The sequence below is a fragment of the Amycolatopsis halotolerans genome, assembly GCF_042647905.1.
GTDB lineage: Bacteria > Actinomycetota > Actinomycetes > Mycobacteriales > Pseudonocardiaceae > Amycolatopsis > Amycolatopsis halotolerans.
The window spans coordinates 1-111,764 of sequence record NZ_JBHRWI010000024.1 but is presented as its reverse complement, the minus strand read 5'-3'; the positions used below and the strand labels follow the sequence as shown (position 1 = coordinate 111,764).

Annotated in this window: 110 protein-coding genes, 2 tRNA genes and 1 pseudogene (1 of these 113 running past the window's edge); 55 read left to right on the top strand and 58 right to left on the bottom strand. The window is 68.7% G+C overall.

The genetic code is table 11. The features are described from left to right. Positions 1–738: the 5' portion of a SulP family inorganic anion transporter gene (locus tag ACFORO_RS20845; RefSeq protein ID WP_446681603.1), read on the bottom strand. 732 nt of this gene lie to the left of the window's left edge; only the first 738 of its 1,470 coding nucleotides appear in the window; the start codon lies at positions 736–738; its stop codon lies beyond the left edge, outside the window. A gap of 235 nt (positions 739–973) precedes the next feature. Here ACFORO_RS20845 and ACFORO_RS20840 point away from each other — a divergent pair, with 235 nt between their 5' ends. From ACFORO_RS20840 to ACFORO_RS20825, 4 genes are read left to right on the top strand one after another with little or no spacing between them, the layout of a single operon-like run. Next, positions 974–1,540: a TetR/AcrR family transcriptional regulator gene (locus tag ACFORO_RS20840; RefSeq protein WP_377871467.1), complete on the top strand. Its 567-nt coding sequence runs from the start codon at positions 974–976 to the stop codon at positions 1,538–1,540. 9 nt (positions 1,541–1,549) lie between these two features. Next, on the top strand, positions 1,550–2,749 hold the full coding sequence (locus ACFORO_RS20835) for an FAD-dependent monooxygenase (protein ID WP_377871466.1): 1,200 nt from the start codon (positions 1,550–1,552) through the stop codon (positions 2,747–2,749). After that, positions 2,746–3,243, top strand: coding sequence for a nitroreductase family deazaflavin-dependent oxidoreductase (locus ACFORO_RS20830; RefSeq protein WP_377871464.1), 498 nt, complete (start codon positions 2,746–2,748; stop codon positions 3,241–3,243). The genes ACFORO_RS20835 and ACFORO_RS20830 overlap by 4 nt, the downstream gene beginning before the upstream one ends. Beyond that, positions 3,243–3,698 carry an NUDIX hydrolase gene (locus ACFORO_RS20825; RefSeq protein WP_354750620.1) on the top strand — a complete coding sequence of 152 codons (456 nt, stop codon included), beginning with the start codon at positions 3,243–3,245 and terminating at the stop codon, positions 3,696–3,698. Before ACFORO_RS20830 ends, ACFORO_RS20825 begins: the two co-directional genes overlap by 1 nt. A 10-nt stretch (positions 3,699–3,708) precedes the next feature. On the opposite strand, the gene ACFORO_RS20820 is transcribed toward ACFORO_RS20825, so the two are convergent. From ACFORO_RS20820 to ACFORO_RS20805, 4 genes are read right to left on the bottom strand one after another with little or no spacing between them, the layout of a single operon-like run. Next, complete coding sequence (locus tag ACFORO_RS20820; RefSeq protein ID WP_377871463.1) at positions 3,709–4,482, bottom strand: SDR family NAD(P)-dependent oxidoreductase; 774 nt, start codon at positions 4,480–4,482, stop codon at positions 3,709–3,711. Between the two features lie 45 nt (positions 4,483–4,527). Beyond that, positions 4,528–5,277 carry a class I SAM-dependent methyltransferase gene (locus ACFORO_RS20815; RefSeq protein ID WP_377871462.1) on the bottom strand — a complete coding sequence of 250 codons (750 nt, stop codon included), beginning with the start codon at positions 5,275–5,277 and terminating at the stop codon, positions 4,528–4,530. Positions 5,278–5,297: 20 nt separating this feature from the next. Further along, complete coding sequence (locus ACFORO_RS20810; protein ID WP_354750623.1) at positions 5,298–5,630, bottom strand: VOC family protein; 333 nt, start codon at positions 5,628–5,630, stop codon at positions 5,298–5,300. Positions 5,631–5,654: 24 nt separating this feature from the next. Beyond that, positions 5,655–6,428: an oxidoreductase gene (locus ACFORO_RS20805; protein WP_377871461.1), complete on the bottom strand. Its 774-nt coding sequence runs from the start codon at positions 6,426–6,428 to the stop codon at positions 5,655–5,657. 81 nt (positions 6,429–6,509) lie between these two features. On the opposite strand from ACFORO_RS20805, the gene ACFORO_RS20800 reads away from it, so the two are divergent. Further along, complete coding sequence (locus ACFORO_RS20800; protein ID WP_377871460.1) at positions 6,510–7,088, top strand: TetR/AcrR family transcriptional regulator; 579 nt, start codon at positions 6,510–6,512, stop codon at positions 7,086–7,088. Positions 7,089–7,310: 222 nt separating this feature from the next. Here ACFORO_RS20800 and ACFORO_RS20795 read toward each other — a convergent pair whose 3' ends face one another. Then, positions 7,311–7,871 carry a GlcG/HbpS family heme-binding protein gene (locus ACFORO_RS20795; protein WP_377871459.1) on the bottom strand — a complete coding sequence of 187 codons (561 nt, stop codon included), beginning with the start codon at positions 7,869–7,871 and terminating at the stop codon, positions 7,311–7,313. 182 nt (positions 7,872–8,053) lie between these two features. On the opposite strand from ACFORO_RS20795, the gene ACFORO_RS20790 reads away from it, so the two are divergent. Together ACFORO_RS20790 and ACFORO_RS20785 are read left to right on the top strand one after the other, a co-directional pair. Beyond that, positions 8,054–9,172 carry a sensor histidine kinase gene (locus ACFORO_RS20790; RefSeq protein WP_354750627.1) on the top strand — a complete coding sequence of 373 codons (1,119 nt, stop codon included), beginning with the start codon at positions 8,054–8,056 and terminating at the stop codon, positions 9,170–9,172. Beyond that, positions 9,165–9,800: a response regulator transcription factor gene (locus tag ACFORO_RS20785; RefSeq protein ID WP_354750628.1), complete on the top strand. Its 636-nt coding sequence runs from the start codon at positions 9,165–9,167 to the stop codon at positions 9,798–9,800. Before ACFORO_RS20790 ends, ACFORO_RS20785 begins: the two co-directional genes overlap by 8 nt. Here ACFORO_RS20785 and ACFORO_RS20780 read toward each other — a convergent pair. The 5 genes from ACFORO_RS20780 to ACFORO_RS20760 form a co-directional block, all read right to left on the bottom strand. Beyond that, a complete protein-coding gene (locus tag ACFORO_RS20780; protein WP_377871458.1) occupies positions 9,795–11,153 on the bottom strand; it encodes a serine hydrolase domain-containing protein in 1,359 nt (452 codons plus the stop codon). The genes ACFORO_RS20785 and ACFORO_RS20780 overlap by 6 nt on opposite strands. Before the next feature lie 76 nt (positions 11,154–11,229). After that, on the bottom strand, positions 11,230–11,703 hold the full coding sequence (locus ACFORO_RS20775; RefSeq protein WP_377871457.1) for a GbsR/MarR family transcriptional regulator: 474 nt from the start codon (positions 11,701–11,703) through the stop codon (positions 11,230–11,232). A gap of 48 nt (positions 11,704–11,751) precedes the next feature. Next, positions 11,752–12,639 carry an SAM-dependent methyltransferase gene (locus ACFORO_RS20770; protein WP_377871455.1) on the bottom strand — a complete coding sequence of 296 codons (888 nt, stop codon included), beginning with the start codon at positions 12,637–12,639 and terminating at the stop codon, positions 11,752–11,754. Positions 12,640–12,669: 30 nt separating this feature from the next. After that, positions 12,670–13,572: a Scr1 family TA system antitoxin-like transcriptional regulator gene (locus ACFORO_RS20765; RefSeq protein WP_377871453.1), complete on the bottom strand. Its 903-nt coding sequence runs from the start codon at positions 13,570–13,572 to the stop codon at positions 12,670–12,672. Between the two features lie 150 nt (positions 13,573–13,722). Beyond that, positions 13,723–13,953: a DUF397 domain-containing protein gene (locus ACFORO_RS20760; RefSeq protein WP_354750633.1), complete on the bottom strand. Its 231-nt coding sequence runs from the start codon at positions 13,951–13,953 to the stop codon at positions 13,723–13,725. A 949-nt stretch (positions 13,954–14,902) separates the two neighbouring features. Here ACFORO_RS20760 and ACFORO_RS20755 point away from each other — a divergent pair. From ACFORO_RS20755 to ACFORO_RS20745, 3 genes are all read left to right on the top strand, one after another. After that, on the top strand, positions 14,903–15,298 hold the full coding sequence (locus ACFORO_RS20755) for a hypothetical protein (protein ID WP_377871451.1): 396 nt from the start codon (positions 14,903–14,905) through the stop codon (positions 15,296–15,298). Between the two features lie 175 nt (positions 15,299–15,473). After that, positions 15,474–16,505: an adenosine deaminase gene (add, locus tag ACFORO_RS20750; RefSeq protein WP_377871450.1), complete on the top strand. Its 1,032-nt coding sequence runs from the start codon at positions 15,474–15,476 to the stop codon at positions 16,503–16,505. 111 nt (positions 16,506–16,616) lie between these two features. Next, on the top strand, positions 16,617–18,191 hold the full coding sequence (locus ACFORO_RS20745; protein WP_377871449.1) for a hypothetical protein: 1,575 nt from the start codon (positions 16,617–16,619) through the stop codon (positions 18,189–18,191). Here the strand turns inward: ACFORO_RS20745 and ACFORO_RS20740 are convergent. Beyond that, positions 18,118–19,029 carry a helix-turn-helix domain-containing protein gene (locus ACFORO_RS20740; protein ID WP_377871448.1) on the bottom strand — a complete coding sequence of 304 codons (912 nt, stop codon included), beginning with the start codon at positions 19,027–19,029 and terminating at the stop codon, positions 18,118–18,120. The two genes, ACFORO_RS20745 and ACFORO_RS20740, sit on opposite strands and share 74 nt — an antisense overlap. Before the next feature lie 102 nt (positions 19,030–19,131). On the opposite strand from ACFORO_RS20740, the gene ACFORO_RS20735 reads away from it, so the two are divergent. After that, complete coding sequence (locus ACFORO_RS20735) at positions 19,132–20,037, top strand: MBL fold metallo-hydrolase (protein ID WP_377871447.1); 906 nt, start codon at positions 19,132–19,134, stop codon at positions 20,035–20,037. 14 nt (positions 20,038–20,051) lie between these two features. Next, positions 20,052–21,368, top strand: coding sequence for a carboxylesterase/lipase family protein (locus ACFORO_RS20730; RefSeq protein ID WP_377871446.1), 1,317 nt, complete (start codon positions 20,052–20,054; stop codon positions 21,366–21,368). 162 nt (positions 21,369–21,530) lie between these two features. Here the strand turns inward: ACFORO_RS20730 and ACFORO_RS20725 are convergent, their stop codons facing one another. Beyond that, a complete protein-coding gene (locus tag ACFORO_RS20725) occupies positions 21,531–22,301 on the bottom strand; it encodes an AraC family transcriptional regulator (protein ID WP_377871445.1) in 771 nt (256 codons plus the stop codon). Positions 22,302–22,437: 136 nt separating this feature from the next. On the opposite strand from ACFORO_RS20725, the gene ACFORO_RS20720 reads away from it, so the two are divergent. Next, positions 22,438–23,028: a nuclear transport factor 2 family protein gene (locus ACFORO_RS20720; RefSeq protein ID WP_377871443.1), complete on the top strand. Its 591-nt coding sequence runs from the start codon at positions 22,438–22,440 to the stop codon at positions 23,026–23,028. Beyond that, entirely contained in the window at positions 23,025–23,654 is a 630-nt protein-coding gene (locus ACFORO_RS20715) for an O-methyltransferase (protein ID WP_377871442.1), read from the top strand. The genes ACFORO_RS20720 and ACFORO_RS20715 overlap by 4 nt, the downstream gene beginning before the upstream one ends. On the opposite strand, the gene ACFORO_RS20710 is transcribed toward ACFORO_RS20715, so the two are convergent. Next, on the bottom strand, positions 23,651–24,232 hold the full coding sequence (locus tag ACFORO_RS20710; RefSeq protein WP_377871441.1) for a hypothetical protein: 582 nt from the start codon (positions 24,230–24,232) through the stop codon (positions 23,651–23,653). The two genes, ACFORO_RS20715 and ACFORO_RS20710, sit on opposite strands and share 4 nt — an antisense overlap. A gap of 170 nt (positions 24,233–24,402) precedes the next feature. Here ACFORO_RS20710 and ACFORO_RS20705 point away from each other — a divergent pair, with 170 nt between their 5' ends. Together ACFORO_RS20705 and ACFORO_RS20700 are read left to right on the top strand one after the other, a co-directional pair. Beyond that, complete coding sequence (locus ACFORO_RS20705) at positions 24,403–25,647, top strand: MFS transporter (RefSeq protein WP_377871440.1); 1,245 nt, start codon at positions 24,403–24,405, stop codon at positions 25,645–25,647. Further along, positions 25,644–26,429, top strand: coding sequence for a hypothetical protein (locus ACFORO_RS20700; protein WP_377871439.1), 786 nt, complete (start codon positions 25,644–25,646; stop codon positions 26,427–26,429). The genes ACFORO_RS20705 and ACFORO_RS20700 overlap by 4 nt, the downstream gene beginning before the upstream one ends. Before the next feature lie 4 nt (positions 26,430–26,433). Here ACFORO_RS20700 and ACFORO_RS20695 read toward each other — a convergent pair whose 3' ends face one another. Continuing rightward, positions 26,434–26,841 (bottom strand): PaaI family thioesterase, encoded by a 408-nt coding sequence (locus tag ACFORO_RS20695; protein ID WP_377871438.1) that lies wholly within the window; start codon positions 26,839–26,841, stop codon positions 26,434–26,436. A 31-nt stretch (positions 26,842–26,872) separates the two neighbouring features. On the opposite strand from ACFORO_RS20695, the gene ACFORO_RS20690 reads away from it, so the two are divergent. Continuing rightward, positions 26,873–27,454 carry a TetR/AcrR family transcriptional regulator gene (locus tag ACFORO_RS20690; RefSeq protein WP_377871436.1) on the top strand — a complete coding sequence of 194 codons (582 nt, stop codon included), beginning with the start codon at positions 26,873–26,875 and terminating at the stop codon, positions 27,452–27,454. 4 nt (positions 27,455–27,458) lie between these two features. Here ACFORO_RS20690 and ACFORO_RS20685 read toward each other — a convergent pair whose 3' ends face one another. From ACFORO_RS20685 to ACFORO_RS20640, 10 genes are all read right to left on the bottom strand, one after another. Continuing rightward, entirely contained in the window at positions 27,459–28,055 is a 597-nt protein-coding gene (locus tag ACFORO_RS20685; RefSeq protein WP_377871435.1) for a TetR/AcrR family transcriptional regulator, read from the bottom strand. 909 nt (positions 28,056–28,964) lie between these two features. Continuing rightward, entirely contained in the window at positions 28,965–29,990 is a 1,026-nt protein-coding gene (locus ACFORO_RS20680) for a LysR family transcriptional regulator (RefSeq protein WP_354750305.1), read from the bottom strand. A gap of 34 nt (positions 29,991–30,024) precedes the next feature. After that, the gene (locus tag ACFORO_RS20675) at positions 30,025–31,116 is read right to left on the bottom strand and encodes a hypothetical protein (protein WP_377871434.1); all 1,092 of its coding nucleotides are present in this window, start codon (positions 31,114–31,116) and stop codon (positions 30,025–30,027) included. Between the two features lie 36 nt (positions 31,117–31,152). After that, positions 31,153–32,853, bottom strand: a complete 1,701-nt coding sequence (locus tag ACFORO_RS20670; RefSeq protein WP_377871433.1) for an ABC transporter substrate-binding protein — start codon at positions 32,851–32,853, stop codon at positions 31,153–31,155. Further along, positions 32,850–33,794 carry a LysR family transcriptional regulator gene (locus ACFORO_RS20665; protein ID WP_354750299.1) on the bottom strand — a complete coding sequence of 315 codons (945 nt, stop codon included), beginning with the start codon at positions 33,792–33,794 and terminating at the stop codon, positions 32,850–32,852. Before ACFORO_RS20665 ends, ACFORO_RS20670 begins: the two co-directional genes overlap by 4 nt. Next, complete coding sequence (locus tag ACFORO_RS20660; RefSeq protein ID WP_377871432.1) at positions 33,787–34,797, bottom strand: ABC transporter ATP-binding protein; 1,011 nt, start codon at positions 34,795–34,797, stop codon at positions 33,787–33,789. The genes ACFORO_RS20665 and ACFORO_RS20660 overlap by 8 nt, the downstream gene beginning before the upstream one ends. Continuing rightward, positions 34,797–35,804, bottom strand: a complete 1,008-nt coding sequence (locus tag ACFORO_RS20655; protein ID WP_377871430.1) for an ABC transporter ATP-binding protein — start codon at positions 35,802–35,804, stop codon at positions 34,797–34,799. The genes ACFORO_RS20660 and ACFORO_RS20655 overlap by 1 nt, the downstream gene beginning before the upstream one ends. After that, the gene (locus ACFORO_RS20650; protein ID WP_377871429.1) at positions 35,801–36,766 is read right to left on the bottom strand and encodes an ABC transporter permease; all 966 of its coding nucleotides are present in this window, start codon (positions 36,764–36,766) and stop codon (positions 35,801–35,803) included. The genes ACFORO_RS20655 and ACFORO_RS20650 overlap by 4 nt, the downstream gene beginning before the upstream one ends. Continuing rightward, the gene (locus tag ACFORO_RS20645) at positions 36,763–37,803 is read right to left on the bottom strand and encodes an ABC transporter permease (RefSeq protein ID WP_377871428.1); all 1,041 of its coding nucleotides are present in this window, start codon (positions 37,801–37,803) and stop codon (positions 36,763–36,765) included. Before ACFORO_RS20645 ends, ACFORO_RS20650 begins: the two co-directional genes overlap by 4 nt. Positions 37,804–37,899: 96 nt before the next feature. After that, positions 37,900–38,859: a GlxA family transcriptional regulator gene (locus ACFORO_RS20640; protein WP_377871427.1), complete on the bottom strand. Its 960-nt coding sequence runs from the start codon at positions 38,857–38,859 to the stop codon at positions 37,900–37,902. Positions 38,860–38,948: 89 nt separating this feature from the next. Between ACFORO_RS20640 and ACFORO_RS20635 the strand changes: the two genes are divergently transcribed. The 5 genes from ACFORO_RS20635 (at position 38,949) to ACFORO_RS20615 (ending at position 42,337) form a co-directional block, all read left to right on the top strand. Beyond that, positions 38,949–39,635, top strand: coding sequence for a DJ-1/PfpI family protein (locus ACFORO_RS20635; RefSeq protein ID WP_377871426.1), 687 nt, complete (start codon positions 38,949–38,951; stop codon positions 39,633–39,635). Continuing rightward, a complete protein-coding gene (locus tag ACFORO_RS20630; protein WP_377871425.1) occupies positions 39,632–40,081 on the top strand; it encodes a DUF2269 family protein in 450 nt (149 codons plus the stop codon). The genes ACFORO_RS20635 and ACFORO_RS20630 overlap by 4 nt, the downstream gene beginning before the upstream one ends. Next, positions 40,078–40,332 (top strand): hypothetical protein, encoded by a 255-nt coding sequence (locus tag ACFORO_RS20625; protein WP_377871424.1) that lies wholly within the window; start codon positions 40,078–40,080, stop codon positions 40,330–40,332. Before ACFORO_RS20630 ends, ACFORO_RS20625 begins: the two co-directional genes overlap by 4 nt. Positions 40,333–40,454: 122 nt before the next feature. After that, complete coding sequence (locus ACFORO_RS20620; RefSeq protein WP_377871423.1) at positions 40,455–41,699, top strand: sensor histidine kinase; 1,245 nt, start codon at positions 40,455–40,457, stop codon at positions 41,697–41,699. Then, the gene (locus tag ACFORO_RS20615; protein WP_377871421.1) at positions 41,687–42,337 is read left to right on the top strand and encodes a response regulator; all 651 of its coding nucleotides are present in this window, start codon (positions 41,687–41,689) and stop codon (positions 42,335–42,337) included. The genes ACFORO_RS20620 and ACFORO_RS20615 overlap by 13 nt, the downstream gene beginning before the upstream one ends. A gap of 185 nt (positions 42,338–42,522) precedes the next feature. Here the strand turns inward: ACFORO_RS20615 and ACFORO_RS20610 are convergent, their stop codons facing one another. Both ACFORO_RS20610 and ACFORO_RS20605 read right to left on the bottom strand, forming a co-directional pair. Continuing rightward, positions 42,523–42,978: a hypothetical protein gene (locus tag ACFORO_RS20610; protein ID WP_377871420.1), complete on the bottom strand. Its 456-nt coding sequence runs from the start codon at positions 42,976–42,978 to the stop codon at positions 42,523–42,525. A gap of 135 nt (positions 42,979–43,113) precedes the next feature. Next, a complete protein-coding gene (locus ACFORO_RS20605) occupies positions 43,114–45,780 on the bottom strand; it encodes an AAA family ATPase (protein WP_377871419.1) in 2,667 nt (888 codons plus the stop codon). Between the two features lie 114 nt (positions 45,781–45,894). On the opposite strand from ACFORO_RS20605, the gene ACFORO_RS20600 reads away from it, so the two are divergent. The 3 genes from ACFORO_RS20600 (at position 45,895) to ACFORO_RS20590 (ending at position 49,047) form a co-directional block, all read left to right on the top strand. Then, positions 45,895–46,737, top strand: coding sequence for an SDR family oxidoreductase (locus ACFORO_RS20600; RefSeq protein WP_377871418.1), 843 nt, complete (start codon positions 45,895–45,897; stop codon positions 46,735–46,737). Between the two features lie 12 nt (positions 46,738–46,749). Beyond that, a complete protein-coding gene (locus ACFORO_RS20595) occupies positions 46,750–47,166 on the top strand; it encodes a Dabb family protein (RefSeq protein WP_377871417.1) in 417 nt (138 codons plus the stop codon). Between the two features lie 273 nt (positions 47,167–47,439). Next, positions 47,440–49,047: an ABC-F family ATP-binding cassette domain-containing protein gene (locus ACFORO_RS20590; RefSeq protein ID WP_377871415.1), complete on the top strand. Its 1,608-nt coding sequence runs from the start codon at positions 47,440–47,442 to the stop codon at positions 49,045–49,047. Here ACFORO_RS20590 and ACFORO_RS20585 read toward each other — a convergent pair. Then, the gene (locus ACFORO_RS20585; RefSeq protein ID WP_377871414.1) at positions 49,031–50,326 is read right to left on the bottom strand and encodes an MFS transporter; all 1,296 of its coding nucleotides are present in this window, start codon (positions 50,324–50,326) and stop codon (positions 49,031–49,033) included. The genes ACFORO_RS20590 and ACFORO_RS20585 overlap by 17 nt on opposite strands. A gap of 85 nt (positions 50,327–50,411) precedes the next feature. On the opposite strand from ACFORO_RS20585, the gene ACFORO_RS20580 reads away from it, so the two are divergent. Then, positions 50,412–50,768 carry a winged helix-turn-helix transcriptional regulator gene (locus tag ACFORO_RS20580; protein WP_354736231.1) on the top strand — a complete coding sequence of 119 codons (357 nt, stop codon included), beginning with the start codon at positions 50,412–50,414 and terminating at the stop codon, positions 50,766–50,768. A 44-nt stretch (positions 50,769–50,812) separates the two neighbouring features. Further along, positions 50,813–51,679, top strand: coding sequence for a cyclase family protein (locus ACFORO_RS20575; RefSeq protein WP_377871413.1), 867 nt, complete (start codon positions 50,813–50,815; stop codon positions 51,677–51,679). A gap of 60 nt (positions 51,680–51,739) precedes the next feature. On the opposite strand, the gene ACFORO_RS20570 is transcribed toward ACFORO_RS20575, so the two are convergent. Together ACFORO_RS20570 and ACFORO_RS20565 are read right to left on the bottom strand one after the other, a co-directional pair. Then, complete coding sequence (locus tag ACFORO_RS20570; protein ID WP_377871412.1) at positions 51,740–52,654, bottom strand: hypothetical protein; 915 nt, start codon at positions 52,652–52,654, stop codon at positions 51,740–51,742. Continuing rightward, positions 52,651–52,989, bottom strand: coding sequence for a PadR family transcriptional regulator (locus tag ACFORO_RS20565; RefSeq protein WP_377871411.1), 339 nt, complete (start codon positions 52,987–52,989; stop codon positions 52,651–52,653). The genes ACFORO_RS20570 and ACFORO_RS20565 overlap by 4 nt, the downstream gene beginning before the upstream one ends. Positions 52,990–53,098: 109 nt before the next feature. Between ACFORO_RS20565 and ACFORO_RS20560 the strand changes: the two genes are divergently transcribed. The 14 genes from ACFORO_RS20560 to ACFORO_RS20495 all read left to right on the top strand — a co-directional run bounded on the left by ACFORO_RS20560 (position 53,099) and on the right by ACFORO_RS20495 (position 66,054). After that, positions 53,099–54,031 carry an alpha/beta hydrolase gene (locus ACFORO_RS20560; RefSeq protein ID WP_377871410.1) on the top strand — a complete coding sequence of 311 codons (933 nt, stop codon included), beginning with the start codon at positions 53,099–53,101 and terminating at the stop codon, positions 54,029–54,031. Between the two features lie 33 nt (positions 54,032–54,064). Continuing rightward, positions 54,065–54,517 carry a GbsR/MarR family transcriptional regulator gene (locus ACFORO_RS20555; RefSeq protein WP_354736240.1) on the top strand — a complete coding sequence of 151 codons (453 nt, stop codon included), beginning with the start codon at positions 54,065–54,067 and terminating at the stop codon, positions 54,515–54,517. 10 nt (positions 54,518–54,527) lie between these two features. Next, positions 54,528–55,343 (top strand): class I SAM-dependent methyltransferase, encoded by an 816-nt coding sequence (locus tag ACFORO_RS20550; protein ID WP_377871408.1) that lies wholly within the window; start codon positions 54,528–54,530, stop codon positions 55,341–55,343. A 174-nt stretch (positions 55,344–55,517) separates the two neighbouring features. Continuing rightward, complete coding sequence (locus ACFORO_RS20545) at positions 55,518–56,090, top strand: TetR-like C-terminal domain-containing protein (RefSeq protein ID WP_354736245.1); 573 nt, start codon at positions 55,518–55,520, stop codon at positions 56,088–56,090. Positions 56,091–56,279: 189 nt separating this feature from the next. Continuing rightward, entirely contained in the window at positions 56,280–57,038 is a 759-nt protein-coding gene (locus ACFORO_RS20540) for an SDR family NAD(P)-dependent oxidoreductase (protein ID WP_377871407.1), read from the top strand. Next, positions 57,035–58,021 (top strand): phosphotransferase, encoded by a 987-nt coding sequence (locus tag ACFORO_RS20535; protein WP_377871406.1) that lies wholly within the window; start codon positions 57,035–57,037, stop codon positions 58,019–58,021. The genes ACFORO_RS20540 and ACFORO_RS20535 overlap by 4 nt, the downstream gene beginning before the upstream one ends. Further along, positions 58,018–59,346, top strand: coding sequence for an aspartate aminotransferase family protein (locus ACFORO_RS20530; protein ID WP_377871405.1), 1,329 nt, complete (start codon positions 58,018–58,020; stop codon positions 59,344–59,346). The genes ACFORO_RS20535 and ACFORO_RS20530 overlap by 4 nt, the downstream gene beginning before the upstream one ends. Beyond that, on the top strand, positions 59,343–60,092 hold the full coding sequence (locus ACFORO_RS20525) for a 5-oxoprolinase subunit PxpA (RefSeq protein ID WP_377871404.1): 750 nt from the start codon (positions 59,343–59,345) through the stop codon (positions 60,090–60,092). Before ACFORO_RS20530 ends, ACFORO_RS20525 begins: the two co-directional genes overlap by 4 nt. Next, positions 60,089–60,982, top strand: a complete 894-nt coding sequence (locus ACFORO_RS20520) for a 5-oxoprolinase subunit B family protein (RefSeq protein WP_377871403.1) — start codon at positions 60,089–60,091, stop codon at positions 60,980–60,982. Before ACFORO_RS20525 ends, ACFORO_RS20520 begins: the two co-directional genes overlap by 4 nt. Further along, positions 60,976–61,953 carry a 5-oxoprolinase subunit C family protein gene (locus ACFORO_RS20515; protein WP_377871402.1) on the top strand — a complete coding sequence of 326 codons (978 nt, stop codon included), beginning with the start codon at positions 60,976–60,978 and terminating at the stop codon, positions 61,951–61,953. The genes ACFORO_RS20520 and ACFORO_RS20515 overlap by 7 nt, the downstream gene beginning before the upstream one ends. A gap of 98 nt (positions 61,954–62,051) precedes the next feature. Continuing rightward, positions 62,052–63,278 (top strand): MFS transporter, encoded by a 1,227-nt coding sequence (locus ACFORO_RS20510; protein WP_377871401.1) that lies wholly within the window; start codon positions 62,052–62,054, stop codon positions 63,276–63,278. A gap of 24 nt (positions 63,279–63,302) precedes the next feature. Continuing rightward, on the top strand, positions 63,303–65,048 hold the full coding sequence (locus ACFORO_RS20505; RefSeq protein ID WP_377871399.1) for a CocE/NonD family hydrolase: 1,746 nt from the start codon (positions 63,303–63,305) through the stop codon (positions 65,046–65,048). A gap of 171 nt (positions 65,049–65,219) precedes the next feature. Further along, a complete protein-coding gene (locus ACFORO_RS20500; RefSeq protein ID WP_377871398.1) occupies positions 65,220–65,567 on the top strand; it encodes a hypothetical protein in 348 nt (115 codons plus the stop codon). Positions 65,568–65,598: 31 nt separating this feature from the next. After that, positions 65,599–66,054, top strand: coding sequence for a hypothetical protein (locus ACFORO_RS20495; protein WP_377896615.1), 456 nt, complete (start codon positions 65,599–65,601; stop codon positions 66,052–66,054). 177 nt (positions 66,055–66,231) lie between these two features. On the opposite strand, the gene ACFORO_RS20490 is transcribed toward ACFORO_RS20495, so the two are convergent. Beyond that, entirely contained in the window at positions 66,232–67,437 is a 1,206-nt protein-coding gene (locus ACFORO_RS20490) for a hypothetical protein (RefSeq protein ID WP_377871396.1), read from the bottom strand. Between the two features lie 323 nt (positions 67,438–67,760). Between ACFORO_RS20490 and ACFORO_RS20485 the strand changes: the two genes are divergently transcribed. Then, complete coding sequence (locus ACFORO_RS20485; protein WP_354736275.1) at positions 67,761–68,177, top strand: hypothetical protein; 417 nt, start codon at positions 67,761–67,763, stop codon at positions 68,175–68,177. 57 nt (positions 68,178–68,234) lie between these two features. Here ACFORO_RS20485 and ACFORO_RS20480 read toward each other — a convergent pair whose 3' ends face one another. The 9 genes from ACFORO_RS20480 to ACFORO_RS20440 all read right to left on the bottom strand — a co-directional run bounded on the left by ACFORO_RS20480 (position 68,235) and on the right by ACFORO_RS20440 (position 76,724). Then, positions 68,235–69,047, bottom strand: coding sequence for an SDR family oxidoreductase (locus ACFORO_RS20480; protein ID WP_377871395.1), 813 nt, complete (start codon positions 69,045–69,047; stop codon positions 68,235–68,237). Between the two features lie 79 nt (positions 69,048–69,126). After that, positions 69,127–69,642, bottom strand: a complete 516-nt coding sequence (locus ACFORO_RS20475) for an SRPBCC family protein (protein ID WP_377871394.1) — start codon at positions 69,640–69,642, stop codon at positions 69,127–69,129. Between the two features lie 31 nt (positions 69,643–69,673). Beyond that, the gene (locus tag ACFORO_RS20470) at positions 69,674–70,594 is read right to left on the bottom strand and encodes a VOC family protein (RefSeq protein ID WP_377871393.1); all 921 of its coding nucleotides are present in this window, start codon (positions 70,592–70,594) and stop codon (positions 69,674–69,676) included. A gap of 1 nt (position 70,595) precedes the next feature. Further along, the gene (locus ACFORO_RS20465) at positions 70,596–71,447 is read right to left on the bottom strand and encodes a fumarylacetoacetate hydrolase family protein (protein WP_377871392.1); all 852 of its coding nucleotides are present in this window, start codon (positions 71,445–71,447) and stop codon (positions 70,596–70,598) included. Positions 71,448–71,457: 10 nt separating this feature from the next. Further along, the gene (locus ACFORO_RS20460; protein WP_377871391.1) at positions 71,458–73,026 is read right to left on the bottom strand and encodes a linalool dehydratase/isomerase domain-containing protein; all 1,569 of its coding nucleotides are present in this window, start codon (positions 73,024–73,026) and stop codon (positions 71,458–71,460) included. Further along, on the bottom strand, positions 73,026–73,574 hold the full coding sequence (locus tag ACFORO_RS20455; protein ID WP_377871390.1) for an SCO family protein: 549 nt from the start codon (positions 73,572–73,574) through the stop codon (positions 73,026–73,028). The genes ACFORO_RS20460 and ACFORO_RS20455 overlap by 1 nt, the downstream gene beginning before the upstream one ends. 54 nt (positions 73,575–73,628) lie before the next feature. Next, entirely contained in the window at positions 73,629–74,567 is a 939-nt protein-coding gene (locus tag ACFORO_RS20450) for a LysR substrate-binding domain-containing protein (protein ID WP_354736289.1), read from the bottom strand. 45 nt (positions 74,568–74,612) lie between these two features. Continuing rightward, positions 74,613–75,089 carry a DUF6130 family protein gene (locus tag ACFORO_RS20445; protein ID WP_354736291.1) on the bottom strand — a complete coding sequence of 159 codons (477 nt, stop codon included), beginning with the start codon at positions 75,087–75,089 and terminating at the stop codon, positions 74,613–74,615. A gap of 114 nt (positions 75,090–75,203) precedes the next feature. Beyond that, positions 75,204–76,724, bottom strand: coding sequence for a tannase/feruloyl esterase family alpha/beta hydrolase (locus tag ACFORO_RS20440; RefSeq protein ID WP_377871389.1), 1,521 nt, complete (start codon positions 76,722–76,724; stop codon positions 75,204–75,206). A 113-nt stretch (positions 76,725–76,837) separates the two neighbouring features. Between ACFORO_RS20440 and ACFORO_RS20435 the strand changes: the two genes are divergently transcribed. From ACFORO_RS20435 to ACFORO_RS20415, 5 genes are all read left to right on the top strand, one after another. Then, positions 76,838–79,540, top strand: coding sequence for a helix-turn-helix transcriptional regulator (locus ACFORO_RS20435; protein WP_377871388.1), 2,703 nt, complete (start codon positions 76,838–76,840; stop codon positions 79,538–79,540). A gap of 91 nt (positions 79,541–79,631) precedes the next feature. After that, positions 79,632–80,654, top strand: coding sequence for an alpha/beta fold hydrolase (locus tag ACFORO_RS20430; protein ID WP_377871387.1), 1,023 nt, complete (start codon positions 79,632–79,634; stop codon positions 80,652–80,654). A gap of 112 nt (positions 80,655–80,766) precedes the next feature. Continuing rightward, positions 80,767–81,885: a serine hydrolase domain-containing protein gene (locus tag ACFORO_RS20425; protein ID WP_377871386.1), complete on the top strand. Its 1,119-nt coding sequence runs from the start codon at positions 80,767–80,769 to the stop codon at positions 81,883–81,885. 82 nt (positions 81,886–81,967) lie between these two features. Continuing rightward, positions 81,968–83,500, top strand: coding sequence for an eCIS core domain-containing protein (locus tag ACFORO_RS20420; protein ID WP_377871385.1), 1,533 nt, complete (start codon positions 81,968–81,970; stop codon positions 83,498–83,500). A gap of 161 nt (positions 83,501–83,661) precedes the next feature. Continuing rightward, positions 83,662–84,420: a glycoside hydrolase family 75 protein gene (locus ACFORO_RS20415; RefSeq protein WP_377871384.1), complete on the top strand. Its 759-nt coding sequence runs from the start codon at positions 83,662–83,664 to the stop codon at positions 84,418–84,420. A 47-nt stretch (positions 84,421–84,467) separates the two neighbouring features. On the opposite strand, the gene ACFORO_RS20410 is transcribed toward ACFORO_RS20415, so the two are convergent. From ACFORO_RS20410 to ACFORO_RS20355, 12 genes are all read right to left on the bottom strand, one after another. Further along, positions 84,468–85,298, bottom strand: coding sequence for an LLM class F420-dependent oxidoreductase (locus ACFORO_RS20410; RefSeq protein ID WP_377871383.1), 831 nt, complete (start codon positions 85,296–85,298; stop codon positions 84,468–84,470). After that, entirely contained in the window at positions 85,295–86,659 is a 1,365-nt protein-coding gene (locus ACFORO_RS20405) for an amidase (RefSeq protein WP_377871382.1), read from the bottom strand. Before ACFORO_RS20405 ends, ACFORO_RS20410 begins: the two co-directional genes overlap by 4 nt. Next, positions 86,659–87,525: a carbon-nitrogen hydrolase family protein gene (locus ACFORO_RS20400; RefSeq protein WP_377871381.1), complete on the bottom strand. Its 867-nt coding sequence runs from the start codon at positions 87,523–87,525 to the stop codon at positions 86,659–86,661. Before ACFORO_RS20400 ends, ACFORO_RS20405 begins: the two co-directional genes overlap by 1 nt. Then, the gene (locus ACFORO_RS20395; protein ID WP_377871380.1) at positions 87,522–88,316 is read right to left on the bottom strand and encodes an SDR family NAD(P)-dependent oxidoreductase; all 795 of its coding nucleotides are present in this window, start codon (positions 88,314–88,316) and stop codon (positions 87,522–87,524) included. The genes ACFORO_RS20400 and ACFORO_RS20395 overlap by 4 nt, the downstream gene beginning before the upstream one ends. A gap of 18 nt (positions 88,317–88,334) precedes the next feature. Further along, positions 88,335–89,318 carry an aldo/keto reductase gene (locus ACFORO_RS20390; protein ID WP_377871475.1) on the bottom strand — a complete coding sequence of 328 codons (984 nt, stop codon included), beginning with the start codon at positions 89,316–89,318 and terminating at the stop codon, positions 88,335–88,337. Positions 89,319–89,340: 22 nt separating this feature from the next. Further along, a complete protein-coding gene (locus tag ACFORO_RS20385; protein WP_377871379.1) occupies positions 89,341–90,705 on the bottom strand; it encodes an MFS transporter in 1,365 nt (454 codons plus the stop codon). Between the two features lie 173 nt (positions 90,706–90,878). Further along, a complete protein-coding gene (locus ACFORO_RS20380; protein WP_377871378.1) occupies positions 90,879–91,283 on the bottom strand; it encodes a cobalamin B12-binding domain-containing protein in 405 nt (134 codons plus the stop codon). After that, positions 91,280–92,836, bottom strand: a complete 1,557-nt coding sequence (locus tag ACFORO_RS20375; RefSeq protein ID WP_377871376.1) for a methylmalonyl-CoA mutase family protein — start codon at positions 92,834–92,836, stop codon at positions 91,280–91,282. The genes ACFORO_RS20380 and ACFORO_RS20375 overlap by 4 nt, the downstream gene beginning before the upstream one ends. A gap of 16 nt (positions 92,837–92,852) precedes the next feature. Then, positions 92,853–93,635, bottom strand: coding sequence for an IclR family transcriptional regulator (locus ACFORO_RS20370; protein ID WP_370935123.1), 783 nt, complete (start codon positions 93,633–93,635; stop codon positions 92,853–92,855). 38 nt (positions 93,636–93,673) lie between these two features. Continuing rightward, positions 93,674–94,060, bottom strand: coding sequence for a Zn-ribbon domain-containing OB-fold protein (locus ACFORO_RS20365; protein ID WP_354736319.1), 387 nt, complete (start codon positions 94,058–94,060; stop codon positions 93,674–93,676). Further along, positions 94,051–95,226 carry a thiolase C-terminal domain-containing protein gene (locus tag ACFORO_RS20360; RefSeq protein WP_377871375.1) on the bottom strand — a complete coding sequence of 392 codons (1,176 nt, stop codon included), beginning with the start codon at positions 95,224–95,226 and terminating at the stop codon, positions 94,051–94,053. The genes ACFORO_RS20365 and ACFORO_RS20360 overlap by 10 nt, the downstream gene beginning before the upstream one ends. After that, entirely contained in the window at positions 95,223–96,734 is a 1,512-nt protein-coding gene (locus ACFORO_RS20355) for an AMP-binding protein (RefSeq protein ID WP_377871373.1), read from the bottom strand. Before ACFORO_RS20355 ends, ACFORO_RS20360 begins: the two co-directional genes overlap by 4 nt. A gap of 168 nt (positions 96,735–96,902) precedes the next feature. On the opposite strand from ACFORO_RS20355, the gene ACFORO_RS20350 reads away from it, so the two are divergent. Beyond that, positions 96,903–97,703 (top strand): nucleoside hydrolase, encoded by an 801-nt coding sequence (locus tag ACFORO_RS20350; RefSeq protein ID WP_377871372.1) that lies wholly within the window; start codon positions 96,903–96,905, stop codon positions 97,701–97,703. A 34-nt stretch (positions 97,704–97,737) separates the two neighbouring features. Further along, positions 97,738–98,238, top strand: coding sequence for a hypothetical protein (locus ACFORO_RS20345; protein ID WP_377871371.1), 501 nt, complete (start codon positions 97,738–97,740; stop codon positions 98,236–98,238). A gap of 79 nt (positions 98,239–98,317) precedes the next feature. On the opposite strand, the gene ACFORO_RS20340 is transcribed toward ACFORO_RS20345, so the two are convergent. From ACFORO_RS20340 to ACFORO_RS20315, 6 genes are all read right to left on the bottom strand, one after another. Further along, positions 98,318–98,947: an HAD family hydrolase gene (locus tag ACFORO_RS20340; protein ID WP_377871370.1), complete on the bottom strand. Its 630-nt coding sequence runs from the start codon at positions 98,945–98,947 to the stop codon at positions 98,318–98,320. Between the two features lies 1 nt (position 98,948). Further along, positions 98,949–100,346 (bottom strand): MFS transporter, encoded by a 1,398-nt coding sequence (locus tag ACFORO_RS20335; protein WP_377871369.1) that lies wholly within the window; start codon positions 100,344–100,346, stop codon positions 98,949–98,951. Positions 100,347–101,014: 668 nt separating this feature from the next. Continuing rightward, a complete protein-coding gene (locus ACFORO_RS20330; RefSeq protein WP_377871368.1) occupies positions 101,015–102,883 on the bottom strand; it encodes a hypothetical protein in 1,869 nt (622 codons plus the stop codon). 1,540 nt (positions 102,884–104,423) lie between these two features. Continuing rightward, positions 104,424–106,703, bottom strand: a complete 2,280-nt coding sequence (locus ACFORO_RS20325; protein WP_377871367.1) for a hypothetical protein — start codon at positions 106,701–106,703, stop codon at positions 104,424–104,426. A gap of 23 nt (positions 106,704–106,726) precedes the next feature. Further along, positions 106,727–106,799 (bottom strand) — tRNA-Leu (locus ACFORO_RS20320). A gap of 10 nt (positions 106,800–106,809) precedes the next feature. Continuing rightward, positions 106,810–106,884 (bottom strand) — tRNA-Thr (locus tag ACFORO_RS20315). A 288-nt stretch (positions 106,885–107,172) separates the two neighbouring features. Here ACFORO_RS20315 and ACFORO_RS20310 point away from each other — a divergent pair. The 6 genes and pseudogenes from ACFORO_RS20310 to ACFORO_RS20285 form a co-directional block, all read left to right on the top strand. Beyond that, positions 107,173–107,529, top strand: coding sequence for a hypothetical protein (locus ACFORO_RS20310; RefSeq protein ID WP_377871366.1), 357 nt, complete (start codon positions 107,173–107,175; stop codon positions 107,527–107,529). A gap of 1 nt (position 107,530) precedes the next feature. Continuing rightward, positions 107,531–107,920 (top strand): SCO4402 family protein, encoded by a 390-nt coding sequence (locus ACFORO_RS20305; RefSeq protein WP_377871365.1) that lies wholly within the window; start codon positions 107,531–107,533, stop codon positions 107,918–107,920. A gap of 486 nt (positions 107,921–108,406) precedes the next feature. After that, a complete protein-coding gene (locus ACFORO_RS20300; protein ID WP_377871364.1) occupies positions 108,407–108,715 on the top strand; it encodes a hypothetical protein in 309 nt (102 codons plus the stop codon). Beyond that, positions 108,715–110,400, top strand: a complete 1,686-nt coding sequence (locus ACFORO_RS20295) for an alpha/beta hydrolase (RefSeq protein WP_377871363.1) — start codon at positions 108,715–108,717, stop codon at positions 110,398–110,400. Before ACFORO_RS20300 ends, ACFORO_RS20295 begins: the two co-directional genes overlap by 1 nt. 9 nt (positions 110,401–110,409) lie before the next feature. Continuing rightward, positions 110,410–110,988: an LppA family lipoprotein gene (locus tag ACFORO_RS20290; protein ID WP_354736346.1), complete on the top strand. Its 579-nt coding sequence runs from the start codon at positions 110,410–110,412 to the stop codon at positions 110,986–110,988. Positions 110,989–111,105: 117 nt separating this feature from the next. After that, positions 111,106–111,764: pseudogene (locus ACFORO_RS20285) on the top strand (integrase core domain-containing protein); the annotation flags it as partial.

Sequence of the window (111,764 nt, the reverse complement as noted above, 5' to 3'; positions counted from 1 at the left end):
GTCGACCAGTTTGGCGGTCATCAGCGATTCCATCAGCCCGACCAGCGCGAACGCCAGCGCGTACGGCGCGATCAGACTGAGCGTGCCGAAGGTGAACGGCACGTCCGGGATCCCCGGCACCGGCAGCGCTGAGGGCAGCGCACCCTTGTCGCCGACGGTCGGCACGGCGATCCCGGCCGCGATCGTCAGCGCGGTGAGCACCACGATCGACACCAGCGGCGCGGGAACGGCCTTGGTCAGGCGCGGGAAGAACACCATGAGCGCGAGACCGCCGGCGAACAGCGGATACACCGGCCACGGCACGTCGATCAGTTCCGGCGCCTGCGCCAGGAAGATCAGGATCGCCAGCGCGTTCACGAAGCCGACCATCACGCTGCGCGGCACGAAACGCATCAGCTTCGCCACTCCGAGCGAGCCGAGCACGATCTGGAACAGCCCGCCCAGCACCACTGTCGCGACGAGATAGCCGAAGCCGTGTTCCCTGGCCAGCGGCGCGACCACCAAGGCGATCGCCCCGGTCGCCGCGGAGATCATCGCCGGACGGCCGCCGACGAACGCGATCACCACCGCCATGGTGAACGACGCGCACAGGCCCACCCGCGGATCGACGCCGGCGATCACGGAGAACGAGATCGCCTCCGGGATCAACGCGAGCGCGACGACCAGCCCGCCGAGGATCTCGGTACGCGCGACCCGCGGCGCCAGCCACGCCGGCCGTCGAATGGACACAGTGGACAGTGGCGAGCGCACAGTGGATGACCTGTCGGTTTCGGGGACGGGCAGAAAGAGCCGCTTCAGACGGTAGAGGACGGATCGGACATCGCTGCCGTCTCCCGCCTTCAGGTGAGTCTTCGATCACTCGCTTTACCTGGGTCAGCGGACCGCGCTACGATCAGGGCAGTCGTACAGGACGATCGCCCTGTACGACTGCCCTGGGCAACTGACCAGGGCGGTTGACCAGGATGGGAGCGGAATGAGTTCTCCGGCGGCGGCACGCGGCCAAGAGGCGCGGCAGCGGTTGCTGACAGCGGCGGCGGAGCTGGTGTCGGAACGCGGGTGGACCGCGGTGAGCACCCGCGTGCTGGCCGAGCGGGCCGGGGTGACGTCGAGCGTGGTGCACTACCACTTCCCGTCCCTGCAGGCGTTGCTGCGCGAGGCGGTCCTCGACGCGATGCGCGAGGTGCTGGAGAGCGTCGGCCCGGCGCTGGCCTCGACGCAGAACCCGGCTGACCTGGTGACCGCGCTGTTCGGGTCGGTCGAGCCGTACACCGGGGTGGATCCGCTGTCGGTGCTGTTCGTCGAGGCATACCTGGCGGCGCGGCGTGATGACGAGCTGCGAGACCAGATCGGGGGACTGCTCCTGGCGTTCCGCGCGCAGGTCAGCCGCTGGCTCGCCGAACGCGGCGTCCCCGAACCGGACGCGACCACGGAGGTGCTGGTGGCGACCATCGACGGCTTGCTGCTGCACCGAGGTCTCGCCCCCGGCGGCGATCCGGCGGCGGTCACTGCCGTGCTGCGCGGGCTGGTCACTCAACCCTAGGGGGATGCGATGAGAATCCTGGTCTGCGGCGCTGGCATCGCCGGACTGGCCGCGGCGAACCGGCTGTCCGCGCTGGGCCACGAGGTGACGCTGGTCGAGCGGTCGCCCGGCCCGCGCCCGCAGGGATACATGATCGACTTCTTCGGAGCCGGCTACGACGCGGCCGAGGCGATGGGAGTACTGCCCGCGATCAAGGACGTGGCGTACCCGGTTTCCGAAGCGGTTCTCGTTGACGCACAAGGGAAGCGCCGATCCGAGATCCAGTTCGCCCAGTTCGCGCGCACCGTCGGCGGCCGGTTGCTGAGCGTTCTGCGGCCGGATCTGGAACAGGCATTGCGCGCGACGCTGCCCGCTGAGGTCGAGCTTCGGTACGCCAGCGGCGTAGTCGCCGTAGAGGACGACGGCGACCGAGTCGCGGCCACTCTCTCGGATGGTTCGGTCCTGGAAGCCGATCTACTGGTCGGGGCCGACGGAATCCATTCGACCGTCCGGCGGCTGGTGTTCGGCGAGGAATCGCAGTTCCTCCGCTACCTCGGCTTCCATACCGCGGCGTTCCTGTTCAAGTCGCCCGAGATCCAAGCAGTGGCGGCTGGACGGTTCTGCCTCACCGACACCGTTGGCAGGCAGATGGGTTTCTACGGCCTGCGCGCCGGAACGGTCGCCGCCTTCGCCGTCCATCGCACGCCGGACCCCGCCATGCCGGACGACATCCGGGCGTCGCTGCTGGACACCTACGGTTCGCTGGACTGGTTGGTGCCGGAAGCGTTGACGCACTGTCCGCCGTCCGAGGAGATCTACTACGACCAGGTCGCCCAGATCGAGATGCCAACGTGGAGCAAGGGGCGGGTCACGCTGGTCGGGGACGCGGCGTACGCGGTGTCGCTGCTGGCCGGACAGGGCGCGTCACTGGGCATCGGAGGCGCGTATGTGCTGGCAGATCAACTGAACCGAGCGTCGTCAATCGAAGAAGGATTGGCGGAGTACGAACGGCTCTGGCGTCCCGTCGCGGCAGACAAACAGCAAGTCGCCCGCAACGGCGCACGATGGTTCCTCCCCGACAGCAAGCCGCAGCTTCAGCTGCGTCGGCTCGCGCTGAAACTGGCCCGGTTGCCCGGAATTGACCGATTCGTGGCCGGGAGTTTGACCGGGAAATCCACCGCGCTCATCACGAACCTGCACTATTCGTCGAGGGAAGGAGTCCGACCGTGAACCCGATAGCGCGCACGGTCTTCAAGGCGCCGGCGAAGCTGTACGACCGCGACCTGGGATGGTTGCTGGGCAAGCGTTTCCTGTGCCTCACGCACGTCGGCCGCAAATCCGGCCGGCAGTACCGGACCGTGCTGGAAGTGATCGGCCTCCGTCCTCGGACCGACGAAGTACTGGCCATCGCGGGGTTGGGCCCGTCGTCGGACTGGTACCGCAACATCCAGGCCGCCCCCGCGGCGGAGGTCGCGATCGGCCGCCGAAAGTTCGCTCCCGAGTACCGGATCCTGGACGAACCCGAAGCGGCCGACGCCATCGCCGACTACGAGCGACGGAACCTGCTGCTGCGCCCTGTCCTGCACCCCGTGCTGAGCAAACTGCTGGGCTGGCACTATGACGGCTCCGACGCGGCGCGGCACCGGATGGTCCAGCAGTTGCCGATCGTCGCCTTCCGCCCGCGCGGCGGAGCCGAAACCGACCAAGAAGGTACTGACCGCTGATGAACTACATCGCCGAGCTGCGCGAACTAGTCGGCACGCGCCCGCTGATCCTGCCCGGAACGTCGGTGCTGATCGCCGACGAGCGGGGCAGGCTGCTGCTGGTGTTCCGGGGGGAAAGCCAGGACTGGGGCCTGCCCGGCGGATTCCTCGATCCCGGGGAGTCCTACGAGGACGCTGGCCGCCGCGAGGTGCGCGAAGAAATCGGCCTGGTGGTACGGGATCTGGAGCTGCTGGGCGTCTACTCCGGCCCGGAGTACTTCTACCGGTACCCGCATGGCGACGAGGTCCACAACGTGACTGCCGCTTTCACCGCAACCGTCGAGAACACCGAGGTCGCCGTGGACGGGACGGAGATCACCGGGTATGAGTTCTTCGAGCTGGACCGATTGCCGGACGACATCATCGCCCCGGAACGGCCGATCGTCGAGGACTACGTGAAGCGATTCGGCGGCTAGGTCCTCGGCGTCAGACGGTTTTCGTCATTCCGCCGTCGATCACCAGATCCGCGCCGCTCATGTTCGCCACCTTTCCGGAGGCCAGGAACACCACCAGCGCCGCGATCTCGTCCGGGTCGGCGAACTCGCCGGTCGACAACCCGACCATGCCCGGCAATCGGTCCTTGAATTCCTCCAGTTCGGCACCCGCGCGCCGGGCGAGCTGGTCCCCGGGGCCGCCGGGCGCGGTCCACAGGTCGGTCCACACCGGGCCGGGCGAAATCGTGTTCACTCGCAGGCCCCGGCCGCCGAACTCCTCCGCCAGTGCTTTGCCCAGATTCGTCACCGCCGCCTTCACCGCGGACTGCGCGACCAGCCGCGGCTGTGGCACCTTCGCGTTCACCGAACTGATGTTGACCACCGCGCCCCGCCGGTCGAGCAGACTCGGCAGTGCGGCTCGCGTCGCGCGGACGTTCGACAGGAACGTGACGTTGAACGTGTGCAGCCATGCCTCGTCGTCGAGTTCGAGGAACCCGCCGGGTGGGTTCGACGTTCCCGCGACGTTGTTCACCAGCAGGTCAATGCCGCCATGCTGGTCGAGCGCGTGCCGAACGACCCGCGCCGGTTCGTCCGGGCTGCTCAGATCGGCCACGATCGCGTCCGGGGTCAGGTCTTTCACTGCGTCGGTGACGGTACGGCTCGCCGCGACCACCGTGTATCCGTCGTCAACCAGTGCCCGGACGATCGCCAGCCCGATTCCCCGTCCGGCTCCGGTCACCACGGCGACACGCTTGGATTCAGTCATGAAGAGGGCCCCCATATCCAGAATTTCCTTGCTGTGACGGATGTTTCAGCGACGCCGAGCGCGCAGTGCACAAGTCGACATCGGCAGCGTGAATGTCCCTGACTCCGTCTCCGGCCGCTCCGCGAGGAAAGCCCGGATCCGGTCAAGCGCCGCGGACCGCTCAGGTTCCGGCAGCATCAGCATCCCGGCCCGAGTGGATAGAGTCGCGACCAAAGTGTCAGCGGTACGAAGCTGACCGTGCGGGAACTCGGCGCGTTCCGGCGACTCGAACCTGGTCGGCGAATCGGCTTCCGGAAGACGCGCGGTCGCGGAACGCCAGCCTGACGGGGTGTCGCGCGGCCCGATCGCCGCGCTGCCGCTGACCCGCGCCAGCTCGGCGACCCAGCCCACCTGGTCGTCCACGACGTTCCACAACCCGGCCAAAATCCCGCCGGGCGAAAGAACCCGGGCGATCTCCGGTCCGGCGACGGCCATGTCGAACCAATGCATCGCGTTGCCGGAAAGCACGGCGTCGACGGACCCGTCCGGCAGCGGGATCGCTTCGGCACTGCCTCGCTCGGCGCGGACGTCCGGCAGCGCGCGACGGAGTTCGCCGAGCATCGCCGGGTCCGGCTCGACCGCGATCACGTCGGCGCCCAGCGCGGCGGTGAGTTTCCCGGTGCCCGCACCGAGGTCGAGCACCCGAGGCCCGGGCGCCGCGTCGAGCGCCCATCGCACCGCAGCCTCCGCGTAGTCCGGGCGATGCTCGGCATACGCCGACGCCGCCGCGCCGAACGACAAGGCAGCTTGAGTCATCCATCGAGCCTATCGGAGCTTCAAGCCTGCCGAAGGCAGAATGGATGCCCCGCCGGACTCGCGTACACGTGACCGGAAAGCCGCCGCGCTCCCGCCTCCAGCGCCCGCTTCTCCGCGGCGGCAAGATCATCCGCGGTCACGTCCAGGTGCATCTGCTGCGACGCTCCGTCCGGCCATTCCGGCGGCGTCTGCCCGGCGGCGTGCTGAATCACCAGCACCGGAAACCCTTCAGTCCGCAGGAAGTGGTGAGTTTCTGACGTAGCAACCGAACCGCCGAGCAGTCGATGCCAGAACGCGCTCTCCTCCTCAAGCGACGCCGCGTCGATGATCACCGCACCAAGTTTCAAGTCCATCGGATACTCCTTCCGTCGCTGCGGTCAGACTGCCGGGATGATTCCGCCGTCGACCCGGAATTCCGCTCCGGTCAACCATTTCGCCCGGCTCGACGCGAGAAACGCGATCATCTCCGCCACGTCCGACGGGTCGCCGGGCCGCCCCATCGGCACGTCCAGCCGGTCCACGATCTGCTGCTGAATCTCGTCCACCCCAACGCCTTCCTGCGACGCGATCTGCTGAAGATGCGCGGCCGCGCCCTCCGTGACCACAAACCCCGGCAACACGCACACGACCCGCACGCCCTGCGCGCTGACCTCCGTCGCCAGCGAACGGCTGTACACATTGAGCGCGGCCTTCGCCGCCGCATAGGGAGCTTCGCCACGCTGCGGCAGGTGGCTCGCGATCGACGACACGTGCACGACCACGCCGGACCCGCGTTCGACCATCCCCGGCACCAGCACACGATCGAGACGAACCGCGCTGAGCAGGTTCATCTCCAGGTCGGCGAGCCAGGATTCGTCGGTCCGCTTGAGCGTCGGCGAGGGATCGGTCGCGGCTCCCGCGTTGTTGACCAGCACGTCAATCCCGCCGACGCTCTCGATCACCCGACGGCCGAGCTCCGCCGCGCCAGCTTCCGTCGAGAGGTCTGCGGGGAGGAACGTCGCGGGCAGATCGTCCGGCGGTGCACTGCGCGAAGCCGTCAGCACTGTCGCGCCCGCGGCGGCGAAGCGGCGGACCGTCGCGGCGCCTAGCCCTCGGCTGCCGCCGGTCACCAGCACGCGGAGGCCCGCGAGACCTTCGTCCGGAACTGTCATGGCATCGCTCCCGCGTTAAGGTGAGTCTGACTCCGGAAACGGTACACTAAGCTGAGCCGGACTCACTTTATGGAGGTGCCGGTGCCGTCCACCCGTCCGTTGCGCGCCGATGCGCGACGCAACCGTGATGCGCTCCTGGCTGCCGCGCGGGAAGCGTTCCTCGCCGGAGAGTCCGACGCGCATGTCGACGAGATCGCCAAGCGAGCCGGGCTCGCGGTCGGCACGCTCTACCGGCATTTCGAGACGCGCGAAGCCCTCGTGGAAGAGGTCTACCGGCAGGAAGTCGACCAGTTGTGCGCTCTGCCGGCTCAACTGCTTGAGCAGCACGCGCCAGACGAGGCGTTGAGATATTTCCTGCTGCGGTTGGTGGACCACGCGGCCGTCGGCAAGGGGATGGCGGTCGCGCTGGAGAGCATCATGGCGACGGATTCGCCGGTGTTCGAGGACGCTCGGGCGCAGATGGCCGGTGCGCTCGACGAGTTGCTCCAAGCCGGTGCCGCGGCCGGGACGCTCCGCGCTGACATCGGCGGACGCACTGTGCTGCGCGCGCTCGGCGGGATTTGCGGGATGCGCATCGCCGAGGGGTGGAAGGACGAGGCGGTCCGGATCACCGAGATCCTCCTGGACGGACTGCGGTACGGGGCTGTGCGGACCTCGTGAGCGGACGGGCGGGTCGGCTGCTGGTTGTTGACGGGGCCGACCGGTTTCTGTCTGGGGGCGGGTTCGGCCAGCCTTGGTGCTGGCCCGAAGCCCGGGCTCAGGGCGACCGGCACCGGAGGGTTCCGCCAAAAAGGCCCGCCCGGCCAGCGGGCCTCGCCGTCAGCGACGAGGCCCGCCGAACCGGAACCGGACCACCGGCCGAATCCCCGCGGGGGGGGGGTCTTACTTGCCGAGCGCGTCCACCCCGGCCTGCGCGAAGCTCTCGTCCTGCGCGCCGGACGGCGCACCGGCCACGCCGACCGCCGCGATCGGGGCGTTGTTCGCGTCCACCGGGACCGCCCCAGCGAGGAACAGGGTGCCCTTGATGTCCTTCAGGGTCGGGGCCTGCTGCAGCCGTCCGGCCAGCTCGGAGGTCTTGGCGTTCCACGAAACCGCGGTGAACGCCTTCTCCTCGGCCGACGAGTACGACTGCGGCCCGGCGCCGTCGCCGCGCAGGGTGACGACGGTGTTGCCGTCGCGGTCGACCACCGCGACCGACACGTGCTGGCCCGCCTTCTCGGCGGCGTTGAGAGCGGCCTGCGCGGCCTTCTGCGCGGCGGCGATCGACAGGTGTGTGGTCTGGACCAGACCCTTCGGCGCGGCCTGAGCGGGAGCGGCGGCGGGGGCGGCGGACGCGGCCGGGGTGGCGGCGTTGGCGGCCAGCGCGCCGGTGGTGGCGGCTCCGATCACGGCGAGGCCGCCGACGACGGTGGCGATGCGGGTCTTGGCGGTGAAGTTCTTCATCGGGTGCTCCTTGGCTTGTCCGGTTTGATGCGTTCATCGTGCGTCCGGGACCGCCTTCACCGGATCGGAGTCTCGGCTCGCCTCGCGGCGCGGAACGGCCGACACTCAGGTCGTCCGATCGGCTGATGCCGGCCGGGTTCGCACAGGTCAGGCTCCACAGAGGACCCGAAACGGAGGTGGCGATGACTGACCGGGACGCGCGGTGGCTGGCCGCGACCATGCACACGGCGTTCTTCCTGCTGCTGGTCGCGTCGATCGTGCGCTTCCTCGACCACCACCACGGCGAACCGGCCGCGCCGTGGGTGATCGCGCTGACCGGCTGCCTGGCCGCGGTCTACGCGGTCGGACTGGTGCTGCGGGTGACCGGTCCGGAGCAGGTGACCGTGCCGTATCTGGCGTGGCTGACCGTCGTGACCGTGCTGTGGGTCGTGCTCGTGCTGCTCGCGCCGAGCTTCGCGTGGTGCGCGGTCCCGCTGTTCGTCACCGGTCTCCGGACGCTGCCCACCGGACCCGCATTAGTGCTGGTGACGCTGGTGACCGCGTTGGTGGTGCTCTCCCAGAACCGGCTCGCGAGCGGCTTCGACCCGAACCTGACCATCGTGCCGGTCGCTGTCGCCGCCGTGACCGCCGCGGTGATCACGTACCTGCGGCGGCAGGCGGTGCGGCTGCGGGAAACCGAGCGGCGCGCGGGAATGCTGGACGAACGGCAACGGCTGTCTCGGGAAATCCACGACGCACTCGCGCAAGGTTTGTCCAGCCAAGCGATGCTGCTGCAAGCGGCCGACCGCGCCTGGGCTGATCCGGACTTGGCGCGCGAGCATTTGCATGCGGCACAACAGATCGGCACGCGAAACCTGGCCGAAGCCCGTGGTCTCGTGCAAGACCTGGCCCCCGCCGATCTCGACGGGCACTCGGTCGAGGAAGCGCTGCGAAACGTCGCCGAACGCGAACCGCGGCCGGTGCGCGTCCAGGTCGACGGACCCGCGCGACCGCTGCCGAGCCGGGTGCAGTCCACGTTGGTCCGGATCGCGCAGGGCGCGCTGGCCAACGCGCGCGAACACGCGGACGCGTCGGGAGTGGCGCTCACCCTCACCTACCTGGACGATGAGGTCGTGCTGGACATCACCGACGACGGCCGGGGTTTCGACCCGGCCGCCCCGAGCGCCGAGGGCCGCGGCCACGGCCTGCCCGCCATGCGCGCGCGGGCGACGCAGCTCGGCGGCCGGTTGACCGTCGAATCCGCGCCCGGGCAGGGCACCGCCGTCTCGGCCGCGATTCCGTTGGGACCCAGCCATGTCTGACGAGCAGTCCATCCGCGTCGTGCTCTGCGACGACCACGCCATGGTCCGGGCCGGACTGCGCGCGCTGCTGGCCGGTGCGGGCGGGATCGAGGTCGTCGGCGAGGCGGCGACGGGGCAGGAGGCGCTCAACCTCGCCGCCGCGTTGCGGCCGGATGTGGTGTTGATGGATTTGCAGCTGGGCGACGGAATGGACGGCGTGGAAGCGATCCGGCGGCTCCGCTCGGCTCCGACGCCGCCGCGAGTGCTGGTGCTGACCACGTACGACACCGACGCCGACATCACGCGCTCGATTGAGGCCGGTGCCACGGGATATCTGCTGAAGGCCGAGTCCGCCGACGAGCTGTACGCGGCGATCCGGTCGGCCGCGGCGGGACGGACGGCGTTGTCGCCGCCGGTGGCCGACCGGATGATGGCCCAGCTGCGCGCGCCGCGGCCGACGCTCACCGACCGCGAGCGGGACATTCTCGAACAGCTCGCGCAGGGGTTGGGGAACCGGGAGATCGCGCGGCGGCTGTTCATCAGCGAGGCGACGGTGAAAACGCATCTGGGGCGGATTTACGAGAAACTCGGCGTGGACACCCGGGCCGGGGCGGTCGCGGTGGCCAAGGAACAGCGGTTGCTGTCATGAGGTTTTCGGCGTAGCCCGCATTCCAATGTAGACACACGGGCTCCCGTCGGCGAGCTTCGAGAAGACCACCGGCACCGGGTTCGCGCCGAAGTTTTCCCCGCACGCGGCGAACACCGTCTCGGTCACGGGCACCAGTTCCGCTTCCAGCGGCGGCGACAGGTCCTTCATCCCGTCCACGAACTCGTACCGGATCCGCGCTGTGCCGTCGTCAGCGCGGCTGATCGTGGTGATCACGCCTTCCCGCACGTAAGTCCCGGCCAGCGGCGTGATGTCCACCGCGGGCGGGTTGCCGGGCGGCGCGAACGGCGCTGGCATCTCGACGTCGGCCAGCTCGCGCAGCAGGTCGCTGAACAGCTCGTGGTACAGCCCGTCGAAGTCGCCGCCGTTGGTCAGCAGCACGACCGCCACTCCGGCGTGCGGCACCACCCGCAGGAACGAGTGCTGTGCGACGGAACTGCCGTCATGCCCGAACCCGGCGACACCGTTCCAGTCGTAGAGCGTCCAGCCGAGGCCCCAGCCGTCGGCGGAAACGGTCCACTTGTCCGGGCTGTCGACCACCCGGCGTTGCATCAGCGCGACCGCGTCGCTGGACAGCACGCGCGTGCCGTCGGCCGCGACCCCGCCGTCCAGATGCATCTTCGCGAAGCGCGCGACGTCGCCGGCGGAGATGATGACGCGGCCGTACGGTCCGGCTGAGCGCGGCATCAAGTCCCAGGCAGGTGTGGGTTCCTCGCCGAGGTGGCTCATCGCCACGCGGAAGCGCAAAGCCTCCTCGGGCAGCGTCATCGAGTGCTCCAGCCCGAGCGGGGCGAACAGCAGGTCTTTCACCGCCTGGTCCCACGTCTTGCCGGTCACGACCTCGACGACCCGGCCCAGCACGGCGTACCCGACGCTGCTGTAGGACAGCGCGGTGCCGGGCGGGCAGTCCAGCCCCACCCCGGCGGCGGCCTCGACGTAGCGGGCGAGGCAGTCGTCGCCGCGACCGGAGTCGTAGGTGAAGTCGCAGGTCAGGCCGCCGGTGTGGCTCAGCAGCTGCCGGACGGTGATCTGCTCGGTGGCGACCGGGTCCGGCGTCGCGAATTCCGGCAGCAGCTTGACGATCGGGGTGTCGAGGTCGAGCGCGCCCGCGTCGACCAGGTTCAGCACGACGGTCGCTGTGTAGGTCTTCGCGAGCGAACCGGACAGGAACACCGAGTCGGTGGTGACCTCGACGCCGGTTCCTCGGTGCAGGACCCCGCTCGCGAGTTCGTGCACCTCTCCGTCGGCCAGCACGGCCAGCGAGGCGCCCGGAACGCCGTGGGCGGCGCGCAGGGTGTCGAGCCGCTGCTGCCAGTGGGCGTGGTTGAAGGACATCAGTTCTCCCCAGTGAGGTATTTCGGGCAGGGCGAAATCGCCTGACGGGTTCGCCAGGCGCGTGGTGAAGCCGGATTTACTTGCGGTGCAAGGCTTCGCGCCGAGCCCGCCATTCGACGGCGAGCTCGGGCATCCGCTCGGCGAGGAACTTCGTGAACTCCGCGAGTTCTTCCAGCCGGGCCCGTCGTTCAGCGGGCTGGCCGGTCATCGCGTCCAGCCCGCGCTGGGCCAGCGCGCCGAGCGAGGCGTGCTCGGACTGGTTGTCGAGCAGGTGCAGCCACACGTCCGGCGCGAGCCGCACGCGGTCGACCCGTTCCCCGGCCGTGCGCGTGCGCTGGATCCAGGACCACTCTTCGAGTTCGCTGATCGCGCTGGTGACTGCACTGCGGCTGGCCCGCAGCGCGCTCGCGAGCTCGGCGATCGTCTGCTGCTGCGGATCGCAGAGCAGCAGCCAGCCGATCACGCGCCCGGTCATCGGCGTCATGCCGTACTGCCGCGCGAAGTGGCGGCCGGCGTCGTCGGCGAACGCGAGTTCCCAGTCCTCGTCCATGCATCTCAAGTTAGCGTAATGACTGAGATAACGCAAATCTCCGTCATTTCAGATGTGTCGCTCCTTGTGTGCCACCCCGGCGAGCAGCAGCGATTCGCTGGCCGCGCCGAGGAGGAGGGGCTGCTCGTGCGGGCCGGCCTCCTCCGGATGCCACAGCGGGGTCCAGGTGACGCCGGGTTCGAGCAGGGCGAAGTCCCCGAACAGGCCGGTGATCTCGGCCCGGCCGCGGTAGACGAGATCGGCGCCCGCCTCGGCGTACCGCTCCTTGGCGTCGGCGAGGAGTTGCTCGCAGTGCGGCGGGACGCCCTCGTCGGTGACGTGGGACAGCGCCAGATACGACCCGGGAACGAGGAGGTCGCGGTAGGCGGCGACGACGCTGGACCCGAGGTCTTCGCCGCCGCCGCTGCCCGGTGCGGGCGGCAGCCCGAAATGCAGGACGGAGATGAGCAGCAGCGCGATCGGCTGGTCGAGGTCGACGACGCCCGATCCGGCGAGCAGGGACCACAGCCGCGGCGGGTCGCGCAGGTCGGCGTGAAGGGCGACGTGCCGGGCGGGGTCGCCCTGTTCGCGCAGCAGGCTGGTGGAATGCGCGACGGCGACCGGTTCGCAGTCGACGTACGCGACATTCACCTTTCCGGGCGCGATCTGCTCGGCGATTTCATGCGCGTGCCCCATCGTGGGAACGCCGGAACCGAGGTCGACGATTTGCCGTATTCCCGCGCGCACCAGATGCCGGACCGCCCGGTGCAGAAACCGGCGGTTGGCCTGCGCGATCGGGCGCACGGTCGGATAATCGCGCAGCATGCGTTCGGCGAACTGCCGGTCGATTTCCCAGTTGGCGGTCCCGCCGAGGTAATAGTCGTAGACGCGGGCCACGCTCGGGCGGCTGAGGTCGATCCCCGGCGGCGGAAAGGACTCGTGTTCCAGGCCAGTCACCAGTTTCTCCTCGTGGTCGACGGCGCGGGATCAGCGTAGCCGGTCTCCGGGCCGCCGGACAGCGGGCGTACGGGTGCTGATCAGATCCGCTTCGGCTTCTTCGAGAAGAATTGCCGATTCCTCCGCCGAGAGGGCGACACTCGAAAGGGATTCCCATGATTGCAGATCGGTGTCGTAGGTTTCGGACTCGTTCATGAAAGTCTGGACGCCATTCGACGTTTCGGCGAAAGACCGGTCGAGCTTGTTGTTGGCGAACTGCAAAATCGTGAAATCGGGTCCGACGTGCAGCGGGCCTTTGTCGAACGGCACGAACCGGATCGTCGCCCCGGGATGATTGCGGGCCAGGCCGAGCAGGTGCCGGACCTGGCCGAGCGCGACGTACGGATTGTCCGTGTGCGCCCGCGTCAGCCGGTGGACCGCGCTTTCGCTGAGAATGAACTTGTACGTCCGGTCCGGGTAGTCGTCGAGGAGTTTGGCCCGCAGCTTGCGTTCGTGCACCGCGTCGGTCACGTCGGTGCGGCCGTAGGCCTGGAACTGCTCCATCATGTAGTCCTCGGTCTGGAGCATTCCGCTGATGCGCTCGCCGGTCCACTTCAGGACGATCGCGGCCTCCTGCTCGGCCTCGAACACCGGATGGAACCAGGCCGGGCTGGCCGCGAGGCGGCGGGCGTTCCACACCCGGTCGGCGCGGGAGGCCTGGTTGTACTGCCGCATCGTCGCCGCGTCGGCGGGGGCGACCTCGAGGATGTCGATCCATTTGTCGAGCAGGTGCGGGTGGACGCGGGTCCTGGCGCGCTCCATCTTGCTGATGTTCGGCTGCGTGTAGCCGAGGGCGTCGCCGAGTTCGCCCTGGGTCAGCCCGCGTTCCACGCGGGCGGCGACGAGAAGTTTGCCCAGTTCGACAAGCTGGGCCTCGACGGAAAGCCGGCTCACGAGGCGCGAGCCGTCCGATCGGGGGAAGAGGAGATACCGTTGCCGGGCACGAAAGCATAGTAGTCCTATCATTCGTCCCGGCCAAGACGGGCGGGGCCCGTCCGGTCGTCCGGGACGCATTTCGGGCGGGGGGCCCGGGAAGACGATCTTTCAGCGGTCGAACTGCCCCTCGCGCAGCGCGCCGGCGAACGCCTCCCATTCCTGATTGTCGAAGACGAGCGCGGGGGAACGGCCGATCTTGGAATCCCGTACCGCGACAAGATCGGGATCGCTCAGATTCACTTCGACGCAGTCCCCGCCGTTGCCGCCGCACGCCGAAGGCCGCTGCCAGGCGGTGGCGTCGAGCGAAGAACTCACGGTGTCCGGATCGTAAGAACTCATGGTTTCTTCCTTGTCAAGCCGTTGTCTTTTGCTGGCATATTCAACTCAGGATCGAGGATGGAATATGCCGAAGCAAGACGCGGACTTGCATAATGCCGAAATGGGCCGATAGGTTCACCTGTTTGGCGTCGGGACGGTTTTCTCGCGGTGATCGAGGGGTGCGCGCTCTGTCCTGTTCCTGGCCGGGATTTGTCCGGTGCGGCAGCGTTATTGGCTGATCGGCAGCATTCCGGCGAGCCGGGTCCGGGGCCGCTGGAAGTCGTGGTGGCAAGGCATGTAAGAATATTCTGGCTCGACCCCGAAGGCATGCATATTCCAGTCGGCAGATGCCTTTGAGCGAGCGACGAACGGAAGACTTCGTGTCGGGTTGGCTGAATGCCAATGTTGCCCAGCGGCCCGGTTTTCGCGAGAAAATCACTGGTCAGAGCTCTCGGTGGCGTCCGGCTGCTCCACTGTGGCGGTTCTTCTTGATCCTTTCTCGTCAATCGATGCTATCACTCTTGTGAGTGATGAAAAGCGGTTCCCGATGCGCTACTAATCGCCGCTGACATCCGGGTTCCCGGACGGTTTTGTCCCGTGCCGATGCACGCGCGCGCTGGGCGCGACGCGGACGTTTATCCAAGGGAGTGCAGGTAGGCCCCTGATTGGACGCGTGCGAACCGGAGTTCGGCCCGGTAGTTCGTTTTCACCGAAGTTCGCGGAACTGCTGGGCCGAACCGGTGGACCGATATTGCGCACGGTAGTTCGTCGTGTCTCTTTACCGTTAATCGACAGCTGGGCGCCGCTCGGCGAGACGACCGTCAGTGGCTATCGAGGTCTGTGTGCGCTCGCGGCCAAGATGGAACTAGTCGAACCAGGTCGCGCGCCCGGGGAGATAGGTGTGGCCCCCTGCGGGAACAGGGGGCCACGGGATGTCTGAAACTCGCTGCTACGCAAAGGACCAGACGAAATGACTCTACCGCTGGGGAACACCGGCCCGCTAGACGACCGCGCCGGCCGGGTGGAACGCGTCGAATTCGGCGCGGCCGTCGCACCGGCCCGCGGCGGGCGGCGGATCGCCACCCGCGACGAGATGCTGGCCGCCGCGACGAAAGTCTTCGCCCGCCGAGGTCCGGGACGGCATCGCAAGCCGGTCGCGCGGGGCCGGTGGGTGTGCGCGGCGTCCGGGGCGCTGGCGTGGGTGACGCCCGGGTTGTGGGCTTGCCTGCGACTGGTCTTCGCCGCGAGCGTGATCAGCGCGGTGGTGCTGCTGATCAGTCCGGTGGTCGGGGTCGCGGTCGCCGGGCTGGTGCTGATCTGCTGCGCGGTGCTGTTCAACCAGGCCCGGCCGAGCCATCGCCGGTAACGGCTTGCTTTTCGTGTTTTTCCGTGTCGCGCAGCCGATCTCCGCTACAGTGGAGGCCGTGCCGGAGTTTCAGCTGCCGCTCTACGGAGCCGACCGCGACCGTGGCGACCTCGCTCCCTGAGTCGTCCCGTCTTTCTTCCTCCGTCACCTCTTTTACTCTTCAGGGAGCCTCCTCATGCTTGACCCGCGCGCGTTCATTCATGCCCTGCCCAAGGTCGAACTGCACGTCCACCTCGTCGGATCCGCCGGCGTCGACACGGTTCTCACGCTGGCGCGCCGGCATCCGGAAGCCGGGGTGCCCGCGGATCGTGCGGCGCTGGAACGGTTTTTCGTGTTCCGCGACTTCGACCACTTCCTCAAGGTCTACTGGGCGGTGCAGTCGATGCTGAAGGACCGCAACGACATCCGCACGCTCGTGACCGGTCTGGCGGCCGAACTCGCCCGCCAGAACGTCCGCTACGCCGAAGTGACTGTCACGCCGTACAACCACCTTCTCGACGGCCTGCCCGGCGACGAACTGCTCACCGGACTCGTCGAAGGCCGCGCCGTCGCGAAGGCCGAGCACGGCGTCGAATTGGCTTGGTGCTTCGACATTCCCGGCGAGAAGGGCGTCCGAGCCGGACGGGAGACCGCGGTGTTCGCGCTGCGGGAACGCCCGGACGGACTGGTCAGCTTCGGCCTCGGCGGCCCGGAAATCGGCGTCGGCCGGGCACAATTCGAGCCGTTCTTCACCGCCGCGCGCGAGGCGGGCCTGCACAGCGTGCCGCACGCCGGCGAAACGAGCGGCCCGGCGACGATCTGGTCAGCCGTCCACGACCTCGGCGCGGAACGAATCGGCCACGGCACGAGCTGCGCGACGGACCCGGCGCTGCTGGCGTACCTAGCCGAACACCGCGTCCCGCTCGAGGTGTGCCCGACGTCGAACGTCCGGACCCGCCAGGTGCCCTCGATCGCGGCGCATCCGGTCCGGCGCATGCTCGACCACGGGCTCGTCGTCACGCTCAACACCGACGATCCGCCGATGTTCGGCGCGACTCTGGAAGGCGAGTACCTGGAGGTCGCGACGACACTCGGCCTGCGGGCGGCTGAGGTGGCCGCGTTGGCGAGGAATGCGGTGGAGGCTTCGTTCCTGGGGGAGGCGGCTAAGGCGGAGCTGCTGGCGGAGATCGACTTGGTGACGCTGGAAGCTCACGCGGAGACGAGCTAGCGAGTCGCCCGGAGAATCCGGCCGCTCACCACGACCTGCGCAGCGTGCACGAAGCGCGAGAAAGTTCACCCGGTAAGGTGGCGACCGTTGTCCACAGCCAGGGAGCAGGGTATGACGGCTGTCCACGCCGACATCGATTCGACAGTGCCGGAAGAGGACCGCCGAAAGCGGGCCCTGCCGGTAGTGCTCGCGTCGCTCGGGCTCCTCGTCGTGTTCCTGGTCGGCGCGTGGGCGGCCTGGTTCTTCACCATCGACGACGCGTTCATCAGCTTCCGCTACTCCGCGAACCTCGCGGACGGGCACGGTCCGGTGTGGAACCTGCGGGGCCAGCCGGTCGAGGGCTTCACGAACTTCGCCTGGGTCGTGTGGGGTGCGCTGGGCTCGGTGCTCGGCGTCGCGCTGCCGTTGTTCACGAAGCTGACCTCGCTGGTGCTCGGGCTCGCCACGCTGGCCATGCTCCTGCGCGAGGGCCACCGCCGGGCCGGGATGCTGGGCCTGCTCGTCGGGGCCGGCGCGTACGTCGTGTTCCTCCCGACCTACTTCCACATCACCGGCGGTCTCGAAACCGCCGCGTTCGCCGCGGTGCTGCTGCGGGTCGTCGTACTCGGGCTCCGAGTGCTCGACGGGACGCGGGTGCGCGCCTGGGAACCGCCCGCTCTGCTGGTGCTGCTCGGCATGATCCGGCCGGAGGGCGCGCTGGCCGCGCTGCCGGTCGTGCTGTGGTGGCTGGTGCGGCAGCGCGGCCGGGCGCAGTGGCTGTGGACGGCGGCCGCGGCGCTGGCCGGCGCGGGGTATTTCGGCTGGCGCTGGCAGTTCTACGGTCAGCTGCTGCCCAACACCTTCTACGTGAAGTTCGGCAACCTCTCGCTCGGCTGGATCTGGACGAAGCACACCACGCTGGTCCTCCTGCCATTGCTGCTGCTGACCCTCTCGCTGCTGTTCCGCCGGGCAACGCGCGCGGCTGGCGTGCTGCTGGTCGTGACTGTCGGTGTCACGTACGTGACGTATGCGGTCTCCGGCCCGACGATGGACTACCTGGACCGCTTCGCTGACCACGCGGTCGCGGTGCTGTGCCTTGGCGCCGCGCTGGCCGTCGGGACGTTGGGCAGCCGCGTGGTCGGCTCGGTGCTGGGTGCGGTCGCCGTCGGCTGGTCCGCGTGGGCGGGCGCGACGGCGCCGGATCTCGGCGCGATCACCAACTACGGACCGGACCTGCAGCGCGCGCACATCGCGATCGGCAAGGGCCTCGCCAAGGCGGAGGTCCCGGCCGCGAACCGCACCCTCGCGGTGACGGACGCGGGTGCCATCCCGTACTTCAGCGGCTGGGAGTCGATCGACTACATCGGCCTCAACGACCGCGCGATCGCCCACGGGGCCGACCCGACCGACGTGGTCGCGAACGCCCGCCCGACGGTCGTCGTGGTGACCTCGGCGATCCCGGAGCCGACCGAGGGCCGGTACGGCTTCGACCTGGCGCGCGGCACTGCCGGGTATGTGCGGGTCAATTCCGTGCAGCTGCGCGAGGGTTACTGGCAGGTGGTGTACGCGCTGTCGCAGTACGCGGGGACCGTGGGCTCGCACGTCCAGGACGCGGTCACGCAGGCCGCGCCGGCTAATGATCCTGGGCAGCCGCAGGATACGGTCGAACGCTGGCTGAACCGGTTGCGGCGGCAGCTGCCGTTCTGACCGGCTCCGGGGCGCTGACCTGCCGAAGCAAAGTCAGTGCCTCCTCCGAAGCCGACCCCGCCGGAGTGGTGCACACGATCAGCACCTGCTCCGGCGACCGGGCCACCGACAGCGTCTGCTGCGTCACCCGCACGCTGCCTACCACCGGATGCCGCAGTTCGTACGAGTCGGCGTCGCACGGGCCGACCCGGTGATCTCGCCACAGGGAGACGAACTCCGGGCTCTTCATCGTCAGCTCGCCGATCAATTCGGCCAGCAGCGGGTCGTCGGGGTGCTTTCCGACGGTGCTGCGCAGGTTGCCGACCACTGCGCGGGCCTTGCGTTTCCAGTCCACATACAGCTCGCGGCAGTGCGGGTCCAGGAACAGCATCCGGCTCAGGTTGGGGCGTTGGGCCAGGTCCAGGTGCCCGGCCAGCAGGGCGTGGCCGAGGGGGTTCCAGGCCAGCACGTCGGTGCGGCGGCCCAGCACCAGCGCGGGAACGCTGTCGACCGCGCGGAGGAGGTCGCGCGTTTCGTCGGCCAGCTTCTCCGGGCGCGGACGGCGCGGTTGGGGCGTGCGGCGCGCTGCGTCGGCGAGGCGGTCGAGGTGGGCGCGTTCGTGGGTGTCCAATTGCAGGGCTCGCGCAATCGCGTCGAGCACCTCGGCTGACGCGCCTCGGGAGAGTCCCTGCTCCAGCCGCGTGTAGTACGAGACGCTGACGCCGGCCAGGTGCGCCAGCTCTTCCCGGCGCAGGCCAGCGACTCGGCGGCGCGGTCCGACGTCCGCCAGGCCGACGTCGGAGGGGCGCAGCCGGGCGCGTCGTGCGTGCAGGAAGTCCCCTAGCGGGCCAGCGGTCATGGATTCCACTATCCGCCGCGTGACATAGCGCTGCCACATCCTGCGCGGGGTAGGAAAACGCGGGAGTGGTCCGGGCGCGCCGGCCGGCCCAGGCTCGGTCGCATGGACGAGATCATTCTGGGCGACGTCACGGTCACCCGCGTCAAGGAGTTCTACGGGTCGGTCGAGATGAGCCCGGACCAGTTCTTCCCGGACAGCCCGGCCGGCTCGTGGGACGAGCACCGCGGCTGGCTGGCCCCCGATTTCTGGGACCCGGGGACCGGCGAATGCCAGTCGGCGATCCAGTCCTGGCTGCTGCGCAGCGAGGGCCGCACGATCCTCGTCGACACCGGCGTCGGCAACCACAAGGACCGGCCGTACGCGCCGGTGTGGAGCCGCCTCGACACCGGCTACCTCGAGCACCTCGCCGCCGCTGGTGTCTCGCCGGAGGACGTTGACGTCGTGATCAACACCCACTTGCACATCGATCACGTCGGCTGGAATACCCGCCTCGACGGGCGCGCCTGGGTGCCGACCTTCCCGAACGCGACCTACCTGATGCCGTCGCGGGACTTCGAGTTCTGGGACCCGGCCAACGAAAACGAGACTGTGTTCGGACGGGGGAACCAGAACGTTTTCGAGGACAGCGTCGCTCCGGTGCGGCAGGCGGGTCAGGCCCAGTTGTGGGACGGGACGTACCGGATCGACAAGAATCTGCGGCTCGACCTCGCGCCGGGGCACACCCCCGGTTCGTCCGTCCTGACGCTGGATTCCGGCGGCGACCGGGCGCTGTTCGTCGGCGACCTCGTGCATACCCCGTTGCAGATCGCCGAGCCGGAGACCAATTCCTGTTTCTGCGAGGACCCGGTCGAGGCACGGGCGACTCGGCGCGCGCTGCTCGGCCGGGCGGTCGAGGACAACGCGCTTCTGTTCCCGGCGCATTTCCCCGGTTCGGGGGCGGCGGAGGTCGAGCGGGACGGGTCGAAGTTCGCGATCAAGAAATGGGCCGGGTTGTCCCGGATCTCCTGAAGGAAGTGATTCTTGTGTCTCAGCGGGAAAATCCGGTCGTCGAGACCGGGGCGGGTGCGGTCCGCGGCCACCGCGGCGCGGCGGGCGAGCGCTACCGGGCCATTCCCTACGCCGCCGCTCCGATCGGTCCCGGCCGGTTCGCTCCGCCCGAGCCGCATCCGGGCTGGTCCGGAGTCCGCGACGGAACCCAGCCGTCTCCGACCGCGCCGCAGCCCGTCCGCGACTTCGGCCGTCTCGACATGACCCCGTACTTCGGGCCGGGTTGGGTTCCGGGCGAGGAATATCTGACGGTCGACGTTCGCACGCCAGCCGCGGATTCTGGTCACCGTCCGGTGATGGTTTTCGTGCACGGCGGCGGTTTCGTCACCGGGTCGACTCGCGCCGCACTCTACGACGGCAGCGCCTTCGCCCGCGACGGCATCGTCCTCGTGACGGTTAACTACCGGCTCGGCATCCCAGGTTTCCTTGCCCTGGAGGGATCACCGGACAATCGCGGACTGCTCGACGTCCTCGCCGCGCTCCGGTGGGTGCGCGATTCGATCGCCGCCTTCGGCGGGGATCCGGGGAATGTCACGGTGTTCGGGCAATCCGCGGGTGCGACGCTCACCGGTGCGCTGCTCGCGACCCCGGAGTCCACCGGGTTGTTCCGGCGCGCGATTGTCCAAAGTGGAAACGGCACTGGTGCGTTCACTCCGGAGCAAGCACGACGGGTTGCGTCGGCTGCTGCCGCTGCGTTGGGCGTCGAACCGACAGCGACGGCGTTCGCTGAGATCTCGGACGAGCGGTTCTTGGAGATCCTGCCCGCGTTGGCCGGGCTGGACTTGCGTACCGCCACTGCGCAAGACCCGCTCGCTGGGCTCAGCCCGTTCAGCCTGGTCCTGCCGGTGCAGCCCGCTGACAGTCTGGTCGGCGACGTCGATCTGCTGATCGGCACGAACACCGAGGAGGGACGGCTTTACCTGGTGCCGCAGGGAAAACCGGACGACGCCGCGGATCGGTTGGGCGAGGTGCTGTTCGGATCCGGCACCACTCGCCTGGCAAAGGCGCACGCTGAGATCTCGACCGGCCGCACTTATGTCTATTCGTTCGGATACCGCTCCACAGCTCTGGACGGCCGGCTCGGTGCCGCGCACACCGTCGAGCTGCCGTTCGTCTTCGATCTCGCCGACGAACCCTGGCTGCATGGCGACACCGGCCTGCTCGGTCCGGACGCCGCTCCGGCCGGTCTCGCGGCGGAGGTGCATGCCGCCTGGGTGGCGTTCGCGCGGGAGGGGAAGCCGGGCTGGGCGGCGTACGACCCGAAACGGCCTGAGGCGCACCGCTTCGGCTGAAGGTTACCGCGCTGCTCTCAGCGCCAATTGAGTGCAAGTCGCCCGTGGGCCCCGGACCAGGGAGCGGAAGCCGGGCAGCGGTCCGTGAGGGGAACCCTGAGGGACTCTGATTCCCTCAGGGTTCCCCTCACGTACTTCAAGGCACGGCCCCATGGCGACAAATCAGGCATTTCGTTGGTGCGCGGCCTGATAACTCCCGGGAGTTTGGCCGAGGATCGCGGCGAAGGTCTCGATGAAGCTGGTCGGGTTCGCCCATCCGCAGCGCAGCGCAGTGTCGGTGACCGAACGGCCCTGTCCGAGATGCACCAACGCGTGCTGGATGCGCAGTTGCGACCGCCACTGCGAGAAGCTCATCCCCAGCTCGCCGCGGAACAACCGGCTCAGCGTCCGCTCGCTGGCCCCCACGGTCCGGCCGAGTTCGCCGAGGGTGGCGGACTCGGCCGGGTTCGCGCGCAGGAGGTCGGTGACGGCGCGGAGCCGGTCGTCGGCTGGTTCGGGCAGGTACATCGACTGCTCGGGGAGTTCGGTCAGCTCGTCGACCAGCACCCGGAGCAGCCGGTCGCCGACGTCGGGCGGCAGGGTCGCGCCGCCGGTCAGTTTCAAGACGGCGGCCCGCAGCAGCGCGGACACGGCGAACACTGTCGGCGCGGAGGGGAGCGCGGGACACAGCTCGGCGGGCACCTCGAGGATGCTGAGCTCGGTCTCGCCGTAGGCGCGGTGACCGTGCTCGAAGCGGGGCGGCGTCCACGAAATGCGGTCCGCCGGTGCGACCCACGTGCCCCGCTCGGTGGTCGTGGCCAGCAGCCCGCTCGTCGCGTACAGCAGCTGTCCTCGCGCGTGCTGATGCGCGGCGACCCCTTCTCCGTGGGCCAGCAACCAGCGGCCCTGGATGGGATCGTCGCCCGACCAGCAGAGGTGGCGGCGGTTCGGCATCGGTTCCCAGGATACCGGAAAACGGCCCGCTGGTGATCTTGGCGGGATACCGGTATCCGCTGTCCGGCGGGCGGTGGCAGCGGGTCCTGCGCCGGGCGATGCTGGCTGGACGAGCCTAGTTCCGGGGAGATTCCTTGTGACGGAAGAAATCCGCGCCGCCGACCGGCAGGCGATCACCGATGTGATGACCGGTTGGATCCATCGCGACCGGGAGCACTGGGACGCGTTGGCGAGCCTGTTCCACGACGACGCTACCCTGACGATCCTGTGGTTTTCCGGCCCGGCCAAGGACTTTGTCGACGGGTCGCGCGGGATGAGCGGCGGTCCGTTGCGCAGCAAGCACTTCATCGGCGCGCCCGTCATCGAGGCCGCCGGTGATCGCGCCTTCGTGGAGACCAACGCGATGCTCGTCGCCGACCACCTCGAGCTGGGGCTTGGCGTGACTGTCCACAATAGATTCCTCGACCGGGTCGAACGTCGCGACGGCGTCTGGCGCATCGCGCGCCGCGATTCCGTCTACGACATGGGCGGCTTCACCTATCCGGATGGAATTCGACCGACCGACGACTTCGACCCGCGACGGCATCCGCGCGAGTACGCCGCGTTGGCATATCTGCTGGAGCACAGCGGACATCAGGTGCCTGACACCTGCCCGACCCGCTTCAGCAAGCGCGAACAAGAGATCCTCGAAGAAGGCCACACCTGGTTGACGGGAGTTTCCGCATGACCCACAGCCCGCTTCGCGATCCGCTCGTCAACGCTGTCATCGCCAAGCTCGTTGCCGCCCAGCAATATCCGGCGGACGACCCGCGGTCCGGCCTCGAACGTGACCCGCACGAATACGGCGAATACGGCTTCTCGATCTCTCCGGAACAAGGCGATCTGATCTATCTGTTGTGCCGGGGAATCCGCGCCACCCGGACCGTCGAATTCGCCACCTCAGTAGGCATGTCGACGCTCTACGCCGCGGCCGCGGTGCGCGACAACGGGGGAGGCACGGTGATCGGCGCGGAGCTGGTCCCGGCCAAAATCGCTGCCGCGCGGCACAATCTCGCCGAGGCCGGGCTGGCCGACTACGCCGAAATCCGCGAGGGCGACGCTCGGGTCACGTTGCGCGATCTCGGCGGCGAGGTCGATTTCGCCCTGATCGACGGGTGGCTGGGCGCTGAACCGTCGCTCGCCCGCGAGGTCATCGAGTTCGTCGCGCCGCGCATCCGGATCGGCGGCTACGTCATGAACGACAATGCCGAACCCGATTTCCTGGACTACATCCGCGATCCGGCCAACGGCTTCGTGTCGGTCTCGCTGCCTCTGCACGGCGGCACCGAACTGTGCGTCAAGGTCGGACCTTAACCGCCCTGCTCCACCGGACCGATCTCCAACGGCGCGGCGCTCCCGCCGGTGAGCTGCTGCCGCCCCACGGTGACGGCGTGGTCGAGCTGCCGCGCCAGATGCGGGACGTTCGCCGAGGTCAAGTACGTTTCCGCGCCGGCGTCGAGCAGCCGCCGGACCGGTCCGTGGTAGCTGACGCCCAGCTCCGCGTCCTCGACCTCGGCGAGGACGACCCGAGCCTTCGGGAACTGCGCCCGGAGACCCCCGATCAGCTGCGGGCTGACCGGCGGCACGAGCAGGACGTCGGCGGTGGCCGGCGCCGAGTGCAGGTCCAGCACGAGGTAGTCCGAGCCGAGTTCGGCGGACAGCGACATCCGGGCCGAGGCGGACAGCTTCATCGCGGTGGCGACCACCGTGACGTCGTCATAGTCGCTCCGCGGCGGTTCGGGCCGGACGCCAGCGCCGGAGATCGTCGCGACCGGGTCGCCGTCCCTGGTGAGGACCAGGTTTTCGCCGGGTCTGAGTGCGTCGATGAGGACCACGAGATCCTCGGGCAGAAGGCTGACGTCGATCTGCCGCGTGGCGCGCTCGCCGGTCATGACTCGCCCAGGCCCAGCGGCTCGAAGCGTACGGCGGGCGCAGGCTGTGGCGTCGTCATGGAACTCGATCATCCCACAAACGCGGCGCCGCTGTCGGGTCCTTCGCGAAGCTACGGGTGATGGCGGTTTCTCGCCAGCGTTACCCGCCCAGCACTTCCTACGCTCGGCCAGTGCATTCAGATAACACTCCGCGCCTTCACGGATCGGTCGTCGGATTCGTCTCCCTCGCTGCCGCACTAGGCACCGCGGCCATCTATCCGCTGCAGCCCGCGATCGCCGAGGTCGCCGGCGGACTCAGCACGTCGCTCGGTGCGGTCGGCGTCGCGCTCGCCTGCGGGCCGGTCGGGTACCTGTGCGGACTCGCGTTGCTGGTGCCGCTCGTCGACCAGTTCCCGCCGCGCTACGTCCTGTCCGCCCAGTTCGGCGCGCTCGCCGCCGCGCTGGGGCTGAACGCGATCGTCGGCCAGGTGTGGATGCTCGGGCTGGTGCTCGGCGTGCTCGGCGCGTGTTCGTCGGTCGGCGCCGGGTTGAGTTCGGTGACTGCCCGGCTGGCGAGTCCGGACCGGCGCGCGACCGCGCTGGGGATCGTCACGGCTGGTATCTCAGCGGGGATCCTTGCCGGACGCATCGTCGGCGGCTGGCTGGCCGATCTCATCGGCTGGCGCGCGATGCTCGGCGTTTTCGCCGCCGGATGCGCGGTTGTCGCGGTGGCGGTGCTGCTCGTGCTTCCGTCGGTGTCCGGGACGAACAATCGTGGCTACCTCGCCACTTTGCGCTCGATTCCCGGGCTATACCTGCGATACCCGGCGCTTCGGCTCGCGGCGATCCGGGGCACGCTGTGGTTCTTCGCGTTCTGCGCGGTGTGGTCCGGTATCGCGGTCGCGCTGTCGAAGCCGCCCTTTTCGTATTCCGCCGAACGCATCGGCTTGTATGCTTTCGCTGGCATCTTGGGAATTTTCGCTACCCGAGTCGCGGGCGCGTGGACCGATCGTGTGGGTGCGCGCCGGGTCATCCTTTGTGGACTGATCCTCGCTGGCGTTGCGAGCGCGGTACTTGCCCTGGCGTTGTCGAGCACTGTTTCGACGTTGGTCTGCCTTGCGCTGTTTGACGCGGGTCTTTTCGCCGCCCAAGTCGCGAACCAGAGCACCGTGCTGGCGATCGAGCCAAGCGCACCGGCGCGGTTCAACAGTGCGTACATGGTCGTCTATTTCGCTGGTGGAAGCCTCGGGACCGCCTTCGGCGCGACGGCGGCCGAGCGAATCGGCTGGCCGCTGACCGCGTTCGTCACCGCGGCGGTGATCGGGGCCGCAGCTGTAATCACCCTGCTTGCTCGCGCCCAGAACGCGGAACTAGGAACGCGCGCGACGCGTCGGAAGACCGTATCCGCAGCGCGCGTCGAAAGGACCCATCGGTGAACGACGACTGGCCCGAGCAGATCGACGGCTGGGAACTCGCCCGGCACGACCGGGTCGAGGCGTACCGCAAACGCTTGGCCAACGCTGTCACGGTCACCGCGACCTGGGACGACAGTCTCGGCGCCGGCCGGGTGGAGGCCTACGTCGAACCGGCCGGGATCGGGCGGACGTTGAGCCAGAGCCGCAAGGACTTCCGCGACAAGGAAGCGTTCTGGACCGCGGCGTACTCCGTGGTCGAGATGGCCGCGAACCTGCCTTCGCTGAGCCAAGGCCAGGAGAGCCCGGCCGAACTGGTGTTGTTCGGCGACGTCGCGGGGACCGTCGAAGCCGAACCGGGCAGTGCCGGAGTTCCGGAAGCGGAGTTGACGTTCACGCTGGCCGACGGCCGCAGCGTGTGCCTGCGCATGTCCGACGAGCAGGCGTTCGACCTGTGCCGCCGCATCGACCGGCTCGAGGACCATGTGTGGTCGGAAGAACGGGAGGACGCCGCGGAGTCTCTTCCGGAAACCGATGCCGAGGTGCCGGATACGACGGGGATCCAGTCGAGCCCGGACACCGGCCACGACGTGGTCGCGCTCCTGGAGACGCGGTTCGGGGTCGCCGAGGACCACCTCCTGGCCCACGTCGACTGGTCGGCCGTGATCGTCGTCGGCGAACCCGCCGTCAGCTCGCTGATCGAACGGACCGACGAGTTGACCGCGGCGATCGGCCCGCGCTGGTATCCCGCCGCCGTCGACCGGCCGGGGGAGCGGTGGGTCGTGCTGCGTCGCGTGGTGAGCTGACGGTTTATCGGGCCTCTCGGCCTGGGCGCAGGTAGGTCAGGGTGTGGTGGGAGACCTGCCGTCCGGCGTCGTCGGTGACCGTCGCGGTGCCGTAGATCGTCCGGCGTCCCGTCCGGGTCAAGGACGATTCGCAGGTCAGGTCAGACCGCGCAGCGCCGAGGAACGCGGTGGTCATGTTCACCGTGACGGCCGGTTCGTCGGGTCCGATGACGGAGAGGATCGCGATCCAGCAGGTGACGTCGGCGAGCGTCATGGCGCAGCCGCCCTGCAAAACGTTGCCCGGGCGGAAGAACTCCGGCCGGGCCGGCAGCGAGAGGGTCGCGACACCCGGATCGACTGCCCGCACCGTGAACCCCCACCACGGCCCGAACGGACTGCCGTCGATGATCTCCTGAGCCCGTACCGTGTCCACGTACAGAAACATAACATGATTAGGTAAGTGGATGCGGCGAACGAACGAGGAACGCTCCCGAACCACCCGCCACGAGCTGGTCGAGGCCGCGCGGCGGCTCTTCGCCGAGCAGGGGTACGCGGGTACTTCGCTGGCCCAGATCGCCGCCGCGGCCGGGATCACCACGGGCGCGGTCTACCACCACTGGGAGAACAAGCAGGAGCTGTTCTACGCCGTGGTAGAGCAGGTGCACGCCGATCTGCACCGGGTGCTGCGGTCCCGATCCGGCGGCACGGGAGCTCCGTCCGACCGGTTGAAGGCGTCCGGCTCGATCTTCCTCCGCCGCTGCGCTGACCCGGCCGTGGGACGCATCCTCCTGGTCGACGGCCCGTCTGTGCTGGGCCAGGAACGGTGGCGAAACCTGGACGAACAGTGGTGGCGGGAGCCGACTGTCGCGTTGCTGCGCGAGGCGGGCAGTTCTGGCGGCGGTGTCGAGGAGCTCGCGGTCGCTTTGCTGGGGTCGCTTACGGCGCTGGGACAGGAGATCGCGGGTGCCCCGGGTCCGGCGCGGATTCGGCGGTGCCAGCAGGTGTATCGGACGTTGGTGGACGCGGTATCAGGTCAGGCGAACTGAGCTATTACGAAGCTGCGAGAAGAAGCGCGGTCTGCACCGCTTCCTCAATGTGCGCGCTCACCGTACCGCCGTGCTGCAACGCGTCCTCGGCCAGTTTTTCCAGTCCTCCAAACAGAATCAGCGCGCGGACTCGCGACAGCGGAACACCGCCGGATTCTCGGAATTCGTCGCCGGCCGAGATGGCGCGGGCGATGGTGACGTAGGCGTCGTGGTTCAGGTCGGCGGTGATCGGCGCGTCTGCCAGCGGCACGTCGCGGATGTAGCTCAGCATGACGGCGGGCCGGGCGTCGACGACGCCGATCCAGGCCGTGACGAGCTGGCGGATTTGGGTTTGCCAGGGCGCGGTGCGGTCGACCGCGGCGGCTACCCGCGCGGATCCGGTCTCGGCCGCTCCCTGGAGCAAGGCGAGCAGGCAGGCTTCCTTGGAATCGAAATGCTCGTAGAAGCCGCGCCGGGAGGTGTGCGCCCGGCCGACGAGGTCGCCGATCGTGATCTTCGGGAAGCGTTTTTCCGCCAGCAGCGATTCCAGCGCGCCGGTGAAGCGGCTCCGGTAGGCGCCCGGGCGCTCGACGGGCGTTTCCGGCTCAGCAGCGCGTGGCACCGCGCGGGTCCTTCCTGTCCGCGGTTATTCCGTGATTCTACCAGCCCCCGAGCAGGGTATTGCGAAACGCGAGGCGGATATCCGGGAAATGGCAGGAGGAACGGGTCCGGCGGCATTCAGCGGTGCTGGTTGGTCTGGGTGGCAGCAAGGCGTGCGACGCTCCGGCAGCGGTTGCGCCATCCCAGTGACATCAGGGAAAGACGTTTGGCTGATTGCGGGCACGTTCGGTAGCCTTTTGTTGCAGCGTCAGATGGGGGAGTCGAGCGCTAGGGGGATATAGGTGTTTTCACAGCTTTTCTTCGCGTTGCACATGAGACGCACGTCTGTGTCGAAGTAGCTGTAGCCGCAGGTCATCGGGTTCGCCACGATTGTGCGTTCACGCCTGTCCAGGTCCAGCGGCGTAGCTTGAGGCGGTCCGTGAGGGGAACCCTGAGGGACTCAGAGTCCCTCAGGGTTCCCCTCACGGACGTCGGCACCCAGTTGCGGTATTTCGTCGCTTTTGAGCACTCGGGTCGAACCCGAATTTTTGTTCGCTCAGGTCGCGGATCAGTCTGTTCGGGGGAAATCAGGAAAAGAATGGGAAAACCATGACAATGGCACCTGATTCTCTGAAGATCGCCAGGGTGGCTCCGGTCGCGGGGCCGTTTGGGGCGCGACGGCGTCTGGAGGGGCTGCTACACGTCTTACAACCCCAACGCGTGATCATGGCCTGACGTGCCGGGCATGATCACCACGACGCGGTGCCGAGCCAATGGCGTCCCGGCACCGCGTCTCCACTGCGGAAAGCGTGCGTCAGCGACGAGAACGAGCTATCCGTGGGACTGATCTTTTTTCCTTTTCGCGGGAATCGCTTTGGCCATTACAGCGGTACGGCCGCTACTAGGTCCTTGACGCCGAAGCCCGAGTCAGTCACTGAAGCCGAAGCACCGCTTGCTCCACCGAAGCGCACCCCGGCTCGTCGATAGGCGGCAGGATATCCGCCGGATCCGCGCACACCCCGCGGATCACATCGGCCACCCGCAGCAGCAACCCAAGCCGCGGATGGTGCGGCGGCCAAGCGATCCCGATCTCCCGCGGTGACACGATCTCGCTCAACGAGAACCGCGTGACGCCGGGATAGCGTTGCCCGAGCGCCAGTTGCGGCACGATCGAATACCCGACGTCCGCCGCGACCAGCGGTTCGACCACGTGGATCTTGTCGGTGTCGAAGACCCAGTTCGGCTCGATGCCCTGGCGGCGGAGCTCCGCGGCGACCTCCAGTTGTTCGCTCGTCAGGCACACCATCGGCAGGCCCCGCAGGTCCGCCGGCCGGATTCGGGGCACCGAGGCCAGCGGGGCGTTGCGGGGGGCCAGCAGGATGAACGGGTCGCTGAACAGTTCCAGGCCGTGTGCTTCCCCGCTTTGCAGGGGGAAGATGACGAACGCGATGTCGATCTCGCCGAAGCGCAGCAGTTCCTGCAGGCGGACGTCGTCGTCGACCTCGATGGGCTTGATGCGGCACGGGATGTGCTGCGTGCGCATCGCGGCCAGCACCAGCGGCATCACCCGCACCGCGACGCTCGAGAACACGCCGATCCGGACGGTCGGCTCGCGGCCGTCCCGCATGTCCTGGATGTGCCTCGTCGCGGTGCGGAGGATGACCTGCACTTGTTCGGCGGCGTTGACCAGCGCGATCCCGGCGTCGGTGAGCCGCACCTGGCGTTGTCCGGACATCCGGCGGACCAGCACGACGCCGAGCCGCCGTTCGATCGACGCGATGCGCTGGCTCACGGCGGGCTGGCTGCAGCCGAGCGCGACCGCCGCCGCCGCGAAGGAGCCCTCGTTGGCGACCGCGTACAGCGCTCTGAGCTGCAGCAGCGTGAGACGGCCGTTGTCGGACCAGATCGCGTCCAGCACCACCCGGCCGAGCCGGTTCCGTCGTTCCGCGCCGATCATGGGCTGGCCTCCTTGCCAGGTGGTGCCGGGAAACTCAGGGTTCCCGCATCGGTCTCATCGGGTCCCCCCCGGCGAGGCAGAAGGCGGCGGCGAGATCGATCGTGCCGGCCAGGTCGGCCAGATCCGCGACTTCGCCGGAGCTGTGCATGTGCCGGATGGGGATGTTGAGGACGCCGCACCGGATACCGGCGGCGACAGCTGCCATGGCGTCGGCGTCGGAGCCGCTCTCGTCGCCGTAGGCCTCGATGGTGTAAGGGATTTCGAGTTCTTTGGCCAGTCTGCGCAGACTGCGCGCCATGGGTTCGTCGGTGACGGCGCCGCGGCCGATGGCCGGGCCGGAGCCGAGCCGGTGGTCGCCGGTTTTGCGTTCGATGCCGTCTTGCGGGATGTCGCTGGCGAAAGTGGTGTCGATCGCGAGCGCGAAGTTCGGGTTCGTCGCGTAGACGGCGCCCATCGCGCCGTGGTAACTCGTTTCCTCGCGCACGCTGGCGACCACGGAGATCTCGGCGGTGACCGACGCCGCGGCCGCCGCGCGAGCCGCTTCGAGCACGGCCAGCGCGCCGAGCCGGTTGTCCAGCGCCGGTGCGGCGATCCGGCCGTTGAGCAGGTCGACCGGGGACGCGCCGAACACCACCGGGTCGCCGACGGTGATCACCGATTGCGCGTCGGCCCGGCTGGTCGCGCCGATGTCGATCCACAGATCGGCCATCTTGGGCGACGAGTCCTCGTCGTTCAAATGCGGCGGCGCGGTTCCAATCACGCCCGGCACCCGGCCGTCTTCGGCGAGGACCACGACGTGCTGGCCGTACAGGATCGCGGCGTCCCAGCAGCCGATGCTCACCGCCCACAGCCGTCCGGCGTCGTCGATGTGGCTGACGCTCAGCCCGATCTCGTCGATGTGCCCGATCAGCGTGATCCGCGGCGTGCTGCCCGGGTTCACCACGGCGTGCCCGCTGCCGAGCGGATCGACGTGCACGTCGGCGAATTCCCCCGCCAATTCTACCCAGGCGCGCACCGGTTCTTCCTCGTAGCCGGACGGCCCGCGCGCGGCGAGCAGCGGCAGGAGACGCCGGCGCAACGTGGCGGCGTCGGGCGCGTAATGCGAGGAACCGTCGGGGTTCGGCATGCTGCTCCTTTTCTGGGGCGGGGATTTCGGGAGAGGTCAGCGCAGCCAGGCGACACCGGGCAGGAATCCGAACTGGCCGCTGAACCGGTAATTGCCGAGCCGCGCCGAGGTGAAGTCAATCCATTTCGGCACGTACATCGACACCCACGGGGCCTGGTCGGTGACCGCTCGGTCCACTTCGGACCACAGCCTGTTCGCCGCGTCCGGGTCGGTGTTGGCCAGCCGCAGGGCTTCGGTCATCCGGGCGTCGATGGCCGGATCGCAGAAGCCGCCGATGTTCGGGCTCGCGTCCGAATTCGGCACGAACGCGGCGCACGAGGTGAGCACTTTCAGGAAATCGCTGGCCGCCGGATAATCCTGGGACCAGTCGGTCAAGGCGGCTTCGACGTGATTTCCGGAATTCTGGACGAAGGGGAACTGCAACCCCTCGTCCATCGGTTTCAGTGTCGCACGGTACCCCAAATCGGTCAACAGCGTCTGCATGTATTCGCCCATCGCGATATGCATCCGGTTGTTTCCGGGCACCACCGAAACCGCGGCTCCGGCGGTGCCGGATTCCGCGACCAGCCGTTTCGCTTTCGCGAGGTCGGGGCCGCGCCACGGGCCGCGGCCGTTCGGGGCGGGGTTGCTCGTCCACGGGCAATACTGCTGGTAACCAGGAAGACTCGGCACCAGGACCTGGCACGTCGGGACGGCCAGCCCCGGCCCGCCCGCCTGCAGCACCGCCGAGTTGCGGTCGAACGCGTAATTCACCGCCTGTCTGGCCTTGAGGTTGTCGAACGGCGGAATCCGCGTGTTCAGCGCCCAATACCAGATGTGCCCGAGCTGGTCGATGTGCAATTGCCTCGGATGGTCGACGCTGACCTCGTTCAGCCGGTCCGGCGGAATCGAGTCGACCGCGAGATCGGCCTGGCCGTTGATCACGGCGGTGACCTGGTCGGTCGGTTCGAGGCCGAATTTCTGCACGATCTGGTCCGGATTCCCCTCCGGGGCGGTGAGCGGAGACCAGGAACGGAAGTACGGATTGCGTTTCATGACGACGCGGTCGGTCGGATCGTAGCTCGCCCAGTAGTACGGTCCGGTCGAGCGCAGTTTCGACACGTCCGAACCGACGTCCGCGGGCGGGGTGTCCGCGGGCAGGATCGATGCCAGCGGCTGGCCGAGCTGCTGCGGGAATTCGGGATCCGGTTCGGTCAGGGTGAAAACGATCTTGCCGGTCGTCTCGTCGATCGAGATGCCCTTCGACAGATCGCAGGTTTCCGGGGTGTCCAGGCATTCCTTCGCCCCGGCGAGGACGTCGAACTGCGAGGACGTCGTCGGCCCGTGCACCTTGAACATCCGCTCGAAGGACGCCTTGACGTCCGCCGGCCGGACCTCGCGGCCGTCGCTGAACCGGATCCCGGACCGCAGCGTGAACGTCCACTTGAGACCGCCGTCCGTCGGTTTCGGGATTTCGGTCACGAGATCCGGCGCCACGTGCTGGCCGGTTTCCGGGCCGGACTTGGTGAACGCGGTGAGACCGTCGTAGGTCGCGGTGAAGAGGGTCCACGACGACGTCGAGAAATTGACCATCGGATCGGCCGTGCCGACGTTGCCCGACGACAGCATGACCTCGGTCCCGCCCTGGTGCCCGTGATCGCCGGGCGCGACGGACGTCAGGTCCAGCGTGTCGTCCACCGCGCATCCGCTCGCCCCGAGGAGCACCAAAGCCGCGAGTACCGCCGGCAGCCGTCTCATCGCGCCATCCCCTCGCCGTCGACCGGCGGCAGAATCTCCGCTGGGCGGGCACACACCCGCTGGATGATGTCGATGACCCCGCGAATGAACGCGAGCCGCGGGTGATAGCGCCGCCAAGCGATGCCGACGGTCCGCGCCGGAACCGTGCCAGCGAGGGAAACCCTTCGTACGCCAGGCGTTCGGCCGCCGAGGGTAAGCCGGGGCACCGCGCCGTAGCCGAGGCCCGCGGCGACCATCGCCTCTACGGCGTGGTTGGTTTCCATCTCCAGCACCCAGTTCAGCTCCGCGCCCACAGACGCGGCCCAGGCCTCCATCGGGTCGCGCTGGCCGCGCAGGCCGATCAACGGGAGCCCGGCGAGCCGGCCGGGGGAGACCCGCTCCGCGCCGGCGGGCATGAGCAGCACGAACGGGTCGGTGAGGAGTTCCGCGGTGAGCAGCGCCGGGTCGGTGATCGGCAGTTTCACGAACGCGAGATCGACGTCCCCGTTGCGCACCAGCCGGGACACTTCCGTTTGCTGGTCCAGTTCGACCAATTCGATCCGGTAGTCGACCGGCTGCCGCCGCAGCGCCGCCATCATCGGCGGGATCACCCGCTCGCTGGCGCTGGTGAACAGGCCGATGCGGACGGTCGCGTTGAGGCCCTTGCGGATCGTCTCCACCTGGCTGACGGCGACCGAGAGGATCCCGCCGACCTGTTCCGCGGCGGCTACGAGGGTGTCGCCCGCCTCGGTCAGCGATACCCGGCGCTGCTGCCGGGACCGGTGCACCAGCAGGACCCCGAGCCCGCGCTCGAGACTCGCGACCCGCTGGCTCACGGCCGACTGGGTGCAGCCGAGCGCGGTCGCGGCCCCGGCGAACGAGCCGGTCGCGGAGATCGCGATGATCGCCGCGAGCTGCGGCAGTGTCGGACGGGCGGACTGGTCGGCGTCGGCGCTAGTCATCGCGAGCAGCCTTCGGTTCGGCCGGCACCACCTGGACCGCCGGCTCAAGCGGATGATGACAGGCGACCTCGTGACCAGCGTGTTCCCTGGTCAGCACCGGTTCCGTGGTGCGGCAGACGGTGGTGGCGCGCGGACAGCGCGGATGGAACCGGCAGCCGCTCGGCGGCTCCAGCGGGCTGGGCACGTCCCCGGCCAGCGTGGTGTCCCGCCAGTCCGAGCCCGCCGCCGGATCCGGGATCGGCACCGACGCCAGCAGTGCCGCGGTATAGGGATGTTGCGGGGCCGCGAAGATCTCGCCGACCGGTGCCTGTTCGACGATCCGGCCGAGGTACATCACCGCGACCCGGTCGGAGGTGTGCCGGACGACGCCGAGGTCGTGCGCGATGAACACGTAGGTGAGCCCGAGCTGTTCCTTGAGATCGTCGAACAGGTTCAGGATCTGCGCCTGCACCGAAACGTCCAATGCGGACACTGGTTCGTCGGCGACGACCACGCGCGGCCGCAGCGCCAACGCTCGTGCGATGACCGCGCGCTGCCGTTGCCCGCCGGACAGTTCGTGCGGGAACCGGTCGGCGAGTTCGGCGGAAAGCCCAGTCAGGACAAGGAGTTCCGCGATGTCCGCGCGGCTCGCCGGTTGACGGTGCACGCGCAGCGGTTCGGCGACCGAATCACCGATCCGGCGGCGTGGATTGAGGCTCGCGTACGGGTCCTGGAAAATCATCTGCACCGACCGGCGGACCGGACGCAGCCCGTGCCGGCCGGTCCGGCTGATCTCGGTGCCGTCGAAGGTGATCGACCCGCTGCTCGGCTGGTAGAGCCGGACGAGACAGCGGCCGAGGGTGGACTTGCCGCAGCCGGATTCGCCGACGAGACCGAGTGTTTCGCCGCGCCGCACGGACAGCGAGACCCCGTCGACGGCGCGCAGCCGTCCGGGGCGGCCCAGCCGATTTCTCCGTACCGGGAACCATTTGACCAGGTCTGTGGCGCTCAGCAGGTCGGACATCAGGCGGTTCTCTTTTCGTCCGGGCTCGACGCGTGCCGCAGCAGGCAGGCGTCGAGATGCTCCTGAGCCGAAGGCAGCAGAACCGGCCGCTGCTGGACGCAAACCGCTTCCGCGTCCGGACATCGCGGCGCGAACGCGCAGCCCGGTCCGATGTCGGCCGCCAGCGGAGGCAGGCCCTCGATGGAGGGCAGGCGAGCGGGCCGGGGCGCGTCCAGCCGGGGAATCGACCCGAGCAGCCCGACGGTGTACGGATGCTGCGGCCGGGCGAACAGCTGCGCGGTCGGCGCCTGCTCGACGATCCGCCCGGCGTACATCACCTGCACCCGCGACGCGATTCCGGCGAGCACGCCGAGGTCGTGCGTGATCAGGATGACGCTGGTGCCGGTGCGGGCGCTCAGGTCCCGGATGATGCGCAGGATCTGGGCCTGCACCGAGACGTCCAGTGCGGTGGTCGGCTCGTCGGCGATCAGGATGTCGGGTTCGCAGGACAGCGCCATCGCGATCATCACCCGCTGCCGCATGCCGCCGGAGAACTGGTGCGGATAGTCCCGCGCGCGGGCCCCCGGGCTCGGAATGCCGACCGTCTCGAGCAGTTCGACCGCGCGGCGGCGGGCGGCTCGCCTGCCGACGCGCTGGTGCTGGCGTATCTGTTCGGCGATCTGCCATCCCACGCGGTACACCGGGTTCAGCGAGGTCATCGGGTCCTGGAAGATCATCGCGATCCTCTGGCCCCGGTAGTCGCGCATCCTCGTGGCGGGCAGGGCGAGGAGGTCCTGGCCGTCGAACAGCACCCGGCCGCTGACGACCGCGTTGCCGTCGCGGATCAGGCCGAGCAGCGCGAGCATCGAGACCGACTTGCCGGAGCCGGATTCGCCGACCACGCCGAGGGTTTCGCCCGCCCGGAGCTCGAACGACACGTCGTCCACCACCCGCACCAAGCCGCCGCGCGTGCGGAATTCCACGGTCAGGCCCTCTGCGGACAGGACTTTCGCGGGCAAGGTCGTCATCGCACTCGGATCCTCGGGTCAAGGGCGGCGTAACCGAGGTCGACCAGGAGGTTCACCAGCACGACGGTGAACGCGCCGTACAGCGTCACCGCCATCAGCACCGGCAGGTCGAATCGGCTCAGCGAGTGGAAGGTGAGGTTGCCGACCCCGGGCAGGCCGAACACCTGCTCGGTGAGCACCGCGGCCCCGCCGAGCATGGCCCCGAGGTCGAGGCCGAAGAGGCTGACGAACGGGATGAGCGAGTTCCGGAGCACGTGCCGCAGCAGCACCCTGGATTCGGAAAGCCCTTTCGCCCGCGCGGTGAGCACGAAATCGGACCGGTCGACCTCGATCAGGTCGGCCCGCAGCACGCGCGCGTACAGCCCGGCGGTGCCGATCGCCAGCGTGATCCACGGGAACAGCAGTTGCTCGAACCACTTCAGCGGGTTGACGTTGATCGGCGTGTAGCCGAGTTCCGGCAGCCAGCTGAACAGGCTGTTGTGCCAGGAGCCCTGGGTGAGCATGTTCACGACGCCGCCCAGCCAGTACACCGGCAGCGACATGCCGACCAGGCCCAGGCCCGTCAGCAGCGGATCGATCGCGCGGCCGCGGAAAACCGCGGCGAGCGTGCCCGCGCCGAGCGCGAGCAGCAGCCAGATCACCGCGGCCCCGGCGACCAGCGACAGCGTGACCGGAATCGTCTTGGCCACCCGGGAGAGCACCGGGCCGCGATCGGTGTACGAGACCAGGTCCCGGTCGATGACCAGGCGCTTCATCATGGCGAAGTACTGCTCCGGCAACGGTTTGTCGAGGCCGAAGTCGGCCCGGATCTGCTCGATCACCTGCGGGGTCGCCTGTTTGCCCGCGATCTGCCGCGCCGGGTCGACCCCCGGGGTCTTGAAGAAGATCAGGAACACCAGGATGCTGACCGCGATCAGCACCCCGGCCGCGGAGAACACGCGGCGCACGACGTAGGCGATCACCGGGCACGCATCCGCAGCTCGGCCTTCGGGTCGAAGGCATCCCGGATCGCGTCGCCGAGAATGTTCAGCACGCACACGGTGATCGCGAGCAGCGCGCCGGGCACGATCGCCATCAGCGGCCGGCTGCGCAGCAGTTGCGTGCCGTCCTCGATGATCGTGCCCCAGCTCGCGGCGGGCGGGTGCACGCCGATGCCGAGGAACGACAGCCCGGACTCCAGCAGCATCGCCGTCGCCACCATCAGCGGGAACAGCACGATCACCCGGGACAGCACGTTCGGCAGGATTTCCCGGCGGATGATCCGGCCGTGCCCGGCGCCGTAGGACGTCGCCGCGCCGACGTAGTCCGCGGCGCGCACGGACAGCACCGCGCCGCGCACCGGCCGGGCGACATAAGGCACGTAGACCACCCCGATAATCAGGACTGGCAGCGCGAGACTGCCCGAACTGACCCGGACGAAACCGAGGCTGATCCCGGACGCGAAGCTGATCGCGGAAATCGAGATCGCCAGCATCAGCACGGGGAACGCCCACACGACGTCCAGGATTCTGGACAGCACTCCGTCGACGACCCCGCCGACGTACCCGGCGATCAGCCCCACCACGAGGCCCCCGGCGCAGGCGACGAGACCGGCGAGCACCCCGATCACGAGGGTGTTCCGGCCGCCGTACAGGATCCGCGCGGCGACGTCGCGGCCGTCCCCGTCCGCGCCGAGCAGGAAATGCGCCTGGCCGGTCGGCCCGATCGGCAGCACGCCGACGCCTTGCGGCGCTGGTTGCAGCAGCGGCACCACGGTCCCGTCGTCGAGGACGGTGCTGCCGACCGGATCGGCCACGAACGGATCAGTGCCGGAGATGTGGCCGGCGTAGAGCGGCGCGAGCAAGCACAGCACCACGATCACGGCGAGGACCGCCGCCGAGACCATGACCCGGGAATTGCCGAGCAGGGCCCGGAGGCCTCGCCGCCACGGCCCGCCGCCGGACTCCGGTTCTGCTCGCGGGCCGACGACCGCCGGCTGCGCGGGATGGGGCTCGGTCACCTGGCCACCCCCCTCGGATTCGCCGCCTGTGGGCAAAAGCTAGAGAAGGTTCACGTTTTTCGGCAAGAAGACCGGCATCGCATTCGATAAGACGGACTAATCAGCTGACCGATGCGTTCCCGGCCGGAACACTTTCCGGTAAGCGCCGGGTGGCACGCCGACGACCTGGCCGAACTGGGAACGGAAGTTGCTCGTCGTGGGAAAGCCGGTCTGCGCGGCGATCCGGTCGACGGTGTGCTCGGTGGTCTCGAGCAGTTCCTGCGCCTGCCGCAGGCGCACTCCGGCCACCCATTGCATGGGGCTTTGCCCGGTTTCTTCCTTGAACCGCCTGGTCAGCGTGCGGACGCTCAGCCCGGCCGCGTCGGCGATGTCCGCGAGCGCGAGGTTCCGGTACGCGTTTTCCTCGATCCACGCCACGACCTGGTCGAGCGTGGTCGGGCGGCTGGGCGCGCGGTTGCGGACGATGTATTGCGCCTGCCCGCCGGGCCGGTGCAATGGCGCGACGGCGAGGCGCGCGGCATCGGCCGCGACGGCGGTTCCGTAATCGTTCTGGACGATGTGCAGACACAGATCAATTCCGGCGACGGCACCCGCGGAAGTGAGGATTCTCCCGTTGTCGGTGTAAAGCACGTCGGGATTCAATCGGACGGCGGGGTAGGTGCGCGCGAATTCGTCGGCGGCGAGCCAATGCGTTGTCGCGTCCCGGCCGTCGAGCAATCCCGCTTCGGCGAGCGTGAATGCCCCGACGCAGATCGACGCGATCCGCGTGCCGCGGTCGGCGGCGGCCCGCAGCGCGTCGAGGACGGCGGGCGGTGCGGGCGCCAGGGGGTTCTCCCGGCCGGGCACCACGATGAGGTCGGCGCGCTGGAGGGCGTCCAGGCCCTCGTCGATCGCCAGCCGCAGCGGGCCGGCGCTGATCGCACGCTCCGGACCGGCGACGACGGTCCGGTACCCCGGGCGGCCGTCCGGGAGCCGGACACGCCCAAAGGTCTCGATGGGGGTGGCCAGATCGAAGGGGATCGCATCCGGGAGTGCGAGCACCGCTGTGGTGTACATCCCCGCAGAGTAAGGCATCTGCCGTGTGGCCAGATGTAGGCGTTATATGTCCAGATGGCCATTGTGGAGATCATCGCGGAGGGCTTTCGATGGACGAAAGCGTCCATCGAAAGGAACCGCTCGTGCTCCGTGCCCAGTTCGTGCTCTTCGACGGGTTCGACCCGCTCGACACCATCGCTCCGTTCGAGGTGTTATCGGCCGGAAGCGACTTTCTCGGCGGCAAGCTCGCCGTGGAACTCGTGAGCGCGGACGGCCCCGGCGTCGTGCGCTCCGGCGTCCCCGGGCTCACCCTGACCGCGACCGCCGCGCTCGATCCGGACGCACCCGGCTACGTCCTCGTCCCCGGAGCCGCCGGGCCGATGGAGGGCGACCCGGACGTCGAGACCATTCCGGTCCTGTTGTCGCGCTTCGCGTCCGGGGACGCGATGCCGTTGCTGCGGCGCGCGTTCGACAATCCGGACAACACGGTCGTGACCATTTGCGGGGGTTCGCTCGCGCTGGCCATGGCCGGTCTGCTCGAAGGCCGCACCGCGACGACGCACGTGCTCGGCGTGGACCTGCTCGACGCCGCCGGAGTGAACGCCGTCCGCGCCAGGGTCGTGGACGACGGCGACTTGATCAGCGGCGGCGGCGTGACGTCGGGCCTCGACGTGGCTCTTTACGTGCTGGAGCGCGATTTCGGCTCGCAGGCCGCGCGGGCCGTCGAGGAGCTTTTCGAATACGAACGCCGCGGCACCACCTGGAAAGCCTCGCATTCCGTGAAGGGAAATTCGTGAACGCTTTTCTGCTGTCGGTTCATGTCTTGGCGGCCATTCTCGCCATCGGTCCGGTCGCCGTCGCCGCGAGCATGTTCCCCAGTGCCGCCCGGCTCGATTCCGACGACCCGAAAAAGGCTGCCACACTGCAGGTTCTCCACCGTACGACCCGGGTCTACGCAGTGATCGGAGTGCTCGTCCCGGTCTTCGGTATCGCGACCGGCGCGCGGATGGGCGTGCTCGGCGATACCTGGCTGATTGTCTCGCTGATCCTGACTGTCGCCGCCGCCGGAATCCTGATCGCTCTTATCCTGCCCGGCCAGAAACGCGTAGTCGACGCACTCGGATCAGAGAAGCCAGCGGCCGTCCGCCTGGGAATGACGACCGGCGTCTTCAATCTGCTCTGGGCGGTGGTGGTCGTCCTGATGATCTACCGTCCCGGCTCGACGACGGGAGTCGGATTGTGAGTCCGCGACGGATTCTGGAAATCATCGGCGCGGTGGAATTGGCGACGCTGGTGCTGATGCTGGGGAATATCGTGACCGTGCATCAGCCGGAGGTCTCGCAGGTGCTCGGTCCGATGCACGGTTTGGCTTACACGGCAACGGTGATCGCCGCTGTCCTGGTCATGGGCGGCCGTCATCGGATCTGGCTGCTGGCGCTGATTCCGGGAATCGGCGGGCTCCTCGCGGCACGGGCTGCTTTGCCCGCGGCCTGATCGGCAACCACGCGCCTGACCGGCCAAGACCACCTCAAGTGCGACAGGTGGCACTAGGTTCACCATGTGATCGGGTACGGGCTTCATGGCACCGTCCTCCTGCGGTGCCTTAGCGTCATGCCATGACGATTCCAGCCGGACTGAGCCGCGCGGTCCTCCGGGCCCGGCGGGACACCGGCTTTCTCGCCGCCGGTGTGCTGCCGCACCTGGCGCTGGTGCCCGGGTGGGCCTGGGCGGCGGCGACCGCCGCCAGGACCGGGAACTGGCTCCTCGCGGTTTCCGTGCCGGCCGCCTTGGTCCTGCTCGGCTCCCCGGTCCTGACGGCCGTTCAGCGGGCTCGCTACCGGGTGCTCATCGGCGTGGACGTCCCGCGAGCCGCCGCCGCGCCGGAACAATGGGCCTGGGCTTCGATCGCCCGGTGGCTCGCGGCGACGCGGCCTTGGCGCAAGATCGGCTACCACCTCCTGCTCGGCCCGTTGCTCGCGCTGCTGGAACTGCTGGTGCTCGCGGCGGCAGCGGCGGGCCTGGCGGGCGTCACCGCCTACGCCTGGGCATGGGCGCTGCCAACCGGAATCCGCCAGGACTTGTTCGGCTACCTGACCCAGCTGCCCGCCTACACCGCGGCCGGGCTCCTCCTTCTGTGTGCGCTGCCCTGGACCGCGCGGGCAGCGGCCCGAGCCGAGGCGCGGCTGGCGTCCGGCCTGCTCGGGCCCAGCCGGGCGCAGCGGCTCCAAGAGCGGGTCGATCACCTTGCGGTGAGCCGGACCGACCTGATCGAGGCCGTCGACGCGGAACGCCGCCGGATCGAGCGCGACCTGCACGACGGCACCCAGCAGCGATTGGTGTCGCTCGCGGTCAACCTGGGTCTGGCCATCGCCACCCGCCCGGACCTGCCGCGCGATGCCCGCGAGGTGATCGAGAAAGTGCACCTGGAAGCGAAGGCCGCGATCGCCGAACTCGACGACCTGGTGCGGGGGCTGCACCCGGCCGTGCTCGAAGACCGGGGTCTGGACGCGGCGTTGTCCGGGCTGGCTGCCCGCACTCCCTTGCCGGTGCGGCTGCGGGTCAGTCTGGAGGAACGGGTGGCGCCCAAGGTGGAGTCAGTCGCGTATTTCGTGATCTCCGAAGCGCTGACTAATGCGACGAAGCACGCCAACGCGATGCGTGCGGAGGTGACAGTCCGTCAGGTCGGCGAGGTGCTGCGAGTGCGCGTTACCGATGACGGGCTGGGCGGTGCCGACGCCTCCTCCGGCACGGGGCTGACCGGGCTGGCCAAGCGGGTCGGTTCCCTGGACGGGGCCTTCCGCGTCAGCAGTCCCGTCGGCGGGCCCACCACGATCACCGCGGAGCTGCCGTGCGCGCGGTGATCGCCGAGGATTCGGTGTTGTTGCGGGTCGGCCTGATCAAGGTGCTGGAGGCGGGCGGGTTCGAGGTCGTCGCGGAAGCAGGCGACGCGGAGGGGCTGCTGGCGGCAGTGGAGGAATACCGGCCCGAACTCGCCTTGATCGACGTCCGGATGCCGCCCGGCTTCACCGACGAGGGCGTGCGGGCGGCGATGGAGATCCGCCGGCGCTGGCCGGGGACGCCGGTGGTGCTGCTTTCGCAGTACGTGGAGGAGCGGTACGCGGCCGACCTGCTGTCCGCCAACACCAGCGGCGTGGGCTACCTGCTCAAGCAACGGGTCGCCGACGTCGCCGACTTCGTGGCGGCGGTCCGGCGGGTGGCGGACGGGGGCACGGCCCTGGACCCGCAGGTCGTGGCCCAGCTGCTGCTGCGGCGCGACAGCGACCCGCTCGCACGGCTGACTCCCCGCGAACGGGAGGTGCTCGGTCTGATGGCCGAGGGGCGCTCCAACGCCGGTATCTCGCAGTCGCTGGTGGTCAGCGAAAGCGCCGTGGCGAAGCACATCAACAACATCTTCGCCAAGCTCGACCTGCCCGTGGTCGACGCGGACCACCGCCGAGTCCTGGCGGTGCTGCGGTTCCTCGGAGCGTCCCGAGCCTGACACGCTGCGAGCGCGGAGTCGGATGGCGGCAGCGCCTGCGCCGGTCGGCTGGCCGGGTGCGCGACGCCGAGGTCCGTGAGGGGAACCCTGAGGGAATCTGATTCCCTCAGGGTTCCCCTCACGGACTTTCGCAGGGGCGGAGCCAGGCGGCGCACCACACCCCTGGACCGGGCCGCGAGCGCCGATCACGTCGCGAGCCCTTCCACCCGGCGGCCCGGCCGGGGTAAGGCCCGGGTCGCGAGAACCGCGCAGATCACCGCCAGCGGCACCTCGGCGAAGGCCGCCATCAGCACCGCCAGCGTGAAGTCCGGACCTGGGGCAGCCGTCATGGTGTCGAACCAGGCGTCGGCCAGCAGCAGGGCCGAGGTCGCGGCGGCGGTCAGGCAGGCCCGGCGGTCGCCGCGTCTGAGGAGCAGTCCGGTGGAGAGCAGGCCGAGCGCCTCGAGGCTGTCCAGGCCCGTCCACGTCCAGGCCCAGTGCGCGGCCTGAGCGGTGGACGGCAGCTCGGTGTGCAGGAAGACCAGCCAGGGAATCATCGCCAGCCCGAGCACGGTGAGGACCGTGGCTGCCCGGCGCAGCAACAGGGGGAGCGTCGAAGCGGCTGCGGTCTTCGCAAGGATCCGCGGGACACCGCTCGCCATGACACCTGACCCCCTCCGGTGCCCGCCTCTCGGGCACCACATCAGGATGTCTTCGCGGCGTGCCCGAGGCAGTAACGCTCCTATCCGACTTGATGGTGGCAGCAGGTACACCTTCCCGGAGATCTCCCGCCGGAACTAATCCGCGTCACGGAGATCAGGCATGTCCCTGAGCTGCCTCCGCGAAGTGATCCCGAGCTTGCGAAAGATGTTCCGAAGGTGCGCGTCCACCGTCCGAGGACTGAGGAACAGCCGCGTCGCGACTTCCTTGGACGTAGCCCCCGCGGCGACCTCGCGGGCGATGTGCATTTCCTGCATGGTCAACCGGTCATAGGTATGCGAGGAGCGGTTGCGCGCGACCTCCCCGGTAGCCCGCAGCTCGTCGGCGGCCCGTCGCGTGAACGCCTCCAGCCCGATCTTCGACAGCTGCTCATGCGCGACCCGCAGATGCTCGCGTGCGTCACGACGACGGCCCGCGCGGCGCAGCCATTCCCCGTACCGCAGGTGTGCCCGCGCGATCTGCACGGACAACGGACTGCCCGACAAATACGAGAACGCCGCGAGGTAGTCGTCCTCCGCGTCGGTGACCATCGCCCGCGCGCCCGCCGCGACGCCGAGCGCGAAGTCAGTGTCAGCGGATTCCGTGCGCTCCACCAACGCATCCAGTGCCGACCGCGCGACGGCGTCCTCCCCGCATCGCACGGCGGCCTCGATCTGTTCGGGCAGCGCGATGCCGGTGAGGAAGAGGTCACCGCTCGCGACGGCCTGTGTGGCGGCTTCGAAAGCGGCGGGATATTCGCCAAGGCCGTTGTACAGCACGGCCATCGCCCAGTGGGCGTTCGCGGTCAGCTGCCCGGTGCGCCGGCTCGTGGCCTCGGCGAACAGGTCGAGCACCTCCTGCTTGCGCCCGCGCATCGCCGCCAGGTGCACTCGCGGGTAGAGCTGCGGCGGATCGCCGAGAGCGTCGGCGATCGCCTCTTCCTCGGCGATCGCCGCCATCGCCTGTCCGAAGTTCCCGGTGAGCACCGCGTACACCGCCGCTTGCGAGAGACCGAGCCGGATGGTCATCGGCGATCCCGTGGACTGTCCGGTCCGCGTCAGCCAGTCGATGATCGTGCGGTGCAGGTCGAGGTCCCACAGTTCGCCAGCGAGCACGGTGGCCAGTGCGGGCGTCCGCGTCCAGCCCGCGTCGTCGCCGGTGAGGACCTGCCGGATGGCGGGCACCCCGGCGCGGTGGCCCTCGGTGGTCAAGCGCACCAGCGCGGCCAGGAGGTCCGGCGGCCCGGACGGGGGCGCGGCGGCGAGCACCCGGTCCAGCACTCCCGCGGCCCGCCCGACGGCCAGCCCCATTTCCAGCGCCGCCACCAGGAACTCGCGCGACCGTTCCGGATCGCTGTCCGCGAGCTGCTGCGCGGCGTGCAGGATGATTTCCGGACCGCGAACCGCCCCGTCCGCGCCCTGGACGAAGGCGATCTGCCCGCGCAACAGGTCGACCGAGGCGTGCTGCGGGAGCGCCAGCGTCGAGGTGTCGATGCTGGTCAGCAGGTCGGCGGCGGCGTCGGTCCGGCCTGCCGCGAGCGTCGCCCGCGCGGCTGCCAGTGTGCGTTCGACCTGCTTGCCGGGGTCGAGCGACAGCGCGGCGGCCCGCTCGAGGAAGGCGGCTGCGGCTGCGACACCACCGCGTGCTTGTGCGCGGGAAGCCGACAGCTCTAGCTCCGCCGCGACCTCTTCGTCCGGCCCGGCGGTGGCCTGCGCACGATGCCAAGCCCGGCGGTCGCCAGCGGTGTCCGGGTCGGTGACGTCGGCCAGCGCTCGATGCGCCGCCTGCCGCAGTTTTGGCTCAGCCGCGCGGTAAGCGGCCGAGCGCGCCAGCGGATGCGCGAAGCGCGCCCGGGTGTCGAACAGGATCAGCCCGGACGCCTCCGCCGCGGCGCTCGCGGCGGGCACGTCGAGGTCGAGCTGTCGTGCGGCTGCCCACAGCAGACCCGGGTCGCCGGTGGGATCGGCGCTCGCGAGGACCAGCAGCTGCCGCGCGTCCGGGGGCAGATCCGCCATTCTCGCGAGGAAACTCCGCTCGATCCGGCTCGCGATCGGGGACGGCGTCGGCAGCGCGAAACCGCCTGCTTTCGGCAGTTCGATCAGGGCGAGCGGATTGCCGCGGGCTTCGGCGAGCAGGCGATCGCGCACCCGCTCGTCCAGCGTCACGGTCTTCTCCTCGGCCAGCAAGACGCGTGCCTGCGCGTCGCTCAGGCCGCCGACGGTGAGCCCGGGCAGTTCGTCCAGCCCGGGGACCGGATCCTGGTCGCGGGCGGCGAACACCATCGCGATCGGCTCGGCCGAGACGCGCCGGGCCAGGAACGTCAACGCGCGAGCCGAGGCGGCGTCCAGCCAGTGCGCGTCGTCGATCACGCACAGCATCGGACGTTCCGCGGCCGCGGTGGCCAGCAGTTCGAGCGCGGCGAGACCGACACGGAACGGGTCCGGCGCGCCGTCGGCCAGCCCGAAGGCGACCAGGAGGGAGTCGCGGTAGGGCGTCGAGAGGGTGTCGAGGTGCTCCAGCACCGGAACGCACAGCTGGTGCAGCGCGGCGAACGGCAGCTCGCCCTCGAACTCCGACCCGGACGCGCGGATCCGCTGAAACCGCTCCGCTGCCTGTTCGAGGTGGTCCAGCAGCGCGCTCTTGCCGATCCCCGGCTCGCCGCGGAGGACGAGCACGCCGCCCTCGCCCCGCTCCGCGGCCTTGACCAGCGCGAGAAGGCGCTCGATCTCGTCGTGCCGGCCGATGAGGGAGGACGTCGTGGGCATGGTCCGAACCTTAGGGCAGCGGCCGTAGGCGAAGTAGGCGATTGTCACCGACGCGAGCGGCGGGGTGTCCAGGCGAAGGTGGTGACAGGCCATCCGAGGAAAGGAAATTCCACAATGGACACCGTGCTCGTCACCGGAGCGACCGGAACTGTCGGCTCCGCGCTGATCCCCGCTCTGCAGGCACGCGGCGGCACCGTCCGCGCCATGACCCGGGGCCGTCCCGTTGACGGTGTCGAGACCGTCACCGCCGACCTGCAGGACCCGGCCTCGGTCGCCGCGGCGCTGAAGGGAGTCGACGCGGTGTTCCTGAACAGCCCTTCGGCCGCCGACGCCGCCGAATTGCAGATCCAGTTCGCCAACCTGGCCCGCGACGCCGGCGTCAACCGGCTCGTGCTGCTCTCCCAGTACGCGGCACGCGCCGATTCGCCGGTGCGCTTCCTGCGCTGGCACGCCGAAGTCGAGGCGCACGTCGAGAAAATCGGGCTCGACTACACCGTGCTGCGGCCCAATCTCTATCTGCAAGGGTTGCTCAACTTCTCCGCCACCATCGCGCAGGGATTCCTCGCCGCGCCCATCGGCGACGCGGCGGTCAGCGTCATCGACACCCGGGACATCTCAGCCGCCGCCGCTGCCGTGCTCACCAGCAGCGGACACTCCGGCCGCACCTACACCCTGACCGGCCCGCGTGCCGTGACCCACACCGAGATCGCCGCCGCGCTCTCGGCCGCCACCGGACGGGACATCGCGTTCCACGACGCACCCGCCGACCAGTTCGCCGCCGCGCTGACCGGCTTGCTCCCGTCGTGGCAGATCGGCGGCCTCGTCGAGGACTACGCCCATTACGCCCGCGGCGAGGCCGCCGAGGTGCACACCTCCGTCGCCGATCTCACCGGCCGCCCCGCGCGCGACCTCACCGATTTCGCCCTGGACTACGCCGCCGCGTTCGCGGCTCTCTGAAAGGAAAATCCGATGATCTACCACAGCATTCGGTTCACGCTCAAGCCCGAGGTCACCTCGGACGAGAAGGGTGCGCTCGTCGCGAAGATGCGCGAGCTGTTCGACGCGATCCCGGCGGTCAAGGCCCGCGTCGCCGGCCCGGATTTCGGCGGGAAGTACGAATACGGCGCCGTCCTGGTGATCGAGGACATCGCGGGGTACTCGGACTACATGAACCACCCGGCGCACCTCGAACTGGACCGGATCGGGCTGCCGTTCGTGGACGAGTTCATGTCGTCCGACATCACCGACGACCCGGACCCGGAGATCGGCGCGAAGATCGCCGAGGTCCACCGGATCCGGTTCGAGAACGTGCCGGACATCGCGGACCTCATCTCCGGTCTCGCCGAGTACACCGGCAGCGCGGCACCGGGCAAAAACGGCAGCTGACGCGGTGTGGTGGGCGTGGTTCGCAGGTGGACCACGCCCGCCGCGTTAATTCGTTCGCGTCCGCTCTTGGCCGCTGGGTAAGCTGACGAGGAGCTGCTGCCGTTCATCGGAGAGGGACATTGATCTTCTGAGGTGCAGAGACACCGCGACCCGGGTTTTCGCCCGTCGCGCGTCTGGCCTCGGATGACGGCAACCAGAATCCCGTCCCGTGATACGCGTGCTGTGCCGCGGTGTCTCCCCGTTCTTGTCCATCACGAACGAGGAGTTACGCCTGTGTCTTCGTCCATTGTGTGCTCAGACCTCAGTTTCGCCTGGCCGGACGGCGAGGTCGTCTTCGACCGGTTCAATGTGACGATCAGCGAGGGCCGCACCGGGCTCATCGGGCTCAACGGTTCCGGGAAATCCACCTTGCTCCGGCTGATTTCCGGGGAGCTGCGGCCGGCCGCGGGCACGATCAGCGTGTCCGGCGAACTCGGCTACCTGCCGCAGAACCTGATCCTCGCCTCCGCTCGCCGGGTGGACGAGGTGCTCGGCCTGCGGGAGATCCGGGCCGCGCTCGCCGCGATCGAGCGCGGGGAAGCCGACGAGCGCCATTTCGCGACCGTCGGCGATCAGTGGGACGTCGAGGAACGCACCCGCGCGACGCTCGATCAACTCGGCCTCGTGCACGTCGCCCTGGACGCGCGGGCGGGGGAGCTGTCCGGCGGCGAACTGATCCTGCTCGGCCTCGCCGCGCAGTTCCTGCGGCAGCCGGACGTGCTCGTGCTCGACGAGCCGACCAACAACCTGGACCTGCGGGCCCGGCGCCGGGTCGGCGAGGCGGTCCGGGCGTGGAAAGGCGTGCTGGTACTGGTATCTCACGATCGCGAGTTGCTGCGGCACGTCGACCGGATCGCCGATCTCCGTTCCGGGGAGGTGACCTGCTACGGCGGGAATCTGGAGGATTACGAGGCCGCGGTGGCCGTCGAGCAGGAGGCGGCGGCGCGGATGATGCGCGCCGCGGAGTCGGATCTCAAACGGCAGAAGCGGGAGCTGATCGAGGCGCGGACCAAACTGGACCGGCGTGCTCGGTACGGCCGGAAACAGTGGGAGAACAAGCGCGAGCCCAAGGTCCGGATGCGCAAACGCCAGGAGGACGCGGAAATCGCCGCGGGCAAGCACCGCACGATGCATCTCGGCAAGGTGGCGGAGGCCAAGGAACGGCTGAAGGAGGCCGAGGGTGCGGTCCGCGTCGACGACGAGATCCGGATCGACCTGCCGGAAACCACGGTACCGTCCGGAAAAGAAGTGCTCACACTGTCTGATGTGGAGCTTCGGAACGGTCTCGCGGTGAACCTCGCACTGCGCGGACCGGAGCGAATCGCCTTGGTCGGGCCGAACGGTTCCGGCAAAACCACGCTGCTGCAAACGATCACCGGAGCGATCGAGCCGCTCGCCGGAACCGTGCACGTCCCGGTTCCGGTGCGCTGGTTGCCGCAACGGCTCGACATTCTCGATGACACGCTGTCCGCCGCACAGAACGTGGCCCGGGCAGCCCCGTCCGCGTCGAACAACGAGATCCGCGCTCAACTCGCCCGGTTCCTGTTGCGCGGCAGGCAGGCGGATCAGGCAGCCGGAAGCCTTTCCGGGGGCGAGCGTTTCCGGGCGACGCTGGCGACGTTGCTGCTCGCGGAACCGGCACCGCAGCTGCTGTTGCTGGACGAGCCCACGAACAATCTGGACCTGGCCAGCGTCCGGCAACTGTCGGAGGCACTGAATGCTTACGCTGGCGCTCTTGTGGTGGTGAGCCACGACATCCCGTTCCTGCACACAATCGGGGCGACGCGGTGGGTGCAGCTCAGGTCCACAGTGGAGGAAGCGATGGTCAGCGGATCGCGGTGAGGAGCGTGGCCGCTCCCGCCGCGATCAGCGCCGCCGCGAATCCGGTCCCGCCGCCGAGGTTGGCGATCGTGCTGAACACGGCGACCCCGCCGCCCGCACCGATGGCGAACCCGACTTCCTGGGTCGCCCCGGCTGCTCCGGCGTGTTCGGCGGTCGCGGCCTCGAACAGCGCAGTGGTCGCCAAGGTGCCGATCGCGCCGTACCCAAACCCGACCAGCGCAACCGGAAGCACTGTGTGCGTCAACGGAATCGCGGCTAGGCCGACAGCCTGAATCACTAACGCGATGGACGTCGACGTCCGGCTGCGCAGCCAGTTCAGGCTGAACGGCGCGACCAACCCGCCGACCGCGGTCGCCACGGCTTGCGGAGCCAACGCGAAACCGGCCTCAATCGGCGTCCGCCCTTGCGCGTGCTGAAGTTCGAGACTGACGAGATAGAGACAAGCCGCGGCGGTCGCGGCGGAAACGACGATCCGCGCGAACGACGACGCGAACCCCGGTCGCAGAAACAGCCGCACCTGCAACAACGGTTCCCGGAGCCGGAGCTGTCGGCGTACGAACACAATCCCCGCCGCCAAACCCGCCGCCGTGCACAACAACCCGCGCAACGGTGCGACGGTGATTTCCTGCAGCCCGTACACAATCCCGCCGATCGCCGCCACCGACCACAGCAGGCTCGGGATCTCCCATCCGGCAGCCGCCTGCCCGACCGATTCCGGCAGCAACCACATCGCCAGCGCGATCGTGAGCACCGCGAGCGGCACCAGCGCGACGAAAACCCAGCGCCAGCCCGGCCCTTCGGTCAGCAGTCCGCCGACGACCGGCCCCAGCGCGTTCCCCACTCCCAGCGTCGTGATCCACGACCCGTTGGCGAACGCGAGCGAGCGCCCGGAAAAGAGCGATCCGATCGTGCCGACGACCCCGGCCAGAATCAGCGCGCTGGCCACCCCGAGCAACCCGCGGCACACAATGAGCAACGCCGCGCTGGTGGCGGCCGCGGCCACCGCGTTCAGCACCGCCAACGCGCTCACGCCCAGCAGCAGCACGCGTTTCCGCCCGTACCGGTCGCCCGCGCGAGCCGCCCCGACCATCGCGACCGCCAGCGCGAGCGGGTACACGTCGACGATCCACGCGCGTGCCGGCGCGGACACCTGCAGTTCGGCGGCGATCCGCGGCAGCGCGGTGTTGACCATGCCGAGGGCGAGACTTCCGCCGAGCACTCCGGCCAGCAAAGGAATCAGAACGAGCCCGCGCCGAGGCTCCACTCGGGTCAACGCCATGCGACGATCGTGTCTGGTACCCCATTGGTCGACAAGTACGGACTTCACCGTCCGGTACTAACCGAATGGATAGTGAGGAGGCCGGATGCGTCCGCAAACGGAGAAGGCCGTGCGAGCGTGGCGAACCTCATGCGCCGCCGAGATCACGACGATGGTGCTCGGCGGCGCGTGGAAGCCGAGCATCCTGCACGCACTGGCCGACCACGGCGTGCTTCGCTTCGGCGAACTCTCGCGCCTGCTGCCGGATCTCACCGACCGAGTCCTGACCCGCCAGCTGCGCGAACTGGAAGCCGACGGCCTCCTGCGTCGCGTGGTGTACCCGCAGGTGCCGCCGAAGGTCGAATACAGCCTGACGGAACTGGGCGAAAACGCGCAGGAAGTACTGAACGCGATGGCGGCGTGGGGCCGGTCCTACGCCGAGAAGCACGACCCCGGCCGGTGAGCTGCCGGCCTGTCCGGCGGCGGATTCTCCGTAGCATCAAGGTCATGAGCGAGCACGAACTGCCGAGCAACTGGGGTCGCTGGGGCGCCGACGACGAACGCGGCACCCTGAACCTGATCACCGACGAGGTCCGCGAACGAGCCGGGCGCGAAGTGCGCACCGGCCGCTCGGTCTCCCTCGCGGTGCCGATCCGGCCCGCGCCGGTGCTGAGCGGCCCCTTCCCGCCGCGGACCGCCGAAGAGTCGCCGGTGCAGCAGTTCATGATGTACACCGGAAGCCCGGCGTTCGCGCACGCGGACGTCATGACGGTGACGAACCACCACACCCTGTCGACGCACCTGGACGCGCTGGCGCACATCCCGCAGGACGGACAGGTGTACCCGGGCCGCCCGGCGAACGAGAGCGTCACGATGGGCGGCGTCGTGCACGGGTCGACCGCGGCGTTCGCCGAAGGGATTGTGACCAGGGGAGTTCTGCTGGATCTCGGCGCCGACGGACCGGTGCCCGCCGATCGCGTGATCACCGGGCGGGACCTCGATGCCGCGGAGGAACGCGGCGAGGTCCGCGTCGAACCCGGCGACGCACTGGTCGCGCGGTTCGGCTGGGTGCGGACCCGCTACCGCGGAAACCCGATGCCCGGCATGAGCGTCGACGCGGTGCGGTGGATGCACGACCGCGGTGTGTCGCTGTATGCCGGGGACCTCTCGGATGCTTACCCGCCCTCGCAACCGTTCGCGATGCATGGGGTGGCCCTCCCGAGGTTGGGCATGCCGCTGATCGACGCCGTGGACGCCGACGAACTCGCCGCGGTGTGTGCGGAGCTCGGCCGGTACAGCTTTCTCTTCGTCGCCGCACCGCCGCGGATCCTCGGGCTGACGGGGGTGCCGGTCAACCCGCTCGCGATCTTCTGAGCGGCCCTTGCTCTTCCCCGTCGGCCGTTTTTTGGTGGCGGCAAGGGCAGTCTCTTGTTCTCAGTTTCGGTTCGTGTGCGGGTGCCGGTCGAACCGGTGGAGCAGAACAGCGATTCCCAGTGTGACGGCGATCGGTACGGCGTAAATGACGACCGGCAGAACCTGGTAGGCATCGAGCTGTCCGAGCACCCGCGCGACGATTGGTGCCGCGATGAGCGGCGCGAGAAGGATCAACGCCGCACGACGGCCGCCTCGCGTACTAATGCGGCAGGCAGCGAAGACGCCGGCCACGAGCACCACCAGTTGCACGAGTTGGGCGAGGGGAAGGTGCATGCCCCGGGCTGTCGTCGTGAGAGCGAGCAGTACCGCGACTGTGCTGACGAGAATGGCGAGTCGCCACCGGCCCAGCAGAGCCAAAGCACGGCGCGGACCCGGAGACACGGTCATCGCGACTGCCGCGAAAACGCTGAGCAGCACCCAGCCCGCGGTCACGTCCACCGCCCAGTGCCGGGCGGGATCGAGAATCGCGACAGAAAGCAGAGCGGCAGTAGCCAGCCAGGCGAGGGCCACCGACGCCCGGCGCAGGCCGCACACGCCGAGCACGGCGGCAGCGAGCCAAGCCGTCCACACTGGAACGTCGGCTAGCGCGCTGAGCCACATCCTCAGCGGCCAACCGTCCATTCGGGACACGGTCCGGATCTCGCGCACCGTCGAAGCCGCTCCGGTCAGCAGGAGCAACGGTGCCAGCAGGCTGACGATCGCCAGCGCGTCCCGGCGGCCGTGCCCGCCCAGGGTGTGTCGCCAGCGCACTTGGACGGCACCCCACACGAGGTCCAGGGTTTCCGTTTTCCCTGGCGTGCTTCGGTTTCCGGCACCGTCGAGCAGTACTCCCAGCATTTCTTCGCCGTGCACGTCCCGGTGTGCGCGCGGGTACAAAGCCAGCAGCCGCCGGTAGCGCCGCTCAAGGTCGTTCATGCCAGTCCTCCCGCGCTGCGGAGCTGAAGCCGCTCTTCGGCGGCGGTGGTGTGGCGTTGCCGTCGCCGGACCTCGGCGGCCAGCCGCGCGGCTCCCGGTTCGGTCAGGCGGTAGTAGCGGCGCAGCCTGCTGTCCACGACTTCCTCGCGATCCACTTCCACCCAGCCTTCCGCACTGAGCCGGTCCAGCGCGGCGTACAACGTTCCGGCCCGCAGCGTGACCTGGCCGCCGGAGATCGACTCGACGTCGCGCAGCACGCCGTACCCGTGCTGCGGCTGAGCGGCGAGCGCGGTGAGGACCAGGAAGGTCGGCTCGCGCAGAGCACCGTCATTCATATCGGAAGCATATACCGATGATCTGTATATGGCGATCAGGGTGTCTTCTTGACGTTGCTAGCTGTTTCAGTGCAGACTGAAATAACTAGCAAGAAGGGGAGAACGACACATGAGCTCTGAACAGGTGAGGTTCACCAGCCGGGGGACCCGGTGCGCCGGCGATCTGTATCTGCCGGACGTCGAGGGCCCGGTTCCCGGTCTGGTGCTGGGACACAGCGGGGTGATGGTCAAAGAGGCGCTGGCGGTGTTCGCGCCGTACTTCGTGCGCGCCGGATTCGCCGTGCTGGCGATCGACTACCGCACGGTCGGCGGCAGTGAAGGGGAACCGCGGGGCCAGGACTATCCGGAACGGCAGGCGGAGGACTTTCGCAGCGCGATCTCCTACCTGCAGCAACGGCCGGAGGTCGACAGCGAACGGATCGGGTTGTGGGGAGTCAGCATCGGCGGATCGGTCGCGGTGCAGGCGGCGGTGCTGGACCGGCGCGCGAAGTGTGTCGTCGTGCAGAGCCCCAGCGTGTGGAACGGGTGGCGGTACCTGGAACGGATGGCCGGCTGGGCCGGGGTGCGCGCGGTGCGCGACCAGCTCGACGAGGACTGGCAGCGGCAGTACGAGGGCGAGGCCAGCGCGCGGGTCCCGCATCTGAAGCTGGGGGACAGCGTTCAGGACACGCCGGACGTCGCCGCGGAGATGTTTCCCGCCTACCGCAACGAAAAGACGCTCGACTCGACCGAGCACCTGCTCACCTTCGCGCCGGAGGAACTCATCCACCGGCTGGCCCCGACGCCGCTGTTGATGATCGCCAACGGCGGCTGGGATCCGTACCACGTGCTGGAGGAGGCGCAGAGCGCGTTCGCCAAGGCAGGCGAGCCGAAGCGGCTTGAGGTGCTGCCCTACGACGTGCTCGGCCTCTACACCGGACCTGGGCTCGAAGAGGCGATGGCGCTGGCCGTGGATTGGTTCGACCAGCACCTGCGCAAGGCCCCGCGGCCCGGCGTCACCCCGGTGCCTTCCCGCGATACGGGGGCCGTCATGACAGAGTGACTGATCTGAAGAGCCAGCCGAGGAGGGCGTGCGATGTCCCATCAGGACAAGCAGGGCGAGGTGCTGCAGTGGGTCGAGCGGGTGGCGACGTTCTGCGTCGAGGAATGGGCGCTGCCGCCGATCACCGGGCGCATCCTCGGCCTGCTGATGATCTGCGACCCGCCTGAGCAGTCCGCGGGCCAGATCGCCGACACGATCCAGGCCAGCCGCGCCTCGCTGACGTCGAACATGCGCTTCCTGACCACTATCGGGCTCATCCGCAAAGTCCGCGTCCCCGGCGACCGCACCACTTACTACCGCATCGAAGACGACGCCTGGCACAAGGTGGTCCAGCGCAAGCTCGACAGCCTCGGCGCCTTCGGCGACATCGCCGACGAGGGCATGAAACTCGCCGGGGGCGGCCCGAACACCGAACGCATCCGCGCCGCGCAACGGTCCCTGACCTGGCTGCGCGACCTCGCGGAGCGCAATCCCCTGAAAACGTAAGGACTTTCTCGTGCCAAGCCTGCGTCTCGACCTGGACCCGCTCCGGGAGACCCTGCTGCTCACCCTCCACGCCAGGGCCCTGGATTCCCAGTCGCCGCACCCCATCCTCGGCGACATCCACGCGGCCCGCGTCGCCGAGCGGATCGACTACGACTTCGCCCGGCTGAAGGTCAAACCGAGCCTGGTCTGCGGTACCGCTCTGCGTGCCAAGAAACTCGACGAGGCGGTCCGGGCCTTTGTCGCTGCCCACCCGGACGCAGTCGTGCTAGACCTCGGGTGCGGCCTGGATTCGCGGGCGCTCCGCTGCGACCCGCCCGACGGCGTCGACTGGTACGACGTCGACTTCCCGGATGTCGTCGCCCTGCGGCCGCAATTCCTTCCGGCGCGGTCTCAGTGCATCGGCGCTGATCTGACTGAGCCCGGCTGGCTCGACTCGCTGCCCCGCGATCGACCCGCGATGATCGTCGCCGAGGGCGTCCTGCCGTTCCTGCCCGGTGATGCCTTCCAGCGAATGGCGCGGCAGCTGACCGCGCATTTCGAGACCGGGGAGTTGGCGCTCAACGGTTACACCCGGTTCGCTGCCTGGTCGATGAAGTACCACCCGACGATCAAGGCCATCGGGATCACCGCGGCGCAGGGCTTCGACGACGCGCACGAGCCGGAGGGGTGGCAGGCCGGTCTGACTCTGGTCGACGAGCAACTGCTGACCCGTGTTCCGGAGGTCAGTTCTTTCCCCCAGCCGCTGCGCGCGGTGACTCGGTTGATGGGTTGCAGCACCGCGTTGTCCCGGCAGGGCACTCGGGTGCTTCGGTACCGGTTCCAGTAACGGCGGGCCGCAGCTCCCGGTCAGGGCGAGCGAGTCACCGGGACGAACAGTGTTCGGCTGACGAACACCCCGGGATAGGGTGCACTGGTGGACCCGAAAGAACGACGCGCGGCGCGGTCCCTTGCCGTTGCCCGCTGGCCCGGCGGCCTGAGCCGCGAACGCTAGCCTGGTCGTATGGCAGACACCCGTCCTGGAGGCCGGACCGCTCGCACGCGCGCGGCGGTGCACAACGCCGTGCGCGAGTTGTTCGCCGAGGGACGCGACCAGCCGTCGGTGCGGGAAGTGTCCGAACGCTCAGGTGTGCACGAGGTGACGATCTACCGGCGGTGGGGGCGGATCGAGTCGCTGGTCCTCGACGTCGCCGTCACCCAGCTCAACGACGAAGCCCCGTTCCCGGACAGTGGCGACCTGCGCCGCGACCTGCTCGACTGGGCGCACGCGGTCGCCGGACAGGTGAAGACGCGCGAGGGATTCGCGTTGTTCCGCGCGCTGGCTGCGGCTACGTCTCCGCTCGGGGGCGGGCAGGGCGAGCAGGCCGCTGTCGATGCGGCCGGGTACCTGCGGCAGCGGACCGCGCAGCTGCAACGGGCGTTGGACCGGGTGGCGGCCGCTGGCGGGAAGCCGCCGACGGTGGCGCACGTGTTCGATGTGGTGCTCGCGCCGATCTATCTGCGGGCGATTTTCGGGTATGAGCCGCCGGATACGGAGTTGGCGGCGTTGGTGGATCGGGCGCTCGCTACTGCCTGAGGCTAGGTGCCCCGGCTTCGCCAAGGGACGTGAGGGGAACCCTGACGGACTCTGATTCCCTCAGGGTTCCCCTCACGTACGTCTGACGGCTGGCTGAAAAATCTAACTGCAGGATCTCTTGCATTAGTGGCCATCCCTTCGCATACTTCTCGTTAGTGCAAGTTTTCTAACGTTAAGAGCGGAGTCCTCATGACCGGCAGCGCACACCCGCTTCGCGATCGGATCGCCGTCGTCACCGGGGCGAGTTCGGGGATCGGGGCGCAGATCGCCCGCGAGCTCGGCTCCGCCGGGGCTCGGATTGCCCTGGTGGGGCGGGATTCTCAGCGGCTCGCGGCGGTCGTCGGGGAGCTGACCGCGGCGGGGGTCGAGGCCGAGCCGATCGTCGCTGATCTCGCGACCGCGGCCGGGCCCCAGGAGGTCGTGGACCGCACGATCGCCCGGTTCGGCGGCATCGACGTGCTCGTGCACGCCGCCGGGGTCTTCCTGCCGACGCCGTTCGCCGACACCACCGACGAGATCCTCGACGCGCAGTGGGCGACCAACGTCCGTGCGCCGTTCCGGCTGACCAGGGCGGCTGCCGAGCACCTCGGCGACGGCAGCAGCGTCATCTTCGTGTCGTCCATCTGCGGGCACGTCGGATTCCCGAACTCCAGCGCCTATTGCGCGACCAAGGGCGCGGTGGAGCTGCTGGTCAAATCGCTGACCGCCGAGTTCGCGCCGCAGGGAATCCGGGTGAACGCCGTCGCCCCGGGCAACGTGCGCACGAGCATCAACGCGCACCTGCTCGCGGATTCCGACTACGAGCGCCAGATGCTCGACTCGACTCCGGCGGGACGCGTCGGCGAGGTCGGCGACATCGCGCCCGCGGTCGCGTTCCTCGCTTCCCCTGCCGCGTCGTACATCCACGGTGCCAGCCTGTTGATCGACGGCGGGTGGGTGGCATCGTGAAGCCCGAGTTCCGCGAACTCGTGACTGCGAGCGGGCTCGACGTGGTCACGGAACCGCTCTACGAAGCGGTAGTGCTTGCTGCGCTTCAAAAACTGCACGGCTTGTCCGGACGGTTGGAGCGGATCGCGTCGGAGAAGGACGAGACGTTCGTCCTGCACGCAGCAGACGCGCGCTACCTGGTCAAGGTGAGCGGCGAAGCGCGGGAGGATCTCGCGTTGCAGACGGCGGTGCTGCGGCATCTCGAACGCACCGCACCCGAGCTGCCGGTGCCCGTGGTGAAGTCCGGTGTGGACGGTTCGGATCTGCACGACATCGCAAGTGGACGGTCGCTGCGGGTCTTGTCGTTCTTGCCAGGGGAGCCGCTGGCCAAGAGCACTGTTGATCCGGAGCCTTTCGGCCGGTGGCACGGGCAGCTCACCCGTGCGCTCGCTGGCTTCCCCGGGAAACGGACTCTGCTGTGGGATCTGCGCCACCTCGGTGCGCTCGCGCCGTTGCTGGACACAGTGGACGGTCCACAGCGAACACTCGCGCAAGAAGTATTGGCGGAGTTCGCGTTCCGCGTCCGGCCAGGGGAGCTGGAAACCCAACTGGTGCACAACGACATGAGTCCGCACAACCTCCTCGTTGACGCGCGCGGCGAGCTGGCCGGAATCCTCGACTTCGGCGATGTGCTCACCACGGCGGTGATCTTCGACCTTGCCATCGCGCTGTCCAACCTCCTCGACGCGGACGCGACGGACCCGTGGGCGGCTCCGCTCGCGTGGCTGCGCGGCTACCTTCAGATCAGGCCGGTCGCCGAAGAAGAACTCGCGCTGCTCCCGTTGCTGGCCACCGCGAGATTGGTGCAGCGCGCGCTGATCGCGTCGTGGCGGGCCCGGCGGGATCCGGCCCGCGCGGAGTACGTCCTCTCGCACGCGTCCCGCGATTGGACCACCGCCCGCGCCGTGTATGCGGACCCCCGAGCTCTGGAGGTGGGGCGATGACCCGGCCGGAAATGGTCAACGGCTTCACCAGCGAGCACCTTTCCGCTCAACCCCGCCACATCCGGGAGTTGATCGACCGGCGCGCGAAAGTGCTCGGGCCGGGATACCAGCTGTTCTACACCAACCCGGTCGAAGTCAGCCGGGGTTCGGGCGTGCACCTCTACGATCCCGCGGGTAACGAATACCTCGACGCGTACAACAACGTCGTCTCGCTCGGCCACTGCCACCCGGCAGTCGTCGAGGCGGTGACCCGGCAGCTGTCGACGCTCACCACGAATACCCGTTACCTGCAAGAAGATCTGCTCGACTTCTCCGAACGACTGCTCGCGACCTTCCCCGCCGAACTTGACCGAGTCACCTACACCTGCACCGGTTCGGAAGCCAACGACCTCGCCCTGAGAATCGCCCGGGCGCACACCGGAAACACCGGGATCATCGTCACGCGCAACGCGTATCACGGAGTAACCGCCGAGGTCGCCGCGTTCTCCCCGTCACTTGGCCCGACCTCGCCACTGGGACCGCACGTCCGCACGATCAGCGCACCGGATCCCTTGCGGCACGGAGACGTGACGGGCATGCTGCGCAGCGAGATCCGGGCAGCTATCGAAGACCTCCAGCAGCATGACTTCGGCGTGTGCGCGCTCGTCGTGGACAGCATCTTCTCCTCCGACGGTGTGCAGCCGTTCCCGACGGATCTGCTGGGAGTTCTCGCCGCCGAAGTCCGCGCGGCAGGCGGCGTCTACCTCGCCGACGAAGTCCAAGCCGGATTCGGCCGTACCGGAGCCGGATGGTGGGGCTTCGGCAGGCATGACGTCGTGCCGGACCTCGTGACGCTCGGAAAGCCGATGGGCAACGGAATCCCCGTGGCCGCGACCGTGCTGCGGAACGAGATCGGCCGGGAATTCGGTCAGAAGGTCCGCTACTTCAACACATTCGGCGGCAGCAACGTGCCGATCGCGGCGGCCTCGGCGGTGCTTGACACCATCGAGCGCGAAGGACTCATCGACAACGCCCGCGAGATCGGCGCACAGTTGCTCAGTGGCTTCACCGAAATCGTCGAGAGGCATCCGTTTCTCGTCGAGGCGCGCGGTGCCGGTCTGTTTCTCGGCATCGAGGTGACCGAACCGGACAGTACCGAGCCAGACCGGGAAGCCGCTCAGTCCCTTGTGGACGATCTGCGGGAGAACTTCGTGCTCGTGTCGGCGTCCGGACCGCACGGCAACGTCGTCAAAATCCGGCCGCCGCTGGTGTTTTCCGCCGCCGACGCCGCACTGCTGCTCGAGCGCTTCGCTGACGCAGCCGCCCGAGTCCGGAGGTGCGCATGACCGGACCGACGATCGACCTCAACGCCGACGCCGGCGAAAGCTTCGGCCGCTGGACTCTCGGCGACGACGACGCCCTGTTCCAGCACATCACCACCGCCAACATCGCGTGCGGCTACCACGCGGGCGACCCGGCGACCATGCGTTCGTCCCTGATCCGCGCGCGGAACGCCGGGATCGCCGCCGGGGCCCACCCCGGTTATCCGGACCTGCTGGGCTTCGGCCGCCGCGCATTGCCCGCGACCGACTCCGACGTGGTCGACTACATCCTCTACCAGGTCGGCGCGCTCGCCGGACTCGCCGCAGCGGAGGAAGTCCCGCTCACCCACGTCAAACCGCACGGCGCGCTGATGGGCCGGATCTGCCGTTCACCCGAACTGGCGGTCACGGTCGCGAGAGAGCTTCAGTCCGTTCTCCCCGGGGCACCGCTCATGTTCGCGCCGACCGAGGCGCAGCGCGTGGTGGTCGCAGCCGGATTGCCGGTCATCCCGGAGAACGCGGCCGACCTCGACTTCGATCAGGACGGCATCAACGTCGTCGAATCCATTCCGCAGGCCAAGGACCCGGCGGCGGTGGCGAACCGGGCGCTGGAGATGGCGCGCGGCACGGTCCAGACGGTCGACGGAACGGTGATTCCGATGCCGGTGCGATCGGTGTGCGTGCACGGCGATCGGCCGAACGCGGTGGCGGTAGCGGAGGCAGTGCGTCGTCGTCTTGAGACGGCTGGGTTCGTGGTGCGTGCGGCATGAGCTACCAATTCTTCGCCGACGGCGCCCGCGCCAGTTTCGGCGGCGACGAGTTCGTGTTCGTCGAGGTCTGCGAAAGCATGGATCTCGCCCAGGCACTGCGCGTCCAGGCGATCACCGGCGAACTGTCGCGGCGCGAGCTGCCCGGAATTCTCGACGTCGCCCCGGCCAACGCCAGTTACCTCGTGCGCGTCGACCCGGACATCCTTCACCCGCGCGAACTGGTGCGAACGCTGGCCCGGCTGCACGAACGGTTCGGGGAAGCGGGATCGGTCGCGCTGGACACGGAGATCATCGAAATCCCGGTCTGGTACGGAGATCCGGAGACCGAGCGGGTGTGCCTGAAGTTCCGCGACCGGCACCAATCGGGAGCCGAAACCGATCTCGCCTACACCGCGCGTGTCAACGGGCTGGCCGAGGACGATCTCGTAGCCGCGCATTCGTCGGCGCCTTTCATCGTCACTTTCCCGTGTTTCAAACCGGGCAATACCGAATGCGTCCAGCTCGTGCCACGCGAACGGCAACTCCAGGTGCCGAAGTACCTGCGCCCGCGGACCGAAACCCCGGCAAGGGCCGTCGCGCACGGCGGCGCGTTCACCGTCGTCTATCCCACCGCGGGAGTCGGCGGCTACCAGCTGCTGGGCCGATCCCCGGTCCCGGTCGCCGATCTCGCGCAGCGGACGCCCGGGTTCGAGACGTCGAAAGTGCTCGCCACGATCTCCACGCTGCTGAGCTTCCGGCCCATTCCCGGCGACGAATACGCGCAGCTGCGCACCGATTCCCGCGAAGGCCGCTACCGATACCGCCGCGCGCCGGTCCGGTTCGCGCTCGCCGAATTCCTCGCCGACCCAGCTGGCTATCCGCGGATATTGAGGGCGGCGTTGTCATGCTGACCGTCCTCGCCCCGGGCGCGCGCACGCTCGTCCAAGACCTCGGCCGCGCCGGGCAGTACGCCATCGGCTTGCCCCCGTCCGGCGCGCTCGACCAGTACTCGCACTGCTGCGCCAACCTGCTCGTCGGCAACGACGAAACCGCCGCGACGCTGGAAATCACCATGATCGGCCCGGAACTGCGCTTCGCCGAACCGGCAATCGTGGCGGTCACCGGCGGCGAGGCCGAGATCAGCATCGACGGAACACGCGCCGAGTGCTGGCAGACGCTGTCCGCGGACGCCGGCCAAGTACTGCGGATCGGCACGTTGCGCACCGGCTGCCACGCCTACCTCGCCGTGCGCGGCGGGATCGCGACGGAACTGTTCCTCGGCAGCCGGTCCACCTACCAGAGTTCGGCGATCGGCAGTCCGCTCGCTTCCGGCGACACCCTGCCGATCGGCGACGAGACCGACGGATTCTGTCCTGGCGAGGGCAGCACCGTCGACCCGCGGTTGCGTCCCGCGCTCGGCGGACACCAGCCGTTGCGGCTGGTCGAGGGGCTGTGCCGGTACCGCTTCACCGACGAGAGCGTCCGGGAGTTCTTCTCCTCGACGTTCACCGTCTCGGCCGAGTCCGACCGGACCGGCCGCAGGCTGATCGGCCCGGCACTGCGGTTCGTGGACCGCGAAGCCCCGTTCGGCGCGGGCGACAACCCCAGCAACGTGGTCGACCTCGGCTACCCGGTCGGCTCCGTGCAGGTCCCCAACGGCGAGGAGGCCATCTGCCTGCTGCGCGACGCCGTGACCGGCGGCGGCTACGCCACGATCGGCACCGTCGTGACCGCCGACCTCGACGTCCTCGCCCAGCTCAAAGCACCGGACACGGTCCGTTTCGTGCCGGTGTCGCTCGACCAGGCCGTCGCCGCCCGGCGCGAGAGCCGCGACCGGCTCGACCACGTGCGGCGCGGGCTGCGGCTGCTCTCCCTGTACTGACCCGTCTTCCGGCAGCACCCGGCCGTCCCCGGAGGACGGCGCGAACGCCCCCGTTCGCCAGCGCCGCTCGTACCCGCCTCGCTCCGAGGAGCCCCGCCATGACCACTCCCGAACTCGCCGTCGCCACCCCGAGGCATGCTTCGCCGTGGACCGTCCGGACCTTGCTGATCCTGCTCGTCCTCGACCTGACCTACCTCGTCAACGCGATGGACCGGCAGGTGTTCGCGATCCTGCTGCCGGACATCAAGCAGGCCTACCTGCTCACCGGCACCCAGGCCGGGACGCTGTCCACGATCTTCACCCTCGGCATGGGGCTGGCCGGCATCCCGGCGGGGTACCTGGCCGACCGGATCGGCCGCAAACGGGTCATCATCGCGAGCCTGCTGCTGTTCTCGATCACCTGCGCGCTGCAGGCGACGGCGCACGGGCTCGTCGACCTGACCGCGTGGCGGATCCTGTCCGGAGTCGGCGAAGGAGCGCAGAACGCGGCGCTGTACGCGGCCGTCGGCGCGTACTTCCACCGCAACCGCGCGGTCGCGATCGGGTCGATCAACGCGGCGTTCGGGCTCGGCGCGTTCGCCGGTCCGCTCTGGGGCGGGGCGCTGCTGTCCTCGACCGGCAACTGGCGCGTTCCATTGCTGGTGTTCGGCGGGCTCGGCCTGGTCATTCTCGTGGTCATGGCGTTCACGGTGCCGCGATCGGCGACGGAAACCGGACGCCAGGAGGCGCCCCGTGAGTTGCCGACGACCGGCCGTGAGATCCGGTTCTTCAACCGCCGGGTCGTCTGCTGCGCCATCGCCACCCTCGCGGCGGGCTTCTCGATCTATGGCTACCTCGGGCTGTATCCCACCTATCTCCGCGACGCGCACGGCTACTCCGGCAGCCAGATCTCAGTCGCCGCGGGCATGTTCGGGCTCGGCGCGCTCACGTCGGTGTTCTGCGGGATGTTCGCCGACCGGCTCGACCAGCGGCTGGTCAACGTCGCCGGATTCGCCGCGATCGCCGGGTGCGGGGCGGGCATCTTCGCCTTCGCCGACGCCTATCCCGCGCAGCTCGTGCTTTCGCTGGTGCTGGGGATCGCGTTCACCGGGATCGTCTACACCAACACGAACGCGCTCATGCAGCGTTCGGTGCCTGCCGCGAAGGCGGGCCGGGCGAGCGGGCTGTTCGTCGCGGCCATGTATCTCCCGGCGAGCGTGTCCGGCTACTTCTTCGCCGCCGTCAAATCCGGTTTGGGGTGGCACACCGCCGGAGTCATCCAGCTGTGCGCGATCCCCGTCGTCGGCCTCGTCGCGATGGCCGCGATGGGCACAGCGCGCGACTGACCACAAAGGACAGAGAGGAAAACCATGACACAGCAATACAAACCGTACTCCGAAGTGCGCGACGGCATGCGGATCGACTGGGACGTCCGGCTCTCGATGAGCGACGGCGTGACGCTCGCCGCGGACATCTTCCGGCCGGATGACGACCAGCCGCATCCGGTGCTGCTCGCGGCCAGTCCGTACGGGAAGGGGCTTTCGTTCGCTGAAGGTTTCCCTTCGCAGTTCTCGGCGCTGGTGCGCGACCATCCCGAAGTGGTGGCCACTTCGACGGGCGCGTACCAGGTTTGGGAGTACCCGGACCCGGAACGGTGGGTCCCGGAGGGTTATGTGTGCGTGCGGATCGACGTGCGCGGCACGGGCGGCAGCGAAGGGGCGATCGACTTCTTTTCGCCGCGTGAGGCACAAGATCTCTACGAAGCGATCGAATGGGCCGGTGTCCAGGACTGGAGCAACGGTAACGTCGGGATGCTCGGCATCTCCTACCTGGCGACCAATCAATGGCTGGCCGCCGCGCTTTCCCCGCCGCATCTCAAGGCCATTTGCCCGTGGGAGGGCGCGTCCGACTATTTCCGCGAATACACCCACCACGGCGGGATCCCGACGGAATTCATGCCCAGCTGGGCTCCGAACCAGGTGCTGCGCATCCAGCACGGCCGCGCCGACGCGCCGGTCAACCCGAACACCGGGCGTCGGGTCTCCGGAAAGCCTCTGCGCACCGAGGAAGAACTGGCGGCGGCCGCGATCCGGATCTCCGACGTCCTGCTCGAACGGCCGGTTGTCGACAACTACTACCAGGACCGGACCGCGGTGCTGGAGAAGATCACCGTGCCGGTGCTGTCCTCCTCGAACTGGGGCGGCATGGGGCTGCATTCGCGTGGCAATTTCGAGGGATTCCAGCGGGTTTCGTCCGAACAGAAGTGGCTGGAGGTGCACGGGCTGGAACACTGGACTGAGTTCTACACCGACTACGGCCTCGACGTGCAGCGCCGGTTCTTCGACCATTTCCTCAAGGGCGAGGACAACGGCTGGGACGCTCAGCCGCCGGTCCAGTTGCAGGTGCGCACGCCGGACAGCTTTTTCCCGCGCCACGAACGGGAATGGCCGCTCGCACGCACGGAATGGACCTCGCTGAGTCTCGATCTCGGCACTCGCGCGCTGACTGAACACGCTCCCGCTGGTTGGCAGCAAGCGGAGTTCGTCGCGCGTTCGGAAGGGCTGCTCTTCACTTTGCCGCCCGACTCGCGGGAAGTCGAATACACCGGTCCGGCGGCGGTGAAATTGTTCGTTTCGTCGACGACTGAGGACGCCGATCGTTTCGTCACGGTGCACCTGTTCGATCCTGACGGCGTCGAGGTCCTTTTCCCGACTGCTTTCGAGCCGAACGGTCCGGTCGGCCAGGGCTGGTTGCGCCTGTCGCACCGCGAACTCGACCCGGAGCTGTCGCGCCCCTACCGTCCTTGGCAGCGGCATACGGCGGCGTCGCCGCTGGTGCCCGGGGAGGTGTACGAGGCCGACGTGGAGATCTGGCCGTTCTCGATCGTGGTCCCGGCTGGGTATGCGCTCGGGGTTTCCGTGCGCGGCCAGGATTACGAGCACCATTTGCCCGGCCCGCACGAACTGACCTACGGCCGCGAAGTCCGGGGCAGCGGTGCGTACTGGCACGAACTCCCCGGCGATCGCGATCGGGCGGAGTACAGCGGCCGGACTACCTTGCACAGCAACGAAAACCAGCGACCGCAGGTGCTGCTGCCCCGGATTCCGGGGGCCTGACCGCCGCACTTCGCGAACCGGCGCCACCCCGCCGAACCCGCGGCACGGAACCGCCGGTTTCGCGAAAGCGCCAGACGCCGCCCTCGGTGGGCGGCGTCTGGTCGCGGAGATGCCTGGACAGCGGGAAGTGCGCGGTTCTATCGTGAGGAGTTCGAAACCTGGGGAGGGGTCATGATTCGCCGGACAATTGTCTTGCTTGGCGTGCTGGGACTGGCCGGGATCGGCGCGGTGGCGCCTGCTTCGGCCGCGTCGCCGAGGACTTCGCAGCTGACTCTCGATCCGAACTCGGGCGCGCCCGGCGATCCGGTGACGATGAGCTGGCAATGCAGCAAGGACGACGGCCCGGTGCGCCAGCTGTGGTCGAACGTGCTCACCGGTTTCCCGACGAACCCGCACACCTACGTCGGCACCGCGCAGGCGGCGGTGCGGCCGGACGTCACTCCGGCGGGGAACGGGAACTACTGGGTGGCACTGGACTGCCAGCATTCGTACTCGATCCTGCCGTTCACCGTGCGCTGAGCTGGATGGTCCGGGGCCTAGAATCGGCTGCATGGCTGACCTCCTTGCCTTCCTCCGTGAGCTGGAGGCGACCACCGCCTGGACGGTGGTCGCCGACGACGCTTCGGTGAGATGGCAACTGAGCGGGCCGACGTGGCAGGCGACGGTGATCGTCGATCCGCGGCGCTGGCTGGGAGTGGAGTTCGAGGCACGGGATCCGGCGAGCGGCAAGCGGGTCACCTACGACATCGATACCGACCTGTACGACATCTCGCAGGAGAGCCATCGCGAATTCGCCGAGGAAATCGAACGCGACATCATCGAGTTTCTCGGCAACCTGAGAACGGGTTCGATGCTGCGCGGAACTGACGGGACGAAGCTGGTGCTCGTCTTCCCTCTCGACGGTTCCTGGGTCCGGGTGGTCCGGGGGCGGTTCTGGACCAGCGGGTCGACGCACGCCGATCTCGCTGCGGCCCGGGTCGGTGGAGACTACGTCGTGGTGCGGTGACTACATGAGCCGCGATCCGGAGCTGCTCGACCCGCGCGAGACGCGGCTGTGGCAGAAACTGCTCGGCGAGCTGACCGGCTGGACCGCGACCAGGCTTTCGCATCAGCTCGCCCGCATGCACCGGCGGGGCCTGGTCGACCGCGCGGCGGCGGGACGAGGGCGGATTCCGGCTGAGCGCTACTGGTATCTCACCGGGTTGCCGTTGAGATTGCCGCCGCCGCAGGGCCACGGGCCGTCGTCCAAAGGGCCGAGGCCGGTGTCGCGGAAGAACAGCAGGTCGCTGCCCAGGCTGAAGACGACCAGCCCGTCCGCGAGCAGCAGGATCCGGCCCATCACCGCGCGGTCGTCCTCGCTGAGGAAGAGCTCGCGCAGGCGGAGGTCCGCATCGACGGTGAGGAGGCGTCCTTCTCGCCAGAACACGGCGGTGCCGTTGCTGTCCAGCGCCGGGTACGTGGTGTAGTAACCGCGCAGCAGCGGTCCGCCGAGCAGGGTGCCGTTTTCAGCCAGGCCGCGGAATCGCGAACGCAAGCGGCGGATGTTTTCGGATTCGGGCCCGCGAACGCCGCCGTGTCTATCGATCAGCAGTAAACCGTGGCTGGACCACCTTTGCGCGGCCATTCCGGTGCGGTCGTACCGGGTGGTGCGGAAGAAGCTGTAGCCCTGTTCGCCGATCAGGAATTCGCCGGGCGCCGCGATGGCGCACCGACCGCGCGGGCCGGGCAGGGTTTGGGCGACAACGCTGCCGTGCGCGGTGTCGAGGAAGAGCGTCACGCCGATCCCGCTGCCGTCGTCCGCGAAACCGGCCGCGATGCGATCGGCGGAGACGAGCAGCGGCTGCCAGCGCGACGCGGCGAGCGTTCGGGGCTCTCGCGGAGGTCCCGGGTGTTCGGCTGAGTCGAGATCTTCCAGTTTCAGCGAGCCGAGCGGGATGCTGGTGGACCAGACTGTCTCGCCGCGTTCGTCGTGGCGGGCAACGCGCGGGACGCGGCCAGCGGGTACGACGCGGGATCTGTTGGCGGGCAGCCACGACACGCAAAAGCCGTCCGGCAGCAGGACGAACGCGCCGAGATGCTCGTGCGGTTCGTGGTCGAGCGCGACTGAACGGAGGACCGCTCCAGCGAGGTCGAGTTCGGTCAGGACGTAGCAGCCCGCGTCCCGCTGGGCGATCCACACGGTCCCGCTGACGCTGACCAGCGGCGGGTACGGGTGGCCGTCGGCTCGGTGTTTCCAGAGCACGGCACCCGATGCGTCGAGCGCTGTCAGCACTGTGCGGGACAGGTTGTCGCCGTCGTACGTAGTCGCGACCAGAGGGCCGTCCGGGCCGGGCGCCGCCACGCCCCAGACCTGGCCGGGCAACGCGACCGTCAGTGGGCTGAGATGCATGCGCGGGTCCTTCCGCCGATCGGTTCCGACGATAGCGGCGATCGAAGAACAGTTCTCGCGCAACGGGTCGGATTGCCGCTATCATTTCCGGGCTAACGTCGACCTGTCGGGGGTCTGGCCGAGAAGGAGGTCGCATTCCCCGCCCTTGGTCAATCCGGCTTGAAGGCGACGAAATTCCGTGCGGCCGAAAGAATGAGCAGCTGTGCTCCGAACGGCCGTGAGCACGTGCGGCGCGGCCGAGGCGGGTCAATTCCTTTTTCCTGTGTTTTGCCCAAGCATGGAACGGGTGATCAGCTGTCATGAGAAAAGTTATTGTCGCGGCGATGTGTGTTCTCGCCTTGCTGGGGATGGGCGTTCCCGCCAGCGCGGACCCGGCGCCGTCGAGCACGGTGAGCATTGCGCCGGCCACTGTCGCGCCAGGGGCGGCCCTGACCTTCTCGGTGACGTTGTCGAACGCCGACGCCGACCCGCTGAAAGGCGGAAAGCTCGGCCTGGGCGTGGCGAACGGCGCGATCAACCAACTCCTGGACGTCAGCACCTGCGCGCTGTGCTACCAGGCCGGAAACACCATTCGCTACGACGTGGGCGATGTCCCGGTCAACGGCAGCAAAACCTTCACCTTCACCATCGGGGTTTTCGCCAACGCGCAGCTCGGACAGTATGTAATTGAGCACCAGTTCGTCGGGGACAATTACTCCTACGAGACGCTGGAAGGCCCGACGGTCACCGTCTCGCGGTAGCGAGCGGCTGGCACTGCCTCGCCGGGTTGAGCCGGGCGACGCAGTGCCAGCGGCCGGTCAGCGGAACGAATCGGCGTGCTCGATCGCCCATTGCCGGAAAGCCGTCGCCGGAACGCCGGTCACGTCCTCCACTGTGGACAGTGCGCCGGGGCTTGCCACCGCGCACACTCCGGGGAACGACACCGCGGCGGCGAGGTCGTCGGCCGGGTCCTCGGTCGCGAGGCTGGGATCTTCCTCGAAACGCAGCGGGCGGCCCAGTGCCGCGCTGATCGCTGCGATTTTCTCCTGCGGCGTCAAGGTCGCGGGGCCGGTGAGCGGGTAGGTCTTGCCGCCGTGGCCGTCCTCCAGCAGCGCGCTGGCCGCCACCGAAGCGATGTCGCGCGGATCGATGGCGGGCGACGGCAGGCCCGGCCGCGGTGCCCGCACCACGCCGTCCGAGCGGATCGCGGGCGCCCAGAACAGCAGGTTCGAGAAGAATTCCCAGGGCCGCAGGATGGTCCACTCGAGGCCGCTGTCCCGCACGACCTGCTCGCCGCGGAGCAGCGTCCGGCCGACGGACGAGTCGGGGTGGGTCTGCGCGAGCAGCGACGACACTGTCACTACTCGCGCGATGCCCGCTTCGGCCGCGGTTTTCAGGATCTGGCTGGTGTCCGTGTCTCCGGTCCGCAGCAGGAAAATCGCTTCGACGCCGGTGAGCGCCGGCCGGAGCGAGCCGGGATCGTCGAGATCGCCTTCGACGACGCCGACTCCCGCCGGAACCGTTGCCCGGCCGGCGGACCGGGTCAGCGCGCGGACCTCGGCCCCGGCCCCGGCGAGTCGTCCGACCAGCGAACGCCCGATGTTTCCGGTCGCGCCCGTCACCAAGATCATCAGCAATCTCCTCCGCGGTATGGCTCAGACCTTCACCGCGATCCTTCTCCCTCGACCTTGGTGGAGGTCAACCGCCGAATTACGCGGCGGTGCCCTCGATGTGCGCCTTGAGCAGTTCCAGCCCGGGCTGGATGCGCGCCGGGTCCTCGACCGGGTGCGGGCCGGCCGGTTCGGTGGGCGGGATCAGGCGCTCGAACAGGCGGCAGAACAGGGTCGTCCCGTCGCCGAGGTCGAAGGTGGTGAAGGTGGCGATCGCGTGCATCGACGGCGCCAGGGTTCCGTCGTCGAGCACGTCGCGTCCGACCACCGTCCAGAGTTTGCCCGGGACCCGCGCGACGACGGTGTACAGCTTCGGCTTTTCGTTCAGGTCCGGCTTGACGGTTTCGAGCAGCTCGTCGCCGAGTTCCGCGGGGACGTCCGCGGTGCCGCGCCGCACTTCGGTGCCGGACGCCATCGGCAGCCACTTCGGCAGGTTCGACCAGGTGGTCACCCAGTCGTACACCTCCTGCGCCGGGCGCTTGACCACGATGCGGTTTTCGACGAAGCGGATGTTCAGGTTGTCCGGAATCTGCCGGACGTACAGGGCTTCAGACATGATTTCTCTCCTTTTGGGATTACTGCAGGGGTTACTTGGCGGAATGCTGGCCGGTCATGAGCGCGCCGAGGTCGTCCGGTTCGAGGAACGACGGCGGCGGGGGCGGGCCCCAGCTGAACAGGCCCTGTGCGCCTTCGAAAACCTCCGGCTTCCAGATCTCGTCCTCGGGGACGCAGTCCATGTCGGAGTAGTACTCGCTGAAATTCCCCGCCGGATCCTTGAGATACCAGAAGAAATTGGAGCCCGCGTGATGGCGGCCGAGGCCCCAGACGTGCCGGTCGGGATGCCCGCTCAGCATCGCCGCGGCGCCGCGGCCGACGTCGTCGATGTCGTCGACCTGCCACGACGTGTGGTGCAGGAAGTTCACCGGCGCCGCGAGCGCCAGCACGTTGTGGTGGTCGACCGAGCAGCGCATGAACGCGCCCTTGTTGCCGATGTAGTCGCTGACCTTGAAGCCGAGCGCCTCGGTGAAGAAGCGCATGGTGGCGTCGAGATCGGTGGTGCCCACCACGCAGTGGCCGAGTTTCTTGGGCCGGACCGCGCTGGTGCGCACCACGCCGGGCGCGCGGCCGGACCGCTCGATGCGGCCGGGTCCGTTGTACGGCGTGGCCAGCACTGGTTGCTGCGTGATCCGCGGCGAAATCTCGACCCGGACGGTGAATCCGGAGACCGGCTCGATCGCCGCGACGGCGGTGCCGGTTTCGGTGCTGACGACGCCGAGCCGGTTGAGGCGCGCCGCGGTCCGTGCGATGTCGTCTGCGTCGTCGACACCCACGCCGAGTTCGAGCAACTGCCGGTATGGCGCGTGCCGGACGCGCAGCTGCTCGCCGCCGTCGAGGGTGGTGAAGGACCCGTCACCGACGTGGTCGAGACCGAAATCAGCGTAGTAGGCAATGGTTTCCGCGACGTTCGGGACCCCCATCGTGACCCGGGTCAGCCGATGCATCCCCATGTCAGGCCACCGGATCCGCGACGAAGGTCTGCCGCATTTCGCCGAGGCCTTCGATCCGGCTGACCAGCTCTTCCCCGGCTCGCAGGAATCGCTGCGGCGTACGGCCGACGCCCACACCGGACGGCGTTCCGGTGAAGACGAGATCGCCCGGATACAAGGTGAGGGTCCGCGACAGCGCGGAAATCAGCTTCCCGACCGGGAAGATCAGCTCGCGGGTCCGGCCGTCCTGCACGGTCTCGCCGTCGACCGCGCACGACAGCGCCAGGTCGTCTCGGTCCGCCAGCTCGTCCGGCGTGACCAGCCACGGCCCGACCGGCGCGAAGTTCGGGAAAGACTTCCCGAGGCCGAATTGCGGGGCCGGGCCGGCCAGTTGCGAGACCCGCTCGGAAAGGTCCTGCCCGATCGTCACCCCGGCGAGGTGGTCCCAGGCCTCGGATTCCTCGACGCGATGGGTGGTTTGCCCGACGACCGCGACCAGTTCCACCTCCCAGTCCACGTTTCCGCCGGGCGGCAGCACGACCTCGGCGTCCGGGCCGGTCAGCGCGGAAACGAATTTGGCGAACACCGGGGGAAGGCCGTCCGGCGCGGCGAAACCGGATTCCGCGGCGTGCGCGTCGTAGTTGAGCCCGGCCGCGACGATCTGCCGCGGGGCGGGGGACGGCGGGCCCAGCTGGGCACGGGTGAAGACGACATCGGGTTCGGCGGTGAGTTTCTTCGCCCAGGCCCGGAATTCGGTCCAGTTTTGATAGACGGAGCCGAAGCCGAAGATGCCGCCCGACGCCTTGGCGACGTCGATTCCCTTGTTCTCGGCGGCGAGCAGGACGGCTCGACCGTCCACATTGGCCAGTTTCACGGTTTTCTCCTCAGAAACAGAGCGTCAGATTGGTCCGCACCGGCAGTGGGAGGCTGACGACGAGGTCGTCCCCCTCGCGCCGGGTGTGCAGGTTCGGGGTTCCGGTCCCGGCGGAATCGGCGGCGAACACGTCGTCGCGGAAGAGCTTCCAGGGCGCCTCGGCGTTGCTGATCCGCAACGTCACGTCGGTGGGTTTTCCGGCGACGGGACGCAAAGTCAGTGCAAGCAGCGACTTTTCCCGGTCGTACCAGGCGCGGAGAACCTCGGCCGTGCCGTCGATCCGGGTCACCTGGGGTTCGCGGAAATGCTCCGCGGTCCACGGGTGGTGATACATCTTCCACAGCCCGTCCGGGACGTTCAGCCGGGCGTAGCCGAGCATCGCGTTCCCGGTCAGCCGGTCCATGAAGATCAGGTTGCCGTTCTCGTCGAACGAACGGTCCTGGCGCGGGTAGAACAGGCCGCCGTTCTCCCAGGTCGGATTCAGGTAGGCGTCGGCGTAGCCGAGCAGGCCGCGCAGGTTCTCCTGGTCGCCGACCTCGGCCATGCACCCGGCGACGTAGCCGAAAGCCGGGGCGCGCCAGGTGAAGTCCAGGTCGCGGGTGAACTCCGGGGCGCGGCCGGCGAGGCGGGCCCTGCGGGCCTCCAGGGCCGCGGTCGGCTCGGCGAGGGTGACCAGGCCGTCCGGGGTGCGCCGGATCTCGTCGCGGATCTGGTCCGGGTAGAGCCGGTGCACCAGGTCGCGGCTCCAGGCGTTCAGGTTCAGCGCCGTCCAGGCGTTTCCGCCGCCTTCCAGCGGCATTTCCGGGCGGTCCTGCTCGACCAGCCAGAGCCGCCAGTACTCGCCGTATTCGTTGAGGATTCCCCGCTTGTCCCACGCCGCCTGGTAGGCCTGGGTGACCTCCTCGGCGACCGACGTGCCCTTGCGCAGGTCGAGGAACCGGAACCCGAGGATCGGGAACTGGTTGCAGACGAGGAAGAGGCAGTTGGGTTCGCAGACGATGCCGTACCATCCTTGTTCGGCCATCTGCCAGTACAGGTTGTCGGCGAGCGAGCTGAGCGAGTACTCGTAGACTTCCGGGCCGAGTCCCTGGAACAGCGGGTCCCAGCGGAAGGAAAGCGCGCCGTCGCGGTCGTACTGGTCGCTGTCGAAGAGCATGCTGTGCATGCCGAGCATCGCGAAGAAGCGGCCGCTGTACATGATGTTTTCTTTGATCACCGGATCGCGCCAGCCCTCGCGCAATTCCGTGATGTCCGGATTGTTGCGGATACTGCCCCGGCTGGTCTCGCGCCAGTACGCCCACACTTCCGGGAGCTGCATTTTCCGGATGATCTCCTCGAAGGCCGGACGGAACGCTCCAGGGGCCGCGGGAAGATGGTGGAAATGCGCGAAACCCAGGGTGTAGGCCATCTGCGTGAGCTGGTAGCGATAAGCGTCGGTCCATTCCTGGCCCCACAGCATGCTGCCCATGTTCGCCCACTCGTTGTCCTGCTGGGCGACCAGATTGCGCACGTGCTGGACGTGTCCCGCTTGGAAGTCGTCGAGCGCGGGATACCCCGAGATGTCCGGTGCGGCGAGCATCATCGCACCGCCAGGGAAGCCTGGACAGCGGCGGCGATTTCCTTGCTGTCCACCGTGTCCGCGAAGTGCTTGAGGTAGTCGCCTTCGGGTCCCATGAGGAAGGTGAACGCGCTGTGCGGCATCCGGTAGCCGTCCGGGTCGTCGACGCGGCGGGCGTGCACGTGGTACGCCTTCTTCATCGACTCGATTTCCGCGGCGGACCCGGTCAGCCCGGTGATCCGCGGGTGCTGCGCGGCCAGGAAAGCGTGCAGGACCTCTGGGGTGTCGCGTTCCGGATCGACCGTCACGTAAAGGGCCCGCACGCTATTCGCGAGTTCGCCGAGTTCTTCGAGTGCCTGGTCGATCCGGGCCAGCGCGGGCGGGCACACGGTCTGGCAATGCGTGAAGCCGAAAAAGACGATGAGGTATTTGCCGAAATAGGAACGCTCGGTGACCGCGGCGCCGGAATCGTCGATCAGCCGGAAACTTCCGCCGACTGTCGGAACCGGGCGCACAATGGTCGCCGAACCGGAACCGGGAGGGGTGCAGCAGGAGGAATTTATTTCCATGACTCCAAGCTAGGAGCCGTGGCCATGCCCGTCCAATGCCGCGTTGGCGCTGGGCTATGTCGGTTGGGTATAGCCGATGGTTGCCCGGATCTCGGCCGCTGCCTCGTCCAGCTTCCGCATCATCAGCAGCATCGTCGGGGTGAGCTGCCTGCCCGCGGGCAGCGTGACGCCGACCGATTCGACGATGCCGAGGTCGATCGGCAGCGCGGCCAGCTCCGGTTCGGTTTCGGCGACCAGCTGCGGCATCACGACCAGCGTGTCGGTCTCCAGCGCGATGGCGCGCACGGCCAGGAACGAACCGCATTCGATGCGGTTGGCCGGGGTCGAGAGGCCGCGGCTCAGGAGGTGTTCTTCCAGCTGGCGCCGCTGCGGGTTGTCGGCGGGCGGCAGCGACCAGAGTTCGCCGATCAGATCGGCGATCGTGAGCCCGGGCCGCCGGTGCGCGGGATGCTCGCTGCGCGCCACCACGCGGGCGGGTTCGTAGTAGAGGTGGTGCTGGCGCAGCCGGTCGTTGTTCGCCGGTTCGAGCGTGCCGACGACGAGGTCGACGTCGCCGGCGAGCAGCGCTTCGTACAGCGCTTCCGGACCGCCGTGCCGGATGATGACGGTCAGGTCGGGGGCGACGGCTTTCACCCGCGCGACCGCGCGGGGCAGCAGCACGCTCGCCCCGGCGAGGAAGGAGCCGATCGTGACGGTGCCGGCGTGGCCGTCGACCAGCTCTTCGAGATGCCGCCCGGCCTGGCGGAGTTCGGCGAGCACGGCCCGGGCGTGGTCGACGAACACCTCGCCGAACAGCGTCGCCGTCATCCCGCGCGGGCCGCGTTCGAACAGCTCGACCTTGAGGATCGACTCGAGTTCGCGCAGCCCGCGGGTCAGCACCGGCTGGGTGATGTGCAGCCGCTCGCCCGCGGCGACCAGCGACCCGTGCTCGGCGATCGCCACGACGTACCGCAGGTGCCGCAGCTTGAGCCTGCCGTCGGCGAGATCGGTCATCCGGAACGCTCGGCTGTTCGCATGCGCCCGATTCTGCCGGTCCGCTCAGTGGTGGCCGCCCACCGGCACGACGAAGCTGACGGTTTTGCTGTCCAGGACGTGGTGCGTCGGGTCGGCGAGCCCGATCCACACCTTGTGCGGGCCGGGCGGCAGCGCCTGGATGATCAGCGGTTCGCCGCTGCCGTCGGCCCAGTGCCAGGGCGCGTCGTCGACCGTGACGTGGATGTGGCCGATGCGCGGGGAAACGTCGAGCGCGGCCGGGCCGTAAACGGGGACGATGCGCAGGTTCTCCGCCCGGTAGCGCAGGACGACCAGGCCTTTCGCGAGTTGTTCCGGCAGCGGCGCGTCGACGGCGAGCGAGGGCGGCGGCTGGGTCGGCAGCGGGACGACGGGCGCGGGCGGCCAGCCCGAGGCCGCTGCGGGAGGGGCGGCTGGCGGCGTCGAGGGAGCCGCGGAAGCAGAGCAGGCGGTCGCCAGCAAGACAACCGAACCGAGGACTGCGGTACGAAGAAAGTGAGCCATGGAAAGAAAACTAGGTCGCTGTTGATCATCGCCGCGCCTGTCGGATGACCGTATCGCTGTACGTCGGCAGGGAAGTGCCGTGCGTGCCGTTGGGGTCGGCACGCACGGCACAGGTCAGCGGCAGCGGTAGCTGGACGCCACGGCCGGGTCGCCGTAGCCCCGGTACCGCGAGACTCGCGGGTACGCGCACAGGTCGCGGGTCTGCTTCCCGTCCGCGGTCGCGGCCGCCAAGGTGGCCGGGGCCTTGCCGTGCTCGACCCAGTCGACGAGCGCGCCGAGCGGGTTCGTGGGCGAGGCGCCCGCCCCGCCGCCGCAGTGTTCGACGCCGGGAGCCAGGAACAGCCGGTAGAAGTCGTTCACCCGGTGGGAGCCGCCCATCGCCTGTTCGACCTCGGCGCGGTAGCGCAGCGTGCCGCCGGGCGGGATGAGCTGGTCGTCCGAGCCGACGAAGGTCAGCAGCTTGCCGCCGGTCCGGCGGAAGGCCGACAGGTCCGGGTCAGCGGTGCCGATGACGTCGTCGTACTCCCGCACCGACTGGCGGAACACCTGGGCGAACTGGGCGTAGGTGAGCTTCGAGGCGTCGAAATCGGCCTGTTTGGCGACGAACGACTGCACCCACTTGAGCGCGACCGGGAAGCCGGTGGCGTACGGGCTGTCGCCGGTTCCGGCCAGCCAGGCGAAATCGGCGCCCTTCGGGAGGCCGTCCCACAGCTTCCGGCCGCGTTCGTCGGTCGGGCCGGCCCAGATCTTGCGCATGACGTCGGCGTCCTTGGCCGTGACGGTGACCTCCTTGCCGTCGCAGAGGACCTTCGTGCCGATCAGACCGCGCGGGTCGTAGCCGCACTCGTCCGGCCGGTCGACGATGCCGTTGCGGACGCCGTCGTTCGCGTCGCACGCCTTGACCGCGGCCTGCCGGAACGCGGTGAAAACGCAGGCGCTCGGGAAGTCGTGCTCTTGGTTCATCACGATCTGCGGCCAGAGCGTCGCGACCGCGAACTGCGTCCAGTGGACCGCGGGCGCGTTCGCCAGGATGCCGTCGAAGTCGCCGGGGTAGTTCTGCGCCTCGGAGTAGCCCTGGCGGCCGCCGGTCGAGCAGCCGTTCCAGTACGAATAGGTCACCGGCCGGTGGTAGAACCGCTGGGTGACGTCCTTGCCGAGCAGCGCGGCCTCGTGCACCGAGCGGGTGGCGAAGTTGGTCAGCAGCGGCCGGTTCACCTTGCCGGGCGCGGTCAGCGCCCACGAGGTGTCCAGCCCCGTCAGCACACCGGCGTCGGTGGTCACGCCCGCATAGCCGTCCTTGGCGGCCTGGGCCAGCGGCGCGCCGAAGTCGCCGGCGGCGTATGCGCTGCCGCCGACTGCTTGGAGCCGTCCGGTCCACCCGGTTTGCGGCAATGCCACGGCGACCTTGACGTGGTCATTGGCCCCGGGGTGGGTGAGCGTGACGGTGATTTCGCAGTAACCGGGCTTCGGGTCGGCCCGCACCGATTCGATTTTCGCGCCGTCGGGCGCGGTGACGGGGACGGTGGCGCAGGCGGTGGTCTCGGCCGCGGCGGCGCTGGGCGCGAGCTGGGTGACGGTGGTCACCAGCAGCGCCGCGAGCGGCAACGCCGAGAGAAGGGTTCGGGTGCGTCTCATCGCTTTCCTTTGTGGAGGGTCGCTTTCGCCTGAAACTAAGCCGCTCGCGGCCGTCTTCGCGCCCGTCGGACGACGCCGTCGACGTACGTCGTCTCCCGGTATCGTCAGGGATCATGACGCTGCACGGACGGGACGCCGAGCTCAAGGAGCTGACCGAGCTGGTCGACGGACCGGAAGGACGCGTCGGCGTCCTCGTCCGCGGCGAGGCTGGCATCGGCAAGTCCGCGCTCGTCGCAGCGGCGGCCGCGGCTGCTTCGGTCGCCGGGATGCGGGTGCTGCGGACGACCGGTGCCGAGGCCGAGCAGGATTTCGCCTACGCCGGACTGCACCAGCTGCTGCACCCGGTCCGCTCCGGCGTGGCCGAGTTGCCCGTGCCGCAACGGACTGCTCTGCAGACCGCGCTCGGGCTCGCGGAAGGGCCGGAACCCAGCGCGTACCTGGTCGGGCTCGCCGCGTTGACGCTGCTGGCCGATGCCGCCGCCGCGAAGCCGGTGCTGGTCGTCGCCGAGGACGTCCAGTGGCTCGACCGCGCCAGCGCGGACGTCCTGGCTTTCGTCGCCCGGCGGATCGAGACCGAGCCGATCGCGCTGCTCGCGACACTCCGGGACGATTCCGGTCCGCTGCTCGACGCCGGTCTCTCGCCGATGCCGCTCGGCCGCCTCACCGACGACGCCGCCGCGGAATTGCTGGACTCGGTCGCACCGAGGCTGGACGCGATGGTCCGGACGCGGCTGCTCGCCGAGTCCGCCGGCCATCCGCTCGCGTTGACCGAGCTTCCGTCCGCGGTAGCCGACCTCGACGTGTTCGACCCGATCCTGCCGCTCACCGAACGGCTCGAGCGGACGTTCGCCTCCCGGGTCGTGACGCTGCCCGAATCCACCCGAGCCGCCCTGCTCGTCGCGGCGCTCAACGAGACCGGCTCGATCGCCGAAACCCTTGCCGCGACGGGGATTCTGCTCGGCACGCCGGTCGAGCCGGAGGTGCTGGGCCCCGCTGTCGACGCCCGGCTGGTCGAGTTCGAGGTCGGCTGCGTGACCTTCCGGCACCCGTTGATGCGCTCGGCCATTCCCGCCGCCGCGACGCTCGGCGACCGGCGGCGGGCCCAGCTCGCGTTGGCCGAGACGGTGCGCGAACACCCTGATCGACGTGCCTGGCATCAAGCCCGGGCAGCCTCCGGACCCGATGAAACCGTGGCCGCGGCCTTGGAATCGGCGGCGGATCGGGCTCGCCGAAGGGGTGGGGCCGCCGCCGCGATCGCCGCGCTGGAGCAGGCGGCGCGGCTCAGCGAAGACCCGGACGCGCGGGCCGATCGGCTGCTGCGGGCCGCCGGGCTGGCAGTCGAATCGGGCCGTCGCGAGACCGCCGAACGCCTGGTGCGCGACGAGTCGTTTTCCCCGCGCCGCAAGGCGGCCGCGAGCCAGTTGCTCAGCGGTTTCGAGGACGGCGTCCGCGAGGATCCCGCCCGGATCGGGGAGCTGGCGGTCCTCGCCGGAGCCGTCGCCGCCGACGGGCAGGACGACGCGGCGATGCGGATCCTCTGGGGCGCCGCGATGCGGTGTTTCTGGGCCGAGCCCGGCACGACGGCTCGTCGGACGCTGCTGGACGTCGCCGCCGAGTCGCCCATCCCCGACGACGACCCGCGCCTGATCGCGGTCGCCGCGTATGTCGCGCCATTTGAGCGCGGCGCTGCAGTGCTGGAGCAGCTGAGGGTGCTCGTCGGCGCGACCGGAGCTGATCCGGAAACCGACCGGTACCTGGGCAGCGCTTCTTTGCAGGTCGGCGCATTCGACCTGGCGGCCCGGTTTTCGACGGCCGCGGTGCCGGGGCTGCGGGCGCAAGGCAAGCTCGGGGTGTTGCCGCGCGCCTTGGCGGTCCAGGCGTGGAGCCGGGTCCGGCTCGGCGACCTGGCCGGTGCCGCGCCTTCCGCCGCGGAGGCCGTCCGGCTCGCGCGGGAGACGGGCCAGCCGTTCATGGGCGGGCTGGCGCTGGCGGTCCAGGCCGAGATCGCGGCTTTGCGCGGCGACCACAAGCAGGCCAGCGCACTCGCCGACGAGGCCGAACGCGCTGGGCTCGCGGCGGGCGCCCGTCCGGTGCTGGCCACGGTCCAGCTCGCGCGCGGGCTCGTGGGGCTGAGCGAAGGCCGGTACGAGGACGCGTTCGCCGATCTCCGCCGCCTGCTTGATCCCGCCGATCCGGCTTATCAGCTGGCCTTGCGCGCGTACTGCGTCGCGGAGCTGACCGAGGCCGCCGTCCGGGCCGGGCAGGCCGACGCGATGCGGGAAATCCTGGCCGAGCTGGAGCCGCTGGCCGCGGTGACGTCAGCCCCGGCGCTGCACATCGGGCTCCGGTACGCGCGGGCCGTGCTCGCGCCGAAGGAAACCGCGGAAGACCTGTTCACGGCGGCTTTGCAGGCGGAGTTGAGCGGGTGGCCTGCCGAACGCGGGCGGGTCCACCTGGCGTTCGGCGAGTGGTTGCGGCGGCAGCGCCGGGTCGTCGAATCGCGGGCGCACCTGCGTGCCGCGCGGGAGACGTTCGACGCGCTCGGCCTGGCGGCGTGGGCCGAGCGGGCGCGGCGGGAGTTGCGCAGCGCGGGGGAGTCGAGCCCGAACCGGAGCCCGGACGCCCGCGACAAGCTGACGCCGCACGAGCTGAGCATCGCGCAGCTGGCCGCCGAGGGGCTGACGAACCGGGAGATCGGGCAGCGGCTCTATCTTTCGCACCGGACCGTCGGGACTCACCTGCACCGGATCTTCCCGAAGCTCGGCGTCAGTTCCCGTGCCGAACTGGCCGGTGCGGTGCGGGCGCTGAGCGACTGACTTACGCCGGTTGCGTCATCTGACGGGCGCGGCCGGCGGCCGGGCTCCTTAGCGTCGAGGCCGTCCCACGGTCTCGCGCACAGGAGTTCAGATGATCAGCAGGAGACGATTCACCCAGGCGTTCGCGGCCGGTCTGGCGGCGACCTCTCTCGCTGCCTGCTCCTCGCCCGCTGCCTCGCAGCCCACCGTCCCCGGCCTGCGAGCGGGCTCGGGCGAACACACCTCACTGGGCACGATCAAGCACGCGGACGCCGGTGTCGTTTCGATGGCATACGCGGAATTCGGCCCGGCTAACGGCAAACCGGTGCTGCTTCTGCACGGCTGGCCGTATGACCCGTACAGCTACGCTGACGTCGCGCCTCTGCTTGCCGCGCAAGGGTTCCGGGTGATCGTCCCGTTCCTGCGAGGCTTCGGCCCGACGGTGTTCAAGTCGGCGAGTACCGTCCGAAATGGACAGCAGACGGCTATCGCACAAGACGTCGTCGCGCTGATGGACACGTTGAAGATCGACAAAGCGATTCTCGGCGGCTACGACTGGGGTTCCCGGACAGCCGCGGTGATCGCGGCGTTGTGGCCGCAGCGGTGCCAGGCCGTTGTCCCGGTGAGCGGGTACATCGTCGCCAACCTCAAGGCCAACCTTCAGCCGCTTCCCCCGGCCGCTGAACTGGGCTGGTGGTACCAGTATTACTTCGCGACCGAGCGCGGCCGCGCCGGTTACGCGGCGAACCGGCACGATTTCAATAAGCTGATCTGGAAGACGGCGTCGCCGACCTGGCAGTTCGATGACACGACGTACAATCGCAGCGCCGCCGCCTTCGACAATCCGGACCACGTCGCGATCGTCATCCACAACTACCGCTGGCGGCTCAGTCTCGCTCCCGGCGAACCGCAGTACGAGGCGTACGAACAGAAACTCGCCGCGGGCGCGACCATCGGCGTCCCGGCGATCACGCTCGCCAGCGACTTCGACGGCGCGGCGAAGGACGGCAAGGCCTACCGCGCCAAGTTCACCGGGAAGTACGAGCACCGGATCCTTGACGGCATCGGGCACAACGTGCCGCAGGAGGCGCCGCGGCCGTTCGCGCAGGCGATCGTGGACGCGGCGAAGCTCTGACGATTCATCGAAGTTTGATCGGAAGCGGATACGGTGCGCATTCCTCTCGCCGGAAACTGCTGTGCCCGTTCAGGAATCGGCAAGCCCGGCGACCTTCGACGCGGGGAGTGCGATGAGACGCAAAGCTTTCGGAGCGGTCGCGGCGGCCGTGGTGGCGGCCTTGACCGGTCTGGCGAGCCCGGCTTCGGCGGAGACTCCGGCGGAGATCCTCCAAGCCGGAGCCCAGGGCGGGGTCAGCGCGGGATATCCCGGGGTGATCGGCCTCGTCCGGAACGGTGAAACCGCGCACTATATCCACGCTGGATACGGAAATCTCACCACCAAGACCCCGGCGGACCCGAAAGCGCAGTTCCGGATCGGCAGCGACACCAAGGCGTTCACCGCGGCCGTCCTGCTGCAGCTGGAAGCCGAGGGCAAGCTGTCCCTCGACGACCCGCTCGCGCGCTGGCTGCCCGGTTCGGTGAACGCCAATGGCAACGACGGCACGAAGATCACCGTCCGCCAGGTGCTGCACCAAACCTCCGGTCTGCCGGACTACGCGGGCGACCTCCGGTTCCTCGGCCCCTACGTCGCGAACACCAATCCTCGTCAGGCATGGCCGTCGCAGACGCTGGTGGACATCGCGACGTCGCACCCGTCGCTGGGCGCGGGATTCCACTACTCGAACACCAACTACGTGCTCGCCGGCATGGTGATCAAGGCGGTGACCGGGAACGAACCGGCCGCGGAGATCCAGCGGCGCATCATCGAACCGCTCGGCTTGCGCGGCACTTCCTTCCCGACCGCCGACCCCGGCCTGACCGGCAACTATCTGAACGGCTACTACATCTCGTTCGGCGCGTTCTACAACGACGTCACGGTCTCCAACGTGCAGGCCTTCGGCACCGCTGGCGCCATTGTGTCCACAGAGGACGATCTGGCGACCTTCGAACGCGCGCTGTTGAGCGGAAAACTCCTGCCGCCGCAGCAGCAAACCGAGTTGAAGACGACAGTGCCGACCGACAACGCGGGCAACCAGTACGGGCTGGGAATCGGCCTGTCGCCAACGTCCTGCGGCCTGGTCTGGAATCACAGCGGCGGGGTGCTTGGCTACTACAACCTGTGGCTGACCAGCGACGACGGCAGCAAGCAGGTGCTGATCGCGGCCAACGAGAACCATCTGGCGGGTGCCGCGACCCGGGGACAGACCACGCTGGGCAACGCGGCGCTCAAGGCCTACTGCGCGTCCTGACCCGGCGGTGATGCGGCGGTGACGCGCCCGGCCGATCCTGGGGGCTGAAGCCGTAGCCAGGCGACCGGAAGCGAGGCGCGGTATGCGGGCTCACGACCACCGTCCGACGAGGCCGACGCCTCATCCGGCCCCTCAGGTCGTGCCGGATGAGGCGCGGGAGACGCCGGCTGCCACCTCAACGGACTTCAGCCAGATCCCAGCGCGTTCGGCTGGGACTCCGCTCCCATCCGAGGTCCGGAATCGGCTGGAGGACCGGTGGGGCGAGGACCTCAGCGGCGTCCGGGTGCACACCGGTCCCGAGGCGGCGCAGTCCGCGCGGGACCAGGACGCGGTCGCGTACACCTCCGGCGAGGACATCGTCGTCGCCGGCACCCCCGACGAACACCTCCTGACGCACGAGGCGGCCCATGTGGTGCAGCAGCGGCATGCCAGCCGCCTCGTGCCGGGGGTGAGTTCCCCCGGGGACGCGGCGGAGCGGGCGGCCGACGCGGGGCTGGTGGCGGTGCCCGGCGGCCCGGTCGCAGCGGTCCAGCGGCAGGTCGACCGCCGCGGCGAGAAACCGGGCGTGCCGGTCGGCAAGGTGGAGAAGGCGCTCACCGAATACCTGACCGAGATACAGCGAGTACAGGGCGGCCAGACGCTGCACAACACCGACGAGGTGAAGTCCGCGATCCTGAAGCTGTTCGTCGGCGATGCGATGAAGATGGCGTCGGTTCAGGCGTGGTTGTCCGGTCCGGTTTCCGGCACGCCGTCCGCCCTCGCGCACGAGGTCGCCAAGAAACTGCCGCCCGTCGTTCCGGAGAATCGGGTGGCGCATTTGGGCATCGCTCCGGCGAAGGCCGACCCGGACAAGCGGCCGAAGAACGCGGGCGAGGCGGTCGGCGCCGTGATCGTCGACTCGACCCTCACGCCGATCCTCCGCCGGATAGGGCTGTCCGACGGCCTGCGGAAGCTCGTCGTGGACGGCGCCAAGTCGGCAGTCGCGTCGGGAGTGCTCAAGCTTGTCGACGTGGCGATGGATCAGGCACACCTCAAGCCCGAGGAACAGGGCTCCATCCACAGCCTCGTGGAGGGATGGATCAACCAGCAGCCGGGCAAGGCGATGGAACGCCAGCAGGAGGGCGCGGGCAGCCCGTACGCCCAGGTCGTGCCGCCGTCCGTCGCGCCGCCGGTTCCGTCCGCGCCCGGCGAGAAGATCATCCCGGGCCCGTCGGTTCCGTTTGACTTCTCTCCGTCTCGGGACGCGCCCAAACCGAACCTCAAGTCAGCTGGGCCGAGCGAGGCCGTCTTGGCCGCGGCCCGGCAGTTCGACCCGCTGTTGCTGACGCCGCCGGAGGCGCGCGGCACCGAGCGAGCCGGGGACTATCTCCTGGCGGGCGAGTTCGCCGTCAACGCCGCGAAGCTTCTCGATGACGCGCAGAAGAACAATCGATCCAGCGCGGTCATGAATCTCCCGGTCAGCTACCGGCTGGTGAAAGACCGCCCCGCGATGTTCGAGGCGATCAGGACGATCTTCTTCGCGATGCGTGCCGCTCTGCCGTACCGCACCCGCGGGGTCAGCCAGATTGTTCTGATGGTGGAAGGGCACCAGTTTTACCGCTTCGAGTTGCCCTGACCCGCGCCGCAGTTCCGTTCAGCGGCACCTGTCCCGGGTGGATTCCCCAGCACCAGGCCGCCGCCGGGAATTTTCTCCAGGTCACCTCGTGACAACGACCGGTCACGGATGGTTCACTATGTTAGGAAGTTTTCCTAATGAAGGCTGGAGGTCGCCCGGTCATGTCATCCTCCCGTAGGCGTTTCGCTGTGGTCGGCGCCGCTCTGGCGCTCGCCGTTCCGCTCGCCGTCAACTCCGCTCACGCGTCCACCTCGGACACCGCCGCCAAGTCGTACACGGCCGCGGAGGTGCTGGCCGGCGTCAAGAAGAACAGCACGAACGAGAACAAGGTCAATACCCAGCCGCACATCAACACCATGACGCGGGCCAAGAACGTCAACGTCTACCAGGTGGCGAAGGGCGTCTACGCCTACGGTTCCGGCCTGGCCGTCGACACCGACGGCAGCGACCCCGACCCCGATCCCGACCACCAGGGAACCACGACTTTCAAGGACAGCAACGGAAAGTCGCTCGGCGCGCACAAGGTGCCGTTCTACGTCCTCGGCGACGACTGCTACGACAAGAAGAGCCCGTGCCCGCACTTCTTCTACAAGGAGCACGGCATCAAGGGCAGGCAGTTCGCGCTGATGTTCTACAAGAGCAAGGTGATCGGCGCGATCTTCGGCGACACGCAGACCGCGAACGACCAGGACACTTCGGACAACGACTCCCGCGAGTTGGGCGAAGCGTCGGTGAAGGCGGCTTCGCTGCTGGGCATCAACAGCAGCGGTACTGACGGTGGCGTCGACAACGGTGTGACCGTGGTGATGTTCTCCGGTTCGGACTGGGTGGTGAACGGGACGAACGCGAACCTGAACGCCGCTGCGCAGGGGATGGTGAACAAGGCGCTCGACACGCTCGGCGCGAGCATGGGTATCTAGTCTTCAAAAACTGATGCGGTCACTGCTGAATCTGGCAGTGGCCGCTTTCAGCTTTTCTGTCGTTCGACGTATGCCGCCAGTTTGTCCAGGTATTGCAACGTTTCCCGTTCCGGTGACGGCGGCAGCGTGAACGTCACCCGGTCCACTCCGGCCTCGGCGCAGACGGCGAGGTCGGAGTCCAAAGTGGCCCCGCAGAGCGTGGTGCGGACGTCGGCGCGGCCCTGGTCGGCCAGCCAAGACGACACGCGGCGCAGTTCGTCGACCGGGGTTTTCGCGCGGGGCAGCCATTCGTCTCCGTAGCGGACGAGCCGGTCGAGCGCGGCCGGGCTTTCGCCGCCGACGGCGATGGGCGGGTGCGGGCGTTGCGCGGGTTTCGGCCAGGAGAAGACCGGGTCGAAGTCGACGTGCTCGCCGTGGAATTCCGCCTCGTCGGTGGTCCAGATCGCTTTGAGCGCGGCGAGTTTCTCGTTCAGCAGCGGACCCCGGCGACGCGGCTCGACCCCGTGGTTGCGCATTTCTTCGCGGTTCCAGCCGACGCCCACTCCGAAAAGGACTCGGCCGCCGGAGAGGACGTCGAGCGTCGCGACTTCTTTCGCGGTCTGGAAGACATCGCGCTGGGCCAGCAGGGCGACGGCGGTGCCGAGGGTGAGCGTGCTCGTTGCCGCGGAAGCGATGGCGAGGGCGACGAACGGGTCATAGGTGCGGTGGTACTCGCGCGGCAGCTCGCCGCCGCCGGACCAGGGCGTTTCCCGGTTGACCGGGATGTGCGAGTGCTCCGTGACGAGAAGCGTTTCGAAACCGCGCTCTTCCAACGCCCGGCCCAGTGCGTCCGGGCGGATGCTCTCGTCGGTGACGAAAGTGTTGACGCCGAACTTCATGCGTCCTCCTGCGGATAGTCGATCGCGGGTCGTAATTTCTCGATCAACGCGCCCACCGCGAGCACTGCCGAGTCCGCGTAGCGGGGGCCGATGATCTGGATGCCCACTGGCAGACCGCGTGCGGTGAGTCCGATCGGGACACTCAACGCGGGTTGCCGTGACATGTTGAACGGGTAGGTGAACGGTGTCCACTGTGGCCAGTCGGTCATTCCGCTGTCCGGTGGCACGTCGTGACCCGCGGCGAAAGGCTCGATCGGCACGGTCGGGGTGAGCAGGATGTCGTAGCGCGTGTGGAACTCGCCCATGGCGACGCCGAGCGCGGCGAGTTCGCTTTGCGCGTCGAGATAGTCGGCGGTCTCGTAGCGGACACCTCGTTCGATGAGCGTCTGCAGGCCCGGGTCGAGCGGTGCCGTGCCGCCGTAGCGCCGGACGATGTGCGCGACGCCGACAGACCACAGCACGTCGAAGGCGCTTGCCGGGTCTGGGAAAGAGGGGGCGGCCTCCTCGACTCGCAAGCCCGCCTCGGCCAATGAGGCGACGGTTTCCGCGACAAGAGCGGCGATCTCCGGCTGCACGTCCACGCGGCCCAGCGCTGGCGAGAACGCGATCCTGACGGGGTCCGCTGGCTCGCCGATCGTTGGCGTCCAGGAGGGATCGCGGTGGTCCTGAGCAGACAGGATTTCGGTGAGCGCGGCGACGTCGGCTACCGAGCGGGCCATCGGTCCGGCGTGCGCCAGCGTGCCCAGGACGCTCGGCGGGTGCATCGGGATGCGTCCATGCGTCGGTTTAAAGCCCACAACGCCACAGAAAGCGGCCGGGATCCGGACTGAACCCGCGGCATCGGTGGCCACGGACACCGCGCCCATTCCCGCCCGGACTGCCACGCCGCTGCCGCCGCTCGATCCGCCCGCGGTGAGCGTCGGGTCCCACGGGTTGCGGGTGATGCCGTCGACGGGGTTGTCGGTGACGCCTTTCCAGCCGAGTTCGGACGTGGTCGTCTTGCCGAGCAGGACGAGACCGTTCGCGCGGAGTGCTGCCGCGGCAGGGCTGTCGGTGTCCCAGGGCTGTGTCAGGTCGGTGCGACGCGAACCGCGCAGCGTTGGCATGTCTCGGGTGAGAAAGAGGTCCTTGATCGACGCGGGAACGCCGTCGAGCGGTCCCAGCGCGCGTCCGTCGACCCAGCGTTGTTCGCTCAAGGTCGCTTGCTTGAGCGCGCCTTCCTGGTCGACGTAAGCGAAAGCGCGGAGATCGGCGTCGATCGCCTCCAGCGCTGCCTTCGTCGCTTCGACCGGCGAAAGGTCGCCGGACGCGTAAGCGGCACCGAGCTGTTCAGCCGTCCATTGACAGAGGTCCAAGGTCATCAGGGCTCCGGGCGGGAGAGCGGTTCGGTGACGCGGCCGTACAGTTCCGGTCTGCGGTCGCGGAAGATCGTGAGGTATCGCCGCTGCGCTTTGAGATCTGCACCCCGTAGCACGGCCCGGACAGCGTCCTCCCGGTCGTCGTCCGAACGCGCGAGCACGTCACCGCTCGGGCCCGCGACGGCGCTTCGACCGTAGAAGTGCTGCTCGTCGTCCGTGCCAGTTCGGTTGCAGCCCAAGAAGAACACGGCGTTCTCCATCGCCCGCGTCGCACACCGGGAGACGATGCTGTCCGACGGAACCTTCCCCGGCTGCACCGCCGACGCCCACAGCGAGACGACGATCTCGGCACCGGCGAGGGTCTGCACGCGAGCCATCTCGGGGAACCGGACGTCGTAGCAAACGTTGAGCGCGAGAGTGCCGAGCGCAGTGGGGAACACTGAGATCTCATCGCCAGGGACGTAGTATTCCTTCTCGTCGCGGCACGGATGCACCTTGTGCTGCACACCAATCACATCGCCCGACGGGCCGATCAGCACGGCGCTGTTGTAGAGCACCTCTGGTATGCGTGGATGCCGTTGTGACATACCAACCACGACGTGTGCGCCACCACGGCGAGCCGCCTCGCCCAGCGCCTCAGTGGTCGGGCCCGGCACGAGTTCCGACGCTGCGTAGAGGCTTTCGGCATAGGCGTCGTCGCGCGCGGAGCGGACGTACCCGGTGTTGCTCAGTTCGGGGAAGACGATCAGCTCCGCACCGTGCTCCTGTGCCTCGCGCTCGACGAACTCCGCCATCCGTTTGGCGTTGCCTGGACAGTCCAGTACCGCGGAACTGAACTGCACCAGCGAAACGCGCACCTCGTCCTTCATCGGTGATTCTCCGGATGCACGTCGCGCGCGAACTGCGGATTGCCCGCCAGCAGACCCCCGTCGACCGGCAGCAGGCTGCCCGTGATGAACGACGCCTCGTCCGAAGCCAGGAACAGCGCCGCGGACGCGATGTCGTCGGGCACGCCGACCTGGCCGAGCGGGTACCAGGTCGCGAGACGGTCGAGGAGATCCGGGTCGATCTTCTGCCGTTCCTTCCAGACGTCGGTGCGGAAAGTGCCGGGCACCAGCACGTTGGCCCGGATCCCGAAGGGCGCGAACTCGACGGCCAGATTGCGGGTCAGCGCCTCCACCCCGGCTTTCGCGGCGCTGTATCCGGCCGCGCCGACGTGGGTGTGCGCGTTCACCGACGAGACGCTGATGATCACCCCGCGCTGTTGGTCGATCATCGTGGGAAGAACCTGTTGGGAGCACCGGAAAGCGCCCGTCAGCACGACGTCGAGGTCGCGTTGCCAATCCTCGATGCGGGTGTCCAGAATGGACGCCGGATTGGACGTGAAGGCGTTGTTGACGAGGACGTCGACGCGGCCGTAGGCGAATCGGACGGCTTCGACCATCGCGCGGACGTCGTCGTCGCTGCGGACATCGGTTCGGACAGCCAACGCCCGCCCGCCCTGTTCTTCCACCTCGGCGGCGGCCTGGTCGGCAGCCGCCTCGTCGCGGTCGGCCACCACGACGGCGGCGCCCTCGCCGGCGAAGCGGCGGACCAGCGTCCGGCCCAGTCCGGAGCCACCGCCGCCGGTCACGATCACCACACGGTCTGCGAAACGCATTTCACCAACCCATCAAGGTCATTCGAGCAACGACATCCGGTCCGGGGAGTACCGCTCGCCGGCGATCTGGTCAGCGGGCACCGCCTGTTCGATCGCTGCCACGTCAGCGGCGGACAGTGAGATATCGACGGCCGCGACGTTTTCCTCCAGCCTGCTCCGCTTCTTCGTGCCCGGGATCGGCACGACGTCGTCGCCGTGACTGTGTACCCACGCCAGCGCGAGCTGACCCGCCGTGACGCCACGTGCTCGGGCGAGTTCCTCCAGGGCCCGCACGAACTCCAGGTTGCGTTCGAGGTTGCCCTCGGCGAAGCGCGGCTGCGACGTCCGCCGGAAGTCGTCCTTCTCGAAGTCGTCCGTCGAACGGTAGCGGCCGGTGAGAATGCCGCGGCCCAGCGGCGAGTACGGCACGATCCCGATGCCCAGCTCGCGGCAGACCGGCACCACCTCGTCCTCGATGGTGCGCGACCACAGCGACCACTCGGTCTGCACGGACGTGATCGGGTGGACGGCGTGCGCCCGGCGGATCGTGTCCGCCGACGCCTCCGACAGCCCGAGATGGCGCACCTTCCCGGCCGCGACCAGCTCCGCCAGCGCCGCGACGGTTTCCTCGATGTCGACTGCGGGATCGACCCGGTGCTGCTGGTAGAGGTCGATGTGGTCGACACCGAGGCGGCGCAGGGACGCTTCGCAGGCTTGCCGGACGTACTCCGCGTCCCCGCGCACTGAGCGCGCCATCGAGTCCTCCTCCGCGCGGACGACGCCGAACTTGGTGGCCAGGACGACGTCGTCGCGGCGGCCGGCGATCGCCCGTCCGACCAGTTCCTCGTTGGCGCCGTAGCCGTACATGTCGGAGGTGTCCAGGAGTGTCACGCCGAGGTCGAGCGCGCGGTGCACGGTCGCGATCGACTCGGTTTCGTCTCCGCTGCCGTAGAAATCGCTCATGCCCATGCAGCCGAGCCCTTGGGCGCCGACGTCGAGCTTGCCGAGATGCCGGGTGGGCATCGCCATGCTGCTTCTCCTTTGGTCAGACGGCTGGGTCGTTCGCGGCGGCGGGTTCGGCCGCCGCCACTGGTTCGTTGATGTCTTTCAGGTGGGTTTCCGGCATGAGGAGTACCGCGCCGAAGGTGATCGCGCAGACCACCGCCATGTAGATGGCCACCGACATCGAGGATCCGGTCGCCGCGTACAGCGACGTCGCGATCAGCGGGGCGAACGCACCGCCGACGACGGCGCCGATCTGCACGCCCAGCGAGACGCCGGAGTACCGGAGCCCGGTGGAGAACGCTTCGGCGAAGAAAGCGCCCTGCGGTCCGTACATCGTGGTGTGCATCAGGCCGAGGCCGACGATGAACGCGACGAGGATCAGGAACGTCGATTTCGTGTTCAGCAGCGGCCAGAACGCGAACGAGAAGGCGCAGAGCATCCCCGAACCCGCCAGCAGCATTGCGCGGCGGCCGATGCGGTCGGAGATGGCGCCGGACACCGGGAGCAATACCAGTTGCACCCCGGCCGCGACGAGCACGGCGAGCAGGACGGTGTCCTTCGACAGGCCCAAAATCGCGGAGTTCGTGCTGTAGGAAACCGCGAACGTCATGAACAGGTAGTAGGTGACGTTGATACCGATGTAGGCGGCCGCGACCAGCGCGATTTGCTTGTAGTGGACGCGAAACGCGCGCAGCACGGGCGAGCGTTCGGCGTCCGGCTTCTTGACTTGCTTGAGCCGTCGGAACGCATCCGTGTCTTCGAGACGCAGTTGCAGGTGGATGGCCAGCCACACCAGCACGGCGCTCGCGAGGAACGGAACGCGCCAGCCCCACGCCTCGAACGCGGCGGGCGAGGTGAACCGGATGGCGGCGATGAACGCGAGGTTGCCGAGGATGATGCCGCCCGGACCGCCCGCCTGAGCGAAGCTCGAGAAGAAGCCGCGCTTCCGGGGCGGCGCGCTCTCCATCGCGAGCAGGACGACCCCGCCGAGCTGTCCGCCGACCGCGATGCCCTGGAGGAAACGCAGCAATACCAGCAGAATCGGCGCGGCGACCCCGATCACCGAGTGCGTCGGCATCAGGCCGATGAGCGTCGACGCGAGCCCCATCCCGGCCAGCGCCCCGATCAGCGCCTTCTTGCGGCCGTGCACGTCGCCGATGTGGCCGAAGAGCACCCCGCCGAGCGGTCGGGCGATGAAGCCGACCGCGAAGGTCGCGAAGCTGAGCAGTGCGCTGGTCAGCGCGGTTTGCTCGGGGAAGAAGAGTTGGGGGAAGACCAGCGCCGCCGCGGTGCCGTAGATGAAGAAGTCGTAGTTCTCGATGCTCGAGGCCGAGAGTGCGGTCACCGCGACCTTGGCCAGTCTCGTCTCGGGTCGTGCCTGGGTCGGTTCCTGCGCCGGCGCCATTGCCCGCTCCTTCCGCCACCTTCGACGGCCGTCGGGACGAAACTCTCTGTGTTTCGTCCTATGAAACGTGCGAATCACTACGTGATATGGATTGTCTACTCGCCCTGGTCACGCAGGTCAAGAGGGGTCTTGCCTCGGCTCTTCAGAGGTCCGTGAGGGGAACCCTGAGGGACTCAGATTCCCTCAGGGTTCCCCTCACGGACGGCGGCCCGGCGGAATGCTGCGACGACCTCCTCCATCGACGCACCGGGCCCGAAATGCCGGTGGACGCCCGCCGCCATCATCCGATCGATCTCGGCAGGCTCGTCGATACCGCCAGCGAGGACGGGGACGTCAGAGCCTTCGCGACGCAGTCCCTCGACGGTCAGCGAGGCGAAGTGACCGAGCCCGCCGCTGAGGCAGCTGAGCCCGACCGCATCGGCGTCCTCCTGGACCGCGACCTGCACGATCGTCGCGGTGGCGACGCGTTTACCCAGGTAGACGACTTCGAATCCGGCGTCGGCGAGGTGCTTGCCGATGAGCCGGACGCCAACGTCGTGTCCGTCGAGGCCGAGTTTGGCGAGGACGACGCGTTTCATCGGTCGAACCCTTCCCGGGTAGCCCCGACGATCTCGGCGGAGGTCGCACCCGCACGCAGCGCCTCGATACTGGGCTGGACGAGATTCTCGGTCCCCGCGGCCGCGGTCTCGACCGCCTTGAGCGCCCGGTCGACCAGCGCGGTGTCCCGGCGGCGCTTGTGCTCGGTGATCCGTTCGACGGCATCCCGCTCGACCTTCGCGAAGTCGATCTCGCCCGAGCTCTTGCCCGCGAACCACTCCGCGCGGGCCTTGGCGTCGAACACGCCGTGACCGACCATCAGCCGCTCGCCGGATCTCAGTTGTTCCTGGCGGGCGCCTCGGTTCTCGTCGATGCGCCCGGCGATGTAGCCGTTCTCGATGGCTTCGAGCGGTCCGCCGGCCTCGGCGAGGCGGTCGAGTTCGAGCCGGACCTTGCGCATCACCTGCTCGTCCACGTCGCGCAGTTTGGCGCTGCCCGCGAGCGGGTCGATGGTCGTCAACGTGCCGTGTTCGTAGGCGACGACCTGCATCGTCCGCACGGCGAGCGCGGCGGCGTCGGCGGACGGGATGCGCAAGGCCTCGTCGTAACCGGTGGCGCAGAGGTAGTCGACGCCGCCGAGCATGGAACCGAGCACGCTGAGCGTCACGCGCGGGATGTTGACCAGCGGTTCCTCGGCGGATTCCAGGCCGTGCGCGTAACCCATGAGCTTCGCGACGGGCTGCTCGGAGATCGGAATGCCGTAGCGGTCAAGCAGAATCTCACTCCACAGGAGCCGCGCTGTGCGGAAAACCGAAGCCTCCACGAACAAATCGCTGCGCTCGTTGAGGAAGAACATCAACTTCCCGGCGACGTCCGCGGGTTCGTAGCCGCGCGCGGCCAATTCGTCCACATACGCGATGGCGTTCCCGAACGCGAAAGCCACCGCCAGCAGCGGACCCGCGCCCGCGACGTCGTAGTGGTTGGAGCAGACGGTGAGCGCCGCACCGGGCATGTCCTCGTCGATCGCGAACGCGACGCAGTCGGCGGCGATCCGCAGCGCCTGCGCGGGGGAGTGGATCTCGGTGCCCCGCGCGGTGAATTCCTTGAGCGGATCGTTCTGCATCACCAGCTTCACGTGCCGAGCGTCCCGATCGGACAGAACACTGTGGACCATTCCCAGCGCGACGTGGCCGAGCGAGTTCTGCAGCATCCCGACGCTGTCGGCGGCGGAGAGGTCGAGCCGGGAGCAGATCGTGGCGAAGTCGTCGAGCGTCGCGCACGACACCCCGGCACGGCCGACCTGGGCGTGCGAAAGCTCGTGGTCGGGGTCGAACCCGAGCTGCGAGGGCAGGTCCGCGGCCAGCAGGAACGACTCCGCGCCGACCTCCTGCAGCACGGCGAGCCGTTCCGCGGTCATCGCGGGCGGGCCGAGTCCGGAGTAGACCATGAAGCGCGGCCGGAACGGTCCGGGCCCGGCGATCCGGTTGTCGCTCCACGCTTTCAGCGCGGGCTCGGCAGCGGTCGGTGCGTACCGCGCGCGGATCGGGACCCGGCCGTCGTTCGCCGTGGTGATGTCGTCGCTGTCGTGGGCCACTGGACCTCCGTCTCGTTCAGTCCACTTCGGATGCTCCGGACACCGTCGCCGAAATTCGGGCCGCGACCTCCCGTACGTGGCGTTCGATCTCGGCGATTTTCTCCTTGCCGAGGCGGCCTTCCGGTCCGATGACGCTCAACGCCGCGAGCGCGAAGCCGTTCGCGTCCGTGATCGGCGCGGTGACGCCGACCGCGCCCATCGCCCGTTCGCCGTGGCTGTGCGCGATGCCCGCGGCCGCGATGCTCTTCAGCTGGGCGCGCAGGGTTTCGAGGTCGGTGATCGTGTTCGGCGTCGTCGGGTTGAGCGGGAGATCCTTGAGCAGGCGCTCGCGCTCGGCCTCGGGCATGAACGCAAGCAGCGTCTTGCCCGCCGACCCGGTGTGGATGCCCTCGGAAACGCCGACGCCCGCGATGTAGCGGATGAGGTGCGGGCTGGGCAGTTCCTTGACGCAGATGCGGGAACGGCCGGCGCGCACGTGCACCGCGACGGTCTCCGCGGTGACGTCGCGCAGTTGCTCCAGCGCGTCCGTCGCTTCGAAGATGAAGCCCGCGTTGCCGTTGGAGATCGACGACATCAGGTGGAAGCAGCCGGGGCCGAGCCCGTAGTGCCCGCTGGCCTGGTCCTGGACGACCATTCCCTTGGCGCGCAACGTGCTCAGCAGCCGATAGGTCGTCGGCTTCGACAGCGAGACGACCTCGGCCACGTCGCCGAGCGTGAGCGGGTTGTGTCCGAGTGCGAACAGGATGTCGATCGCCCGGCTGACCGCGCGGACCGTGGAGCCGTCGGGGGTTTCAGTCACTGGTCACCTCTGCGTTTTCCTCAGGTGAGGCCACCGTATCAACCAGCGAAACGCTCGGGCACGAACCAGTAGCGCGGCGTCTCGCCTATCCGCACGCGCACGGCCATTCCGGCCTCAAGCCCGTCCCCGTCCGTCCGGACCTGGCCGAACACCATCGGCCCGCCGTCGTCGAGGGCGATCTGACCGAGCGTGTACGGGGCGGGCAGCCCAGGTCGCTCGACGTGCACGGTTGTGTAGGTGAGCAGCACGCCGGTCGCTGCGAACGTGTGCTCGGCGGGCGCGGCCGTCCCGCATCGATGACAGACGGCGCGCGCTGGAAACGACGCCGCGCCGCATTGTCCGCAACGGCTGCCGACGAGCGCGTGCCCGTTGTCGCGCGGCCTCTCCGCGGTAGTCGGAACCTTCAAAGCGGCGTTCAATCCCATGGATCGGTCCTCTCCAGCAAATGCACGCACGAGACGGCTGACTCGCCCTCCAGCCAGCCGCCGTTGTTGTGGGCGAGGCCGATGCGCGGACGCTGGGTCTGCCGTCCCGTCGCCTCGCCACGCAACTGCCAGATCAACTCGGCGATCTGAGCCAATCCGGTCGCCCCCACCGCGTGCCCGCGCGACGACAGCCCGCCGCTGGGATTGACCGGCCGGCAGCCGTCGATCTGCGTCGTGCCACTGTCGAGCAGCGCGCCCGCGTCGCCCGGATTGCAGAAGCCGAGCTGCTCGTACGCGATGAGTTCGGCCGGAGCCATCGCATCGTGTACTTCGGCGACATCGACGTCCTCCGGCCCGAACCCCGCCTCCGCATACGCCGCAGCCGCGCACAATTCGGTCAACGACGGCTCGTTCCCGGTGGTCGTGTACCCGGTTGCCGCTTGCGACGCTCTAATCCGGACAGTCGGCTTTCTGGTGGGAATCGCCCCACACCGCGCCACCACGACCGCCGCCGCACCGTCGCAGATGGAACTGCACATCAGCAACGTCAACGGATCAGCGATCGGCCGCGAACCCAGCACTTCCTCAGGACTGACGACTTTCCGGTGCTGCGCATACGGATTGCGCTCGCCATTGGCGTGGCTCTTGACGGAAACCGCGACCAGATCGTCCACCGTCAGCCTGCCCGCCGCGATGAGCTTGCGCAGCCGCATCCCGTAAACCGCGGTGAACTGCAGCCCGATCCCGGACACCACATCGAGGTCACCCGCGGACTCCAATGCCGCGAGTGTCCGGGAACGGTCCTCCACGAACATCTTCTCCACGCCCGCGACCAGCACTGTATCCGCCGACCCGGCGCGAATGGCCAAGATGGCCTGCCGCAACGCAGTCGACCCACTCGCACACGCGTTCTCGACATTCGTGACCGGGACGCGCTCGATCCCGATCTCCCGCATGACCGACTGACCGCGGATCATCTCCTGCCCCTGCAGCAACCCTGCCATCGCATTGGCCGCGTAGACCGCGTCGATGTCGCGCACCGCAAGCCCCGCGTCAACCAACGCGGACACACACGCGACGCGGTTGAGATCTTTCAGCGAGGAGTTGGTGTACCGGCCGAAGGGATGCATCCCCACGCCCAAGATCTCAATGTCGTCGGTGTTCACTCGAACCCTCCGATCAGCTTGTCGCGCAATTCGACCCGGTCGACCTTCCCGTAGGGCGTGCGCGGAATGGCGTCCCAGATCTCGAGCCTTCTCGGCGTGCGAATCCCCAGCCGGGGCCGGACAAACTCGATCAGTTCCTGGCTGGACGCCGACTGCGCGTCCCGCAACCGCACCACCGCCGTGACCGCGTCGCCCCAGCGCGGGTCGGGAAGGCCGAGCACGACCGCTTCGCTGACCGCCGCGTGCGCCGACAGTTCGTTCTCCACCTCGCGAGGCGCGATGTTGTACCCGCCGGAATTGATCATTTCGTCATTGCGCCCTTGGAGATGAACAAACCCGCGCTCGTCCGCCCGCGCGAGATCTTTGGTGCGCAACCACCCGTCCACCAGAACCGCGGCCGTAGCCTCAGGTTTGCGGTGATACCCGGACATCAAATGCGACCCGCGCACATAAACCTCCCCGATCTCGCCCGGCCGCGCGACCCGTCCGTCCCCGTCGCGCACCTCGACCGCCACCGACCGCCAAGGCCGCCCCGCGGACTGTCTCGCCTGCGCGTCAAGATGATCGGACTTGCTGAGGCAGGTAATCGTCATCGGGGCCTCGGATTGCCCGTAGTCCTGCACCAACGTCGGCCCGAACCGATCGAGCGCGCGCTCAAGGACCGGTAACGCCACGCTCGACGCCCCGTAGACGATCGTCTCGAAACCCCACTCGCCGTGCGCCGCGTCCAGCAACGGTTCGAGCATCGCCGGAACCGCTTTTAGCGTACGGAAATGCCCCTTGCGGGAACGCTGCCACACTTCGTCGGGATCGAACTTGGGCATGACGTGCACACCTGCCCCGCTGATCAAATACGGCAACACGAAATACCCCGACGCGTGCGAAACCGCCTGGGTAAGCAAAATCTGCTCGCCCTCACGAACCGGTGCCAGTTCCAGCAGCAGATTCAACGCCACCTCACGCAGCGCCCGATGCGACAGCACGACTCCCTTGGGCCGCCCCGTTGTCCCGGAGGTGTAGGAAATCCAGGCCGCGCCTTCAGGATCGCCGTCGCGCAAGACCGGCTCGGCTTTCGCTTCCGCGATGAGCCGCTCGTACGAGTGTTCAAAGCTGTTGTCTTCCTCGAACGGAATCACGAGGATCCCGAATTCCTCGGCCAGCGCGTGCGCCTCCGCCGCGAACCTGGGCGCGAAGAAGAGCGCTCTCAGTCCGGCATCCTCGGCTACGTAACGGAAATCCTCCAGATGCAGCCGCGCGTTGAGCGCCACCCGAACCCGCCGCCCCAGTGCGAGAGCACAGTCAGCCTCGACGAACTCCGTGCGATTGTCGGACAGGATCCCGACCCTCGCCCCTTCCGGGATGCCCAGGCTGTCGAGGCCATTGGCCACCCGCTCGGCGCGGTCGAGAAGCTCGCCGAAGGTACGCGCCGTACGCCCGTCGTCGACCGCCGTGAGGCCCCGATACGAGGCCCCCGCCCGGCGGAGCAAGTAGGCGGTGTCGAGAACCATCCGAGCGGCCTCCCTTGCTGAGGGTGTTTCATCTGGCGACAAGAACGTATTGTCTGATGAAACGACCTGTCAAGGGGGTGTGGTCCCTAGGGAGGCTCTCTGCCGTAGCACGCTCGCAGGCGGCGTAGAAGAATTGCGTCACCTGCGGGCTTCTGGAGAAGATGTCCCATGGCAACCACGACCACCGTCATCGTCGATCAGGACGGCGGTGTTGACGACGCGCTTGCCCTCGTTCTCCTCGCCCGCACCCCTGGCGTCGAGATCGTCGGCGTGGGTTCGGTGCACGGCAACGTATCCGCGACCGCCGCGGCCGACAATGGCGTGCGGGCCCTCGAGATCGCGGGTGATCAGTCGACGCCCGTCGCGGTAGGGGCGTCGGAGCCGCTCGCCCGGCCGCTTCATCTCGCCCACCCGGAAGATCTCCTGACCCTGGGCCCGCTCACCAATGTCGCGATCGCCCTGGACTCCGAACCCGAACTGCCCCGCCTGGTCCGGCGCGTGGTGTCGATGGGCGGCGCGTTCGAGGTGAAGGGCAACATCAGCGACTACGCCGAGAGCAACGTGTGGCACGATCCCGAAGCAGCCGCCCAGGTCGCAGCGGCCGGGTTCGACCTGACGCTGGTCCCTCTCGACGTGACCCGCAAGGCCACCGTCACCCGGCTGTGGCTCGAACGCCTCGCCACGGATCAGGACCGATTGTGGGGGCGCATGGCGGCGATACTCCTTGCCGTACCGGGGAAGTTACCGGCTTTTCCGCTGCACGATCCTTTGGCCGCCGCGATCCTGCTCGACCCGACGATCGCCAGGCTCCACCGCGCGTCGGTCACGGTCGACCTCGGGGAGCAGCGGCGTGGACAGACCCGAGCCGTCAAGGCCGCGTACCCGGCGGGGTCAGCTGTCGCCGTCGCCGCTGACACCAGTACGTTGCTTGAGCAGTTGACGCACGCTTTGATGCCTGGCCGCGCCTGACGCTGTCCGGGCTCTCGTTCAAGGGAGGGGCCTCGTGAAAATCTCTTTCTCGCCCAGTCCCGTCTATTCGCCGCACGGACGAGAGCGCACCCAGGGTGAAGACCTGACTTCCGTTTCCGAGAACGATCTGAGGTGGTACTACTTCCTCGGCCAGCTTTCGATCTCCCACACCGACGTCGAAATCGGGCCTTCGTGGGGCTGGATTCCGCTGTTCGACGCGATGTGCAGCGTACGGAATGCGATGAGGTCCGCTCGAGAAGGAAGCGGGGTCTGGAAGGTCGACTTCACCGAGAACGCCGAACTCATCACCTTCGAGTTCGATCGCGGTTCCCTCCGGGCGACTCCGACCTATCTGGAGACCACATTGCAATGCTCCGTCGACGAATTCGTGGACGCTGGGACGAGGTTCATCGCGGGAGAACTGCAACGGGTGATGCTGGAGTACCCCGCGCTGGCCGGTAACCAAGCTGTGCGTGCGCTGGCGCAAGCGGTCCGACGCATTGCTTCAGCACCTCGAATCCGACGGCGCCAATAGCAGCACCAACCCAAACACTGCGAAACGGCACCGGACGCCGTGGGAATTTCGTCAGCGCAGCGAAGAAAACCGTCCGCCGTCACAAGATCCCGTCAAACTCCAGCGAGAACGGCACCCGCACCTCAGTCAAATCGGCGACCACCAGATCGGCAGCCGAACCGTCGGCCCCGATCGCCACACAGAACGTCCCCGCAGCCTTGGCCGCGGTAATCCCAGCAGGAGCGTCTTCGAACACAACGGTCCGCGCAGGTTCGACGCCCAACCGTGCGCAACCGAGGAGATAGCCCTCAGGATCAGGCTTACCGCGCGAGACGTCCTCAGCAGTAATGACCGTATCGAACAGCGCCCGCACCCCGAGCGCGTTCAGCTCGGCGTGCGCATAGTCGCGAGTGCCCGACGTGACCACCCCGATCGGACAGTCAATCTCATGCAGCGCACGCACCAGCTCGACAGCTCCAGGCATCGGTTCGGCCACGTCGGTCGCGTAGGACATCGCCTCGGCGAACAGCCCGTCCACTGTGGACCCGTCAGGGAAGAGCCGAAGGTTCTCAACCAGCACCGTCTTGCCAGGACGCCCGGCGAACGAAGCGAGCAACGACTCGTCCAACCCGACCCCGTGGGCGCGGAACAACCGACGCCACGCGGCTTGGCTGCGGGGTTCGGTGTCGACAAGTGTCCCATCGAGATCGAACAGAGCTGCGGCGAGCATGTCATTTCCTTTCCGTGCCGAGCGCGACGACTGCGGCGATCAGGGCAAGCCCAGCGAACCCGCCCAGCACCGTCGCGAACGAAGGGGTCGTCGCGAAGGGGAGTCCAAGATAAGCCGTGCTCGCCCCCGCGACCCCGAGCGCGGCGCACAGCTGGGCATTAGTGTTGAGCACACCGGAGAGATCCGCGACGCGATCCGGCCGGGCGGTCGAGGTGACGCGGTCGATCAGCGAGTTCGAACTGGCCCCGAGGCCAAGCCCGCCGATCCCGAGAAACACGATCAACAGCGGCCCAGGACGCCCGGCGATCGACAGGTGAATGCACAACGAGGCATAGGCCGTAGCGAGGACAAGACACCCAGCGGTAGGCGCGAACCGGCGCCAGCGAGCGGGAAGACGGGGGAGCGCCAGCCCAGCCACCCCGAAGGCGGCAACCCAGGACACCATGGCCAGCCCGGTCGCAGCCGGTCCGAAGCCAACGCCTTGCTGCAGGTACAGCGCAAGCACGAACAACAGCCCGGCATAGGTCGCGGTGGTGAGACCATGCGCGATCAACCCGTTGCGTACCATCGGATCCGCGACCACATCCAACGCGACCAACGGACGCCTCCCACGCGCGACGGCTGCCCGGCAGTGGCGCACAAACCAGCCGAACACCACCAGGCTCGCCGCGAGACACAGCCACATCCACGTCGGCCAGCCATGCTCGCGCCCGAGCACCAGCGGCACGATCGCCAGCAAGACTGCAGTCGACAGCACGGCCGCGCCCGGCAGATCCAGCGCGCCTCGCTCGTCCCGCTTGTCCGCGGGCAACGTTTTTCGCGCCGCCAAAAGCAGCCCCGCCCCGACCGGGACGTTGATCAGAAAGACGGACCGCCAACCGGTGCCGAAGAGATCGGCGGAGACAAGCAGCCCGCCGAGAACCTGCCCCGCAACGGCCCCGCCCGAAAGCGCGACCGCGTAGTACCCCAGCGCCCGGCCCCGATCGCTCCCGGTGAAGTGCGTCTGGATCCCGCTCAGGACCTGCGGCACCATCAGCGCCCCGGCCGCCCCTTGCAGGAACCGCGCGACGACAAGCCAGCCGATCCCCGGCGCGACCCCGCAGGCCAGCGACGCGGCGGTGAACCCAGCCAGCCCCCACAGGAAAATCCGCCGCCGCCCGTGCGTGGCCCCCAGCCTCGCCCCGGTGACCAGCAGCACCGCGTAGGCGATGAGATAGCCCGAGACGACCAGCGCCACCGGCCCTTCCCCAGTGCCGAGCCCGGTCCGGATCGCGGGCGCGGCGATGTTGACCACCGCACCGTCCACATTGACCATGAACTGCCCGGACAGCAACACCGCGAGCAGCAACCCCCGGCGCACGCGGATCTGCTCGGAGGACGGGGAGAGTTCGACAGCCACAGGAGTCGAGCGTGCCTGGGCGGGGCCGGGCGCGCTGGCGGATTTCGGACACCGCTCTCGATCTTGGCGACGGGGTACTATGAGGTGTGCACGACGGTCGTCCGGAATTCGAGCTCCGGAATGAAATGCTTCGCGAATCAGGTCTTGTCGTGGTGGAAGCGAGTTATTCTTCCGCCGTACCCCCTCCGATGGACGCGTGGCGAGTTGTCATCAGCGGAGACGCTGTTCCGACCGTGCGGGTGCCACACGATTTCGAGACGGGAAACAATCTCAGCGAAGTTGAGCGGAGCTGGGTGTCGACGGCCGCGGACTTCGGCGTCTTTGGTCCCGGAGGGGACTTTCTGCTCAGCGTCGGAGTCCGTCAGCTGGGGACTCTGCCGTGGGCGCACGTCCGCCGTGGCCAAGACTCTTCCCTCGCGCGCCACCTGGCGAGCTATCCCGGCGAGCCTGAATTCGTGGCGATGTCCATGGACGGCCGGGCGATTTGCGGGGTGACGACTGAGGAATACGACATTTGGATCGTGGGTGCCAACCTTGGTTGACCGGTTCCCGGACGAGCCAATGCCCGCCCGGGACCCGCCCCGCACGCACGCCAGGCATCCGGCCGGTACCGACGGTCACCCGATCCCGCCCAGGCCGGAATGTCCGCCAGAACCGGCAGCGACGCCTCAGCGTGCGGGCCAGCGCACCGCGTGCACCTGATGGTCGCAGTTGTCGGACTTGCCAATGACGTCCCCGCGCGCGTTGACCCCCAACGCTCGCGCCGACGCCCCGCCCGACAGGGACGGCAAGACGGTCAGGGTCCCGTCCGCGCTCCACCGCAGCGCCCGGTCCGGAACGCCGGAGCTGAAGGCCGCCCACCCGACCACCTCTCCGGCACCGGTGATCCCGGTGGCCTCAGCATGGGTCGCGCCGGCGGGAACAGCGAGGACAGTGAGCTTGCCGTCCACACTCCACCGCGCCGGGCGATGAGCGGTATAGCCAGCCGCCTCGCCCCGGTCGTTGACCGCGAGGGCCGCGGTGTAACCGGCCAATGGCAGGCCGGGCAACGGGGTGAGAGTCCCGTCCGCCGCCCAGCGGAGCGCGTGCCGGGAGGTGTCGTCCCGGTGGCCGGAGTGCCCCACGACCACTCCCCGGTTGTTGACCGCCGTGGCTCCGCCGGTGAAGTCGCCGTCCAGCTTGGGCAGGTAGGTCGAAGTCCCGTCCGCGTTCCACCGGATCGGCCGGGCTCCCCGGAACCGCTGCGCCGTCCGGCCGACGATCACTCCGCTGTCGTTGATCCCCGCGGCGCTGGACCAGGCGTTTCCGCTCGGCGTCTTGAGCCGCGTGACGGTCCGGTCCGGGTTCCAGCGGATCGCCCAGGAGCCGTCCGTGCCCGCGACGACGCCACTGTCGTTGATCGCACTCGCCCACCGGGTGTCCCCGTCCGGGTCGAGGTCGGTCATGCGGCCGTCGCGGGACCAGAGCACCGGGTGGAGCTTGCCGCCGGATTTCCAGGAACTCCCGATGGCCTGCCCGCGAGCGTTGACCGCACTCGCCGAGGCCGACTCGAACCGGGGCAGCGAACGGCCCAGATCGACCGCCTGCCCCGACGGCGACCAGCGCACCGCTCGCCGCGCGGAGCCGGTGGACGACACGGAATAGCCGACCACCGTGCCGTACGAATCGATCGCGGAACCACTGCTCCCTCGGCTCCCCGGCAGCGCACCGAGATCCGTGATGCCGCCGCGGGAATCCCAGCGCACAGCGTGGCTGACCCCGTCCGCACCACTGGAATTGCCGGTGATGACCCCGGCTTTGTTGATCGCGTTCGCGCCGCCGCCCGAGTCCGGCGAACGAAGCCCCGGCAACTGGTGGACGGTCCCGTCCGCGTCCCAGCGCACCGGCCGCCCGCCAGAACTACCCACGACGATCCCGGTGTCACTGATGCCGGTCGCCTTGCTGTCGCTGGCCCCGGGAAGCAAGGCGAGTATGACGAACTTGCCGTCAGGGTCCCACCGGACAGCCTGATTCCGGATGGTCCCGACGACCGTCCCGCCGTCATTGATCGCCAACGCCGCCGACTCGTCGGCTCCCGAAGGCATCGGGAGCATCGTCAGATTCCCCTTGATGTCCCACCGCGCCGCCTGCCCACGGGAATTGACCGGCATAGTCAAACCGACCGCGACGCCCGCGGAGTTGACCGCCGCAGCCTCGCCGTACCCGAAACCGCTAGCCGAACGCAACTCGCCGAACGACCCGTCCGGCTGCCAGCGCACGGGTTTCTGCGTGCCGGCACCGTTGTAGGCGAACCCGACGACGACTCCGTGCGCACTGACCGCCCGTGCCGCCGACCTGCTAAACGGTGCGGGAACCGGCAGCCGGACCACCTCGCCGCCCGGCTCCCAACGCGCGGCGACGGAGGCCTCGGCCCCAGTGTCGTAAGAACCGACCGCGACACCACTGTCGTTGATCCCGGCGATCTCGCTCGAGGTATCGCCCGGAAACGCGCCGAGATCGACGACCGCCTCCGTCGCCGCGGCTTGGTTTCCGCCCAAGAGGAGGCCGCCGCCGAGTAAAAGGATGGAAAAGAAAGTGCCCGGAAAGGAATGTCTTCGCACCACTCGAGAACACCTCCCGATGCGCGCCGAATGCGCGACTGAGGGGAGTATGACCGGGGTGGGCCCGCCGCGGAAACCCGCTGATCGGACGCGCGGGATCGGCTGGTTGTCTGCGGTCAAGGCGCTGTTCTGTCCACTATGGACACTGAGGTGGCGGTACGTTTTGACGGGGAATCTTCTTTCCTCGCCGCGTCGTCGCGCCGATGTCGTGTCGCCCGTGTCCGCCGCATGCGGAAACTGAGCTTGCCGTCGCGTTGGCGAATGCCGCAGATTCACGAGCCGGACGTCGGATAAATGGTTGAGCAAAGTTGATTGACCTTGCTTATTCGATTTCTTTGCGGAGTTCGCCGGGCCGGGCCGGCTGGTGAGGGTCGTTGCGTGGCTTGTGGTCGTGTCCGAACCAGGTTTGCCCGGTGCCGTCGAGAACGACGCGAACGGCTCGGCAGGGCGGGCGTCCGTCGTCCTCAGGGTCGATGTTGTCGCAACTGGCGATGCGCATCACCGCGGTCCCGATCTCAAGCGAGGCGAGATCCTTCAGGTTGCTGTTGATCCTGCGTAGGGGACCACCCGCGCCCGCGCGGAGGAAAGCACTTCCCGACCGTGGATTTACGGGGCGGGCGGCCGATTCTCAGCTCGCCGGATGCTGGCTCAACCAGAACTACACCTTGACCCCAATCCTTGACGGTGACCCGTTCTGTGTCGCCATCACGCCGTAGCGCGCGACGGACGAGGCGAGGGTTGATCTTCCGTGGTCGCACCCGCGACCGAGTATGCCGCCTACCTGCGCACCGGCCAGACCGTCGACCCGGCCCATCCAGACCTTGTGGATCGACCTCCGCCGGATCGGCGACCCGGTTCCCGACGACGAACACGACGATTAACGCGCTCGCCGAGTCCGGCCCGCGAACAAGACGAGTCGCGTGTCCGCCCGCACCGAGTGGAACCTCCAAAGGCTGCGGAAACAATGCGATCTGACCCCTCAGTTCACGCGAGACGATCAGCGTGCGCTCACCTCGGGCCACGAGACTGCGAGACCCCCGCTCGCGCAGGGAAGACGTCGCCGACCCGGAGATCGTCCGGGGCTCGCTGGGACCACCCCCGCGCACGCGGAAAGGACCGATGGCTGTGCTTTCGGAGTCGCACGCTTCGAGGACCACCCCCGCTCGCGCGGGGAGGACGCTTTGTGACCTGCAGAGTTTATGGGGCTAAGGGTGGGTTCTCGTTCACGTTGCTCCGGCGGCTGTGTTGTTGGGCTGTGTGGCGGTGCGGGTTGAGGTGGCGGTTTGGCGGGGGATTCCGGGCGGATGCGGCGACTGGCGAGGCGATCTGTAGGTGTTTGCCGCCGAGTCCGAAGATGCCAAGCTGCACCGCCGGCGTATCCCGGCGAGCATCGGAGAACCCGGTGCCGTCGACCTGTGGTCCGGCAACGCAAAAGTGCCGGAGGTACACGGCGGTCCGAACGGGGTTAGGCAGCGCGCTAGCGGACATGGTCGGCAGCGTCCGGCAAACACCAGTGCCTGCCAGTGGTCCAGCCGAGGAAGCGCCGCCCTGCCGCGCTGTCCACCTGTCCGCCCGGGGTGAACCAGCCGCCCTCCACCACATGTGCCAAGCCGGTGACTGCCGGGGTAAACCGTTCGGCCAAGCCCGCTCGGGTCACCTGTTCGGCGAGTTGGCCCACGGTCGCGCGCTGAGTGTCGGCGTCGCAGAAGCTCAGGAAGAACAGCGCCTGTCGCCACGCGTAGGCCGCGTTCTTGATCGCTTGCAGGGCTGCGTGGTGATGGTCGGTGCGGGTCGCCAGCCGGGTCACCGTCCACTTCAATGACTCTGCGGCCAGCGCGGGCGCCGATGCCCGGAGGCGGCTTCGCAAGTCCAGCGTGTGCACCAAGACTGCCAGGTTCTGCGTCGTGAGGATCTGGCTCTGCTCCAGGACAGTGCCGTTCGCGGCGACCGAGCGGGGCCGGTGCGCCGGCTGGGCTTCGGAGGCTCGGGCCACGCACACGTCGGCGAATTCGTCGGCGGTGCGCTTGGCGAGCGCGCGAAACGGGCGCGGGCGTGGCGTCGAAGGCCAGGACTGCGGCAGGTCGTAGTAGCGGGCATAGAGCGTGCCTGCCATCGTGCGGCTCGTGATTTCCGCCGCCGCGCGCCATTTCGCGGTGAACCGGCCCATGAAGATGTCGGCGGCGACCTCCTCCACCAGCGGCATCGGCAGCTCGGCCTGTTTGGCCAGCGCGCCAAGTTCACGCACCAGCGTGTTCGGCAGGATCGCGTGCGGGAACGCGTTGAGCGCCAGCAGCACCGTCTGGGCCACTGTCTGGCGGGCTGCCCGGGCGGCGTCCGGCCGCCGCGCGCGCAACGGATCGATCGCGCGGACCCAGGGCAGTTCCTCGATGCGGATCTGGTGTTCCAGGTCGAGCAGCAGCAGGCTGCGCCGGCGGCGGAAGGCCGCGTAAGTCTGGGCGTACAGCGTCGAGAGCTGTTCGTTGTCGAAGTTCGCGGCCAGCAGTTGCGCGGTGATCTGCGGCAGGACCGTCGCGAGCACGTCGGCCGAGGTGATCACGTTGCGCGCGACCAGTTCCTCGATCGGGGCCTCCAGCGCACGGGCAACCTTGGCGACCAGATGGGCCGGTGCGTCCCCGGCAACCGCCTCGATCGACGGCAGCCCGCCGTCGGCGGGGAAGCGGTCCAGTCGCTCGGCCAGCGCGGCGGCGAGTGCGGCGTGGGTGGGCCGCGCGGCGACCGCGGCCTGCAGCGCCCGCAGCGCCGCCCGCGGTTCCGAGCCCGGTTCGCCGTGCTTGGTGACCGTGTTCGCCAGGGCACGGCGGATCCAGCCCACGTCCCGTCCGGTCAGTTCCGTGCTGTCGCGCTCGCATGCCAGCAACGCGCGGTGCAGCCGGGCGAAGTTGCTCTTCGGATGGGTGTGGGCTTTCGACGCGGTGTGCCGGGCGCTCGCGCTCGCGTAGTCCGCGAGCCACTGGGCGCGGCGCTGCGTCCAGTCGGCAGGCCAAGTACGGCACGGCCAGCCGCCGGTGACGTCATTTTCGGCCAGCCGCGGCAGATCGCCCTTCACGGTGTCGCACCAGAGCGCGACCAGTCGGTCGAACAGCGGGTGCCACACCTTCAGCGTTTCGAGCATCGCCGCGACCGCGGGCGGGGTGCTCGCCGATCCCAGCGATCCCCGGACCTCGCCGACGGTGCTCAGCCGCACCAACGCGCCCGCCGGTCGCGGTGCCGCGCCGGGCAGCGGGGCCAGGCGAAGGCGACGAAGGTACGGACGAAGCTCGGCGACCAGGTCGAGCGCGGCTTCGGCGTGCCCGTGGTCCAGCAGCCACGCCACGACCGGCAGCGCGGCATCCTCAGGAACCTCGATCCGGTAAGACTCGGACGCCAGCATGGCTCGGAGCGTGCCGAGCCCGGCGTCGGTGAGATACCAGAGGTTGAGCCGTTCGCGGTCGGTCGTGCCCGGCCCGTCGGCGCACAGGGCGACCTCGGCAGGGGAAAGCGGGACCTCGGCCAGGAAACGGCCGGTGGCGAACCCGCCGTGCGCGACTTCGAGGGTCACCCAAGCCGGAGTGCCCGCGACCGGAACCCGCGAGCCGATCCGGAGGGAGCCGTCGGCCATGCCGGCCAGGACCTCCCGCCACCGGTCCGCTTTCGCCCGCGCACGCTGCCGCGTCGCGCCGTCCTTCGCGGCCGCGGCGGTGTGCACAGCCCGTTCCAGCTGCCCGTAGGCATACCCCTCCGACGCGGTGTGTCCCATGTGGATTCCCCCTGCTCTCAAGGACTTGGAGGCAGGATTCGAACCCGCGCCCTCCCGGACCTGAGCCGGGTGTTCTGCCTGCTGAACTACTCCAAGACGCGGAGGATGGACATGGAGGCGGGACTCGAACCCGCGCCCTCCCGGTTACGAGCCGAGTGATCTGCCGCTGATCTACTCCATGCCGTTCCCCGCGCTGGAAAGCTTATGCCGCTGCGGGACAGCATCGCCACCGATTTCAGGCGGTCTCCGCTATTCCAACGGGGCGTGCGAATCCCTGGCATGACGCGCGGGGAGAATTCCCAGTTCGCGGCGACCGAGCGAGCCTGGGGACCGCTCCCGCTCGCGAGTACCATGATCGCGGAAACCCGACCGGACCTCAGATCCGGTGGCATCCCGGCGGCGGGCACCACGGACCCGAGCCGTGCCGGAGGGTCGTCGGTGCCAACGGAGACCTTGAAAGGACCATCCGATGACCTCGGAGCAAGCCCGTTCGCAGCTGCGGTCCCTGGTTCGAACGGTCGAACACCTGGCGGAACCGGCCGCTGCGCAGGTTGCTTACCTGCGCGATCTGCGGACCTACCCGTCCGCGGACGAACTGGCTCTGGAGTTCGATGCGATGCGGCGGTTTGTGCCAGAGCTTGCCGAATCCGGCCTGATCACGAGTTCTGCCATCGCGATACTGGATGCGATAGACGAGAAACTGATGGACATGAGCGGTCGTAAGAACGAGGATCTGTGGCACGTGGACTCGCTGGAGTCCTCGGCCGACTGGAAGGTCGTGCGCACGCTTTCGAGGGATGCCCTGGCCCGATGGAAAGTCTCTTGACATGAGTGGGATTCGCTTCCCTGGGATCAGAACTCAGATCGTCTCCGCGATCGTCAGTTTGTCGGACCGTGACTACCAGGAACGAGTGTGGATCCGGCGTGAATTCCCGCACCCGGACTACTACGACGAATTCGATTTGGCAGTGCACTCCCTCTTCGACGACTCGCCGATTCTTCCGTCCCCCGCGCCCGGCTGCGTCGGGGAGCTGATCTACGCCGACGAAGAGATTCCGCTGGCTCGGCTGGGGGAGATGCTCGGCCCGCTGATCGACGAACTCGGGGACGTTCCCGACGCCGAGTACCTGAACAGCCCGCAATGGCCGGAAGTGGTTCGCCGGGCGACGGCCGTGCGAGAAATAATGGAACGGAACGAGGAAACCCATCGTGATTGACAAACCCGGCGTCCAGCCCGAGGAGTGATGCGGTGGTGCCGCCGGGGAAGCGAGGACAACGGTCCCGATTCGTGCAGCGCGACCCGCTGGTGCGGACTGCTGGGCCTCTCGTTCGTCGCCAGCCCTCGGCACCCCCGGTTGCCTGACGCGACCGAGGAGCACAACGAGCTGATCGCGGTCTACCGGGCTAGGGAAGATCGCGGCGGTGAGGTGGCCGGTCGGTCCGCTGTCGATCCACCGGATCAACGGGACCCTGAAGACGTGCCTGAACCGTCGCGTGGGCCTCGCTCGTCGCCGCGAGGGCCGCCGTTGCCCCACGAGAGCGAACCATGACGCAGGACCTGGGTGGAATTGAGTAGTTCTGCTTAGGCCTGGTGAGTAGGTGCGCGTGGTTTGTGCAGGTAGGTGCCCCGCTCGGGGGGTAGCAAGGTTGATCTCGCTGTCCTTGCTCCCGTAGCGTGACGGGCTGACTACGGGAGGGGTCTGATGGGGTTCAGAGCGGTGCCGGACGCGTTGAGAGCGGCGGCCGGAGCGGCCGGGGAGAAGGCGGGCAGGCTGCGCGAGGCGGACTGCGCCGAACCGGTGGGACGGATCGGCGGGGCGGTACGGGGCGGAAAGGCCGCGGCCGCGGCCGGACACTGCCGGGAGTCCTTGTCGACGACGTTCGCGCAGTGGTGCGCTCAGGCGCAGCGCTTCGGCGAGCACCTCGGCGATGCGGCCGGTCGCTACGAGCGCGGCGACCACGAGGCGGCAGGGGTGTTCCCGTCCGCGCCGACGATGCGGGGGCCGCGCTGATGGTGTCGCTGGCCGATGTCCGGGCCTGGGACCATGCTGCGCTGGACGAGGTGTTCTCGGTCTTGCAGATCCGGACGCAGATCCTCATTCACGACGGGGACGACTACGGCAAGATCGTGCCCGTCGAGGGCTGGAGCGGGCCCGCGGCCGACAACGCGGCCGCTCAGCACAAAACTCACATGCAAGCCCTGGACGCTTATGCCGCCGGTGCCGCTGCTCTGGGCAAGGCGGTCGGGCAGGCCTCCGACGCGATCGTGGCGGTTCAGTCTGCGATCTACAATGCCGACGAGCTGGCCCGCAAATACGGATTCGCGATCGCTGACGCCGGCGGGATCGCTGACGCCTACGCCGGGAAGCAGCCGCCGCCCGACCTGAACCCCGACGACCGGGAACGCATCCATACCCAACTGGTGGACGAAATCGCCCAGATCCTGCGGACCGCCAACGACCTCGACGCCGATCTCGCGTCGGTGCTGGACCGCGCGGCGGCGGGCCAGTTCGGCACCGGAAACGAGTCCACAGTGGCCGCCGCGGCCGCCGACGGGCTGGCGGCGCCCGGCATCACCGCGTCCGAACCGCCGCCGAACGCGACGCCGTCGCAAGCCTCGGCCTGGTGGGCCACTCTCACGCCAGCCGAGCGCGACATCCTCATCCGAGACCGCCCGGGGACGGTCGGCGCGATGGACGGGCTGCCGGGCTCGGCCCGGGACCGGGCGAACCGGGCGGTGCTGGCGCAGCAAGAGACCGATCTGCGCCGGCAGCGAGAGGACATCCAGCGACGCATGAACGGGCTGAAAATGTCCGACCCGCAGCAGCAGACCGAGCACCACGACCTGCAAAGCCAGTTGGACCGGATCGACGGACGACTGTCCGAATTGGACAAGGTCGGCAAAGCGCTGGCGCAGCCGGGCAGTCGGCAGCTGCTAGTGCTAGACGGCGGCGGAGACCACCTGAAAGCGGCGGTCGCGTCCGGGAACGTGGACACCGCCCGCAACATCGTCACTTTCACTGGAGGGTTCGGCTCCTCCGTCAATGGCGATCTCCTTGACTACGACAAGCGAATGGACCAGATCAGGCAGGATGCCGACGACCTGTCGGAAAGGTACGGACACGGCGGAAAATCGGCGGCGGTGACGTGGATGGGATACGACGCGCCGCAGTCGGTCGACGTGCTGGGCACGGGGAAGGCCGAGGCGGGAGCGGGCAAACTGGCACCGTTCCTGCAGGGCCTGGACGCTTCACGCGAGGGCGACCCGGCGCGGCAGGTCGCACTCGGGCACTCCTACGGCTCCACCACCACCGGGATCGCGCTGCGCCACGCCGGAGCCGACGCGGCGATCTTCGCCGGGTCGCCCGGGATCGACACCGGGAACATCACCGACCTGAAAGTCCCGCCCGGCCAGTCCTACGTCCTCAAAAACGACGGCGACCCGGTTGCCACGTCCGGCTGGTTCGGCAAAGACCCCGTCGACATGCCCGGCGTGCACCACATGTCCACCGACCGCTCATACCCGGCCGACGGACCGCCCCTGGACGCCACCAGCGGGCACTCCAGCGTCGACCAGTACCTGCGCCCCGGCACCACCAGCCAGCACAACATCGCCGCCGTCGTCGCCGACACCCCCGCACAGCTCACCCTCCAAGACCAGCCGGGCTTCGAGTACCGCATGCCCGGCGGACGGTAGAAATCCCTCATGCCCCCGCACCGATCCCGTACCCGACGTCCGGCCACGCTGACTGTCGCCCGCCTCGCCGCGCTCGCACTGGCGCTCGCCGTGACCGGTGGCTGTGGACAGAAAGGACCCAGCGTGTCCGACGCCTACGACCAGCTCATGCAACGCCCTGACATCGACCAGGCCCAAGCCGCCTACACCACGATGACCAAGACCATCCGCGACCGCCTCACCGCCGAATTCGGCCGCACCTGGGAGCAAGGAGGAGAACTCAGCGGCAGCACCTGCGGCAACGACTACCCGGGACTCGACTCCGACGGCCAGACGCTCAGGCTGCCCCGCTGGGACTCGTCCGGAAACCTTCCCGACGCGGACTGGCCTCGCGCCCAAGCCTTGGTCGGGCAGATCGCCGCAGGCTACGGCTTCAACTCCGCCCCTAAAGTCTTCACCAACCGGCCCGGCGACCACGACGTGGCTTACGGCAAACCCGACGGCGCACTCCTGCACTTCGGCACTGCCGTAAACACCACCGTCCGCGTGGAGACAGGCTGCCACCTCACCGCCGAAGCGAAGAAACGAGGGGCACCGTCCCAGCAGTAGACGCACTGGCCGAGGAAAGCGCACAGCAGTCCTTGTGCCTGCGGGGGTTCCAGAAGTCGGTTCACGCGCCCGACCTGCGGAAACAGACACGTGTCGGGCAGGGCGTGATCGCCAGTCGTGACGTTGCGTTTGCTGTATCTGCTCTTCCTCCGGCTGGTGGGTCTGCTGGTGTTGCTCGGTCGCTCGTCGGCGTCGAAGGACGTCGAGTTGCTGGTGCTTCGCCACGAGGTGGCCGTGCTGCGCAGAGGCAACCCGAAGCCGCGCCTGGACTGGGCCGACCGGGCGGTGATTGCTGCGTTGGTCCGCCTACTGCCCACAGGATTGCGGCTGCGCCGGTTGGTCACTCCGGCCACGATCGTGCGCTGGCACCGGCGTCTGGTCGCCGGGAAGTGGACGTATCCACACCGAGTCGGCCGTCCGCCTGTCGACATCGCGCTCGCCGAGTTGATCGAACGGACGGCCACTGAGAACCGGCACTGGGGTTACGAGAGGATTCACGGTGACCTGCTCAAGCTTGGTCGCCGGGTCGGTTCTTCGACGATCCGGCGGGTCCTGAAGCGGGCGCGGACGCCTCCCGCGCCGGACCGGCAGAACGACACAACCTGGCGGCAGTTTCTGCGCACGCAGGCATCGACGATGCTGGCCCGCGACTTCCTCCACGTCGACTGCGCGCTCGCCCTGAAGCGGATCTACGTGTTGTTCGTGGTGGAGGTCGGCGGCCGTTGCGTCCACGTTCTCGGCACGGCCACCCACCCGGACGGCGGGTGGACCACGCA

What these genes read in the sequence shown, in the direction of transcription:
- ACFORO_RS20600 (WP_377871418.1), top strand. Translation starts at nt 45,895, where the DNA reads ATGGACACCGTGCTCGTCACCGGAGCGACCGGAACTGTCGGCTCCGCG.
- ACFORO_RS20840 (WP_377871467.1), top strand. Translation starts at nt 974, where the DNA reads ATGAGTTCTCCGGCGGCGGCACGCGGCCAAGAGGCGCGGCAGCGGTTG.
- ACFORO_RS20710 (WP_377871441.1), bottom strand. Translation starts at nt 24,232, where the DNA reads ATGACCGGCGAGCGCGCCACGCGGCAGATCGACGTCAGCCTTCTGCCC.
- ACFORO_RS20540 (WP_377871407.1), top strand. Translation starts at nt 56,280, where the DNA reads ATGACCGGCAGCGCACACCCGCTTCGCGATCGGATCGCCGTCGTCACC.
- ACFORO_RS20420 (WP_377871385.1), top strand. Translation starts at nt 81,968, where the DNA reads ATGCGGGCTCACGACCACCGTCCGACGAGGCCGACGCCTCATCCGGCC.
- ACFORO_RS20310 (WP_377871366.1), top strand. Translation starts at nt 107,173, where the DNA reads ATGACCTCGGAGCAAGCCCGTTCGCAGCTGCGGTCCCTGGTTCGAACG.
- ACFORO_RS20825 (WP_354750620.1), top strand. Translation starts at nt 3,243, where the DNA reads ATGAACTACATCGCCGAGCTGCGCGAACTAGTCGGCACGCGCCCGCTG.
- ACFORO_RS20735 (WP_377871447.1), top strand. Translation starts at nt 19,132, where the DNA reads ATGGACGAGATCATTCTGGGCGACGTCACGGTCACCCGCGTCAAGGAG.
- ACFORO_RS20305 (WP_377871365.1), top strand. Translation starts at nt 107,531, where the DNA reads ATGAGTGGGATTCGCTTCCCTGGGATCAGAACTCAGATCGTCTCCGCG.
- ACFORO_RS20475 (WP_377871394.1), bottom strand. Translation starts at nt 69,642, where the DNA reads ATGTCTGAAGCCCTGTACGTCCGGCAGATTCCGGACAACCTGAACATC.
- ACFORO_RS20425 (WP_377871386.1), top strand. Translation starts at nt 80,767, where the DNA reads ATGAGACGCAAAGCTTTCGGAGCGGTCGCGGCGGCCGTGGTGGCGGCC.
- ACFORO_RS20505 (WP_377871399.1), top strand. Translation starts at nt 63,303, where the DNA reads ATGACACAGCAATACAAACCGTACTCCGAAGTGCGCGACGGCATGCGG.
- ACFORO_RS20295 (WP_377871363.1), top strand. Translation starts at nt 108,715, where the DNA reads ATGGTGTCGCTGGCCGATGTCCGGGCCTGGGACCATGCTGCGCTGGAC.
- ACFORO_RS20775 (WP_377871457.1), bottom strand. Translation starts at nt 11,703, where the DNA reads ATGGACGAGGACTGGGAACTCGCGTTCGCCGACGACGCCGGCCGCCAC.
- ACFORO_RS20755 (WP_377871451.1), top strand. Translation starts at nt 14,903, where the DNA reads ATGACTCTACCGCTGGGGAACACCGGCCCGCTAGACGACCGCGCCGGC.
- ACFORO_RS20585 (WP_377871414.1), bottom strand. Translation starts at nt 50,326, where the DNA reads ATGGCGTTGACCCGAGTGGAGCCTCGGCGCGGGCTCGTTCTGATTCCT.
- ACFORO_RS20495 (WP_377896615.1), top strand. Translation starts at nt 65,599, where the DNA reads ATGGCTGACCTCCTTGCCTTCCTCCGTGAGCTGGAGGCGACCACCGCC.
- ACFORO_RS20430 (WP_377871387.1), top strand. Translation starts at nt 79,632, where the DNA reads ATGATCAGCAGGAGACGATTCACCCAGGCGTTCGCGGCCGGTCTGGCG.
- ACFORO_RS20400 (WP_377871381.1), bottom strand. Translation starts at nt 87,525, where the DNA reads ATGAAGGACGAGGTGCGCGTTTCGCTGGTGCAGTTCAGTTCCGCGGTA.
- ACFORO_RS20405 (WP_377871382.1), bottom strand. Translation starts at nt 86,659, where the DNA reads ATGACCTTGGACCTCTGTCAATGGACGGCTGAACAGCTCGGTGCCGCT.
- ACFORO_RS20640 (WP_377871427.1), bottom strand. Translation starts at nt 38,859, where the DNA reads ATGTACACCACAGCGGTGCTCGCACTCCCGGATGCGATCCCCTTCGAT.
- ACFORO_RS20410 (WP_377871383.1), bottom strand. Translation starts at nt 85,298, where the DNA reads ATGAAGTTCGGCGTCAACACTTTCGTCACCGACGAGAGCATCCGCCCG.
- ACFORO_RS20290 (WP_354736346.1), top strand. Translation starts at nt 110,410, where the DNA reads ATGCCCCCGCACCGATCCCGTACCCGACGTCCGGCCACGCTGACTGTC.
- ACFORO_RS20415 (WP_377871384.1), top strand. Translation starts at nt 83,662, where the DNA reads ATGTCATCCTCCCGTAGGCGTTTCGCTGTGGTCGGCGCCGCTCTGGCG.
- ACFORO_RS20820 (WP_377871463.1), bottom strand. Translation starts at nt 4,482, where the DNA reads ATGACTGAATCCAAGCGTGTCGCCGTGGTGACCGGAGCCGGACGGGGA.
- ACFORO_RS20740 (WP_377871448.1), bottom strand. Translation starts at nt 19,029, where the DNA reads ATGACCGCTGGCCCGCTAGGGGACTTCCTGCACGCACGACGCGCCCGG.
- ACFORO_RS20620 (WP_377871423.1), top strand. Translation starts at nt 40,455, where the DNA reads ATGACGATTCCAGCCGGACTGAGCCGCGCGGTCCTCCGGGCCCGGCGG.
- ACFORO_RS20560 (WP_377871410.1), top strand. Translation starts at nt 53,099, where the DNA reads ATGAGCTCTGAACAGGTGAGGTTCACCAGCCGGGGGACCCGGTGCGCC.
- add (WP_377871450.1), top strand. Translation starts at nt 15,474, where the DNA reads ATGCTTGACCCGCGCGCGTTCATTCATGCCCTGCCCAAGGTCGAACTG.
- ACFORO_RS20395 (WP_377871380.1), bottom strand. Translation starts at nt 88,316, where the DNA reads ATGCGTTTCGCAGACCGTGTGGTGATCGTGACCGGCGGCGGTGGCTCC.
- ACFORO_RS20665 (WP_354750299.1), bottom strand. Translation starts at nt 33,794, where the DNA reads ATGACTAGCGCCGACGCCGACCAGTCCGCCCGTCCGACACTGCCGCAG.
- ACFORO_RS20655 (WP_377871430.1), bottom strand. Translation starts at nt 35,804, where the DNA reads ATGACGACCTTGCCCGCGAAAGTCCTGTCCGCAGAGGGCCTGACCGTG.
- ACFORO_RS20470 (WP_377871393.1), bottom strand. Translation starts at nt 70,594, where the DNA reads ATGGGGATGCATCGGCTGACCCGGGTCACGATGGGGGTCCCGAACGTC.
- ACFORO_RS20780 (WP_377871458.1), bottom strand. Translation starts at nt 11,153, where the DNA reads ATGTCCTTCAACCACGCCCACTGGCAGCAGCGGCTCGACACCCTGCGC.
- ACFORO_RS20690 (WP_377871436.1), top strand. Translation starts at nt 26,873, where the DNA reads ATGCGGCGAACGAACGAGGAACGCTCCCGAACCACCCGCCACGAGCTG.
- ACFORO_RS20785 (WP_354750628.1), top strand. Translation starts at nt 9,165, where the DNA reads ATGTCTGACGAGCAGTCCATCCGCGTCGTGCTCTGCGACGACCACGCC.
- ACFORO_RS20325 (WP_377871367.1), bottom strand. Translation starts at nt 106,703, where the DNA reads ATGGGACACACCGCGTCGGAGGGGTATGCCTACGGGCAGCTGGAACGG.
- ACFORO_RS20545 (WP_354736245.1), top strand. Translation starts at nt 55,518, where the DNA reads ATGGCAGACACCCGTCCTGGAGGCCGGACCGCTCGCACGCGCGCGGCG.
- ACFORO_RS20795 (WP_377871459.1), bottom strand. Translation starts at nt 7,871, where the DNA reads ATGAAGAACTTCACCGCCAAGACCCGCATCGCCACCGTCGTCGGCGGC.
- ACFORO_RS20745 (WP_377871449.1), top strand. Translation starts at nt 16,617, where the DNA reads ATGACGGCTGTCCACGCCGACATCGATTCGACAGTGCCGGAAGAGGAC.
- ACFORO_RS20515 (WP_377871402.1), top strand. Translation starts at nt 60,976, where the DNA reads ATGCTGACCGTCCTCGCCCCGGGCGCGCGCACGCTCGTCCAAGACCTC.
- ACFORO_RS20805 (WP_377871461.1), bottom strand. Translation starts at nt 6,428, where the DNA reads ATGACAGTTCCGGACGAAGGTCTCGCGGGCCTCCGCGTGCTGGTGACC.
- ACFORO_RS20510 (WP_377871401.1), top strand. Translation starts at nt 62,052, where the DNA reads ATGACCACTCCCGAACTCGCCGTCGCCACCCCGAGGCATGCTTCGCCG.
- ACFORO_RS20520 (WP_377871403.1), top strand. Translation starts at nt 60,089, where the DNA reads ATGAGCTACCAATTCTTCGCCGACGGCGCCCGCGCCAGTTTCGGCGGC.
- ACFORO_RS20435 (WP_377871388.1), top strand. Translation starts at nt 76,838, where the DNA reads ATGACGCTGCACGGACGGGACGCCGAGCTCAAGGAGCTGACCGAGCTG.
- ACFORO_RS20580 (WP_354736231.1), top strand. Translation starts at nt 50,412, where the DNA reads ATGCGTCCGCAAACGGAGAAGGCCGTGCGAGCGTGGCGAACCTCATGC.
- ACFORO_RS20490 (WP_377871396.1), bottom strand. Translation starts at nt 67,437, where the DNA reads ATGCATCTCAGCCCACTGACGGTCGCGTTGCCCGGCCAGGTCTGGGGC.
- ACFORO_RS20715 (WP_377871442.1), top strand. Translation starts at nt 23,025, where the DNA reads ATGACCCACAGCCCGCTTCGCGATCCGCTCGTCAACGCTGTCATCGCC.
- ACFORO_RS20340 (WP_377871370.1), bottom strand. Translation starts at nt 98,947, where the DNA reads ATGCTCGCCGCAGCTCTGTTCGATCTCGATGGGACACTTGTCGACACC.
- ACFORO_RS20455 (WP_377871390.1), bottom strand. Translation starts at nt 73,574, where the DNA reads ATGGAAATAAATTCCTCCTGCTGCACCCCTCCCGGTTCCGGTTCGGCG.
- ACFORO_RS20670 (WP_377871433.1), bottom strand. Translation starts at nt 32,853, where the DNA reads ATGAGACGGCTGCCGGCGGTACTCGCGGCTTTGGTGCTCCTCGGGGCG.
- ACFORO_RS20385 (WP_377871379.1), bottom strand. Translation starts at nt 90,705, where the DNA reads ATGGCGCCGGCGCAGGAACCGACCCAGGCACGACCCGAGACGAGACTG.
- ACFORO_RS20680 (WP_354750305.1), bottom strand. Translation starts at nt 29,990, where the DNA reads ATGATCGGCGCGGAACGACGGAACCGGCTCGGCCGGGTGGTGCTGGAC.
- ACFORO_RS20365 (WP_354736319.1), bottom strand. Translation starts at nt 94,060, where the DNA reads ATGGGATTGAACGCCGCTTTGAAGGTTCCGACTACCGCGGAGAGGCCG.
- ACFORO_RS20810 (WP_354750623.1), bottom strand. Translation starts at nt 5,630, where the DNA reads ATGGACTTGAAACTTGGTGCGGTGATCATCGACGCGGCGTCGCTTGAG.
- ACFORO_RS20660 (WP_377871432.1), bottom strand. Translation starts at nt 34,797, where the DNA reads ATGTCCGACCTGCTGAGCGCCACAGACCTGGTCAAATGGTTCCCGGTA.
- ACFORO_RS20445 (WP_354736291.1), bottom strand. Translation starts at nt 75,089, where the DNA reads ATGGCTCACTTTCTTCGTACCGCAGTCCTCGGTTCGGTTGTCTTGCTG.
- ACFORO_RS20725 (WP_377871445.1), bottom strand. Translation starts at nt 22,301, where the DNA reads ATGCCGAACCGCCGCCACCTCTGCTGGTCGGGCGACGATCCCATCCAG.
- ACFORO_RS20440 (WP_377871389.1), bottom strand. Translation starts at nt 76,724, where the DNA reads ATGAGACGCACCCGAACCCTTCTCTCGGCGTTGCCGCTCGCGGCGCTG.
- ACFORO_RS20380 (WP_377871378.1), bottom strand. Translation starts at nt 91,283, where the DNA reads ATGAAACGCGTCGTCCTCGCCAAACTCGGCCTCGACGGACACGACGTT.
- ACFORO_RS20525 (WP_377871404.1), top strand. Translation starts at nt 59,343, where the DNA reads ATGACCGGACCGACGATCGACCTCAACGCCGACGCCGGCGAAAGCTTC.
- ACFORO_RS20815 (WP_377871462.1), bottom strand. Translation starts at nt 5,277, where the DNA reads ATGACTCAAGCTGCCTTGTCGTTCGGCGCGGCGGCGTCGGCGTATGCC.
- ACFORO_RS20760 (WP_354750633.1), bottom strand. Translation starts at nt 13,953, where the DNA reads ATGAGTTCTTACGATCCGGACACCGTGAGTTCTTCGCTCGACGCCACC.
- ACFORO_RS20555 (WP_354736240.1), top strand. Translation starts at nt 54,065, where the DNA reads ATGTCCCATCAGGACAAGCAGGGCGAGGTGCTGCAGTGGGTCGAGCGG.
- ACFORO_RS20835 (WP_377871466.1), top strand. Translation starts at nt 1,550, where the DNA reads ATGAGAATCCTGGTCTGCGGCGCTGGCATCGCCGGACTGGCCGCGGCG.
- ACFORO_RS20355 (WP_377871373.1), bottom strand. Translation starts at nt 96,734, where the DNA reads ATGGTTCTCGACACCGCCTACTTGCTCCGCCGGGCGGGGGCCTCGTAT.
- ACFORO_RS20570 (WP_377871412.1), bottom strand. Translation starts at nt 52,654, where the DNA reads ATGAACGACCTTGAGCGGCGCTACCGGCGGCTGCTGGCTTTGTACCCG.
- ACFORO_RS20790 (WP_354750627.1), top strand. Translation starts at nt 8,054, where the DNA reads ATGACTGACCGGGACGCGCGGTGGCTGGCCGCGACCATGCACACGGCG.
- ACFORO_RS20575 (WP_377871413.1), top strand. Translation starts at nt 50,813, where the DNA reads ATGAGCGAGCACGAACTGCCGAGCAACTGGGGTCGCTGGGGCGCCGAC.
- ACFORO_RS20460 (WP_377871391.1), bottom strand. Translation starts at nt 73,026, where the DNA reads ATGCTCGCCGCACCGGACATCTCGGGGTATCCCGCGCTCGACGACTTC.
- ACFORO_RS20450 (WP_354736289.1), bottom strand. Translation starts at nt 74,567, where the DNA reads ATGACCGATCTCGCCGACGGCAGGCTCAAGCTGCGGCACCTGCGGTAC.
- ACFORO_RS20675 (WP_377871434.1), bottom strand. Translation starts at nt 31,116, where the DNA reads ATGCCGAACCCCGACGGTTCCTCGCATTACGCGCCCGACGCCGCCACG.
- ACFORO_RS20485 (WP_354736275.1), top strand. Translation starts at nt 67,761, where the DNA reads ATGTGTGTTCTCGCCTTGCTGGGGATGGGCGTTCCCGCCAGCGCGGAC.
- ACFORO_RS20595 (WP_377871417.1), top strand. Translation starts at nt 46,750, where the DNA reads ATGATCTACCACAGCATTCGGTTCACGCTCAAGCCCGAGGTCACCTCG.
- ACFORO_RS20390 (WP_377871475.1), bottom strand. Translation starts at nt 89,318, where the DNA reads ATGCCCACCCGGCATCTCGGCAAGCTCGACGTCGGCGCCCAAGGGCTC.
- ACFORO_RS20300 (WP_377871364.1), top strand. Translation starts at nt 108,407, where the DNA reads ATGGGGTTCAGAGCGGTGCCGGACGCGTTGAGAGCGGCGGCCGGAGCG.
- ACFORO_RS20565 (WP_377871411.1), bottom strand. Translation starts at nt 52,989, where the DNA reads ATGAATGACGGTGCTCTGCGCGAGCCGACCTTCCTGGTCCTCACCGCG.
- ACFORO_RS20635 (WP_377871426.1), top strand. Translation starts at nt 38,949, where the DNA reads ATGGACGAAAGCGTCCATCGAAAGGAACCGCTCGTGCTCCGTGCCCAG.
- ACFORO_RS20530 (WP_377871405.1), top strand. Translation starts at nt 58,018, where the DNA reads ATGACCCGGCCGGAAATGGTCAACGGCTTCACCAGCGAGCACCTTTCC.
- ACFORO_RS20480 (WP_377871395.1), bottom strand. Translation starts at nt 69,047, where the DNA reads ATGATCTTGGTGACGGGCGCGACCGGAAACATCGGGCGTTCGCTGGTC.
- ACFORO_RS20500 (WP_377871398.1), top strand. Translation starts at nt 65,220, where the DNA reads ATGATTCGCCGGACAATTGTCTTGCTTGGCGTGCTGGGACTGGCCGGG.
- ACFORO_RS20610 (WP_377871420.1), bottom strand. Translation starts at nt 42,978, where the DNA reads ATGGCGAGCGGTGTCCCGCGGATCCTTGCGAAGACCGCAGCCGCTTCG.
- ACFORO_RS20605 (WP_377871419.1), bottom strand. Translation starts at nt 45,780, where the DNA reads ATGCCCACGACGTCCTCCCTCATCGGCCGGCACGACGAGATCGAGCGC.
- ACFORO_RS20350 (WP_377871372.1), top strand. Translation starts at nt 96,903, where the DNA reads ATGGCAACCACGACCACCGTCATCGTCGATCAGGACGGCGGTGTTGAC.